This window comes from Chryseobacterium indologenes (assembly GCF_018362995.1).
Classification (GTDB): domain Bacteria; phylum Bacteroidota; class Bacteroidia; order Flavobacteriales; family Weeksellaceae; genus Chryseobacterium; species Chryseobacterium indologenes_G.
In genome coordinates, this window is record NZ_CP074372.1 from 2,535,360 (window position 1) to 2,650,702 (window position 115,343).

The 115,343-nt window shown below is 35.0% G+C and carries 104 protein-coding genes and 1 tRNA gene (1 of these 105 only partly in view); 59 read left to right on the forward strand and 46 right to left on the reverse strand.

The features are described from left to right. On the reverse strand, positions 1 to 1,735 hold the 5' portion of the coding sequence (locus DYR29_RS11445) for a helix-turn-helix domain-containing protein (protein ID WP_213276966.1). 392 nt of this gene lie to the left of the window's left edge; only the first 1,735 of its 2,127 coding nucleotides appear in the window; the start codon lies at positions 1,733 to 1,735; its stop codon lies off the left edge, out of view. A gap of 82 nt (positions 1,736 to 1,817) precedes the next feature. Between DYR29_RS11445 and DYR29_RS11450 the strand changes: the two genes are divergently transcribed. Beyond that, positions 1,818 to 2,270, forward strand: a complete 453-nt coding sequence (locus DYR29_RS11450; protein WP_213276967.1) for a hypothetical protein — start codon at positions 1,818 to 1,820, stop codon at positions 2,268 to 2,270. Positions 2,271 to 2,351: 81 nt separating this feature from the next. Here DYR29_RS11450 and DYR29_RS11455 read toward each other — a convergent pair whose 3' ends face one another. Beyond that, positions 2,352 to 2,888 (reverse strand): gamma carbonic anhydrase family protein, encoded by a 537-nt coding sequence (locus DYR29_RS11455; RefSeq protein WP_047425877.1) that lies wholly within the window; start codon positions 2,886 to 2,888, stop codon positions 2,352 to 2,354. A gap of 167 nt (positions 2,889 to 3,055) precedes the next feature. On the opposite strand from DYR29_RS11455, the gene DYR29_RS11460 reads away from it, so the two are divergent. The 3 genes from DYR29_RS11460 to hemH are packed head-to-tail and all read left to right on the forward strand — an operon-like array spanning position 3,056 to position 5,518. Beyond that, a complete protein-coding gene (locus DYR29_RS11460) occupies positions 3,056 to 3,934 on the forward strand; it encodes an iron-sulfur cluster biogenesis protein NfuA (RefSeq protein WP_047425876.1) in 879 nt (292 codons plus the stop codon). A gap of 12 nt (positions 3,935 to 3,946) precedes the next feature. Further along, on the forward strand, positions 3,947 to 4,474 hold the full coding sequence (locus tag DYR29_RS11465; RefSeq protein ID WP_213276968.1) for an NADPH-dependent FMN reductase: 528 nt from the start codon (positions 3,947 to 3,949) through the stop codon (positions 4,472 to 4,474). A gap of 15 nt (positions 4,475 to 4,489) precedes the next feature. Continuing rightward, positions 4,490 to 5,518, forward strand: coding sequence for a ferrochelatase (hemH, locus tag DYR29_RS11470; RefSeq protein WP_047425872.1), 1,029 nt, complete (start codon positions 4,490 to 4,492; stop codon positions 5,516 to 5,518). Positions 5,519 to 5,600: 82 nt separating this feature from the next. On the opposite strand, the gene DYR29_RS11475 is transcribed toward hemH, so the two are convergent. After that, the gene (locus tag DYR29_RS11475) at positions 5,601 to 7,559 is read right to left on the reverse strand and encodes a M4 family metallopeptidase (RefSeq protein ID WP_213276969.1); all 1,959 of its coding nucleotides are present in this window, start codon (positions 7,557 to 7,559) and stop codon (positions 5,601 to 5,603) included. 362 nt (positions 7,560 to 7,921) lie between these two features. Further along, positions 7,922 to 9,142: a DUF5103 domain-containing protein gene (locus DYR29_RS11480; protein ID WP_213276970.1), complete on the reverse strand. Its 1,221-nt coding sequence runs from the start codon at positions 9,140 to 9,142 to the stop codon at positions 7,922 to 7,924. Positions 9,143 to 9,212: 70 nt separating this feature from the next. Here DYR29_RS11480 and DYR29_RS11485 point away from each other — a divergent pair, with 70 nt between their 5' ends. Continuing rightward, complete coding sequence (locus DYR29_RS11485; protein WP_213280616.1) at positions 9,213 to 9,851, forward strand: MBL fold metallo-hydrolase; 639 nt, start codon at positions 9,213 to 9,215, stop codon at positions 9,849 to 9,851. A gap of 157 nt (positions 9,852 to 10,008) precedes the next feature. Here the strand turns inward: DYR29_RS11485 and DYR29_RS11490 are convergent, their stop codons facing one another. The 3 genes from DYR29_RS11490 to DYR29_RS11500 are packed head-to-tail and all read right to left on the reverse strand — an operon-like array spanning position 10,009 to position 15,174. Then, positions 10,009 to 12,438 carry a TonB-dependent receptor gene (locus DYR29_RS11490; protein ID WP_213276971.1) on the reverse strand — a complete coding sequence of 810 codons (2,430 nt, stop codon included), beginning with the start codon at positions 12,436 to 12,438 and terminating at the stop codon, positions 10,009 to 10,011. Between the two features lie 22 nt (positions 12,439 to 12,460). Beyond that, complete coding sequence (locus DYR29_RS11495) at positions 12,461 to 13,942, reverse strand: trehalase family glycosidase (RefSeq protein ID WP_213276972.1); 1,482 nt, start codon at positions 13,940 to 13,942, stop codon at positions 12,461 to 12,463. 2 nt (positions 13,943 to 13,944) lie between these two features. After that, positions 13,945 to 15,174 (reverse strand): MFS transporter, encoded by a 1,230-nt coding sequence (locus DYR29_RS11500; RefSeq protein WP_213276974.1) that lies wholly within the window; start codon positions 15,172 to 15,174, stop codon positions 13,945 to 13,947. A gap of 123 nt (positions 15,175 to 15,297) precedes the next feature. Here DYR29_RS11500 and DYR29_RS11505 point away from each other — a divergent pair, with 123 nt between their 5' ends. After that, a complete protein-coding gene (locus DYR29_RS11505) occupies positions 15,298 to 16,203 on the forward strand; it encodes an AraC family transcriptional regulator (protein ID WP_213276975.1) in 906 nt (301 codons plus the stop codon). Between the two features lie 274 nt (positions 16,204 to 16,477). On the opposite strand, the gene DYR29_RS11510 is transcribed toward DYR29_RS11505, so the two are convergent. After that, a complete protein-coding gene (locus DYR29_RS11510; RefSeq protein WP_047425862.1) occupies positions 16,478 to 17,032 on the reverse strand; it encodes a thioredoxin family protein in 555 nt (184 codons plus the stop codon). 311 nt (positions 17,033 to 17,343) lie between these two features. Between DYR29_RS11510 and DYR29_RS11515 the strand changes: the two genes are divergently transcribed. The 4 genes from DYR29_RS11515 (at position 17,344) to DYR29_RS11530 (ending at position 24,271) form a co-directional block, all read left to right on the forward strand. After that, entirely contained in the window at positions 17,344 to 17,940 is a 597-nt protein-coding gene (locus DYR29_RS11515; RefSeq protein WP_034694942.1) for a TetR/AcrR family transcriptional regulator, read from the forward strand. A gap of 367 nt (positions 17,941 to 18,307) precedes the next feature. After that, entirely contained in the window at positions 18,308 to 19,468 is a 1,161-nt protein-coding gene (locus DYR29_RS11520; RefSeq protein ID WP_213276976.1) for an efflux RND transporter periplasmic adaptor subunit, read from the forward strand. A gap of 40 nt (positions 19,469 to 19,508) precedes the next feature. After that, the gene (locus DYR29_RS11525; protein WP_047425858.1) at positions 19,509 to 22,691 is read left to right on the forward strand and encodes an efflux RND transporter permease subunit; all 3,183 of its coding nucleotides are present in this window, start codon (positions 19,509 to 19,511) and stop codon (positions 22,689 to 22,691) included. 167 nt (positions 22,692 to 22,858) lie between these two features. Then, positions 22,859 to 24,271, forward strand: coding sequence for an efflux transporter outer membrane subunit (locus DYR29_RS11530; protein ID WP_213276977.1), 1,413 nt, complete (start codon positions 22,859 to 22,861; stop codon positions 24,269 to 24,271). 202 nt (positions 24,272 to 24,473) lie between these two features. Here DYR29_RS11530 and miaA read toward each other — a convergent pair whose 3' ends face one another. Beyond that, positions 24,474 to 25,394: a tRNA (adenosine(37)-N6)-dimethylallyltransferase MiaA gene (gene miaA, locus DYR29_RS11535; RefSeq protein WP_213276978.1), complete on the reverse strand. Its 921-nt coding sequence runs from the start codon at positions 25,392 to 25,394 to the stop codon at positions 24,474 to 24,476. A 301-nt stretch (positions 25,395 to 25,695) separates the two neighbouring features. Between miaA and DYR29_RS11540 the strand changes: the two genes are divergently transcribed. The 4 genes from DYR29_RS11540 (at position 25,696) to DYR29_RS11555 (ending at position 28,540) form a co-directional block, all read left to right on the forward strand. Continuing rightward, positions 25,696 to 26,553, forward strand: coding sequence for a YicC family protein (locus DYR29_RS11540; RefSeq protein ID WP_081983652.1), 858 nt, complete (start codon positions 25,696 to 25,698; stop codon positions 26,551 to 26,553). 86 nt (positions 26,554 to 26,639) lie between these two features. Beyond that, positions 26,640 to 27,203 (forward strand): guanylate kinase, encoded by a 564-nt coding sequence (gmk, locus tag DYR29_RS11545; RefSeq protein WP_213276979.1) that lies wholly within the window; start codon positions 26,640 to 26,642, stop codon positions 27,201 to 27,203. 104 nt (positions 27,204 to 27,307) lie between these two features. Continuing rightward, positions 27,308 to 28,327, forward strand: a complete 1,020-nt coding sequence (gene nadA / locus DYR29_RS11550) for a quinolinate synthase NadA (protein WP_142717808.1) — start codon at positions 27,308 to 27,310, stop codon at positions 28,325 to 28,327. 51 nt (positions 28,328 to 28,378) lie between these two features. Beyond that, positions 28,379 to 28,540, forward strand: coding sequence for a bacteriocin-like protein (locus DYR29_RS11555; RefSeq protein ID WP_213276980.1), 162 nt, complete (start codon positions 28,379 to 28,381; stop codon positions 28,538 to 28,540). Positions 28,541 to 28,577: 37 nt separating this feature from the next. On the opposite strand, the gene DYR29_RS11560 is transcribed toward DYR29_RS11555, so the two are convergent. The 5 genes from DYR29_RS11560 to DYR29_RS11580 all read right to left on the reverse strand — a co-directional run bounded on the left by DYR29_RS11560 (position 28,578) and on the right by DYR29_RS11580 (position 29,701). After that, a complete protein-coding gene (locus DYR29_RS11560; protein WP_213276981.1) occupies positions 28,578 to 28,787 on the reverse strand; it encodes a hypothetical protein in 210 nt (69 codons plus the stop codon). A gap of 12 nt (positions 28,788 to 28,799) precedes the next feature. Then, complete coding sequence (locus DYR29_RS11565) at positions 28,800 to 29,003, reverse strand: bacteriocin-like protein (protein WP_213276983.1); 204 nt, start codon at positions 29,001 to 29,003, stop codon at positions 28,800 to 28,802. A gap of 38 nt (positions 29,004 to 29,041) precedes the next feature. Further along, the gene (locus DYR29_RS11570) at positions 29,042 to 29,239 is read right to left on the reverse strand and encodes a hypothetical protein (protein WP_213276984.1); all 198 of its coding nucleotides are present in this window, start codon (positions 29,237 to 29,239) and stop codon (positions 29,042 to 29,044) included. 61 nt (positions 29,240 to 29,300) lie between these two features. Beyond that, positions 29,301 to 29,471 (reverse strand): hypothetical protein, encoded by a 171-nt coding sequence (locus tag DYR29_RS11575; RefSeq protein ID WP_167498842.1) that lies wholly within the window; start codon positions 29,469 to 29,471, stop codon positions 29,301 to 29,303. Positions 29,472 to 29,527: 56 nt separating this feature from the next. Further along, positions 29,528 to 29,701 (reverse strand): hypothetical protein, encoded by a 174-nt coding sequence (locus tag DYR29_RS11580; RefSeq protein WP_213276985.1) that lies wholly within the window; start codon positions 29,699 to 29,701, stop codon positions 29,528 to 29,530. Between the two features lie 352 nt (positions 29,702 to 30,053). Here DYR29_RS11580 and thrA point away from each other — a divergent pair, with 352 nt between their 5' ends. From thrA to DYR29_RS11615, 7 genes are all read left to right on the forward strand, one after another. After that, complete coding sequence (gene thrA / locus DYR29_RS11585) at positions 30,054 to 32,501, forward strand: bifunctional aspartate kinase/homoserine dehydrogenase I (protein WP_213276986.1); 2,448 nt, start codon at positions 30,054 to 30,056, stop codon at positions 32,499 to 32,501. Between the two features lie 9 nt (positions 32,502 to 32,510). Beyond that, the gene (locus DYR29_RS11590) at positions 32,511 to 33,437 is read left to right on the forward strand and encodes a homoserine kinase (protein WP_213276987.1); all 927 of its coding nucleotides are present in this window, start codon (positions 32,511 to 32,513) and stop codon (positions 33,435 to 33,437) included. Between the two features lie 15 nt (positions 33,438 to 33,452). Beyond that, positions 33,453 to 34,757, forward strand: coding sequence for a threonine synthase (thrC, locus tag DYR29_RS11595; RefSeq protein WP_213276988.1), 1,305 nt, complete (start codon positions 33,453 to 33,455; stop codon positions 34,755 to 34,757). A 4-nt stretch (positions 34,758 to 34,761) separates the two neighbouring features. Further along, a complete protein-coding gene (gene folB / locus DYR29_RS11600) occupies positions 34,762 to 35,130 on the forward strand; it encodes a dihydroneopterin aldolase (RefSeq protein ID WP_047379018.1) in 369 nt (122 codons plus the stop codon). A gap of 34 nt (positions 35,131 to 35,164) precedes the next feature. After that, on the forward strand, positions 35,165 to 36,529 hold the full coding sequence (locus tag DYR29_RS11605; RefSeq protein WP_213276989.1) for a DUF4403 family protein: 1,365 nt from the start codon (positions 35,165 to 35,167) through the stop codon (positions 36,527 to 36,529). A 41-nt stretch (positions 36,530 to 36,570) separates the two neighbouring features. Beyond that, positions 36,571 to 37,080 (forward strand): RDD family protein, encoded by a 510-nt coding sequence (locus DYR29_RS11610; RefSeq protein ID WP_213276990.1) that lies wholly within the window; start codon positions 36,571 to 36,573, stop codon positions 37,078 to 37,080. 58 nt (positions 37,081 to 37,138) lie between these two features. After that, positions 37,139 to 37,209: transfer RNA gene (locus tag DYR29_RS11615), tRNA-Cys, on the forward strand. Between the two features lie 127 nt (positions 37,210 to 37,336). On the opposite strand, the gene DYR29_RS11620 is transcribed toward DYR29_RS11615, so the two are convergent. The 4 genes from DYR29_RS11620 to DYR29_RS11635 are packed head-to-tail and all read right to left on the reverse strand — an operon-like array spanning position 37,337 to position 42,734. Then, entirely contained in the window at positions 37,337 to 38,182 is an 846-nt protein-coding gene (locus DYR29_RS11620) for a thiopeptide-type bacteriocin biosynthesis protein (RefSeq protein WP_213276991.1), read from the reverse strand. Next, positions 38,175 to 40,391, reverse strand: coding sequence for a lantibiotic dehydratase family protein (locus DYR29_RS11625; RefSeq protein WP_213276992.1), 2,217 nt, complete (start codon positions 40,389 to 40,391; stop codon positions 38,175 to 38,177). Before DYR29_RS11625 ends, DYR29_RS11620 begins: the two co-directional genes overlap by 8 nt. After that, positions 40,392 to 42,563, reverse strand: coding sequence for a prolyl oligopeptidase family serine peptidase (locus DYR29_RS11630; RefSeq protein WP_213276994.1), 2,172 nt, complete (start codon positions 42,561 to 42,563; stop codon positions 40,392 to 40,394). Positions 42,564 to 42,566: 3 nt separating this feature from the next. Then, complete coding sequence (locus tag DYR29_RS11635; protein WP_213276995.1) at positions 42,567 to 42,734, reverse strand: hypothetical protein; 168 nt, start codon at positions 42,732 to 42,734, stop codon at positions 42,567 to 42,569. 198 nt (positions 42,735 to 42,932) lie between these two features. Here DYR29_RS11635 and DYR29_RS11640 point away from each other — a divergent pair, with 198 nt between their 5' ends. The 10 genes from DYR29_RS11640 to DYR29_RS11685 all read left to right on the forward strand — a co-directional run bounded on the left by DYR29_RS11640 (position 42,933) and on the right by DYR29_RS11685 (position 51,279). After that, the gene (locus DYR29_RS11640; protein ID WP_213276996.1) at positions 42,933 to 44,690 is read left to right on the forward strand and encodes a helix-turn-helix domain-containing protein; all 1,758 of its coding nucleotides are present in this window, start codon (positions 42,933 to 42,935) and stop codon (positions 44,688 to 44,690) included. A gap of 192 nt (positions 44,691 to 44,882) precedes the next feature. After that, positions 44,883 to 45,737 (forward strand): GLPGLI family protein, encoded by an 855-nt coding sequence (locus DYR29_RS11645; protein WP_213276997.1) that lies wholly within the window; start codon positions 44,883 to 44,885, stop codon positions 45,735 to 45,737. Positions 45,738 to 45,816: 79 nt separating this feature from the next. Next, a complete protein-coding gene (locus DYR29_RS11650; RefSeq protein ID WP_213276998.1) occupies positions 45,817 to 46,035 on the forward strand; it encodes a hypothetical protein in 219 nt (72 codons plus the stop codon). Between the two features lie 74 nt (positions 46,036 to 46,109). Beyond that, positions 46,110 to 46,670, forward strand: a complete 561-nt coding sequence (locus tag DYR29_RS11655; protein WP_213277000.1) for a hypothetical protein — start codon at positions 46,110 to 46,112, stop codon at positions 46,668 to 46,670. Beyond that, entirely contained in the window at positions 46,663 to 47,595 is a 933-nt protein-coding gene (locus DYR29_RS11660; protein ID WP_213277001.1) for an HTTM domain-containing protein, read from the forward strand. Before DYR29_RS11655 ends, DYR29_RS11660 begins: the two co-directional genes overlap by 8 nt. After that, positions 47,579 to 48,241, forward strand: coding sequence for an ATP-binding cassette domain-containing protein (locus DYR29_RS11665; protein WP_213277002.1), 663 nt, complete (start codon positions 47,579 to 47,581; stop codon positions 48,239 to 48,241). The genes DYR29_RS11660 and DYR29_RS11665 overlap by 17 nt, the downstream gene beginning before the upstream one ends. A 4-nt stretch (positions 48,242 to 48,245) precedes the next feature. Continuing rightward, the gene (locus tag DYR29_RS11670; protein WP_213277003.1) at positions 48,246 to 49,604 is read left to right on the forward strand and encodes a hypothetical protein; all 1,359 of its coding nucleotides are present in this window, start codon (positions 48,246 to 48,248) and stop codon (positions 49,602 to 49,604) included. Continuing rightward, positions 49,601 to 49,963 (forward strand): DCC1-like thiol-disulfide oxidoreductase family protein, encoded by a 363-nt coding sequence (locus DYR29_RS11675; RefSeq protein WP_213277004.1) that lies wholly within the window; start codon positions 49,601 to 49,603, stop codon positions 49,961 to 49,963. Before DYR29_RS11670 ends, DYR29_RS11675 begins: the two co-directional genes overlap by 4 nt. Before the next feature lie 119 nt (positions 49,964 to 50,082). After that, a complete protein-coding gene (locus DYR29_RS23030; RefSeq protein ID WP_425394637.1) occupies positions 50,083 to 50,517 on the forward strand; it encodes a CPBP family glutamic-type intramembrane protease in 435 nt (144 codons plus the stop codon). Positions 50,518 to 51,051: 534 nt separating this feature from the next. Continuing rightward, positions 51,052 to 51,279, forward strand: coding sequence for a glutathione synthase (locus DYR29_RS11685; protein ID WP_213277006.1), 228 nt, complete (start codon positions 51,052 to 51,054; stop codon positions 51,277 to 51,279). An 885-nt stretch (positions 51,280 to 52,164) separates the two neighbouring features. On the opposite strand, the gene DYR29_RS11690 is transcribed toward DYR29_RS11685, so the two are convergent. Continuing rightward, positions 52,165 to 52,605 carry a hypothetical protein gene (locus tag DYR29_RS11690; RefSeq protein WP_213277007.1) on the reverse strand — a complete coding sequence of 147 codons (441 nt, stop codon included), beginning with the start codon at positions 52,603 to 52,605 and terminating at the stop codon, positions 52,165 to 52,167. Positions 52,606 to 52,847: 242 nt separating this feature from the next. Here DYR29_RS11690 and DYR29_RS11695 point away from each other — a divergent pair, with 242 nt between their 5' ends. From DYR29_RS11695 to DYR29_RS11730, 8 genes are all read left to right on the forward strand, one after another. Then, a complete protein-coding gene (locus DYR29_RS11695; protein ID WP_213277008.1) occupies positions 52,848 to 53,399 on the forward strand; it encodes a YMGG-like glycine zipper-containing protein in 552 nt (183 codons plus the stop codon). 117 nt (positions 53,400 to 53,516) lie between these two features. After that, the gene (locus tag DYR29_RS11700) at positions 53,517 to 55,088 is read left to right on the forward strand and encodes an LIC_10190 family membrane protein (RefSeq protein WP_249413483.1); all 1,572 of its coding nucleotides are present in this window, start codon (positions 53,517 to 53,519) and stop codon (positions 55,086 to 55,088) included. A gap of 50 nt (positions 55,089 to 55,138) precedes the next feature. After that, complete coding sequence (gene aroC, locus DYR29_RS11705) at positions 55,139 to 56,209, forward strand: chorismate synthase (protein WP_142717824.1); 1,071 nt, start codon at positions 55,139 to 55,141, stop codon at positions 56,207 to 56,209. Between the two features lie 17 nt (positions 56,210 to 56,226). Next, positions 56,227 to 56,790, forward strand: coding sequence for a thioredoxin family protein (locus tag DYR29_RS11710; RefSeq protein WP_213277011.1), 564 nt, complete (start codon positions 56,227 to 56,229; stop codon positions 56,788 to 56,790). Positions 56,791 to 56,799: 9 nt separating this feature from the next. Further along, complete coding sequence (locus DYR29_RS11715) at positions 56,800 to 57,339, forward strand: TlpA family protein disulfide reductase (RefSeq protein WP_213277012.1); 540 nt, start codon at positions 56,800 to 56,802, stop codon at positions 57,337 to 57,339. Between the two features lie 84 nt (positions 57,340 to 57,423). After that, complete coding sequence (locus DYR29_RS11720; protein WP_142717827.1) at positions 57,424 to 57,765, forward strand: YkvA family protein; 342 nt, start codon at positions 57,424 to 57,426, stop codon at positions 57,763 to 57,765. 122 nt (positions 57,766 to 57,887) lie between these two features. Beyond that, on the forward strand, positions 57,888 to 59,267 hold the full coding sequence (gene pyrF, locus DYR29_RS11725; RefSeq protein WP_213277013.1) for an orotidine-5'-phosphate decarboxylase: 1,380 nt from the start codon (positions 57,888 to 57,890) through the stop codon (positions 59,265 to 59,267). A 53-nt stretch (positions 59,268 to 59,320) separates the two neighbouring features. Then, positions 59,321 to 62,143, forward strand: coding sequence for an aminopeptidase (locus tag DYR29_RS11730; RefSeq protein WP_249413484.1), 2,823 nt, complete (start codon positions 59,321 to 59,323; stop codon positions 62,141 to 62,143). A 164-nt stretch (positions 62,144 to 62,307) separates the two neighbouring features. On the opposite strand, the gene DYR29_RS11735 is transcribed toward DYR29_RS11730, so the two are convergent. Beyond that, complete coding sequence (locus DYR29_RS11735; protein ID WP_213277014.1) at positions 62,308 to 63,117, reverse strand: T9SS type A sorting domain-containing protein; 810 nt, start codon at positions 63,115 to 63,117, stop codon at positions 62,308 to 62,310. A 161-nt stretch (positions 63,118 to 63,278) separates the two neighbouring features. Continuing rightward, a complete protein-coding gene (locus DYR29_RS11740) occupies positions 63,279 to 64,148 on the reverse strand; it encodes a T9SS type A sorting domain-containing protein (RefSeq protein WP_249413485.1) in 870 nt (289 codons plus the stop codon). A gap of 155 nt (positions 64,149 to 64,303) precedes the next feature. Here DYR29_RS11740 and DYR29_RS11745 point away from each other — a divergent pair, with 155 nt between their 5' ends. Continuing rightward, on the forward strand, positions 64,304 to 67,531 hold the full coding sequence (locus DYR29_RS11745) for a hypothetical protein (RefSeq protein WP_213277015.1): 3,228 nt from the start codon (positions 64,304 to 64,306) through the stop codon (positions 67,529 to 67,531). 78 nt (positions 67,532 to 67,609) lie between these two features. Here the strand turns inward: DYR29_RS11745 and DYR29_RS11750 are convergent, their stop codons facing one another. Then, positions 67,610 to 69,580, reverse strand: a complete 1,971-nt coding sequence (locus DYR29_RS11750; protein WP_213277016.1) for a T9SS type A sorting domain-containing protein — start codon at positions 69,578 to 69,580, stop codon at positions 67,610 to 67,612. 198 nt (positions 69,581 to 69,778) lie between these two features. Between DYR29_RS11750 and dusB the strand changes: the two genes are divergently transcribed. Next, positions 69,779 to 70,774, forward strand: a complete 996-nt coding sequence (gene dusB / locus DYR29_RS11755) for a tRNA dihydrouridine synthase DusB (RefSeq protein ID WP_213277018.1) — start codon at positions 69,779 to 69,781, stop codon at positions 70,772 to 70,774. A gap of 52 nt (positions 70,775 to 70,826) precedes the next feature. Here the strand turns inward: dusB and deoC are convergent, their stop codons facing one another. The 5 genes from deoC to DYR29_RS11780 form a co-directional block, all read right to left on the reverse strand. After that, complete coding sequence (gene deoC / locus DYR29_RS11760; RefSeq protein ID WP_213277020.1) at positions 70,827 to 71,570, reverse strand: deoxyribose-phosphate aldolase; 744 nt, start codon at positions 71,568 to 71,570, stop codon at positions 70,827 to 70,829. Between the two features lie 4 nt (positions 71,571 to 71,574). Next, positions 71,575 to 72,045 (reverse strand): Lrp/AsnC ligand binding domain-containing protein, encoded by a 471-nt coding sequence (locus tag DYR29_RS11765; RefSeq protein ID WP_047379047.1) that lies wholly within the window; start codon positions 72,043 to 72,045, stop codon positions 71,575 to 71,577. A gap of 27 nt (positions 72,046 to 72,072) precedes the next feature. Continuing rightward, positions 72,073 to 73,008: an endonuclease/exonuclease/phosphatase family protein gene (locus DYR29_RS11770; protein WP_213277021.1), complete on the reverse strand. Its 936-nt coding sequence runs from the start codon at positions 73,006 to 73,008 to the stop codon at positions 72,073 to 72,075. 380 nt (positions 73,009 to 73,388) lie between these two features. Next, positions 73,389 to 74,060: a tRNA (guanosine(37)-N1)-methyltransferase TrmD gene (trmD, locus tag DYR29_RS11775; protein ID WP_047419942.1), complete on the reverse strand. Its 672-nt coding sequence runs from the start codon at positions 74,058 to 74,060 to the stop codon at positions 73,389 to 73,391. Beyond that, positions 74,057 to 75,319 carry an NAD(P)/FAD-dependent oxidoreductase gene (locus tag DYR29_RS11780; protein WP_213277022.1) on the reverse strand — a complete coding sequence of 421 codons (1,263 nt, stop codon included), beginning with the start codon at positions 75,317 to 75,319 and terminating at the stop codon, positions 74,057 to 74,059. Before DYR29_RS11780 ends, trmD begins: the two co-directional genes overlap by 4 nt. A 66-nt stretch (positions 75,320 to 75,385) precedes the next feature. Here DYR29_RS11780 and DYR29_RS11785 point away from each other — a divergent pair, with 66 nt between their 5' ends. Continuing rightward, positions 75,386 to 76,249, forward strand: coding sequence for a glycoside hydrolase family 25 protein (locus DYR29_RS11785; protein WP_213277023.1), 864 nt, complete (start codon positions 75,386 to 75,388; stop codon positions 76,247 to 76,249). 44 nt (positions 76,250 to 76,293) lie between these two features. Here DYR29_RS11785 and DYR29_RS11790 read toward each other — a convergent pair whose 3' ends face one another. The 3 genes from DYR29_RS11790 to DYR29_RS22935 all read right to left on the reverse strand — a co-directional run bounded on the left by DYR29_RS11790 (position 76,294) and on the right by DYR29_RS22935 (position 77,815). Next, positions 76,294 to 77,151 (reverse strand): carboxypeptidase-like regulatory domain-containing protein, encoded by an 858-nt coding sequence (locus DYR29_RS11790; RefSeq protein WP_213277025.1) that lies wholly within the window; start codon positions 77,149 to 77,151, stop codon positions 76,294 to 76,296. 144 nt (positions 77,152 to 77,295) lie between these two features. Further along, positions 77,296 to 77,703 (reverse strand): 5' nucleotidase, NT5C type, encoded by a 408-nt coding sequence (locus DYR29_RS11795; RefSeq protein WP_249413486.1) that lies wholly within the window; start codon positions 77,701 to 77,703, stop codon positions 77,296 to 77,298. After that, positions 77,693 to 77,815 (reverse strand): hypothetical protein, encoded by a 123-nt coding sequence (locus DYR29_RS22935; protein ID WP_274608366.1) that lies wholly within the window; start codon positions 77,813 to 77,815, stop codon positions 77,693 to 77,695. Before DYR29_RS22935 ends, DYR29_RS11795 begins: the two co-directional genes overlap by 11 nt. 211 nt (positions 77,816 to 78,026) lie before the next feature. Here DYR29_RS22935 and DYR29_RS11800 point away from each other — a divergent pair, with 211 nt between their 5' ends. Beyond that, entirely contained in the window at positions 78,027 to 79,922 is a 1,896-nt protein-coding gene (locus DYR29_RS11800) for an ABC-F family ATP-binding cassette domain-containing protein (RefSeq protein WP_213277026.1), read from the forward strand. Positions 79,923 to 80,100: 178 nt separating this feature from the next. Here DYR29_RS11800 and DYR29_RS11805 read toward each other — a convergent pair whose 3' ends face one another. Further along, positions 80,101 to 81,156 carry a Gfo/Idh/MocA family oxidoreductase gene (locus tag DYR29_RS11805; RefSeq protein WP_213277027.1) on the reverse strand — a complete coding sequence of 352 codons (1,056 nt, stop codon included), beginning with the start codon at positions 81,154 to 81,156 and terminating at the stop codon, positions 80,101 to 80,103. Between the two features lie 182 nt (positions 81,157 to 81,338). Here DYR29_RS11805 and DYR29_RS11810 point away from each other — a divergent pair, with 182 nt between their 5' ends. The 3 genes from DYR29_RS11810 to DYR29_RS11820 all read left to right on the forward strand — a co-directional run bounded on the left by DYR29_RS11810 (position 81,339) and on the right by DYR29_RS11820 (position 85,081). Beyond that, positions 81,339 to 83,624, forward strand: a complete 2,286-nt coding sequence (locus DYR29_RS11810; RefSeq protein WP_213277028.1) for a TonB-dependent siderophore receptor — start codon at positions 81,339 to 81,341, stop codon at positions 83,622 to 83,624. 95 nt (positions 83,625 to 83,719) lie between these two features. After that, a complete protein-coding gene (locus DYR29_RS11815) occupies positions 83,720 to 84,235 on the forward strand; it encodes a hypothetical protein (protein WP_213277029.1) in 516 nt (171 codons plus the stop codon). 255 nt (positions 84,236 to 84,490) lie between these two features. Further along, positions 84,491 to 85,081 (forward strand): hypothetical protein, encoded by a 591-nt coding sequence (locus DYR29_RS11820; RefSeq protein ID WP_213277030.1) that lies wholly within the window; start codon positions 84,491 to 84,493, stop codon positions 85,079 to 85,081. A 97-nt stretch (positions 85,082 to 85,178) separates the two neighbouring features. Here DYR29_RS11820 and DYR29_RS11825 read toward each other — a convergent pair whose 3' ends face one another. Further along, positions 85,179 to 85,814, reverse strand: coding sequence for a peroxiredoxin (locus tag DYR29_RS11825; protein WP_213277031.1), 636 nt, complete (start codon positions 85,812 to 85,814; stop codon positions 85,179 to 85,181). Between the two features lie 93 nt (positions 85,815 to 85,907). Between DYR29_RS11825 and DYR29_RS11830 the strand changes: the two genes are divergently transcribed. After that, complete coding sequence (locus tag DYR29_RS11830) at positions 85,908 to 86,795, forward strand: mechanosensitive ion channel family protein (protein WP_213277032.1); 888 nt, start codon at positions 85,908 to 85,910, stop codon at positions 86,793 to 86,795. A 72-nt stretch (positions 86,796 to 86,867) separates the two neighbouring features. On the opposite strand, the gene DYR29_RS11835 is transcribed toward DYR29_RS11830, so the two are convergent. From DYR29_RS11835 to DYR29_RS11860, 6 genes are all read right to left on the reverse strand, one after another. After that, a complete protein-coding gene (locus DYR29_RS11835; protein ID WP_213277033.1) occupies positions 86,868 to 87,365 on the reverse strand; it encodes a hypothetical protein in 498 nt (165 codons plus the stop codon). Positions 87,366 to 87,444: 79 nt separating this feature from the next. Then, complete coding sequence (gene sucC / locus DYR29_RS11840) at positions 87,445 to 88,635, reverse strand: ADP-forming succinate--CoA ligase subunit beta (protein ID WP_045500844.1); 1,191 nt, start codon at positions 88,633 to 88,635, stop codon at positions 87,445 to 87,447. Between the two features lie 207 nt (positions 88,636 to 88,842). Further along, positions 88,843 to 89,229 carry a DUF423 domain-containing protein gene (locus DYR29_RS11845; protein ID WP_047419964.1) on the reverse strand — a complete coding sequence of 129 codons (387 nt, stop codon included), beginning with the start codon at positions 89,227 to 89,229 and terminating at the stop codon, positions 88,843 to 88,845. 1 nt (position 89,230) lies between these two features. Further along, the gene (locus DYR29_RS11850) at positions 89,231 to 90,301 is read right to left on the reverse strand and encodes a hypothetical protein (protein ID WP_213277035.1); all 1,071 of its coding nucleotides are present in this window, start codon (positions 90,299 to 90,301) and stop codon (positions 89,231 to 89,233) included. Beyond that, positions 90,301 to 90,468 carry a hypothetical protein gene (locus DYR29_RS11855; protein WP_165828264.1) on the reverse strand — a complete coding sequence of 56 codons (168 nt, stop codon included), beginning with the start codon at positions 90,466 to 90,468 and terminating at the stop codon, positions 90,301 to 90,303. The genes DYR29_RS11850 and DYR29_RS11855 overlap by 1 nt, the downstream gene beginning before the upstream one ends. Next, a complete protein-coding gene (locus tag DYR29_RS11860) occupies positions 90,468 to 91,796 on the reverse strand; it encodes a hydroxymethylglutaryl-CoA reductase, degradative (protein WP_142717845.1) in 1,329 nt (442 codons plus the stop codon). Before DYR29_RS11860 ends, DYR29_RS11855 begins: the two co-directional genes overlap by 1 nt. Before the next feature lie 155 nt (positions 91,797 to 91,951). On the opposite strand from DYR29_RS11860, the gene DYR29_RS11865 reads away from it, so the two are divergent. Both DYR29_RS11865 and DYR29_RS11870 read left to right on the forward strand, forming a co-directional pair. Beyond that, entirely contained in the window at positions 91,952 to 93,211 is a 1,260-nt protein-coding gene (locus DYR29_RS11865; protein ID WP_213277036.1) for a putative DNA modification/repair radical SAM protein, read from the forward strand. A gap of 126 nt (positions 93,212 to 93,337) precedes the next feature. Continuing rightward, complete coding sequence (locus DYR29_RS11870) at positions 93,338 to 94,099, forward strand: TIGR03915 family putative DNA repair protein (RefSeq protein WP_342213389.1); 762 nt, start codon at positions 93,338 to 93,340, stop codon at positions 94,097 to 94,099. Positions 94,100 to 94,424: 325 nt separating this feature from the next. On the opposite strand, the gene DYR29_RS11875 is transcribed toward DYR29_RS11870, so the two are convergent. Beyond that, complete coding sequence (locus DYR29_RS11875) at positions 94,425 to 95,225, reverse strand: DNA alkylation repair protein (RefSeq protein WP_213277037.1); 801 nt, start codon at positions 95,223 to 95,225, stop codon at positions 94,425 to 94,427. Further along, the gene (locus tag DYR29_RS11880) at positions 95,222 to 95,860 is read right to left on the reverse strand and encodes a peroxiredoxin-like family protein (protein ID WP_213277038.1); all 639 of its coding nucleotides are present in this window, start codon (positions 95,858 to 95,860) and stop codon (positions 95,222 to 95,224) included. Before DYR29_RS11880 ends, DYR29_RS11875 begins: the two co-directional genes overlap by 4 nt. Positions 95,861 to 95,951: 91 nt before the next feature. Between DYR29_RS11880 and DYR29_RS11885 the strand changes: the two genes are divergently transcribed. From DYR29_RS11885 to gap, 4 genes are all read left to right on the forward strand, one after another. Next, entirely contained in the window at positions 95,952 to 96,293 is a 342-nt protein-coding gene (locus DYR29_RS11885) for a winged helix-turn-helix transcriptional regulator (RefSeq protein ID WP_213277039.1), read from the forward strand. Between the two features lie 84 nt (positions 96,294 to 96,377). Beyond that, positions 96,378 to 97,256 carry a DUF4846 domain-containing protein gene (locus DYR29_RS11890; RefSeq protein WP_213277040.1) on the forward strand — a complete coding sequence of 293 codons (879 nt, stop codon included), beginning with the start codon at positions 96,378 to 96,380 and terminating at the stop codon, positions 97,254 to 97,256. 83 nt (positions 97,257 to 97,339) lie between these two features. After that, on the forward strand, positions 97,340 to 98,326 hold the full coding sequence (gene pfkA, locus DYR29_RS11895; RefSeq protein ID WP_047419982.1) for a 6-phosphofructokinase: 987 nt from the start codon (positions 97,340 to 97,342) through the stop codon (positions 98,324 to 98,326). Between the two features lie 32 nt (positions 98,327 to 98,358). After that, on the forward strand, positions 98,359 to 99,363 hold the full coding sequence (gene gap / locus DYR29_RS11900; RefSeq protein WP_047379077.1) for a type I glyceraldehyde-3-phosphate dehydrogenase: 1,005 nt from the start codon (positions 98,359 to 98,361) through the stop codon (positions 99,361 to 99,363). 63 nt (positions 99,364 to 99,426) lie between these two features. Here the strand turns inward: gap and DYR29_RS11905 are convergent, their stop codons facing one another. Then, entirely contained in the window at positions 99,427 to 101,196 is a 1,770-nt protein-coding gene (locus DYR29_RS11905; RefSeq protein WP_213277041.1) for a hypothetical protein, read from the reverse strand. A 141-nt stretch (positions 101,197 to 101,337) separates the two neighbouring features. On the opposite strand from DYR29_RS11905, the gene DYR29_RS11910 reads away from it, so the two are divergent. The 3 genes from DYR29_RS11910 to recA all read left to right on the forward strand — a co-directional run bounded on the left by DYR29_RS11910 (position 101,338) and on the right by recA (position 104,894). Next, entirely contained in the window at positions 101,338 to 102,135 is a 798-nt protein-coding gene (locus tag DYR29_RS11910; protein ID WP_213277043.1) for a response regulator transcription factor, read from the forward strand. Between the two features lie 79 nt (positions 102,136 to 102,214). Next, entirely contained in the window at positions 102,215 to 103,399 is a 1,185-nt protein-coding gene (locus DYR29_RS11915; RefSeq protein ID WP_249413487.1) for an oxygenase MpaB family protein, read from the forward strand. 493 nt (positions 103,400 to 103,892) lie between these two features. Then, on the forward strand, positions 103,893 to 104,894 hold the full coding sequence (recA, locus tag DYR29_RS11920; RefSeq protein ID WP_047419990.1) for a recombinase RecA: 1,002 nt from the start codon (positions 103,893 to 103,895) through the stop codon (positions 104,892 to 104,894). A gap of 166 nt (positions 104,895 to 105,060) precedes the next feature. On the opposite strand, the gene DYR29_RS11925 is transcribed toward recA, so the two are convergent. Then, a complete protein-coding gene (locus DYR29_RS11925; protein WP_213277045.1) occupies positions 105,061 to 106,497 on the reverse strand; it encodes a hypothetical protein in 1,437 nt (478 codons plus the stop codon). Positions 106,498 to 106,648: 151 nt separating this feature from the next. Further along, positions 106,649 to 109,543, reverse strand: a complete 2,895-nt coding sequence (locus tag DYR29_RS11930) for a S9 family peptidase (RefSeq protein ID WP_213277046.1) — start codon at positions 109,541 to 109,543, stop codon at positions 106,649 to 106,651. Between the two features lie 149 nt (positions 109,544 to 109,692). Here DYR29_RS11930 and htpG point away from each other — a divergent pair, with 149 nt between their 5' ends. Continuing rightward, on the forward strand, positions 109,693 to 111,585 hold the full coding sequence (htpG, locus tag DYR29_RS11935; protein ID WP_213280620.1) for a molecular chaperone HtpG: 1,893 nt from the start codon (positions 109,693 to 109,695) through the stop codon (positions 111,583 to 111,585). A gap of 416 nt (positions 111,586 to 112,001) precedes the next feature. Next, positions 112,002 to 112,394, forward strand: a complete 393-nt coding sequence (locus tag DYR29_RS11940) for a helix-turn-helix transcriptional regulator (RefSeq protein WP_213277047.1) — start codon at positions 112,002 to 112,004, stop codon at positions 112,392 to 112,394. A gap of 272 nt (positions 112,395 to 112,666) precedes the next feature. Here the strand turns inward: DYR29_RS11940 and DYR29_RS11945 are convergent, their stop codons facing one another. After that, a complete protein-coding gene (locus DYR29_RS11945) occupies positions 112,667 to 112,963 on the reverse strand; it encodes an MGMT family protein (protein ID WP_213277048.1) in 297 nt (98 codons plus the stop codon). 89 nt (positions 112,964 to 113,052) lie between these two features. Here DYR29_RS11945 and DYR29_RS11950 point away from each other — a divergent pair, with 89 nt between their 5' ends. Further along, positions 113,053 to 113,199: a hypothetical protein gene (locus DYR29_RS11950; protein ID WP_213277049.1), complete on the forward strand. Its 147-nt coding sequence runs from the start codon at positions 113,053 to 113,055 to the stop codon at positions 113,197 to 113,199. Positions 113,200 to 113,579: 380 nt separating this feature from the next. On the opposite strand, the gene DYR29_RS11955 is transcribed toward DYR29_RS11950, so the two are convergent. Together DYR29_RS11955 and DYR29_RS11960 are read right to left on the reverse strand one after the other, a co-directional pair. After that, positions 113,580 to 114,554: a deoxyhypusine synthase family protein gene (locus DYR29_RS11955; protein WP_047097747.1), complete on the reverse strand. Its 975-nt coding sequence runs from the start codon at positions 114,552 to 114,554 to the stop codon at positions 113,580 to 113,582. Between the two features lie 348 nt (positions 114,555 to 114,902). Next, entirely contained in the window at positions 114,903 to 115,283 is a 381-nt protein-coding gene (locus DYR29_RS11960; RefSeq protein WP_213277050.1) for a GreA/GreB family elongation factor, read from the reverse strand. Between the last annotated feature and the right edge of the window lie 60 nt (positions 115,284 to 115,343).

Here is a 115,343-nt window from a genome sequence, read left to right on the forward strand (position 1 = left end):
GGTATTCTTCAATATCTTCCAGCCAGTTTTTGAATTCCTCGTTGTATTGTTTTAAACCTTTTGCTCCTTTTATTTCAGCATAAAATTCTTTCAAAGGATCGAAAATTTTATTTCTGGTTTCTGTAAAGAAGAAATTGACGGCTCCTTTTGATTTACTTTCAATTTCGGACCAGTCTTCTTTTTGTTCAATAAAATTATTGACTTTCTGGAAAATGATTCGTTCCAGCTTTTCAAAGATTTTCCCAAGGTTTACCGCTTCGTGTTTCAACTGAAGATAAAGCTGTTTAGTCTTGGCATGATCTATATTCTTGGTCACAATTGAAAGGTTATTCCACTCTTCTACTTCTTTTAAAAACCATGTACAGTCAAGGGTACGAAGCACTTTTCTGATGCTGTAGTCATACTTCTCCTGATTCAGAATAGCTTCCACATGGTCGTTAGCAATAGTATCGGTATGAAAATGTAAAATCCTGTTATCCTTGAAAATAACTTCAGGGGTAATTTTTGATTTTAAAACAATTCCTTCGAGCGTTCTGCAACGGGATAAAGCTACATATACCTGACCGGCTGTAAAACTTTTCCCAGCATCAATGATTACTTTATCAAACGTAAGTCCCTGACTTTTATGAATGGTAACGGCCCAGGCCAGTTTTATCGGAAACTGTTCAAAACTGCCCAATACCTCTTCCTGGATATTTTTATCGGTATCAAGGAAATATTTTTTCTGTTCCCAGGTTTCTCTTTTAACTATAATTTCACTTTCACTTCCATCCAGAGCAACACGAATTTCATTTTCATCCAATCCAATGATCTCTCCTAGTTTCCCGTTGAAATATTTCTTTTCTCCGGAAATATCATTTCGGATAAACATGATCTGCGCTCCGATTTTCAATTCTAAAAACTGTTCGTTTGGAAACTGGTTTTCTTTAAAATCACCTACAAGTTTAGCTTCATAAATCTGAGGGTCTACCTTGATCTCCGCCAGTTTTTCCAGATTGATTTCATCAGCCATTTTATTGTGAGAGCACAGGTATACATAAGATTCTTTCCCCATGTCAAAATCAGGATCGTATCTTTCATTAAGGTGGTTAAAATCTATATTATCCACATCACCATCTCGGATAGCATTCAGAATCGACAGAAATCCCTGGTCAGACTGTCTGTAAACTTTTGTCAGTTCAATGGTAACAATCGGGATTTCCTTAATGGCATGGCTGTCAAAGAAGAAAGGTGAATTGTAATACATTTTCAGAATATGCTCATCCCTTACCACAGGCGGAAGCTGGAACAAATCTCCAATGAAGAGCATCTGCACCCCTCCGAATCTTTGATTATTTCTTCTGATAAATCTCAAAGAAAAATCCATCATATCCAGAACATCAGCTCTCAACATTGAGACCTCATCAATGATAATGATCTCAACTTCTCTCAGAAGTTTAAGTTTATCTTTACGGTATTTGAAATGGGGCATCAGATCGGCAATATTATTCGCCAAACTGGTGTCTATTCTTTCTGTCGTAGGAAGAAAAGTTCTCAACGGCAGCCCAAACATGGAATGAATTGTAACGCCTCCCGCATTGATTGCAGCAATTCCCGTGGGTGCTACTACAATATGCTTTTTCTTTGTACGTCTTACAAAATCATTGAGAAATGTCGTTTTACCTGTTCCGGCTTTCCCGGTCAGAAAAACACTTCTGTTCGTATATTCTATTAAGTCAAAAAAATGATTGTTCATCGTTGTCAAAAATACGGAAATGAATTTGAATTTCTTACCTTGGCATAAGTTTTGAAAATTCTTAAAAAGAAAAAAGTTTATTGTGAAAAAAATATTCTTCTATTTCCCTGTGATAGTATTAAGTACTACATTAACTATGGTTTCCTGTAATACTTCAAAAAACACCAATATCAATCTTCCTGTAGATATCGCAGACAGACCTGCTGATGAAGACAGCCAGAAGTATGAGCAGGCACAGCTGGATAAATTAAAAGCCTCTATTGAGTCTGAAGTGTCCGGAGAAAAATGTACGGATGCCAGTGAATGGGCGTTTGCGCCCATGGGAGCAAAATCCTGTGGCGGACCTCAGCAATATATTGCTTATCCAAAGAAAATAGAAGCTACTTTCTTACAGAGAGTGAATGATTACACGGAAAAAGTAAAAACTTTTAATGAAAAATATAATATCATGTCGGACTGTGTAGCCATCACACCTCCTACCTCTTTGAAATGTATTCATGGAAAAATCAGACTGATCACGCCTGACAATAACTAACAATAAAACAAAGGTTCTATATCAAATCGAAAAAGCTCTGTCGCAGGACAGAGCTTTTATATTTACAAGATCAATTGAAAATTAAAATTGATGATCTTTAACGTTTTCCTTATACCATGAAGAGTATTTGACATAATTATTTGCAATTCTGTCTACTTCACCTTCCAGTAACTGAGCATTGATATCTTTGATTTTTTTCGCTGGAACTCCACCCCATACTTCTCCGGATTTGATATGAGTACCCTGGGTTACTACAGAACCTGCTCCTACAATAGAATTTTCTTCCACCAAACAGTCATCCATTACAATAGCTCCCATCCCGATCAGAACATTATCTTTAATAGTGCATCCATGAACAATTGCGTTATGCCCGATAGAAACATTATTTCCGATATTCAGAGGACTTTTCTGATAGGTACAATGCAGCATTGCATTATCCTGAACATTTACCTTGTCGCCCATTTTAATATAATGAACATCGCCTCTGATCACAGCATTATACCAAACGCTGCAGTCTCTTCCCATCGTAACATCACCAATAATAGTAGCGGTTTCTGCTAAAAAAGTGTTCTCTCCGATCTGTGGTGCTTTTCCTAAAAGTTCTTTTATAAGTGCCATAATATTAATTTGAAAATTTGAAAATATGCCCAATTGAAAATAGTTATCTTCTGCCTTATAATTTGTGGTATCTAACTTCTAAATTACAGCGATAGCAAAAATCTAACTCTCAATTCTCAGCTTCTAACTTCTAATGCGTATTTTTGTATCTCAAATTTAACGAAAAAATGCGTACCGTACTTATAGAACCTACCGAAAACCCGAAAGTAATGAAATTTGTTGCAGATTACAATCTCATTCCTGGGTCTTTAGAGTTGGACAGAAATTCAGATATATCAGAAATTCCTTTGGCACAGGAGCTTTTCAATTATCCGTTTGTGGAAAGAATTTTCATTACGGCTAATTTTGTAGCTGTGGCAAAACAGGATACCATAGAATGGGAACATGTAGCTGAAAGTCTGAAAAACGTGATTGAGGATGAATTATTGGCTAACCCAAGAATTTATCTTCAGAAGAAAAAAGAAATGTATCAGATCTATGCTGAAATGACTCCGAATCCTAATGTAATGAAATTTGTTTCAAACAAATTGCTGATGGATGGTTTTGTGGAAGTAAAATCAGTTGAAGCTGCTGAGGAAGTTCCTTTGGCACAGGCAATCTTTAAAGAATTTGAATTTACAAAAGAAGTTTTCATTTCTGATAATTTTGTAGCAGTTACCAGAGACAATTCTGTAGAATGGCACCAGGTGATGATGACTGTTCGTGCGCTTATTGCCGAGTATCTTCAAAACGGAGGTGAAATTTCTAAAATAGAACCGCAGAAACATGAAAACCCTGTTGAAAAGATCATCAACAGAGATTATACGGAAGATGAGCAGAAAATTTCTGACATTTTAAATGAATATGTAGCGCCTGCAGTAGAAAATGATGGTGGAAAAATTTCACTAATGGAATATGACCAGGAGAGTAAAACTGCAAAAATGCTTCTACAGGGAGCTTGCTCAGGCTGCCCAAGTTCTACGGCTACTTTGAAAAACGGAATTGAAAATATTTTAAAACAATTCGTTCCGGATCTGGTAGAAAAAGTAGAAGCTGTAAACGGATAATTCAGTTTTAAAATGCCTCCCCAAAAGAAAATTGTCGTTATTATTGGAAGTGCTTCGGAGAACTCCAGCAATCAGAAACTGATGGAGCAGGTACTGGAAAAGATAGAAAATACAGATTTTCTGATGTATAATAATCTTGCTGTTCTTCCTCATTTTGATACTGCAATAACGGATGAGAATATTCCGGATGAAGTTCTGAAGATCAGAGAAGTTATTAAAAATTCAGCAGGTGTAATATTTTCCACTCCGGAATATATTTTCAGTATTCCCGGCAGATTAAAAAATATGTTGGAATGGTGTGTTTCTACAACGATCTTTTCTGATAAGCCGGTTGCAGTGATTACCGCTTCAGCCAGTGGAGAAAAAGGCCATGAAGAGTTATTGATGATTTTAAAGACTCTTGGAGCAACAACAGATGATAAACATCAGGCATTAATAAAGGGGATAAAAGGCAAATTTGACAGCAATGGCTTACTGGAAAGTAATACCTTTGCTAAAGTATCAAAATTAGTAGCAGATTTTACAACGTCTGTTTCATAATTAAAAATTAGAATATTGAATAATAAAGGAATTTTACTGGTCAACCTCGGATCACCGAGATCAACCTCTGTAAACGACGTAAAGGAATATCTTGATGAATTTTTGATGGATGAAAGAGTAATCGATTACCGTTGGATCTTTCGTGCTCTTCTTGTACAGGGAATCATCCTGAAAACAAGACCTGCCAAATCTGCTGAAGCTTATAAAACGGTTTGGACAGATGAAGGTTCACCACTGATTGTCATTACTGAAAAAATTCAGAAAAAACTTCAGAAACTGGTAGATGTTCCCGTGGAAATAGGAATGAGATATGCAGAACCCAGCATTGAAACCGGTATTCAGAAACTGGTAGATCAGGGAATTACTGAGATCGTTCTTTTCCCTTTATATCCTCAATATGCCATGAGTACTACGGAAACGGTAATTGAAAAGGCAGAAGAAGTAAGAAAAAAGAAATTTCCGAAAGTAAAGATCAATTATATTCAGCCTTTTTACAACAGGGATATTTATATCAACTGTCTGGCGGAAAGTATTAAAGAGAAACTTCCTGAAAATTTTGATGCCCTGCAGTTTTCTTATCATGGAGTTCCGGAAAGACATATTTATAAGACAGATCCTACCAAGACCTGTAATCTTAATGACTGCTGTTCCAGAGACGATAATCCGAGCCATCAGTTCTGTTATCGCCATCAATGCTATAACACAACACAGCGTGTTATTGAGAAACTGAATTTACCTAAAGAAAAAACAATCGTTTCTTTCCAGTCAAGATTAGGAAAAGATAAATGGATTGAACCATATACCGACGAAACGTTGGAAACAATTGGTAAAAAAGGGATAAAAAACCTGGCCATAGTATGCCCGGCATTCGTTTCTGACTGTCTTGAAACCCTGGAAGAAATTTCTGTAGAAGGAAAAGAACAGTTTATGCACGGAGGCGGAGAAAATTTCCATTATATCCCATGTCTGAATGATGAGGACCGATGGATTGAAGTCGTAAAAATCCTTTGTGAGGAAAAACTGAATGATTTTTATTTGGTATAATTTACTTCATTCAAAATATACAAATGGCCACAAGTAATTCTTGTGGCCATTTTGCTAAATATATTAAAATTAAATTTGGTGTTTACTTTTTAATCAGGTTTCCTGCTTTCTGTCCGTTTACCATTACGATATATACTCCAGGAAGTATATTGGAAGGAAGCTGGATGTTCAGTTTATTGGCACCTTCTGTAATATCAACTTTTTCAGAAATCTCTTTCTTACCTGTAAGGCTTACCAATTCTACAATTCCTTTTCCGGCTTTACCTTCAAAATTCACAGTGAATCTGTCAGTTGCAGGATTCGGGCTGATGGTATAAGCTGAAACATTTGAAGTTGCTGCTACAAGTCCTGCCGCAGAAGTTCCGCCTCCTACACCTACTGCGTTCCATGCATTGGTAACCTGTGTCACTTCATTGCTTCCAGCTCCGTATAGATCTGCTGCTGCCTGAAGAGAATAAGTTCTTGCGTTGGCATAGTTGGATGATGAAGTCAGGTAAGTTGTTAATGTTCTGTAAGCAATAGCTCCTGCCTTATCCAGTCCGATTCCGGAGACATTATAAGCAAAACCGTTATCATTTGTACCTGAACCTCCTGTTACCAATAAATAGTACCAGAAGTTAAGGACTCCCGAATTGGTATGAACACCGCAATAATCATTGGTTGTCTGTCCCGGCACTGCACATCCTGTAGTTGTAGCATCTTTCCAGTAGGTACCTTTATAAGTATCCGGCTGGCGGTAAGCATTAGGGTTAGACATATCTCTGATGACATAATTGAAATCTTCTCCCAATGTCCAGCTTGCCTGTGTTGGTCTTGCCCAACGTTCTATTGAATTTCCGAAAATATCAGAAAAACCTTCATTTAATGCTCCCGGCTCTCTTTGATACACAAGGTTTGCCGTTTTGGAAGTCATCCCGTGGGTAATTTCATGTCCACATACATCAATAGCTGTTAATGGTTTCCCTCCGTTAGTTGTGGAGCTTCCGTCACCATAGGTCATTCTGGAGCCATCCCAAAATGCATTGAAATAATTGGTAGAATAATGAACATAAGATTTTATTGCAAAATTATTATTGTCAATACTCTTTCTTCCAAATTTTGTATATAAATAATCAACAGTCATTTCTGCTCCCCAATGGGCGTCTGTAGCATATTGATCTTTGTTGGTATTTACATTATTCCATACATTATCTGTATCTGTAAAATCTACTGCTGCAGAATAATTAGTACCTTTTTTAAGATTGTAGGTTTCTACCGCTGTACCCGCATTTCTGCCGGTCTCTCTTAATCTGTAGCTTCCGTTATAAGAGTCAGCTACAATGCTACGGCTTCCGCTATATCCTGTAGTCGCGGTTCCCGGAGTATTCACTTCGTGGATAATAGCGTCTGTTCCCAAAACTTTTCCATTTTTAGCATCTACAAAAACATATTGTCTGCTTAATGGTTTTTCTGAGTAAATATCAAATTTATAAGCTAAAGTTAAATCATTCAGTTTTTCATCCGTAGGATCTGAATAATATACCAGTTCACCTTTAGGAGCAAAGCTTGCATTGGGATTATTGGATTCTTTTTTAAGAAAATCTTCCTCTTCTTTATTTTGCCATTTGTAGGATTCTGCCCCAACGAATGATAAAGCACTCTGCAGAGCGATACTTTCAGAAATATTGGTTTTCTTCTCAAGCCCTTTCGGAAGCTGAAGAACCCATTTTCCTGATTGTCCTACTATTTTGCCTCCTTTTGTTTGTACCGCCATCATTCCGTATTCTACAGGAATATCATTAACGGTCTGCTGGAATCTATGAGTTTCAAAACCCAGCGCATCTTTTTCCAAGCCCAGTTTAAGTGCTTGCCCAGGAGAAAGTCTCTGTGAGGTTTCATCGAATAAAACAGGGCTTCCCTGAAATGCAGGTGCATTTTTATCAAATCTCATAAAGTCCGCATGTAATCCACTTTTACCCGGATTTAATTTTGATGGTGTGTTTTGCCCAAAAACAAAAGAGCAGGCGGCAACGCTTGCCACTAAGATAAATTTCGTTTTCATAATAATATTGGTTGATTGTGATGACGAATGTATAAACTTTTCACAATAAAACAATACAAACAATGAATAAAATTCAATAGATATTATAAATTGATAAATAAAAAACAATAATGATTTTAAAACAAAGAAAAATATTTAAATATAATTTTTCTACAATATAATTTTTAAATTAAAATATTTAATTAAAATCAAAATTTTGTGAATTATTTTTTTTCACTATGTAGTGCATTATATCATATGAAATTATTAATGATTAAAGTCTGAGAAGGTTTATTTTTTTAAATAATGGATTAAAAAACAAGGACTATCTCAAAAGACAGTCCCATTTTATAAGAATAATTTAAAATAATAATCTCAAATTATTAACGTTTATTTGCTATTGGAGTTCTGAATTCACCATAACCCATCAGTCCATCATAATTTCTTCCGAATGGTGCATAATAAAGAAATGCCTGATAAAGATTTTCTGTCTGCCAGAAATTACCGTTTACCTCACCGAAATTCAACGGTCCATTTCCTTCTTTAGTTACTAAAACGTAGTTATAAAAACCCTGTTTCAGAAATATTTTAGCTACATACTGTTTGGTAGCAGCATCATACTGCATTTGATTTTCCTTAGTTGGCTTATAATTATTAAATCCTCCCAAAACATAAATCTCTTTATCCACAGGATCCGATTCCAGATAGAAATGCACCCACGAGTAGTCAGCTTCTCTTTCAGCATCTCTTTCTCTTCCCAGGTCATTTCTTCTGTAATACCATGCTCCATTTACATCAGGCTGGTATTGATAATTCAAAGGAAATGCCCATACCGGATGAAGATAGGTCTGGTTAACATCATCTTTTATTTCAGTTGCACGCACCATATCCGCCGCCATATTCATATTTTTATTATCGAAATAATAAAATTCATTGTCTCCGGGAAACGTAAGATTCATCTGCTGGAAAAGTATCTGATTGCCTAAAACACTGCTTGGTTTTAGGTTAGAAATCACCATATTCGGGTTGTTATTCTGCATCACATTCATTGTGATTGAATTGACATTGGAAGAAATATCTCCTCCTTTCGGAGAAACATTCACTTCTACCCTCTGGTTAAGATTGGGATTTTTTGCATCTGCAAACCTTGAAATATTTAATCCTACAGCTGTTGCATCTTCTACCAGGTAAAACCTTTTTTTGAAAAGAGGCTGATCTGCAGAATCTTTGTAAACAATCAGTTCATAATTCCCTGAAATTTTCAACTGGATTTTATCATTCGGAAAAACAAGTTTATAGTGCGTATAAGCCTGTAATGTATTGAAAGAATACTGAAACTGATCCAGAAGTGCATTCATACTTCCGGTAGCAAATTCTGTAAAAAACAGATTATCATCATTCCAGTTTCTGTCATAATGTTTGAATGTATATCTATAGATCTGACTGCCGTTGGTAAGATCATCAAAGCCCAGAACCAACTGTTCACCAATCCTGATTACCGGAGTTTCATCATTGGTCTGAGGATTGAACAGCTGAACACTTTGGATATTTTGTCCAAAAACCAGTCCGCTCAAAGTAAGTAAGAGTAATCGCAAAGTTTTCATTATGACGAAGATAACGAAAAATAGCCATTTTCTTAATAATATCGTATTTTTGAATAAAAAATATTCAGATATGCTTCAGATTCAAGGTTTCGTATTCAACTTTGCGAGCGAAAACACTTACATCATTTATAACGGGAATAAAAACGCATGGTTAATTGATCCGGGAAATATGAAAGGGCAGGAAACCCAGGCCATTGAGAGTTTCATTTCAGAAAACGGACTGAAAATTCAGAAAATTCTTTTAACTCACGCACATATTGATCATGTATTGGGGCTTCAATGGGCTTTTGATACGTTCAAAGTACCTGTAGTAATGCATCAGGAAGATCAGGAAGTTCTGGATATGCTTCAGGCAAGCGGAATGAGATTCGGAATGCAGGTAGATCCTGTAAAAGTAGATGTGGAATATATTAAGGAAGGAGATGAACTGGATCTGGATGGTGAAAAATTTAAAATTTATCATGTTCCAGGACATTCTCCGGGAAGTGTGGTTTATCATCACGAAAATCAGAAATTCATGATCTCAGGAGATGTTCTTTTTGAGGGCAGCATCGGAAGAACAGATTTATATAAAGGAAACTATGAGCAACTGATTGATGGTATTAAATCTAAACTTTTCATTTTAGATAATGATACTCAGGTTTTCTCAGGACATGGGAATCCTACCTCAATTGGATTTGAAAAGCAGTACAATCCGTTTTTGAAGTAAGAGAGTTTGAGAGTTTGAGGGTTTGAGGGTTTGAGAACTCTACAAGTGTCTGGATTCAAACTTAATTCTGTCAAATACCTCTTAATCTGTGAAAGAATATAAAAATTACAAAACCGTCAGAAATTCTGACGGTTTTGCTGTTATAAAGAAATAGAGTTTAGAAATCCAAAGTAATGGAAGCTCTGGCTGCAGCTCCCATAATAGGTCTGGCCATAATGATTCCGTCTCCGTTTGGAGAACCTGCTCTTGGATCACCTTCTGTGATTCCGATTGTATTAAAGATATTGGTTCCATCCACGGCAAAACGTATTCTTCCTAACTGATAAGACATTCCTGCTCCAAATTCGGTGAATGAAGGTAATGTCTGTACATTCTTCTCATCCTGGAAACGTTTTCCATAATAATTCATACTTGCATAAGCTCTCCATGCTTTTGTAATATTGACTGCTGGTGAGATATTAAAGAAAAATTTAGGCATTCTTCTTACTACATTTCCTTCAAGAACGCTTCCGGCCTCAAGGTTTTTATATTTTGGACTTTGAATGGTCCCGTTGAATGTTACTTCTAAAGTATTATTGAATAAACGGGCGAAACCTTCCAATTCAACTCCATAGTTTTCTGTATTGGCGAATGTATTTTCGGATGTACCATCAGAGAAAACATCTGTAAATGACAGATTTTTCAAGGTAGAATAGAACGGAATCACTGCCACATCAAAAGTACGCGAGTAATATTTATATCCTACTTCCAGCTGATTGGTTGTTACAGATTTTAAAGGTTTATCAGGGTTCGGATTGGAGAAATAGTTGTAATATGCTTCTTCATTCGGTGATCTGAAACCATTGGAAAAACGGGCATACACTGCATTTTCTCTATTAATCTTATAATTGGTGGCTAATGTGAAGGATACTTTATCTACATTATAATTCCAGTAGGTATATTTATTTCCCAATACACTCATATTATCATCAGCAGTAGTCGTGCTGAAACCATGAGTTCCATCCGTTGTTAACCCTGAATTATTTAAATTGGAAGAAGTTGTATTGGCAAAATTTCCTTTATAATAATCATGGCTGTAACGAAGACCTCCATTTACACTTAAAGCATCGGTGATATTATAATCAAGGTTTACATAAAGATCATTCAGGCTTCCCTGGGTCTGAGTATCTCTCTGTAAAAATGTCATATTGGTTACTCCATTATAGGTTTTAGAATATCCGGTATCTGATGGACTTAAAGAAGTATCTACCAGATTCAGTAACTCTGGTCTGTCTGTAGCTGTAGTAAGAATATTACTCCAGTTCCAGTATTGATGGGATTTCCAATTGGATTTATAGAAACCTGCTGTAACATTTCCCTGATCAAACTTATAATTGAACTGCAGATCATTCACGAAGTTATTCATCTGCTTGTCAATGGCCCAGAATCCCAGTTTTTGTACATATTCAGGATTAACCACAGCTCCGTTGCTCACCAATGAATACTGATAATTGTTGCCGGAAATTCCGTTACTTTTAGCAAATTCTGCCATCGTTTGTGGACCTCCTGCAGGGAAAATCCCTGTATAATTCATATTGATATTGGTGTATCTGGTCTTGTTTAAAACGCTGAAATTATTTCCAAGATCATATTTAAACTCAGCTCCCACTGCATCTACTTTCGGATGAATTCCGTCTTCAAGATTTCTGTTGAAAAATCCACCTCCTGCCTGTGGTATATTCAGCTGGCTGATTGCTCTGTAGCTATATGTTCCGTAATTAGGATCAAAATTCTGGAATCCTTTCAGCTTGTTACCGTTTTGTACCAAAGGAATAGGAAGGAAGAACGTATTTCTGTCGTCCAGTTTTTTGTAATACACTTTTACGTAGCCTTTATCAAAGACGTATTTCAGATTCATTCTGATTTGTCCGCCATTATTAGCTTTGAAACCTGTTTTTCTGATCCCGTCATCTGTCCTGTAAAAACCTCCTACATTGAAAAACAATTTGTCCTGAACCAAAGCTCCCCCTACATTCACATCCGTACGCATTAATCCATATGTACTTGTCTCCAATTTTGCCGTACCTCTGAAATCATTGGTTCCTTCTCTGGTAATAAAGTTGATCAAACCGCCGGGAGAATTGGTTGCAAAAATAGATCCCGATCCCCCTCTCAAAGCCTCCATACGGTTGACCGAATTGTCCACACGGAAAAAGTTATCCGCATTGGCAAACTGAAGGGCTCCGTCTTCAAAAACCGGAAGACCATCTTCCTGTACCTGCACAAATTCATAAGCTCCTGCGGAAGGAATCCCTCTTGCAAAAAGGTTATTTCCTACTTCACCTCCTGAAGTTTCCACCGCAAATCCGGGAACTCTTTGCAATAAAGCAGCGGCACTAATGGGGTTCTGCTTCTGGATTTCTTTGGAACTGAATGTGGAAATCGCTGTACTGGATTCTATTTTTTTCTTCGGATTTGAATTTCCTGTGATGACAATCTGATCGATAGAGGAAATTTTTGCAGAATCCTGCGGAGTTTCCTGGGCATAAGCATTATTAAAATATAACGTAGCTGTTGCGGCGATTAAAAAGATTGATTTTTTTTTCATAGCCTTATTTTTATAGTTAGTTTCAGTTTTGTTGTAATTGTAAATACACTCCATTCGTCCAACCAAATCCATCCTGATTAGGGTATTCCCCGCCGCCTGCTATTGTTTCTGTGTCTAATGCATTGTATTTTTCCATTAGTTTTCCGGTATTCTTGTAGACTCTTTCTACATTGGAACACCAGTTATTTTTTATTTTCTCGGCCAGTTCATCAAAGCCGTAATTTTTCATTGCTTTAAAGCCCAGCCACTGATAAGGAGCCCATGCATTAGGAAGATCCCATTGCTGGCCTGAATTTTTAGTGGTGGTAACCAACCCGCCTTTGTAAAGAAATTTTTCAGCAATCGCTTTGGCAACAACGTCCGCCTGTTCCTGATCTGCAATTTCTAGGAATAAAGGGTAAAGAGCAGCAATATGTTCAGACGGTGTTTTTGTGTTTTTTTTAGTGTGATAATCTTTATAATTGTTAGTATTTCTATCCCAGAAATAAGTATTGATCATCTGTCTTCTGCTTGCTGCTCTTTCTGAAAAATAATTTTCTTTTTCACTCAGATTCTGAAGCGCTGAAGATTTTGCCAAAGTCATTTCCAAATGCCATAAAAGGCAGTTCAGATCAACCTGTGCGAGATTCAGCGTTTCTATAGTCTGTATATTTTCTCCGTCTGCAAACCATCTGCTGGAAAAATCCCAGCCTGATTCACAGGCACTTCTTATATTTCTGTAAAATTCCTCTCCCGAAGTTTTTTCATGATCTTCAATATCGATCAGATAACTTTCGGGACGTGGTGTATTTTCTGAGTCGTAATAACGGTTCAGAATATCTCCATCTGCTGTTTTAACAACTCTTTTTACACTTGAATTGTTTTCCAGCCATTCTTCACCATTCATCCAGAAAGCATATTCTTTTTCAAGAGTATCATGGTATTTTGTATAAATTTCTTCATCATGCGTTGTTTCAAAAAGAAGATCCAGCATTAATGAAAAATAAGGTGGCTGTGATCTGCTCAGAAAATGAGTTCTGCTAGCATTCGGGACAAATCCTACGTTTTGAATCAGGTAAGAACAGTTTTCAATAATATTTTCCATCATTTCTATTCTGCCGGAAGCTTTTAATCCCAGCATAATAAAATAGCTGTCCCAATAGAAAAACTCGTTAAAACGGCCTCCCGGAACAATATAAGGTTTCGGTAATTTTAAAAGAGTTCCTTTTTCTTCATAAGCTGTACGGGTTAATTCGTCCCATAATTTTTCAATATGTTCTTTGATAGGAAGGTGATCTTCTCTCTGCACCGAAACTCTGGCCCCTAAAAAGTCAAAATGGGTCATCACAAAATCTTTCAGATCAAAACCCTCTGTATTTTTTGATTGTTTATAATCTTCATTAATCTTTGCAATAGGGAAAAGAGGAACTGCATCCGTCATCATTTTCTGATCTTCAAAAATTTCAGATCTCTGTACTTCATCAAACAGACTTTGAATTTCGTTTATGTAAAGCTGATTACTCATTGTTATTTTTTAGGATTAATTTTTAATTTATTCATGAAAACTGCCGAAGTGATCAGTAATGAGAGCGGAATCAGAGAAAGATAAAATGCCTGCTGACCACTGAACTCCTGAAACACAAAACCGGTAATAATAGAACCGATAGTTCCCCCGATTGCTGAGAAAACGACAATTAAACCTGACATCGCACTGTGTAAATATTTCGGGATTGATGCCAGAATCACAGAATTAATACTTGGATAAATTGGTGCCAGCAAGCCTCCCATCAAGGGAAATAAATACACAACCAAAGGCGCATTCAGCCAGCTTGTATTCGTATCAATATGAATGTTATGGGTCAATGGTAAAACCAACAGTAAGCTGATAGCAAAACCTATCACACAAAAAGAAACTACATAGATCCAGTTGAATTTTTTAGAGAAAAATCCCGACAAAAATCTTCCTAAAGCAAAAGCTCCTGCTAAAACAGCTCCCGCCTGGATACTCATTGAAGTAGGCACTTTTAAAATTTCCTTATAAAAAGTAGGCGTCCATGTTTGAAAGCTCTGCTCTACCAGTACAAAAAGGAAAGCACATAATAAAAAGAACAACACTTTTTTATAGCTGAATAAGCTTACACTATTTCTTAAATCTCCCAATAAATCTGTTTTCTCACTTTTTGCTTCCTGCTCATTTAATTTTGAAAAGAACAGGAATAAAAAAGATAAAGTGGAAAGCCCGCCCAAAACCCAATATACATTCAGCCATCGCGTAGATTCCGGATTATGATCATCAATATATAAACTGAACAATACATTTCCTGCCAGAACTCCAATCATGAAAAAACCTTCAAGAAATCCCATAAAGCTGGAATGTTCCTTGTCTGTTTCCGTTACCAGCCCGATAGAAGTAAAAACTGAAATTTTAATTAAAGCAAAGGAAACTCCTACTGTGGCAAATAATAATTTAAAAACCCAAAAGGTATTGGTAAACGGCATTACAAAACACATACAGCTTACCAGCAATAAAGCAATCAACATTGATTTTTTGATTCCGATTTTGGGAAGAAATGAAGCCAGAATGAATGAACATATTGCAATGGGAAGATCTTTGAATCCTTCCAAAACACTGGCCGAAGATTTTGAAATTCCAAAATTCTGCTGTACCTGCAGGATCACTGTACCTACAGAATTCAGAAGAATGGCAAAGACAAAATAATTTAAAAATAAAACGGCCTTGATGTTAATATTTTTCATTCAGGTTATTTCTTGTCGGCTAAGATAGAAGCATTTGTGTTAACGATAATTTAACACAGTAAATCAATATTTGAACTATATTAATATAATTAGTATTTTTAGTAATTAAATATGATTAATTAAATGAAAGTTACTTTTGAAAGGGTAATCCCTAATGAAAAGAGCTCATTCCGCACGATTCATAACAACTCCCCTATTTCAGAATTCAAATGGGAATATCATTATCATCCCGAAATTGAGCTGGTATGTGTCATTTCCGGGAACGGAACGCGCCACGTTGGCTATCATAAAAGTAATTATACAAATGGTGATCTGGTATTAATCGGGTCTAATATTCCTCATTCCGGATTTGGATTAAACTCCATTGATCCGCATGAAGAAATTGTGCTTCAGTTCAAGGAAGAGATTCTTCAGTTTCCCCAGCAGGAAGTGGAAGCCAGATCTATCAAAAATCTGCTGGAACTTTCAAAATATGGAATTCATTTTCATCATAAAGTAAAAAAAGTGATGCTTCCTAAACTGAAGCTTATGTTAGAATCTGAGGGCTACAAAAGGTATTTATTATTGCTTGAAATTCTTTTCGAGCTTTCAAAATGTGAAGATTATGATCTTCTGAATAAAGAGATCATGCCTTACACCATTATTTCAAAAAATAAAACCCGTCTGGAAAATATCTTCACCTATGTAGAACATCATTATGACAAGGAAATCGAAATTGAAGAAGTAGCAAAACTGGCCAATCTCACTTTACCGGCTTTCTGTAATTTCTTTAAAAAAGCGACTCAGATTACGTTTACAGAGTTTGTCAATAGATACAGAATCAATAAAGCATGTCTACTGATGGCACAGGACAGATCTATTTCGGAATGCAGCTACCAATGCGGTTTTAATAATGTAACATATTTTAACAGGATGTTTAAAAAATATACCGGGAAGACGCCTTCTGAGTTTATCAGGAATTATTCTCACAGTAACGTTAATGTAGATTTGAAAGTTGAGAATGAGACTAAAACCAAGGCCAGCTTTTAATAAAAAAACTACGCTGAGACTCCTACGGAGTGACAAGTGAATGAATAGACAATGCTTTCGTAGTTGTCATTCCGTAAGAATCCAGACTTACTTATAAAAATGTTGCAGTACTTACAATAAAAAGATCAGTTGTGCCGAGACTCCTACGGAGTGACAAACTGTGTGGATAATAAGTGAGCTATGTTACGATCAACAAAAAAGCCACTCTAAAAAGAGCAGCTCTATATTATTATAATGAGTAAAAACTAGTAGCTAAATAACCAGCAACCAGCAATTATTTCCATTTAATATTGCACCCCATGCTTGGTCTCTGAATTTCTTCCTGAGCTTCACCAGCCAAAAGATTTTCAAAAGCAATAATAAGATCTTCACCTGTAACATCTTTATTGTTTCCCGGTCTTGAATCATCCATCTGACCTCTGTACACAAGATCCAGCTTATCATCAAAGAAATAAAAATCCGGAGTACAAGCTGCATCGTAAGCTTTAGCTACTGCCTGGCTTTCATCAAATAAATAAGGGAAATCAAAATTTCTTTCAATCTGAAATTCTATCATTTTCTCAGGAGAATCTGCCGGATATTTCTCAATATCATTAGAGTTGATAGCGATGAATTCTATTCCCCGCTCGTTATAATCTTCATATAATTCGTTGATCTTATCAATCACATGAAGAACAAACGGACAGTGGTTGCACATAAAGATCACCAAAGTACCATTTTCTCCTTTCAGTTCCTCTAAAGACTGAAGTTCATTCGTTTTTGACGGGTTAGGAAGTTCAAAAAACGGAGCCTTTGTTCCTAATGCCAGCATATTTGATGGAGTATTCATATCCTTTTTTCTTTACCGGCAAAGATAGATATTTCTTTTATTAATTGAGCAGGGTCTGAAACAGACATTTTTATTTTTGTAGGGTAAGGAAGCTGGAGAAGGGAAGATTTTTAAGCCTCAAAAATAGTTATAGCCAAATTCTATTATTAGATTATTGACCTCTGAAATAACTTCCAGCTCCCATTCTTCCTACTTCCAGCCATTGATTAATTTACTGTAAATAATCAGCAAACCCATAAAACTCATAATATCCTTTGGAAGTTATATTAAAAAGTTTGTAGTTTTGCTAACGCTGTTAGTAAATAAATATCATGGGTCTACATGAACGCCGTCAACGAGAAAAAGAATCCATCCGTGCAAATATTTTGCAGGCTGCTTTTACTTTGGCTAAAACTGAAGGCTGGGGTTCATTGTCTATGCGTAAGATAGCTGATGCTATTGAGTATAGTGCACCCGTAGTATATGATTATTTTGAAAATAAAGAAGCTATTCTATTTGAAATTTCTTTAGATGGCTTTCATAAGTTACACATAGAATTATTAAAAGCTCAGCAGAAACATGACACTCCGGAAGAGCAGCTTGTTGCTATTGTGGATGCCTACTGGAACTTTGCTTTTAAAAACAAGGAATATTACCAGCTTATGTTTGGTCTTGGAATGCAATGCTGTGGAAAAGGGCAGATGAAAAAAGAATTCTCATCATTCCAGGAACTGATCTATGAATGTACCTATGAGATTATCAAGAAAAACGGATCCAATCCGGACAATGCCTGTCATATGTCTCACGCTCTGTTTTCTGCCGTTCACGGAATGATCTCTATTATGATGATGCGTACTGCTGATATCCCTTCCACAATGAACAAGACGACATTGGACGAAACTGTTTCGGCTTTTATTAAGTCTTTGTAAATTTTTTTTGAATTTAAAATTAACACCGTTAGGAAATTTAACACCGAATTAATTTAAATTATTCCGTTTTTCCTGATTAAAAATGAAATCATTTATGGAGCAATTCATATCATTCAGTTGTTAAAAGTAATCATTTTTTGCTTATCAATTAACACTGTTAGTAAAATTAACACACCTTACACCATCATTATACACTTAAATACATTAAAAACAATTTTCAATTATGGAAACAATCGACTTTATCGGACATTAAAAATTCTGTAATTTTTTTTGAACTAACTATTAACACTGTTAGGAAAAAAAACAGCATTTATTAAAAAGACTCTTTTACTTAAATCTAACACTTCATTAAAAAAATTAAACCACAATGAAAATACCTGGAAAAACAAGGTTTATTGTACTTATTGCAAGTATAATTCTTTTACAGAGCTGTACCAAGGCTGCAGAAGGATCCAATTCCGCGCCGCCAGCTCCAGAACTTCCGGTTTATACCGTTCTTACATCACCCGCTACTACATATCAGGAATTCCCTACTGCCTTAGAAGGGAAAAACAATGTTGAAATAAGATCTCAGGTAGATGGCTATCTTGATAGAATCTATGTAGAGGAAGGATCTTACGTAAGAGCCGGACAGCCATTATTTAAAATAGACTCCAGAAGCTATGGAGAACAAATGAATATGGCACAAGCTAATCTACAGGTTGCTAATGCCAATATCCAAAAAGCAAGAGTAGAAGTAGACAGACTTCAGCCATTGGTTGCTGCAAAAGTAGTTTCTGATGTGCAGTTAAAAACAGCAAAAGCCAATTATGAAGCTGCTGTTGCCGCTGCCTCACAAGCCAAAGCTTCTGTAGGAAGCGCAAGAATCAACGTAGGATTTACAACCATTACCGCTCCAGTAAGTGGTTATATCGGAAGAATTCCTTACAAAAAAGGAAGTCTGATCTCAAGAACAGATGTAAATCCATTGACCTTATTATCTGATATCAGTGAAATTTATGCTTATTTCTCTTTGAGTGAACTGGACTTTATCGCTTTCCAAAATAAATATCCCGGCGCTACTTTGGAAGAAAAGCTGAAAAATATGCCAATGGTAGAATTGGTGATCGCTGACAACAGTACTTATCCTGAAAAAGGTAAACTGAGCATCGTAGACGGACAGTTTGATAAAACTACCGGAGCCATCAGTGTACGTGCCGTTTTCCCTAATGCCAACGGGGCTTTAAGAACCGGAAACACAGGAAGAGTGCGTATGCCTCAACTGATCTCAAATGCTGTAGTTATCCCACAGGAATCTACTTTCGAAATTCAGGATAAAACCTATGTATATGTAATGGGTAAAGACAAAAAGGTAACCGGAAGACCGATCAAAATATCAGGGAAAACGGATAGCTATTATTTTATTTCTGAAGGACTTGCACCAGGAGAAAAAATAGTTTACACAGGAATTGGAAACCTAAAAGACGGAGCTTCCATCAATCCGAAAAATATTTCTTCTGACAGCTTGCTAAAAGCAAAACCATTATAGTCCATCCTCAATACAGAAGACTTAAAAAAATAAACTTCTTATGTTAAAACAATTTATAGAAAGACCGGTCCTTTCAACGGTCATCTCCATAATACTCTTATTATTGGGAGCCCTGTCTCTCTTTAATTTACCGATTGCCCTCTTTCCGGACATCGCTCCACCGAGTGTACAGGTAACTGCATTCTATCCTGGAGCCAACGCGGAGGTTGTAGCACGTTCGGTTGCCACCCCGATTGAGGAAGCCGTGAACGGAGTTGAGAACATGACCTATATGACCTCAAACTCCAGTAACGACGGTACAATGACACTGAGTGTGTTCTTCAAACAAGGTGCTGACGCTGATAATGCAGCTGTAAACGTACAAAACCGTGTATCGAAAGCGATGAGCCAATTACCTCAGGAGGTAGTACAGGCCGGTATTTCAACACAGAAAGTACAGAACAGTATGATCATGTTCATGGGTTTAACCAGTGAAAATGAAAAACAATATGACGAATTATTCCTTCAAAATTACCTGAAGATTAATGTTATTCCGCAGATTCAGCGTATTCCGGGAGTAGCACAGGCTCAGGTATTCGGAACGAGGGATTACTCCATGAGAATCTGGCTGAAACCAGACAGACTTGCGGCTAACAACCTTTCTCCTCAAGAAGTGCTGGGAGCCATTAAAGACCACAACCTTGAAGCAGCTCCAGGCCGTTTGGGACAAGGAAGTAAGGAAACTTATGAGTATATCCTTAAATATAAAGGAAAACTGAATAAGAATGAAGACTACGAAAACATTGCTATTAAAGCCAATAGTGACGGTTCTTTCTTACGATTGAAAGATGTAGCAAGAGTAGAATTCGGTTCTTATACTTATACTGCAACCAACAGAGTTGACGGGAAACCGGTTGCCGGATTCGCTATCTTACAGACTGCGGGTTCCAATGCAAATGAAATCCTGACTGAAATTGAAAGTCAAGTAAAAGTAATGGAAACTACTCTTCCAAAAGGAGTAAAGCCGATTATCATGTATAACTCTAAAGACTTCCTGGATGCATCAATCCATCAGGTTGTGGAAACTTTAGTTATTGCCTTCATTCTGGTATTTATTGTAGTGTATATTTTCCTTCAGGATTTCAGATCTACATTAATTCCTGCTATTGCAGTACCGGTTGCGATCATCGGAACATTCTTCTTCCTTCAGCTATTTGGCTTTAGTATCAACATGCTTACGTTGTTTGCATTGGTTCTGGCCATCGGTATTGTAGTGGATGATGCCATTGTAGTGGTAGAAGCTGTCCATTCCAAAATGGAACAGACAGGAATGCCTGTGGAACATGCTACAATGAACTCGATGAGTGAAATCTCAGGAGCCATCATTTCCATTACATTGGTAATGTGTGCCGTGTTTATTCCGGTTGGTTTCATGCAGGGACCTGCAGGGGTTTTCTACAGACAGTTTGCCTTTACATTAGCTATTGCGATTTTAATCTCAGCAGTGAATGCTTTGACATTAAGTCCGGCATTATGTGCAATGTTCTTAAATGATCCTCAGGGAGAACATGGGGAACACGGTCATAAAACAGGTTTTGGAGCAAGATTTTTCAATGCATTTAATGCAAGCTTCAACAGCATGACCAGAAAATATATCTACAGCCTTAAGTTTTTAATTAAAAATAAATGGGTGGCTATAGGAGGTCTTGTTCTTATTACAGCAGCAAGTGTCTTTCTGATCAAAAAAGCACCGTCAGGATTTATTCCTACTGAAGACCAGGGATTCGTATTGTATGCAGTGAATACTCCTCCTGGAAGTTCATTGGAAAGAACACACAGAGCGACTGCACAAATTGATAAAATCATCAACAGTGAGAAAGCCACCAATCACCTTTGGGTAGCAGACGGAATGAACTTTATCAGTAATGCCAATGCTTCTCCATATTCTGCAGGTTTCATTAAGCTTAAAGATTATGACAAACGTGGTGAAATGAAAGATCCTGATCTAATTGCAGGAACTTTAACAGGAAAGGTAAGCCAGGTGAAAGACGCGAATGCTTTCTTCTTCAACTTCCCTACTGTACAAGGTTTCGGTAACGTTTCCGGATTTGAATTCATGCTTCAGGATAAAACGAACGGTTCTTTTGAACAATTGGGAACAACCACTCAGCAGTTCATTGGTGAATTGATGAAACGTCCGGAAATTGCTTTCGCATTCACTACTTATGCAGCAGGAAATCCACAGTACACTATTGATGTAGATACTGACAAAGCCAACCAGCTGGGAGTTTCCGTTACGGAATTGATGCAGACGATGCAGATTTATTTCGGAAGTAGCTTTGTATCGGATTTCAACAGATTCGGAAAGTATTACAGAGTAATGGCACAGGCAGATATTCCTTACCGTACTGACGTTAACTCTCTGGAAGGAATTTATGTTAAAAATAAATCAGGAGAAATGGTTCCTGCGAAAACATTAGTAACGTTAAAAAGATCTTTCGGACCTGAAACGGTAACAAGAAATAACCTTTTCAACGCAGTAACAATCAATGGAACACCAAAACCAGGATACAGTACCGGAGATGCCATCAAAGCGGTAGAAGAAGTGGCTCAGCAATCACTTCCAAGAGGATATGGATATGAATGGACAGGGATTACCCGTGAGGAAATCAAAACAAGCGGACAGACTGCATTCATTTTCTTCTTAAGTATTCTGTTTGTGTATTTCCTACTGGCAGCTCAGTATGAAAGTTATATCCTTCCTTTTGCTATTATTCTTACGATTCCAACAGGGATTTTCGGAGTATTTGCCTTCACAGGGTTAGCCGGAATCGATAATAACATTTACGTTCAGGTAGGATTGATTATGCTTGTCGGGCTATTGGCGAAAAATGCCATCCTTATTGTAGAGTTTGCCGTACAGAGAAGAAAAGCAGGGAAAACTTTGATTGAGTCTGCACTTCAGGCATCAAGATTACGTTTAAGACCGATCTTAATGACCTCTTTTGCCTTCATCGTGGGGATGCTTCCACTGGTATGGACGCAGGGTGCCTCTTCAAAAGGTAACCACTCTATTGGATACAGTACCGTAGGAGGAATGCTTACAGGAGTAATATTCGGGATATTTATTATTCCGGTAATGTATGTAATCTTCCAGTACCTGCATGAAAAAATGCCAAGCAGAAAACAGAAAAGACTGAAGAAAAAACAAATGGAGGAAGAACTTTTAGCTTCAGCTCATTAATAAAAAATGAATAACAAAAACTTAGAGAAAATTTTAAGACAAAGGATTAACTATTCTCCTGCTGTTCTTAATGGTTAAAAAAATCAGCTATTTTCTCCTACTAAAGACAATTTTTGCATCAATAAAAACCTCTCTAAGTTTTGTATTCAATTAAAAGTTTAAAAACTATGAAACGAGTAAAAAATATTATTCTAACTTTTGCGCTGGCTATAGGCTCTGTATCATGTGTGTCCAAACTGGCATACACGGAGCCTGAACTGCCACTTCCGGAAAAGTTTCAGTATACTGCAACTGCCGATACTGCCAGCATAGCGAATCTGGAGTGGAAGCAGTTCTTCAGCGATCCTATTTTACAGGGATTGATTGAAAAAGGAATCAAAAATAATTATGACCTTCAGATTGCCCTAAAGCAGGTTGCTGCTTCACAGGAAAAACTGAAACAGGCAAAATATATGCAATATCCGGATGTTGGTTTCGGAGTAAGCGGGCAAATCTCAAGGCCTTCCAAAAACAGCATGAACGGGCAAAGCTTAAATTTATTTTTAGGATCAAGCCATGTTGAAGATTATAATGCAGCCTTCAACCTTTCATGGGAAGCTGACATCTGGGGAAAAATTAAAAACCAGCAGGAAGTTTCAAGAATGCAGTATCTGCAGACTTATGAAGGGTCAAAAGCCGTTCAGACCCAGGTAGTAGCAGCTATTGCACAGGGATATTATAACCTGTTGATGCTTGACAGACAATTAGCTATTGCAAAATCTAATCTGGAGCTCAGCAGCAATACCCTGATGATCACACAAAAAATGTGGGAAAGTGGCGATAACACCTCTTTAGGAGTACAGCAGGCCTCAGCACAGAAACAGGCAACAGAACTTCTGATTACTCAGCTGGAACAGAATATTGCCATTCAGGAAAATGCATTGAGTATTTTGGTGGGAGAACTGCCTAATAAGGTAAACAGAACAATTGAAATGTCTGATACTTCATTACCTCAGAACATTACTGCAGGACTTCCTGCAGCTATGGTAAGCAGAAGACCGGACGTTCGTCAGCAGGAACTTGTTTTACTGGAATCAAACGCTATCGTAGGAATTGCTCAGGCCAATATGTATCCGTCATTGAAAATTACTGCGAATGGAGGAGTAAACTCATTCAAGTTTGATAACTGGTTTCAGATTCCCGCTTCATTATTCGGGTCTGTTCTGGGAGGACTTACCCAGCCTATTTTCCAGAAAAGACAGTTGAAAACAGATCTTGAAGTAGCTAAAATTCAAAGAGAGAAAAATGTTCTGGCATTCCGTCAGTCGGTATTAAATGCTGTAGGTGAAGTTTCAGATGCTTTGGTATCTAATGAAAACTTAAAAGCTCAGGAACAAAAAGCTACCGAGCAGGCAACTACCCTGAAAGATGGAATTAAAAGCGCACAGCTTCTTTACAAAGGAGGTTCAGCCAATTACCTGGAAGTGATTACAGCACAAGGGAATTCCCTACAGGCAGAGTTGAATCTGGCTTCCATTAAAAGACAGAGATTAAGCAGCATTGTAGATCTATACAGAGCGCTAGGCGGCGGTTGGAAGTAGTAAATTAAATTATATTTGTTTTAAGATGCGGTTCTTTTCAGAGCCGCATTTTTTTGTATTGTTTCTGTTCATTACAATATGAATTTAAACTTAGATTCCTACGGAATGACATAGTGTATAGATAAACTAAGCGCCCAGTTTGTCATTCCGTAGGAATCTATATTTTCAAAGCTTATAAAGTCGTTTAATAATGTAAAAGTTTCTACTTTTCAAACTCCTCCGCAATCCATTGAAGCAGATTTTCAAAATCCTTTTCAGAATATCCCAACTGCAAATAGTGAATATCATCCGCTTTCCTATACCACGTCAGCTGGCGTTTCGCATATCTGCGGCTATTCTTTTTAATTTCCGAAACCGCGAAATCAAGATCCCACTCTCCGTCAAAATATTTGAAAAGTTCCGCATATCCTACCGTATTCAAAGCCGTCAGATCTTTGAATTGTTCAAGACCCTTCACCTCATCCAGCAAGCCATTTTCCATCATCATATCCACTCTTCGGTTGATTCTGTCATACAGTTCTTCTCTTGGCGCTTCTATTCCGATTCTGATCACATTAAAATCTCTGGAATCCTGAGAAACAGCAATCAGTTCAGAATATTTTGTATCCGTTTGCCAGATCACATCTATAGCACGCAAAAGTCTTCTGTGATTGTGAATATCCACCACACTGAAATATTCGGGATCGAGTTCCTGTAAAATTTCCTGAAGTTTTTCTATCCCCTCCTGCTCCATGATGGCCTGAAGTTTTTCCTGATTTTCAGTATTGGCTTCGGGTAGATCATGCAGACCTTCTATCACTGCTTTTTCATACATCATACTTCCGCCAACAAGAATAACAGTGTCATGAGTTGCAAAAAGTTCATTGAGTTTTTGAAGCGCATCTTCTTCGTACTGGCCGATAGAATAATATTCTTCAACTGAAAGATTTCCGATAAAATGATGAGGTGCCCCGGCAAGTTCCTCTTCAGAAGGTGCAGCAGTTCCGATTTTCATTTCTTTAAAAAACTGTCGGGAATCACAGGAAATAATCTCCGTATTGAAATGTTGAGCCAAATCAATTGCCAGTCTCGTTTTACCAATTCCGGTGGGTCCTACTACAGAAATCAAATTTTTCTTTTTCACAGCGCTAATTTACGAAAATGCGCTCATTTGATTTTTTATTTTTAAATACAAATAAAGCTGCTGTTCATTTTGAACCATTAAGTTTTTAATGAAGAAGTTGAGATTATTAAGATGAGCTTCGCTATTTAGCATAACGCTTATCAAAATCTATGAGATTTTTTTCTTAATTAAACTTAACAGCTTAAATGGTCTTAATGGTTCAAAATAAATTTAAAAACAGAATAATATAAACTTTACGTTGAAGTTTCATGGTATTATATTATACACTTAAATGTTTATCTTTGTAGAACAATAAAAAACTATGATTTTATCAATGACCGGATTCGGTAGAGCCGAAGATGTTTTTGAAGGAAAAAAAATTACAATAGATATTAAATCATTGAACAGCAAGAGCTTTGATTTGAATATTAAAATTCCTTTACGTTATAAAGAAAAAGAATTTGAAATCAGAAAAATTCTTAACGATAGAATTATCCGTGGAAAAGTAGACTGCTACGTTAATATTGAGAACCTTGAAGAGTCCAATGATGTAAAAATTAATAAAAATTTAATTGAATCTTACATCAATGAGCTTAAAAACATAGCTTCTGACGGTCCCGATTTCGAATACCTTAAAATGGCGGTAAGACTTCCTGATGCCATCTCATCAAGACCTGATGAGCTTACAGAAGGTGAATGGGAATCACTGGCAAAAATTGTCAATAATGCCGTAGACAGATTTGAAGAATTCAGAAGAACCGAAGGCAGCATTCTACATGAAGAATTAAACAGGAATATCCAGAATATTGACAAATATCTTGGAGAAGTAATTCCTTTTGAGGAAGAAAGAATTGTAAGCGTGAAAGAGCGTTATCAGAAATCTTTGAAAGAATTTGAAAATGTTGATGAAACGCGTTTCTACCAGGAAATGGCCTATTTCACGGAGAAGCTTGATATCTCTGAAGAAAAGGTAAGGCTTACCCAGCACCTGAAATATTACAAAGAAGTAATGGACAATGAATCTTTCAACGGAAAAAAACTGGGCTTTATTTCCCAGGAAATCGGAAGAGAGATCAATACATTAGGATCTAAAGCCAATCATGCAGAAATCCAGAAACTGGTAGTAATGATGAAGGATGACCTGGAAAAAATTAAAGAACAGACGTTAAACGTATTGTAATGATAGGTACGGGTTACGAGATGCGTGATTATCATTCTTAACAATGGACTCCGTAACTCGAAACCTGAAACCCGAAATTGTAAAAAATGGATAAAGTAATTATATTTTCAGCGCCATCAGGGAGCGGAAAAACTACATTAGTAAAGCATTCACTGGAAACATTTCCGGAACTGAGTTTCTCAGTCTCATGTACAACGAGACAGCCGAGAGGAAGTGAAGTTCATCAGGTAGATTATCATTTTCTGACGCCGGATGAATTCAGAAAGAAAATCTCTGAAGATGCTTTTGTAGAATATGAAGAAGTATATACTGATAAATATTACGGTACTTTAAAATCTGAAGTAGAAAAAATCTGGAATCAGGGAAAAGTTGTTATTTTTGATGTAGATGTAAAAGGAGGTATTTCGTTAAAAAAATATTTTGGTGAAAAAGCCCTGTCTATTTTTATAGAACCGCCTTCCATTGAAGAATTGGAACGAAGATTGATTTCCAGAAATACAGATGATGCAGAAACCATAAAAACCCGTGTAGCGAAGGCAGAAGAAGAAATGTCCTACGCCGGCGAGTTTGATAAGATCGTGATTAATACCGATCTTGATGTAGCTAAAAAAGAAATAGAAAGTTTAATAAAAAGTTTTATCAGTAATTAATGGCTGGAAGATAGAAGCCAGAAGATGGAAGTAATCACATACTCTCAAAATCTAACTTCTAATTTCCAACCTCTAGCTTCTGATCATAAAAAATTGAGGTTGATATGAGTACCGAAACATTAGAAAAAGCTAAATCTGCAATTCCTGTCAGAGGATTTCTGGATATTAAAGATATTGCTATTCCTCAGGGAGAAGAATTGGTAAAAGCCATTCTTAAACTTAAAGAGGAGAAAAATGCTGTTATTCTTGCCCATTACTACCAGCCGGGAGAGATTCAGGATATCGCTGATTTCCTTGGAGATTCTTTACAGTTGGCAAGACAGGCAAAAGAAACGAATGCAGACATGATTGTATTCTGCGGTGTACATTTCATGGCAGAAGCTGCTAAAATTCTGAACCCAACTAAAAAAGTAGTTCTTCCTGATACGATGGCCGGATGCTCTCTGGCTGACGGTTGTTCTGGAGAAGGATTAAGAAAAATGCGTGAACAGCACCCGAATGCTTTAATTGCAACTTACATCAACTGTAACGCAGAAACTAAGGCAGAAAGTGATATCATCGTAACCAGTTCAAATGCTGAAACTGTAATTGAAGCACTTCCGAAAGACAGACCGATCATATTCGCACCGGACAAAAACCTGGGAAGATATTTATCTAAGAAAACAGGGCGTGACATGATCCTTTGGGATGGAAGCTGCATCGTACACGAAGCATTTTCAATGGAAAGAATTGCCCAGCAGCTGGCAGACAATCCGGATGCCAAGCTGATTGCTCACCCTGAAAGTGAAGAAGCTGTTTTAAAACTGGCTCACTTTATTGGTTCTACTTCTGCTCTATTGAATTATGTAGAAAAAGATGACTGTCAGAAATTCATTATTGCAACAGAAGAAGGAATTCTTCACGAAATGAGAAAACGTGCTCCTCACAAAGAACTTATTCCTGCATTGGTTTTTGATGAAAGCTGTAACTGCTCAGAATGTTTCTATATGAAACGTAATACAATGGAAAAATTGTATTTATGTATGAAGTATGAGCTTCCTGAAATTCTTATCGATGAAGAATTAAGATTAAGAGCATTAAAGCCTATTGAGGCAATGCTTGACCTTTCAAAAAGCATAAAATAATTTTTTTGTCATGAATATTTATTATATTTAAAACTTAAACTAATAATAAATATGAAAAATCTAAAAAAATTAGACAGAAAAAGTCTTAAAAATGTAAACGGAGGAGGTACCATATGTAACTTAAACTGCGAAATACATGAAACCTGCGGAGCGGGATGTAATGGCGAATTGATCTGCGTACCCAGAGGAATGTATATTCCGGATAACTGTTAAAAAAAATAAAGCACTGTTTTCACAGTGCTTTTTATTTTTAGTCTGCAGTGATTGCAACAAAACAATCTGTGCTTACAATAACGCACATTCTGCAATTCTCGGACAATGTCCAATATGCCTCACACGAAGGATCGCTGGAAGAGCCTGGTCCAAAAACCAGATGGGTAGGACAGCCGTCACATCTGGAAATAGCTGCTCCATTCACAAGTTCCAGATCTCTTCTGCTTAATTTTTTAATTGTTTTCATAGTTTTAAAATTTTATGACACTCCTCCACTCATACATGACATATCAACAATCACGCACATTTTACAACGGTCAGGAAGCATTTGAAAAGCCTCGCAGGGAGCATCGCCAGGATTATTTCCGTAAGTCGTATTCTTAGGACATCCTGTACATGTGGCAGGACCTGCTCCTTGCAGTATTTGGAGTTCTTTTCTGTTTAATTTCTTTAGATTTTTCATAGTAGTTTTAATTAATTTTTTGATTTTACTATTTTTGATTACGCTTCAAGAATTGGGCAGCTACCTGGGATGGATGGATCATAAGGGAAAAGGTAAAGACAAACTTTACGTCCTTTAAAATCGGTACACACTGCACAACCTTTTGGTCCGCAGTCAAGATCAATAGCACAGGTATCTCCTCCACCTCCAATAATAGCCCTTAAGCTTTCTCTGTTTAATTTTTTTGAATTTTTCATGGTAGTTTTTATTTTAAATTAAATTTTTGATCGTTTTTCATTAGGTAAAATCAGTCAATACCTATAGCATCGGTGCATAGCAAGTACCTCCTGGCTTTAACCAACATCCCCATTTTCCACCTCCGCGGAAACATACAAATTGTTCTCCACCACATGCTTCAATCTGAATATCAGTGAATCCTCCGCTGATATTTCTCTTTTCTTCGCGTGATAATTTTTTAATTGTTTTCATATTGTAATAATTTAGTATTCAGTAATAAAAAACAACAAACGTTTTGTTATTGAAGATTAAAAAGGACCAAAGCATTCAAAGCTTACCAGTACTCTTCCTTTACAGCATTCCGGTAAAGCGTAATAATCAGCACATGACCTAGGCTCACCTGGTCCGTAAGGTCCGGGAGGGCAGTTTGCAGTACAAGGACCTATTCCCCCGTTGATTGATTTTAAATCATTTCGATTCATTTTCTTTAAATTTTTCATGTGTATTTTGTTATTAGTTAATGTTATAAATGTAACATTTTTAATCAATTACACCAAATATATCTCCAAAAAAGGAAATATATTTTATTATGTTAAAAACTTGGCTGTTTCAAAATAATTTGTACATTTGTCCTGTTACAATGAATTTATTAAGAAACATATCTGATATTTCTGCCCTGAAATCACCTATTTCAGGCATATCTTCTGTTTCTACATTCACAACTACAACAACTACCCCATAACGGGGTAAATTTTCACATATTATTTCCGGTACCCGTACTCTTTTTTCTAAAGAGTAGTCACTTCGTTATATCCAACCTCAAATAAATAATTGATGAAAGTTTTAAAATTCGGCGGAACTTCAGTCGCCCATTCTCAGAATATCCTTCTGGTAGAAAAAATAATAAAAGATGAATCTTTAAAAAACAAAATAGTTGTTATTGTTTCAGCACTTCATGGCGTTACTGACCAACTGATCAGAGCAGCAGAACTGGCTTCTGTAAAAGATGAAAATTATATTCAAATAGTTCAGAATCTTGAAGAAAAACATATCAGTCTGGTCAAAGATCTTTTCCCTATCACAGAACAAAGTTCATGGCTAAGTTTTGTTAAGAAACATTTTAATGATCTTGAAGACCTTTACAACGGAATTGCAGTTCTTGGTGAACTTACCAACAGAATCAAAGATAAAATTGCCTCTTACGGAGAATTTTTATCTTCAAAAATTATAGCAGCCAGACTTCAGCATGAAGGATTAGACTGCATATGGATGAATTCTGCAGACCTCATCAGAACAGACAGTAATTTCACCAATGCAAAAGTAGATTTTCAATGCACTGAAAATAATATTATCAGTTTTCTGAATGAAAATAAGAATCGTATTATCGTAGGTCCTGGTTTTATAGCCCATGACGAAAAAAATAATGCTACAACATTAGGAAGAGGTGGCTCTGATTATACAGCTTCCATTATGGCTGCTTCTATCCATGCAGAAGAACTCCAGATCTGGACCGATGTAAGCGGAATGATGACTGCCGATCCCCGTTTGGCTTCCAATGCAAAACCTATATCAGAAATTTCTTATCATGAAGCCATGGAACTGTCCCATTTCGGGGCAAAAGTGCTTTATCCGCCTTCCATTCAGCCTGTCATGGAAAAAAACATAAATCTGATCATCAGGAATACTTTTGATCCGGATGCACAGGGAACTTTAATTTCTCACCAATTGAAGTCTTCGGATGACGAAAAGCAGATCGCAGTAGGTATCTCCAATATGAACAGGATTGCTCTTCTTACACTGGAAGGCAGCGGAATGGTAGGAATCCCTGGAATTTCGGCAAGATTATTTCAATGTTTAAGTCATGAAAAAATCAATGTAATCCTTATTACACAAGGATCTTCGGAACATTCTATTACGATTGCAATTGAAGAAAAAGAAGCTTTACGTGCCGAGTATGCAATCAATTCTTCTTTTGCGGATGATATCAATCTGAAGAGAGTGTATGCCGTAAAAATTGAAACCGGACTTTCCATTGTAGCCCTGGTTGGAGAAAGTATGAAAAGCAGAAGCGGTGTGAGCGCCAAAATGTTCGGATGTCTGGGAAATAATGGGATCAATATAAGAGCTATTGCTCAGGGATCTTCAGAAAGAAATATCAGTATCGTAATTTCAGAAAAAGACAGCAAAAAAGCAGTGAATGTACTTCATGAGGAATTTTTTGAAACTGAAATTAAGCAAATCCATCTCTATATCTGCGGAACAGGAAATGTAGGTTCAAAACTGATCCAGCAGATCTATAACCAGAATGCTTATTTAAGAGAAAACTTTTTGATCAACCTGAGAATTGCAGGAATTTCCAACAGCCGATATATGTTATTTTCAGACAAAGGAATAGCACAGGAAGATTATCTTATCTGGAATCAGCTGGGTGAAAAAGCCTCTGCCCAAGAATTTGCTGATGAAATTATCCACAGAAACCTTAGAAACTCTGTTTTTGTAGATGTAACGGCTAGCCCTGATGTACCCGAAATTTATGAAAGTCTTTTAAAAAGAAGTGTGAACATCGTGGCTTGTAATAAAATTGCAGCCTCTTCCGATTTTAAAAAGTATAAAACTTTAAAAAATACAGCAAGAAACCACAACTGTAATTTTTATTTTGAAACTAATGTAGGAGCAGGACTTCCGGTAATAGGAACCATCAACGATCTGATCAAAAGCGGAGACCAGATCCAGTCTATTAAGGCAGTATTGAGCGGAACCTTAAATTTTGTCTTTAATCATTATGATGGAAGCAGAACATTTTCTGAAGTCGTAGCCCAAGCCCAGCAGGAAGGCTATACGGAACCTGACCCAAGACTCGATTTGTCGGGAACTGATGTAGCAAGAAAAATTTTAATTCTGGCAAGAGAAGCCGGATATCCGCTTCAGTTTGAAGAAATTGAGAATACAGGTTTTCTTCCTGAAGAATGTATGCAGGGAAGTGTTGGTGACTTTTATGCAAAGCTTACAGCATATGAAGATCATTTTAAAAACTTATTAAATAAGGCAAAGAATGAAGGCAAAATATTAAAATATGTTGCAGAATTTGAAAACGGAAAAGCCAAAGTAGGCCTACAGCATATCGCTCCGGACAGTGATCTCTTTCATCTTTATGGCAAAGACAATATTGTCATCTTCAAAACCCTCAGATATTCCGAACAGCCTTTGGTTGTAAAAGGAGCCGGGGCCGGAGCTGATGTAACGGCAAGCGGAGTTTTTGCAGATATTATTCGTTCTATTTAAAATACAATTATGAAAAAAGTAAAATTAAAAGTCCCTGCTACTGTTGCCAATCTGGTTTGCGGATTTGATATTCTGGGAATGGCAGTGCATGATCCTTATGATGAAATGGAATTCAGATTATTGGACACTCCTGAAATCATTATAAAACATACTGATTCTTTTGGACTTCCGGAAGAGCCCTCAGAAAATGTTGCCGGGATTGTCTTATTGAAAATTCAGGAATATTTTAATCTGAAAAATGGTTTTGAAGTGATTATTCACAAGCATATAAAACCTGGAAGCGGTCTCGGTTCCAGTGCGGCAAGTGCCGCCGGAGCCGCCTTTGGAGCCAATATATTATTAGGAAACAAATTGTCAAAAGAGGAAATGGTCTATTTTGCCATGTTCGGGGAAGAACTGGCTTCCGGAGTACGACATGCAGATAATATTGCTCCATGCATCTATGGAGGAATTACCCTGGTAAAATCCACCAATCCCATTGATATCATTCCGCTGAACAGTCCTGATTTATTTGTAACTGCTGTACATCCGCAGGTGGAAGTGAAAACTTCAGATGCAAGACAGATTTTAAAGAAAAATATCACGTTGAAAAGTGCAGTAGAGCAATGGGGAAATATAGCAGGCCTGGTAGCAGGAATTCAGAAAAATGATTTCCCGTTGATTGGCAGAAGTCTTAACGATGTCATTATAGAACCAATCCGCAGTATTCTGATTCCAAAATTTGACGAAATTAAAACCAGAAGCTTGCAGTTGAGAGCTCTGGGAGGAGGAATTTCCGGATCAGGACCATCTATTTTCATGCTGTCCGAACAGGAAAAAACAGCAGAAAAAATTGCTCAAATGATGAAATCAGTGTATGATGAGATTGAAATAGAAAGTCCTGTATATGTTTCAAAAATAAATCCGACGGGTATTCAAGTTGTAGAAGAAAATTAACCTTAAAAAACAGAAATGAAATATTATAACTTAAAAGATCATCTTGAAAAAATTGATTTCAGAGAAGCAACAATAAAAGGTCAGGGAAAAGAAAAAGGATTGTTTTTCCCTGAAAATATTCCACAGTTTGACAAAGAATTTATTCAAAATATTCATCAATATTCTAATGAAGAAATTGCGTACAGATGCATGAAAGATTTTGTGGGGGATGAAATTCCATCAGAAATTCTAAAAGAAATTGTGGCAGAAACGGTAAGTTTTGAAATTCCTCTGGTGAAGATCAGTGAGCAGATTTCCATTTTGGAATTGTTTCATGGTCCTACACTTGCTTTTAAAGATATTGGTGCGAGATTTATGAGCCGTTGCCTGTCTTATTTTTTGAAAGATCAGCAGAAAAAAGTTACTGTTCTTGTAGCTACTTCCGGAGATACCGGAGGTGCTGTGGCCCATGGATTCTACAAAATACCACAAATTAATGTGGTCATTCTTTATCCCAAAAACAGGGTAAGTCCGGTTCAGGAGAAGCAATTAACTGCATTAGGTGAAAATATATCAGCATTGGAAGTAAATGGCAGTTTTGATGACTGCCAGAATCTCGTAAAACAGGCTTTTTCTGATGAAGAAATCAACAGGCAGTTATTTCTGACTTCAGCCAATTCTATTAACGTTGCAAGATGGCTTCCCCAGCAGATTTACTATTTAATAGCCTTAAAACAATGGATTGAAAATCATAAAGAGCAGCCCGTAATCTGTGTTCCGAGTGGAAATTTCGGAAATATTTGCGCCGGGCTTCTGACTCATTTCAGAGGTTTGCCCGCCAGTCATTTTATTGCAGCCTGTAATGCTAATCAGGTAGTTCCTGATTATTTTAAGACTCAAAACTATCAGCCTCAAAAAGCTGTTGCCACTCTATCTAATGCCATGGATGTTGGAGATCCGAGCAATTTTGTGAGAATTCTGGAGCTTTTCGGGCATCAGTTTGAAATAATAAAAAATAAAGTATCGGCATATTCCATTGATGATGATAAAACAATGAATAACATCACAGAAGTTTATGAGAAATACGGCTATATTCTGGAACCTCACAGTGCCGTAGCGTTTGCTGCAATGGAACAGTATCTGAAAGAAAATCCCGGTCAAAAAGGATATATTCTTGGTACTGCCCATCCGGTAAAATTCCCTGATGCTGTAGAAAAAGCGATTCATACTCAGATTGAAATTCCTGATTCATTGAACGAGCTGATGAAAAAGGAGAAAAAAACTGTAGAAATAAATTCAGACTTTGAAGAATTAAGACGATTTTTGCTTCATAAAATATGAGGCAATGAGCAAAATATATCTTGAAGACGTAAGAATATATGCGTACCACGGCGTACTTCCTGAGGAAAATATTATCGGGACATATTATATTCTGAATGTAGAACTTCATACTGATCTGTGGAAAGCAGCAGAATCTGACGACCTGCATGACACCATAAGCTATGCGGATATCAACGATATTCTTCACAAGGAAATGAAAATAAAATCCAAATTACTGGAACATGTAGCCGGAAGAATAATCTCAACTATTCACAACAGCTTTCCACAGATTGATTATATTAAATTAAAAATCACGAAAACAGCCCCTCCTATGCAGGGAGAAATGACAGGTGCCAGCATTGAGCTTGAAAAAAGCTTTAAACCGGAAAATTAAAATTCTTATTTTCGTTCATTAAAAAACATACACATTGAAATTCGTTAAAATATTATTTTTATTAGCAGGTATCAGCATTTTTGGTCAGACCGGTGTTAATAATCAGCTGGCGGCTTATAATTTTCCAAAGATAAAGTCCAGTATTACCATGCCTGTGACGATTCCTCTTTCCGAACTGAGCAATATGATCAATGCTTCTGTGAAAGACCTTGTTTACCAGGATGATTCTTATACTGACAATAATAATGATCAGTTTAAAGTGAAAGTATGGAAAACAAGACCTATTCGTCTTGTAGGCGGAACCAGCCAGAATTTACTGATTGAAGTTCCATTAAAAATATGGGCAGAAAAAGGAATCGGAACTCTGGGAGTATATACTTATCAGAATACTACCTTTGAAACCGTAATGTCATTCAATACAACCGTTACTTTTAGAAATAACTGGACCATTACCACCAATACACAACCCAATGGCTTCAGATGGGTAACAAAACCCGTCCTTGATTACGGAAGAATACAGATTCCTATTACTTCCATTGTTGAAAAAAGTTTAAAAGAACAACAGGAGAAATTCTGTAAAACGATAGACCAGCAAATGGCCACACAGCTGAATTTCCAGCAATATGCCTTAATGGCCTGGAATACATTTCTACAGCCTTTCAATATCTCTGAAGAATATAATACATGGCTGAAGGTAAGTCCGGTGGGAGTCAATATTACTCCTTTGAAATTTTATGGAAACCAGATCAATGCTACGCTTGGTGTTGATATTTATTCAGAAACTTTTACAGGGAGCAAACCCGCAGCTTCTTCACCTGCAACCAGTGTTGCCAATTTCAATTCCACTCCTACTGTTGCGGATAAGTTTATTTTACAGACTACAGCCAATATTCCTTTTACAGAGGCAAGCAATATGGCAAGAAAAACATTTCTAAATAAGGAATTCGATATCCGTGACTCTAAAGTGAAAGTAACTGACATCAGGGTATATGGAGTTGATAACAGAGTGGTTATTGAAGCTCAGACCGATGGCTATATAAAAGGTACGGCCATTATTTCCGGAATTCCGGTGTATGATGATGCAAAAAGAAAAATTGTTTTATCAGAAACCAAATTTAAACTAAAAACTATCAATATTCTTCAGAAAACAGCTTCTCTCCTGTTCCAAGGGAAAATTGTAAAAATGATTGAAGAGGAATATGGTATACCAACCCAGGAGCTGGAAGAAACATCAAGAAAAAGTATTGAAGAAGCTTTTAATAAAGAATACTATAAAGGTTTAAAGATGAACGGGAAAGTATTCAATCTGAAGCCCAGTAAAATTCTACTCAGCAGTACAGGAATTACAGCCGTTATCGATACAAATGCTTCATTAAAGTTACTTGTCAACGGATTTTAAAACTTCAAATAAAACTAACCATAAAAAACTAATAACCAACCATGAGAAAATATTTAGTCGTTGTAGACAGAAACAGAGCCCAAAAGGGGATAAGACTTGCTAATTTTATTATTGACAGACTTGTAATTACTCTTACCTTTCTTACTTTTGGGTTTGTTGCTGCCTTGATATTCAACCTTACCAATAATGATTTTTTCATTAATCTTGCTTATAAGATGTCAGAAGTAAATAGATTTCTGGATATACTGATCACCTCTTTAATCTATTTTATGTACACTTTTCTTATAGAATATTTTACAAAAGGCAGATCTGTTGGCAAGTATATTACCGGAAGTAAAGTCATCTGTATTGATGGTACTGAGCCTACTTTCAATGATTATCTGATCAGAAATATTTCCAGGATTGTTCCTTTTGATGCCCTTTCTTTTTTAGGTGAAAATGGCTGGCATGATAAATGGAGTGATACAAGAGTAATTAACATTAAAAATTATCAGGCTGAAATTCAAGCAAAAAGCGAAATCGAGGCTCTTGGAAAGAAAGAAATTGCTTAAAAACTTTTGTTCATAAAGAAATTTTGCTATATTTGCACACCTCAAAAATGGTAAAAATGGTACTTTGGCCGAGCGGCTAGGCAGTGGTCTGCAACACCATCTACAGCGGTTCGAATCCGCTAGGTACCTCAGAAAAAACCTCTAATTATTTAGAGGTTTTTTTGTTTTTAGATTTTAGAACTTTCAGCTTAAAAAAGCTAAACTTATTATTTCTTATCTCCCAAATTAATCGCTTAACAAAGATTATAAATGTTTTCTACAAGTTTTTAAAAGTTTCCATTTTATAATACCTCAACAAATAATCATAAATTATCATTTCAAACAGTCTTTGATTAGATACAAACATCCTGTTGATATTCATATGAAATATACTTTGAAAGAAAATTCGCAAAGGCATCTCTAAAGTTTGGTCTTCATTATGATTGAGAATATTTTTCAATATTGAATTACATTTTTCAATATTGAAAACAATAGCATTTCTCTCCTCTAAAAAATCTTCAGAATTAAGAAAATCAAGAAACTTTGGTTTAAATCCTCTGTATTTTTTATCCAATTGACTATTGAGCTTTTTGTCAGCATTGAATTCTTTTTTAAAAGCATCATTGGAATCCCTGATCCAATCTAACTTTTCCTGAAACGAAAGGTTTAATTTGTTTAAAAGTTGATCAATATAAAAGAAACTAACTATGATTTTTTCTTCATCATCATAATGCAAACACTGCAAAATAAATTCACTATTTCGATGGAAAAATGCCTCAGCATCTTCTATCGTATTTTGGCCATATCTTTCAATTTCCCTGATATAAGTTTCAATGGCCACACTCGAAATCTCTCCACTATCTACATAAGGTTGAAAACTATAATCAATTTTTTCTAGAGCTTTGTTATAATTTTCTGTGGTATTCAATTTGATTCTTAGTCTCAAATGTGGTTTAGGATCATTATAGCGGATAAAAAACCATTTCATGATATAATTATTTTCTATAAAATAATCGATCAAGAGTTGTATAGCTTCCTCCAGAATAATATCTGATGTTTTAATTCCCGTGTAAATCTTCAGATACAGCCATTCATTTCCCGGAATAAATTTTCTTTCAGTCATTCTTCAGTGGTTTATCTTTATACATAGGAAATACAAATTCATGCTTAAAATCATCATTTTCATTACATAAAAATTCTTCAATAACAATTGTCTTCTCTCTTTTTATAGTTTGTATAAAAAGCTTTGCCATATCATAATTTTCAAGGTTTATTGTTAAAGTGTTATCAAATTTTACCCATTGAATCCATACTGGAATTTTTCTTTTTTGTCTCCACTCTTTTATCTTTAGTAAAAAGTCTTTTTTATCTAAAATCGATGATTCCAAAAATGAAATAGCTCTTTCTGTTATCTTCCACCGAGCTTTTGAAAGAATAATATCATTATATTCTATCCTTGGTAAAAACGTATAAATATGTTCCAATCCTCCCCAACTGAAATAAAGACCTGATTTCATATCTTGAGAATACAGATCAGATAAAAAATGATAGACAGGCAGAGTATTCGCACGATAATTATGAGCGTTTGTCAGATAAGGTTTTATTTCTTTATCCAATTTTTTTGAACGTAATACAATCCTATCATTTTTCAAAGAAATATACAAATCTTCTACTTGTATTTGATTTTCTGCTGGCAACAGCGATTGAGCTAAATAAGGGATTTCATACTGCCTTAAGGTTGGCCTTCTTATTATATTTCCTATTCTTGATTCCGGCAAATGAATAATTTCTGCCAAAATAAATTCTGAATTTATTTCTTCCTCTTTGTCCGCAATGGTTTTTGTCAAATGTTGTATTTCTGCTTTTTCTGAACAAAATCTGCCCAACAGATTCCCGGCACTGCTCCCTGTACTATTATTTAAACATAGTTTTTCTTGATTACTATCCGTAATAATTTCTGCAAAAAAAGAAATTGTATCAGGCAAATCATTCCAATTTTCATTGAAGTCTTTAAAGTCCTCATCCGTTAACTCAATCTTATACAAATCTTCCAATAATGCATCTTGCAACTTTTCGTTAAGAACTTTATGAACCGGGTTAAATTTAATATGTAAATCCTCCTGTTTTTTAGAATTTGAAATTTTCAGATCATCTAAATAAGGATGCATTCCTTTGATTGAAACATTTTGTTTGTAACCAATTCCAACCTCAGGATCAAGAACATACAATAAAGATATTTCCTGTGATTCAAATCTCTCGGAAAAAGCTTTTTTAAACATTGAAAATTCATTTTCATTTTTCTTAAAAGTAATTTTGTTTAAGAAGCTAATCCCTTGTTTAAGTTTCCTTTTCCAACTGGGTGCCAACTCAAAGATGTCCTTAAAATATAAATCTGTTTGAAATAAATATTTTTGCTCGTATTCTATTTCAAAAGATTCAATTAATTCTTCAACTTCAACATATTTACAAACTGAATTCGCAATTTCCTGATCTAATTCTTCTAGTTTTCTTTTTATCAAAATTAAAATTTCAACTTCTTTTTTAGCTTTTATTCTGTTTAAAATAGAGATAATAGTATCTAAGAAATCTTTTCCTGAAACATTAGGTTCTAATTCGCTTACAAGTATTTGATTATTGATAAGTTCTTCTACAAATTCTTTAGCATCTTCAATTGTAATTTCAGCATTAATAAGGATTTTTGAAATTTGATGAATGGTTTTACCTGGTTTCGAAAAATCCAATATACTCTGTAATTCGTCAGAAATTAAAGCAGATGAAATAATGTGTTCTCTTTTCCCATCTAATTGTTGATATTCAATATACCTTATTTTATTACCTATTTTGTAAATACTGTTATTAGGATAAAATAAAAGCTGATCTGCTATTTTCGGAGTTTTCACAAAATGATTAGCCAAACCAACCAAAAAATGCATATCAAGTTTAGTATCTCTAATTTGGTCAATAATCGCTAATTTTTGATTTTTAGTTGCAGCAGTTTTATCCTTGAATTTTCCCAGTTTGACTCCAGAAAATAAGCCGAATGGTGTACTGCGTGTACTCATCCGGCTATAGTATTTCAAAAAGGTATAATTTAGTCTTTGGTATTCTTTGGGTGAAAATTCTTTTTCTGAGTCAATCCATTTTCTTAATGCCACATATAAATCAGGTGACGCAAGATAGATGGATTCCTGAAAAACAGGATCATTATATACTTCTTTTAATTCTTCATCCAGAACTTCTTCCTTATAGTACTTTTCTTGGAAGCTTTTGTATGATAACATAGGAGTACGTACAACATACTCCTCAAAAAAATGATATGGAAAACGAGACATTTATTTTTTTTGATTTTGAGGCTGGTAGTCAGGATGTCCTAATTGCCAGAAGGCAAAAGCAAAAATATCTGATAGATTAGCATGCCCATGAGCGGCAGTTGTATTATTTCCGTGACCTCCTTCATAATCTACTTGAAGTAGTACTGGATTTTTAGAACCATTATCAGCCATCAACTTAGCAGCGAATTTCACAGGCTCCCATGCAGCTACTCTTGGATCATTTATTCCTGCTGTTATAAACGTAGCAGGGTATTTAACTCCTTTCTTTATATGGTAATATGCATCCATCTCCTGCAGAGCTTTAAATTCTTTTGGATCTTTTATGTTTCCGTATTCCTCTGAGTTAATATCCATACTAAGCACATTCCTCAATGTATTAATAGATGGAACTTCCAGAATTGCAGCTTTAAAAAGTTCAGGTCTTTCTGTTATTGCTCTTCCTACAGTTATTCCTCCTGCACTAGCTCCCCAAATTGCAACTTTATCTTTTGAGGTATATTTTTCATTAATTAAATATTCTGTACAGTCTATCAAATCCCTCCACGTATTAGGTTTCGTTTCTTTATATCCCCCTAAACGCCACTTTTTTCCTTTTTCACCACCTCCTCTCACATGGGCTATTGCAAAAATTCCTCCCTGATTAGCCCATAATAAATAAATTCTAGAAAAAAATGGGGTTCTAGAATATCCATATGCTCCATAAGAATCTATTAATACAGGATTTTTACCATTCATCTTAATATTTTTATTATATATAAGAGATAATGGTATTTCTTCTCCGTCTCTTGCTTTTACAGTGATTTCTTTAACTATAATATCTCTAAATTCGGGATAATCTGTAATTGGAGTTAAACTTTCAGGAGAAAACAAACCAGTTCTCAGATCATATCTAAAACGTTGTTCTTCATTTGCCCATCCTGAGCAGCTAACCCAGATTTCTGAAAAATCTTTCCCTTTTGCTTTTAAACTAATACTGCCAGATGGATAGGGAGGTTCAATCGAACTATCTTTACCTTCCTTATACTGATATAGCTTTGCTTCAACTCCATTTTTAGTTGTAGTATAATAGATACCATCTTTAGTTACCCTGTATTGCCCAATAACTTCGTCTTCTTTTTCAGGAATAAGCACTTCAGGATTTCTAAAATCTGGTTTTACCAGGTTGGTCTTACAAAGTGTATAGTTTTGAGAATTATATTGGGACAAGAAAAATAAATCATTATCAGAGAGTTGTAGAGATCTCACTTTATCTTCTTTATTATAAAGGGGCTTCCACGTTCTTTTCCCTTCTAGCAAATCTTGCTTTGCAATTATAAATGTTTGCCTGTAATACTCATTATCAAGCAGCATTCCAATATAAAATCTGTCGTTAGAGTCTAAAATAATAGGAGCTTTCTTTTCATCCATTTTTAGTTCTGGATTATTACTGGCGGAAAAAACATCTACCACTTTCTTTGGGTCTGTTCCTATTTTGTATAAAATAACTTGTGCATTTTTATAGAAGTCAGAAGACTTAGGATCTTTTATTGGAAAATATGTATAGAAAAAGCCAGAATTATCATCCAACCAATTTATTCCTCCTATATTTGCAGGTGCTGTATTAATAATGACTTCGGGGTAGATGTATTTGCTTTTTACATCCATAATAATAACCTCCGAAAGTTCTTTTCCTTTTTCAGCCATCGCAATAACTACCCTATTTCCAACTAAATCGGGGCTAATATAATTAATAACAAATTGATGATTTTGTTCGTTACTTTTATAATTAGCGGGATCATAAAGAAGTATTTCTTCTCCAGAAAACCTCTCCCGGTAATATAGTTTGGCAACTTTCTCATTGCCATTTTTCTTTAAATAAAAATATTTATCATTATTAGTTATATTTAAATTCGAAATTGAGTAACCTTGTCTTTGATCAAATTCCAGTCTTTGATTTAAATAAAACTTCCTTTTTGGAATCTTACCAAGAATAGAGTTGGTATAATCTGTTTGCTCCTTCATCCATTTTTTCGTTGAAGGATTATCTAAGTTCTCCAAATTTCTATATTTATCTACAATCTTGGTCCCAAAATATTCATCTGTTGCCACAATAGAAGGAGCTAGATTACTTTTTTGAGCATTTAGAAAAAAAGAATAGAAAATGCTAATAATGATAAATATTAATTGTTTCATTTTTTAACCTCTCACTGATATAGTATTGTTAGGTAATAATGTTCCTGGTTCATCACTATCATCTTTTTCTAGCTGATTATTCCCTCCAGTAATTGTTTTCATTTCGCTAATTTTCAGTATTTGTAATTTCTTTAGCGATAATTTTTTTTCAGATTTGATAGTCTTTTTCATTAATGATAATATTTAAAAACGAGCAGCAAATAAAAGAATATTTTTCAAAACTGCAATAAGAACCCATTATGGATTTATAAATCAATAATATTAAAAACAACTTAATAAACACAATTTTAGAAGGTTAAATGTTTTTTTTATTTTTTTTAAGAATTTCTATTTGATGAATAAAAATGTAAATTTGTATCGTATTACAAAATGATGAAGTATATATTTCTAATTCTAATATTTTTATTTAATAATTTGATAAGCGCTCAAGAAAATAAAATTGATAGCTTATATGAATTTAATTACACTCAGCTAAAGAATAAGTTTTATGATTATTACGATCATAATCAGACTCTGCAGTCTAAACGAATTGCTAAATATTATCTACAAAAAGCTAAAAAAGAAAAAAATACTTTCGAAATAGCTGAAGGCTATAATCTTATACATTTTAATGAAGATTTTCCCACTGCCTTAAAGTACATTGATAGTTTAGCTGTAATTACAAAAAATATAAAGGGAAACTTGTATCCTGCCAGAACTTATTTGATAAAAGGAAATCTATATTATAAGTATGATAATTTAAAAGCAGCGTTAGACAATTATGTTCTTGGGTTAAAATATGCTAAAGAGCAGAATGATGAAAAGCAGACAGCTTATGCTAATATGAACATTGCTTATATTAATAGTTATATAGGTAAAAATGTTGAGGCTGCGAAGATATTCAGATATTATTTATATAACAGAAATAATATAACAGACAAATATCAGCATAATCAAATACGTATAGCACTTATAAGTTGTTATCTTGAAATCAATAAACTGGATTCTGCAAATATTCTAATTCAGGAAGGGAAAGCATTCGCTAATACTAATAAAAATAGTTACGATCTTACTTTATATTCTTTTTTATCTGGAAAATATGACTTAAAGCAGAAAAAATATAATATAGCAATTACAAAGCTAGCTACTGTTTATAATGATTTAATAAAAATCAATGAAAACAATGCTAATTATGCACTTTATGATCTGGGTAAAGCTTATGATGGTTTAAAAAACAAAGAAAAAGCTGCACAGTATTTTATATTACTAGATAGTAATGTTCAAAAAACAGAAATTACTTTTCCAAAGCTACGGGAAATATATACTTATCTCATTGATTATTACAAAGAAAAAAATGATAAAGAAAAGCAACTGTATTATATTGATCGTTTTTTAAAAGTAGACAAAAAGCTTGATGAGCAGTTCCAATATTTATCCACAGAACTGCCTAAAAAATATGATACCCCTAACCTTTTACAAGAAAAAGAAGAGATAATTAAGGAATTAAAAACCAGAAAAACAATTTTATATGCTTCTATTGGAATTTTATTGATACTACTATTATTAATTTTATATCTTTATTATAAGGCTAAGAAAACTGAAAAAAAACACCGGAAAATTGCACAGGAATTAATTCACAAATTTGAAAAAAAGAATATTACCCCTATTGACATTAACAACGAAACTTCGATACCTCATATATTGAAGCAGGCTGCAATACAAGAATTAGAAGCTGAAGAATCTGAAATAGAAGAAACAGAAGAAAAAACTGCTAAAATTATCCCTGAAGATGTCAAAATATCTATTCTTAAGGAACTTGAAGCTTTTGAAACTAAAGAATTATATCTCAAAAAAGGTATAACTTTAGTAAATCTAGCTAAAAAAATAAAAACCAACACCGCATATTTATCTGAAACCATCAACAGCAATAAAGGGAAAAACTTCAATTCTTACCTTAATGATTTGCGTATTGATTATGTATTAAAACGATTAATAGAAGACAAAAAATTCAGGTCTTATAAGCTTCCAGCTATTGCAGAAGAAATTGGTTATAATAATGTGCAGGCATTTTCAGTCGCATTCAAGAAAAAAACCGGAACTACAACTTCTATTTATATCAAAGAAATTGAGAAATCAATTATATCATAATTCATATCTAAAAAAACAAACAACAACCTATACTACAGATATTTAAATAACACTCGGGATTTATAAATTCATCATATAAATTTATAAATCCCGAGTGTTGTTATTTTTTTTGCTTTCTATTCATTCATAAGTTTGCCTCAGTTAAAACAGATTAGACGATTTTCAATCAACTCAAATTAATAAACATTTAACATGCAGAAAGCATTCTTTATTATCATTGTATTATTTTTTAGCAAGGCATACAGTCAAACTGAAGCTAATAGATTTTTCTATGAACTTACCTATAAAAAAAATAAGGATTCTTCGACTTATGAGAAAATTCTAACAATCCTTGATATTACAGGTGATAAATCAATTTATAGAGATTACTTATCTGTTTCCCAAGACTCACTCATTAATGATATTTTACAAAAATCTAAACAATCGGGTAATAATCCTGATCTAAGTAAAATGCTTAAAATCCCTGTTTTTTCTTATAAGGTTATAAAGAAAAATCCAAGTAAGGAAATTTATTTCTATGATAAAATTTTAAATGATAAGTTTTATTACTCCGAAGAGGCTAAGCTAAATTGGAAAATAAAAACAGAAACCTCTACAATTAACGAATATCCTGTTCAAAAAGCTACTGCAGAATTTAATGGCAGAAAATGGACAGCTTGGTTCAGCAAAACAATTCCATTTCAAGATGGTCCATATAAATTTTACGGATTACCAGGCTTAATTGTAAAAATTGAAGATGAGAAAAAAGAATTTTCCTGGATTTTGGCCGGTAACAAAAAGATAACAAATTACGAAGAGAATTCATTCTCGGATAAATTGGGTAGCAAAAATATCATTGAAGTAGATAAAAGAAAATTTTTAACCATGTTTAAGGATTTTCAAGAAAATCCAATGGGAAAGCTCATAAATAAAATGACTTCAGACGATATGAATAAGAAAATGCCTGACGGTAGAACTGTATCAGAAGTTATTAAAGCCGAAAATAAAAAAGTAATGAATATTCTTAAAAACAATATTTACAATATAGAAACTAATAACAAATTTTAGACATTTTCCATAAAACAGAAGGAAGAGGGCTCAGCCGAAATAAAATGGAGCCAAATCGTTAATAATTATTCTTAAAAATATGTATAAGAAAACTAAGTCAATCGTAGCTTTAGTAGCAGTAGCTTTAGTTTCTACATCACTATTTACTTTTGCAAAAGCAAACGATAGTACAGTTGAAGCTAACAAAAATAACACTGCTGTTACAGAAAAAAATGCAGAGCAGCTTGAAACTGAAGCAGCAGCAGGTTTCGTACTTCTTTGGAGCAAGGACATTGCTGGATTAGGAGGCTGGGAATAATTTCACCAAAGCTTTAGTGAGCTGTCCTTCATTCGGACAGCTCATTTATTATCACTTTTATATTAAAGTTTTCAATGAAAAAAAATACTTGGATATTCTTTATTTTTTTTATTTTAATATTTCATGCAATAGTATCAATCACAAATAATATCTATTCGCTGGGGTATTTTAAAGACATAAAAAAAATAGCATTAAATCCCGTTGGAAAAATGTATGCACAAATAGTTCCAACTGATACATCATACTATCCTGATATCATAATGTACTATTCAAATTATGCTGGAATTGACAGGGGATATGCATTTTATTCACCTAATCTTAATAGAAATAAAATTGAATACAGTTTCACTACAAACAGTACAAATACTCCCATGCCAATATCCTTTAACACTAAAGAATCTAATGTCAAATACATGTCTATGTCAATAAACCTGACCAATATGTTTGATAATAGAAAAAAAAGAAATAAGCTGGTAAAGGATATATCCATTTTCATGCTTAATCAAAATAAGGAAATAAAAGATATGAATTTTATTGTTTCTGTCAGGAGGATTAGGTTATTAGATGAAAAATATCAGGGAAATAAAAAAAGTATTAATGCATATAACATTAAAAAGTTAAACACCCATGAGTAAGATAGTTTCATTTATGACTTCTTATAAAGATGATTCCAAAAACACAAAAATTTTTATTTATTTAATAAGTATTTTAGCACTAATTAATATACTATCAATATTTCCTGATTTATACAGTATATATTCTAAAAACGGAATAATAAGCGAATCTCTGAATAATAATTTTGTTTCTGAAGATAAAATAAAAGTATCTACACTTACTGAAAACATAATTTCCTTAACTAGCATTGAGTATAAGTATGCTTTCATTATTCCCTTTTACTTATATATTGTTTCTCTGATAATGATATTGCTAAATTATTGGAAAATTCTGTTTGCTATTATAGTCATTTTCCTGCATACGGTATTCCTTAATTCTGCTTACTTATTATCCTATGGTGCTGATTTTATGATTGCTTTTATGCTTTATATCAATCTTTTTTTTTGTATTGAAGATAAGATAAAAGTTGAATCATATAAAGGTATTATATTCTCGTTTGCTGTAAGGTTAATGCAGATCCAGCTTTGTATTATTTATTTCTTTGGAGGATTTGGTAAAGCTTTAGGGTTTGACTGGCTTGATGGTAATGCAATTTGGCTTTGTATTAATCATTATTTAGATGAAAAGGTAATTAACTCATTTTTTACTCACATTCCAAAGTTTATTTATCAACTAGCCTCATTACATGTAACGATATTGGAACTTTTATTTCCTATTTTTGTTTTTCTAAGTAAAAACATAAGAAAATGGACGATTATCAATATAATCATTATGCATATTGTAATCGCTTTGGTCATAAAAATATATACCTTTTCTATCGCAATGTTGCTTTTTAATATAATTGCTTTCTATCCTGGCAAGTTTTCTATACTAATGAAATATTTGGACGAAAAACGATCAGTTATATTTAAACAAAAAAACAAGAATAATGAAGTTACAACTTAAAGACATTTCCTATAAAATTGGGGATAAAATAATTTTAAATAAAATTAATCTGGAATTTGAAAATGGGCTCTATGCCTTATTAGGATTAAATGGTACAGGAAAAACTTCACTAATTAATATTATCTCAACATTAAAACAACCGTCAACGGGAGATTTTTTTTATAATGACGTTTCAGTATTAAATAAGCCACAATCTCTAAGAAAAGATTTGGGATTTATGTCTCAGAATCTTGGACTTATTCAAGATTTCGATATTATCCAAAATTTAACTTATTTCGGCCTTTTGAAAGGATGTGAGAAAAAAAGCCTACATAATAACATTTTAAAGATTATAAAAGATTTTGATTTAGAAAGTTATAAAAAGCAAAAAGTAAAAAACCTATCGGGAGGAATTAAGCAAAAAATCTCATTCGCTTTATCCATAATTAACAGCCCTAATGTATTGATACTTGATGAACCTGTCAATAATCTAGATTATATGGAACGTGAAAAAATGTATTTACTTCTAAAAGATATTTCCAAAACGAGTATTGTCATTCTATCAACACATTTAATAGATGAAATTTCCAGATTTTGTGATAAGAAAATAACTATTAGTAGCGGATCAGCCTCTCTGGAAAACAATATTAATTTTAAAAATAAATAGTTAAATGTCAAGATTGCTTCCTCTATCGTCTTTATACTATACGTATTTAATCAAAAAAAAATCCTTTATTTTCTGCACCCTGATTTTAATCGTATTGGGGCTTTTCCTTATACCCGGTAAAGATGCCGATTATGTAACATTCTATATGGGTAACATAAGCCCTGCTCCAAATAAATTTTGGATTGGAAACGTTTCTGCAATCTTTTCTAATGTGATCATTTCGTGGCTATTGATTCATATTTTAGCAGGAGAAAGAGAAAAGGAAATTTTAAATTATACTTATGTACAGGAAGATCTTTCTTTTTTAAGTTCATTCTTTAAAGCATTATATAAAATTATGGGGCTTTTCTTTATAGGAATGACATTTCTATTTATTTTGAACATTACAATTTTCATACAGAACATCGAGCTTACAGGACCATATTTCATCTTTCCTCTCTTATATTTTTCGGTGCCATACATCCTGATTATTGCTGGAGTGAGTTATTTTATAGAATATTATATAAAAAATAACTTTCTCAAATATGCTGTCTATTACATATTGGTATTTTTTATCATGTTTAATGATAGATTTTTTTTGGGAATTTTAGGAATTCATGAATTAAATTTTATAATCAATAAGAATATTTCTGAAACAAATCTATTTGCCATTGGATATCTTCCAAAATCCAGACTACATATTATTTCTCTACAAGAACCTATCTTCCCTATATTTTGGCTAAATAAGTTAGCTGCATTGACACTGTTTATTTCAACTGTGTATTTATTGTCTAAAATCCCTATAAACAGGAAACTCACTATAATTAAAACACTTGCCGATTTTTCACAAAAAGACACAGAAATGAAATCTATTAAGTTTTCTTTCAGTCAAATAAAAAAAGATCTGTCATTTTTTAATATACTTCAAAAAGATTTCTATCTTTTCTCACTCTCCGTAGACAAAACTGCAATTTCTGCTATTCTTATCATTTGGGTTTTATTATTCCCCGTAAAAGAAGATTTTTTAAAATTCTTGCTACCCTTACTCTTTTTCTTTACTCTTTTTATTAATAAATTTCTTACAAGATTATCCTTATATAACATCGATTATGCAGAGAATATTTCACCTTATAAAAACTTTGAAATTGTTTTGTCAAAAAATGTGATCATCTTTGTTTTCTATGTAATATTGTTAATACCATTATTAATAAGACATTCATTTACGCAAAATATGTATGTATTATTAAGCTTTTTTATACTTACAGGTTTTCAAGTTATCATGTCACGTGTTTTTAAAAATAACACATTTATTGATATCCTATTAATTATTTTGTTTGCTACCTATTTGACAGGTAAACCTATTCTAAATATTTTCCAGTTATGAAAATTTATTATGATAATTATTGCCCAAACTGTACATTGTTTGTCAGAAACATAAAAAGATTGGATTGGATGAATATGCTGGAAATTAAGGAATTGAGAAATCCCAGTCATATTAGCGAAGCCTTTGGTATAAATAAAACATTGGCAGAACAGCAGATGGCTTCATATGATAAAAAATGGAGATATGGTTTTATTACAATTTATATGATACTTTTAAGACTACCGTTATTTTGGATATTTTTTCCAATTCTTTTTCTATTTAAGATCACTGGTCTCGGACAATTAATTTATAAGGAATTAGCAGTAAAAAGAAAAATAATTCCTATACATTGTGATGAGGAAAACTGCAAAATACAATAATATCGGCTGAATGCTGATAGCAATTGTCTAAGTAGATAAAGAATGTTAAATTCTAAAATACAATCTTGTTTATTGATCTATTTCGGTATTGTAAATATTCTTCTTAGTATATGAAAAAAATGTTCACATTCTTTATCATTTCATTTGCCTTAGCTCTTTTAAATGGATATTTCTTCAATTACATCAATGATACCTATTTGCATTTTAATGTAAATTATTATAAACATCAAAATATCTCAAAAAACGAACTACACTTTATTGCAATCTTTGTTGCTCCTTTTATTGAGACTTTAGTATTTCAATATTTCCCTTATCTGGTTTTGACGAAATGGATAGGCATAAGGAATAAATGCTTCTGCATCATCATTATGAGTATCATTTTCGCATCAATGCATTATTATAATTGGCTATATATTGTGATGACATTTTTTGGAGGTCTTATTTTAAATAACCTTTATATCTATTATAACAAGCACGTTCCTGACAGTACTCTTCCACGCACTATTCAATCTTTTTGGATTTTTGTTTATAATGTGACTTTTTGTATTAAATAATATAAAAACAAGCTCCTCCTGATCAAAGAAGAGCTTGATAAATAATGCAAAAAGATGATGGATAGAAAATTATCTTACTCAAAAATAGAGGATTAATTAGTTTACGTTTATGAGCAGCGTCATATTAGAGCAAAAAAAATCCCCGGAAATTCCGAGGATAAAAACTAATAACCATGAAAACTCAAATTAAACATGAGTTACATTTCTATATCGAAAAATCGTGCCAAGAATGCCAACTTTGAGAAAAAAAAGCGATTTACTCCAAGTGTTATTCATTTTGTAATTTCAGCATTTTAGACCGATTTTACTGATGCTTTAAAAACCACTTCATAATTATTTATAATTAATTAAAATAAATACAACATGCCTGCGAAAATATTAAAAATAAAATAATTTACAATTTGGTAAAATAAAATTCATATTAGAAAATAAAAAATTCCAAAATACTTAATCAAGCTATCAAAAAAACTAAATCAACACCAAATTGGCATAATTTATTCTTCATATAAATCAATCCAATAAATTTAAATTATCATGGCACAAATAATTTTTAATAAAGAAGATTTCACGAAAAGCAATGAAAAAGAATATCAGTTGGAGTACGATATAAATGAAATAGGTAAAGGTTCCGATCTCATTGTAGAAAGGCTGACCGAAAAAGGAGACTATGAAATCATTCAAGCTCCTCTGAGAAGATCAAATGACAAAATATTTATTATTTGGGATACCCCGTTTAACGGTAGAATACTCTTCGATCTTTAAAAGATGTAAAAGTGTTATATGAAAAAAGCCCCCAAAAAATGGAGGCCTCAAAAAACACAAATGATGAAAAAAAATTTTATATCAGAGATAAAAATTATTTTATCTATTAATTCTTAACCAAAGATATACCACACTTTTTTTTTATTTTATGAGTACAGTCATAAAATAATTATTTCTTTTAAATAATAAGCTAACCAGCCAGCAGAAAGTATTTCTCAAAAAAAGACAATAAACAATAGCGTTGTAATTCCTAATCTTCCGGATTCTAGAATATTCCAAAACTGGTTTACTAAAAAATATCAGATAACTTTTGATTATAGTAATATTTTACACATATATTCTTTATAATTAATCAATTCAAACAACGTGATAATTTTACTTAAAGCTAACTAAAGTCACCTTAAATAATATACAAAACAAAAGACTCCTCAGTTAGAGAAGTCTTTTTGATAAAATATGGAATGAAAATGCTCTTATACTCAAAGGTAGTATCTCCTCTTCAATTATTATATGAGCAGAATCATAAAACTGAATAAATAGAAACGGCCTCCTGATGGAGGCCTAAAAAACACAAATGATGAAAAAAATCTATTTAGAAAAATCCAAACAGAATATCGTAGAATCATTCAATACAATCATTGTTACTGCATTCTTCAGAAGAAGATAGTACAATGGAGAAATAGAGAATGAATATTTCTATAGAATCAAAAACATCCTGAAAAATGAATCAGTAATAATTTATACAATTATAGTAATTTGTTAGTATTTATTCAATATAAAATTCATAAAAACAAAATAAAAAATGTAATTAATTATTTAATGATTGAAAAAATTCTCATTTCAGGAAAGGGTAAATGTAACTAAATATTTTTTTACTCACAAGGCCTACTCATCCCAAATGATCGGAATATACACCGTAATATACCCATCAGAATCTACCTGAGCGTCCGAAACTGTAGCAATTACCGTTCCATAGCCTACCCATCCGCCTTGTCCCTGCATAGCAGAAAAGGTATAAGTTCCTGCCGGAAGTCCGTCATAATATTGTGGTACGGTCTGAAACCCTCCACTATAATAAGTATCATACACTTCTCCGGTAGCCATGTTTTCAGCAAGAAAACTTCCTACATCATAATTTCCCGAAAGAATTTTTGCTCCGCTTTTTGAAAGAAGTCCATAACGGATCTTATAAGTCTGGGACTTTGGTGTGATATCAGCTGTTTCTGAACAGGTTTTATTATTCTCTATTGTTTCCGTGGAGGAAAATGATGTGACAACAGTCAGCAGTCCAATACACGCTGATACTGTAAAAATTGATTTTTTCATATTAAAAGTAATTTGGTATTCAAAAATAGTCAACTTATATGAATTCAATAAAAACTATGAGTGAACTAAAATTTACAAATACCCTGCAACTCCGCATTAACAGTATAAAATCTATCATTATTAAAAATTATCTCCACTTTTTAGTATCAATTTTAACATTCATTAACTAAAATTTGGCTTCATAATTGAAAATAAAACTAAAATCAAAGTCGTTGTGGCTTTATCTTATTAAAATTTGAATTATGAGAAAGATAATATTAGCAGGTTTTTTATTCGTCTTTTTAATGACGGCCTGCAAGAAAGATGACAGCGTTGCTGAAAAATCACTGGAAGCACAGAAACTTGAATTTCAAGCCAGACAACTTGAAATAGAAAAACAAAAACTGGCTATTGAAAAAGAAAAGATGGTCTATGAAGCTCAGAAAAAAGCAGACAGCATATCTGAAACCAAAAAAGCAAGAGCTGCAGCTGAAAATAATTCAAGACCACAGGTAATCAGAGAGACAAGAACAATATATAGAGACAGAAATTCAAATTCCGGCTCATCAGGTAGCAACGGAAGTTATGCCAATAACGGAAGTGGTACTTCACAGGGAACTACCCAGAAAAAAGGATGGAGTAAAGCAGCCAAAGGAACCGTAATTGGTACTGTAGGTGGAGCTGCGGCAGGAGCACTTATCGCCAAGAAAAACAGAGGACTCGGAGCTGTAATTGGCGGTGTTGTAGGAGGTGCAACAGGATATACCATCGGTAGATCACAAGATAGAAAAGACGGAAGGGTACAACCCCGTTAATAAATATTTTCACAATAAATATAAAGATTGCTTATTTTTAAGCAATCTTTTTTTATGCTATTGATTCTGTTTTCTTCAATTTTCATCATACCCGTCTTAATAGGCTGGGGGAAAATCATGGAAAATGTATCCGGGATCCTGTTTCAGGGAATCTCAGGAAAAATTTTATCTGGAATCCTGGGATTAAGCCTGATATGGACGTTTATTTCTTTTTTTATTCCTTTAAATATCTATGTAGAAACAGTTTCAATATTTGTGGGATTATTCTTTTTCTTTAGAAATCGGCTCTATGGAGAATTTTATCAGTTTTCAAAGAAAGATTTTATACTTTTTAGTGCCACAACTTTTATTATTTTATTCGCAGGTTCTTACTATCCTTATATATTGGATCATTTTGGTTACTATATCCCTACTCTTCAATGGCTTACAGAATATGGACTGGTAAAAGGAATTTCAAACGTAGACCTCACACTGGGGCAAATGTCTGTCTGGCATATTTTTCAGGCAGGATTTTCCAATTTTTCTGATCCATTTTTAAGAATCAATGCTGTATTACTCATTATCTACACCATTTATATCATCGAAAGAAAAAACTGGGTACATCTCTGTTTCCTACCGGTCTTATTACTGTTTTCTCAGTCTCCAAGCCCGGATCTTCCTGTGATTATTTTTTCACTGATTATTTTAAATGAGCTCATAGCCGGAAACAGAAATACCACTCTCCTTTTTGCCTTTTCAGTTTTTGTTTTCTCTATAAAACCTACTATGATATGGCTGCCTATATTGGTATTCTTACATTCAGTTTTTATTTTCAAAAACAATTTCAAGCCATTACTTTTAGGGATTCTGATTCTCTTGCTTTTCTTTATTAAAAATATATGGACATTCGGTTTTCCCGTTTTCCCTGTAGCAATAGGCGATCTGGGAGTATCATGGAAACCCAATCACGAGGTTTTAAAAATTTCCTCACAATTTGCAATCATGAAAACCTATGATATGCAGTATACCTATGAAGAAATTCAAAAATTTTCAATATCAGATTATATTAAAAACTGGCTTTTTCTGGAAGGAATCAAATCAAAAATTAATATTCTTTTTGTCCTGAGTTTAGTTGTTTTTTCTGTATTTGCCTGGATCAAAAAAAGCAAACTCATCACTTTGATCTGCATTTCATTATTGATAAAAAGTATACTGGTCCTTGCATTTTCCGCCCAATACAGATTTTTCATCGATGTTTTTTTCGTGATATTTTTTGTTCTGTTTCATGAATATTTTAATCAGAAAAAAGCCATTACTGTTTTTTCAGTTTTAAGCTTATTTTTCATTTCAATATTATCTTTTCCGGCATTGATTCAAAAATATATTCCGAGCTTCAGAGTGGGAAGCTTTATGACAGGTTTTGAAAAAGAACAGCTTTATAAGCCCTCAACCTACAAATACCGTCAGTTTAACACATTTAAAATCGGGAATTTTAAATTTAATGTTTCTCGCAATTACCCATACAGTTTTGATACTCCTCTTCCAGCCGTTACGCCATTCTATATTGTTGATGATGTAAAAGCAGGTATTTTCCCTCAGCTTTCGGATAAAAATGATCTCAAAAAAGGTTTTATCTGGAAAAAAATGACTCCGGAAGAAAAAAAAGAAGCTCAACAGGTTATCAATAATATCAAAAACACTGATAAATAGAACAAATCCAGAAACTTTATTATCTGAAGAAAAAAAGGTAATTTTGTACTATGTTCAATACATTAGGTAATCTTCTTAGTCTTACAACATTTGGAGAAAGTCACGGAGTGGCTTACGGCGGTATCATCAATAATTTTCCGGCAGGTTTAACGGTAGATCTCGATAAGGTTCAATATGAACTGAACCGAAGAAAACCTGGCCAGTCAGCAATTGTTACTCAAAGAAAAGAAAGTGACACAGTAAAGTTTCTTTCAGGAATCTTTGATGGAAAAACAACAGGTACTCCCATTGGTTTTATCATTGAAAACGAAAATCAGAAATCGAAAGATTATGATCATATAGCAGGGGCATATCGTCCAAGCCATGCAGATTTTACTTATGACCAGAAATTTGGTTTTAGAGATCATCGTGGCGGTGGAAAATCTTCAGCAAGGGAAACCATGAACTGGGTAGTTGCCGGCGCTCTTGCCAAGCAGCTTTTATCAGACATTGAAATCAACGCTTATGTTTCTTCCGTAGGTGATATTTTCTGTGAAAAGCCTTATCAGGCTTTAGATTTTTCCCAAACGGAAAGCAATGACGTTCGTTGCCCTGATGCTGAAACAGCTGAAAAGATGATTTCAAGAATCAAAGAGATCAAAAAAGAAGGGAATACCATTGGTGGAACCATTACATGTGTGATTAAAAATGTTCCCGTAGGAATTGGTGAACCTATATTTTCAAAGCTTCAGGCTGAACTGGCAAAAGCAATGCTTAATATCAATGCCTGCAAAGGTTTTGAATATGGAAGCGGTTTCTGCGGAGCCAAAATGACAGGAAAAGAGCATAATGATGCTTTCAATACAGATTTTACTACAAAATCTAACCTTTCCGGAGGTATTCAGGGTGGAATTTCCAACGGAATGGATATTTATTTCCGTGTAGCTTTCAAACCTGTGGCCACTATTTTAAGACCTCAGGACAGTATTGATAAAGACGGAAATCCTGTGATCGTAGAAGGAAAAGGGCGCCATGACCCTTGTGTGGTTCCAAGAGCGGTTCCTGTAGTGGAAAGCCTTGCAGCATTTGTATTGGCAGATCTTTTTCTGATCAACAAAACAAGAAATATCAATAATTTTTAACATAAATATTTTTGGTAATGAAAAATTACTGGGATAAAGGAATTTCTTTTGAGGAATACCTTCAGATTGCAAAAGAAAGATTAGAGAATCCTGCCAACCAACAGGAAGCTGACTATAAACAATATTATGAGCTGGGTCTTCAGAGAATGGACCGAACGGTAAAAAAATACGTTCCGGATGAAGATCAGCTGAAAGAACTTGCCACTAAAAATTTTGATGGAAAGATTTTAATCATCTCTGAAGCCTGGTGTGGTGATGCAAGTGCAACAGTGCCTGCATTATTCAGATTTTTTGAAGGCCATAATGAGGTAAGAGTTTTTCTAAGAGACAGTGATAAAAGTTTAATCAACCAGTTTCTGACCAATGGTACGGAATCTATTCCGAAAGTAATTATCCTAGACAAGGACCTGAATGTAAAAAATTCATGGGGCCCACGTCCGAAATACGGATATGAGCTGCTAATGAAATACAAAGCTGATCCTGAAACGTATACAAAAGATATGTTCTACAATGATCTGCAGATATATTATGCCAAGAACAGAGGAAAAGATGCTGTTCAGGAAATTTTGGATCTTCTATAAAAACCAGATATGAAAAAAGGGATCATCTATCTTGTAATTATTGCCGTCATTGGTGTTGTTGCGTTTGTACCGGGGATAAGAAATTTCCTAAAGGATACATTCTTTCCGGTAGCCACTATTGAAAATGCTGTACATATCAGTGAAGAGGATTACGATATAGAACTTAAAGGAATCAACGCTCCGAGTACGAATCTTAAAAACTTTAAGGATAAAGGGATTTTCCTAAACTTCTGGGGAACCTGGTGCCCGCCATGCCGAAAAGAATGGCCATCTATTCAGAAATTGTATGACACCAGAAAAGATCATGTAGATTTTGTATTGATTGCAATGAATGACAAAGAAGAGGATATAAGAAAATTTTTAAAGGAAAATAATTACACTGTTCCTGTATATATTGCTCAAAGCCCTATTTCTGAGAAAATTCTTCCTAAAGTTTTTCCTACGACTTTCCTTCTGGACAAGCATGGAAGAATCCTTATCAAGGAAGATGCGACAAAAGATTGGGACACAGAGACTGTGCATCAGTTCATTGACAATATTATCAAATAAATTTTTAACTAAATTTTATAATTTGTTGGTACAGGATTTGCGAAATTTATAATGTTGAAAAATTTATTAAATCCAAACACAAAAATGAAATATTCAAAATTAAATCTTGCAAAAGAAGCCATCAATCATAAGGGCTTTATAAAAAAGATCCCTGATATTTTCAGAATGGTCAAAATGTGGAGAAGAGGAACCTATCCAATGAAATCCATAGACATTATTCTTCCTTTACTGGGAATTTTATATGTCATATCCCCTATTGACCTGCTTCCTGAATTTGCCATACCGGTACTTGGAGTTATGGATGACCTGGCAGTATTGTCACTTACCATTCCTAAGCTCATCAAAGAGGTCGACAAGTTTTTATTATGGGAAGCCCAGCAAAAATACAGTGGAGCCCAAGTCATTGATGCTGAAATCGTAAAATAATAGTTTATTTATATTTTTCACACCATCCTGGTAAATCCGGGGTGGTTTTTTATTTACAAATGAACGATAAATTTTTAAGCCTTATTTCAATTCCTTAAATTTGCAATATCTAATAAAAAATAATGGAAAGTAAAAAAGAATTCTTCTTAGAGTGCTACAAACTAGGCATCATCAAATTTGGTAGGTTTACCCTAAAAAGTGGTATTGAAAGTCCTTTTTATGTAGACTTAAGACCTTTGGCTTCAGATCCTAAAATTTTAAAAAATCTTGCTAATTATTTATTGGAAATGCTTCCATTGGATAATTTTGATTTAATCTGTGGAGTTCCTTATGCTGCTCTTCCTATGGCGACTGCAATGTCTCTGGAAAGCTATATTCCATTAATTATTAAAAGAAAAGAAGCTAAAAGCTACGGTACAAAAAAACTGATTGAAGGAATTTACCAGAAAGGACAAAACTGTCTTTTGGTAGAAGATGTGATCACTTCAGGAAAATCTTTGCTGGAAACTATTCCTGAAATAGAACAGGAAGACCTTAAAGTTTCTGATATCGTTGTGGTATTAGACAGAGAGCAAGGCGGAAAACAGCTATTGGAAAGCAAAGGATACAGAGTACACACTCTTTTCAATATTTCCGAAGTATGCGATATTCTTCAGGAAACCGGTGAACTTTCTGATGAAGAAGTAAAAAGAATTCAGGACTTCCTTCAGGGGAATCATATTCAGTTTGAAGAAGAAATAAGATCTTCTTACGAGCAGAAACTTCAGATTACGCAACATTCAGTTTCAAAAAAGTTACTGGAAACAGCTTTAGCAAAAAAATCAAATCTTATTGCTTCTGCAGATGTTACTACAACTCAGGAATTACTGGAGTTTGCTGAAAAAGTAGGACCTCACATCATTGCTTTAAAAACACACATCGATATTATTTCTGATTTTGATTACGAAAAAACGATCACACCTTTAAAAGCGATCGCTGCAAAACACCAGTTCTTACTGATGGAAGACAGAAAATTTGCTGACATTGGAAATACTCAGGAGCTTCAGTTCACAAGCGGGGTTTTCAAAATTACAGATTGGGCAGATTTCGTAACGTCTCAGGTTATCGGAGGTTTTGAATCATTAGATTGCTTCCACAATGTAGGAGTAGTAGCTATTGTAGGAATGTCTTCCAAAGGAGCCCTGACTACTGCAAGCTATCGTGAAGAGGCTTTAAAAGTAGCTTTATCTCATCCTAATGTAATTGGTGGAGTATCTCAGAACAAAATTCCTGAAGATCTTTTATTATTCACTCCGGGAGTTAATCTTGCAGATTCCGGGGATGGTAAGGGACAACAGTACAATACTCCGGAACATGTGTTCAAAACGCTGCATACAGATTTTATCATCGTAGGAAGAGGAATCTACAAATCTGATAATCCTGAAGCTGCTGCGATCACTTATAAGACAGAGGGTTGGAACGCGTATATTAATTCTTTGGAAAAAAAAACAATTCAGGGTTAAAATCCTATAAAGTATTTACAAAATAAGTTATATTTGGGCTTTATCACGAATATTTGAAAAAGATCAGCATTTGCCTTATTTTGTTCTGGGGAGCCGCACAGGTTTCTGCACAGAAAGACAGCATCTATATTGAAGCTAAACTGTCTCCTGACAAAAAGAATCTTGAGATCAGTCAGGAAATTGTTTATTACAATCATTCTGAAAAAGACCTGCAGACCGTAAAACTCCTGAATTGGGTTTCCGCCTACAACAGACGCGGAACTTCTTTAGTCTACAGAAAACTGGAAGACAGAAATACTGATTTGCATTTTGCGAAAAGCGATCAATTGGGAAAACTTCTTGAACTGAATGTTAAGAATTCTGACAATGAAGTTATTCCCGTCAATACAATCTCAGATGAAAATCTTTTTATTCCTCTGAAAAATGTATTAAAACCTGGCGAAAGCATCAAGTTACAACTGCAATACCGGATGCAGCTTCCCGATAAAACTTTTACGGGATACGGAACATCCGCTCAGAATACAGTATTAAAATATTTCTTTATTGTTCCGGATCATTTTGATCCGGACAATATTTCCGAAAGAAACTACCACGATATTGAAGAACCCGTAAGTTTCAATACTTTCTGGACTGTAAACTTCGATATTCCCGTAAATAATTTTGTGGAAGGTAATCTTCCTCAGGTTCAGATGAACTCATTCAAAGGATATCTGGATTCAGATCCTGAGTTTTTGATTTCGACAACAGGCTATCCTTCAATAAAAACCAATGTTGACGGAGCTGAAACTGAAATTAAGTTTGGGTATAACCTGAAACCGGATGAAAAACAGAATCTTGAGTTTTATCTTCCTTTACAATTAAAATTCCTGAAAGAAAGAATCGGTATTCTTCCGAAAAGTATTTTTATTTCTGACAAATTCAGAGCGAAGGAAGACTTTTTCGGAAATAATGATATTACTTTCTGGAAATTCAGATTTCAGCTTTTTACGAATGCTGAAAAAACAGATCTGGATTATTTTGGAATTATCGCCAAGAAAATTCTTGATGAAAATGTGATTGCTGATAAAGAAAAAGACCATTGGTTCAAAAATGGTTTAAAATCTTACCTGGAAATCCAGTATCTGAAAAAATTCTATGCTGATACAAAACTTTTAGGAACCCTTCCTGAAACCAGAGTATTTGGAATAAAGCCTTTAAAATTTTTCCACGCGTCCAAAGTAAAACTTCTGGATCGTTACGGACTTTCTTATCAGTATATCATGCTGCAAAATCTTGATCAGAAGATTGATGAGCATTTCCCTGTTTTAAGCAATTTCAATGATATGGCCGTCAGCAGCTTCGAAACCGGAAGTTTGTTCAATTATTCAGCGGATAAAATGGGATATGATCATTTCAATGATATTCTAAAAGATTATATTTCCCAGAATTCCGGAAAAAGAATACATCCTGAAGGTTTTCTGACTTCACTTTCTGAAAAGGATAAATCAACAAACTATCTTTCAAACTTTTTCAGGCAGAAAAACAGGGTCGATTTCAAATTGAAAAACATTCGGAAAGAAAACGATTCTCTTCAAATAAACATTGCAAAAAATACAGATATTTCTATTCCTGTAAAACTGGAAACCGAAACCCGAGAAGGAGAAAAGAAAGCGTACTGGATAGATACTGATGAAAATGAACGGATGTCAAGTCTGACACTTCCTGCTTCAGAAAATATTTATAAAATCACCTTAAACAGCGGTTATATTTTCCCTGAATCGAATTACAGGGATAATTTTCTGTATGCAAAAGGAATTTTTTCCAATGCAAAAAAAATTAAGCTTAAATTCATAAAAGACATTCCGAATCCTGAATACAACGAAATTTATCTCAGTCCAAGAGTACGTTTCAACAATACATATGATAAATTCCTTCTGGGAATTAACTTAAAAAACCAATCTTTATTTGATCAGAAATTCCTGTATTCATTTACGCCAACCTACAGTACTGGAACAGGAAAACTGACAGGTTCTGGAGCTGTTTCCTACTCTATTCTGCCTGCCGAAAGCATTATCCGAAGTTTAACTTTTGGAGTTTCCGGTTCTTATTTCCATTATGATTATGGATTGGCCTACAGAAAGAGTTCAATAGCTACCTCTATCAACTTCAGAAAAAATCCCAGAAGTACCGTTAGCAGAAGTATAGGAGTTTCCTATAATTATTTTGAAAGAGATCTGAGCCCTAAAATGATTGCCAATAACGACTACAGTAAATACAACGTCTGGACTGTCGGATATGGGTATAGTGACAGCCAGATGATCCATGAAAAAAGTTTCAGTCTGAGTACGCAGGGAATGGAGGATTTTAATAAAATAACAGCTGAAGGTTTCTATAGATGGGAATTTGCTCCTAAACAAAAGTTAAGTTTACGTTTATTTGCCGGATACTTCTTAAGAAATAACACAAGAAACAACCTTTTCGATTATGGAATTTCGAGAGTTTCCAACTACTCTTTCTCTTATAATCTTTTGGGAGAAAGTGCCAGCAGCGGTCTGCTTTCACAACAGTTTATATTAGCTGATGGTGGTTTCAAATCATTCCTGCCGGGAACGGTAAACCAATGGATCACTTCTGCCAATGTAGACTCAAGTGTATGGAAAATTTTCCATGTGTATGCAGATGCTGGGGTTTACAAAAACAAAGATCTTCCTGCCAAATTCATATGGGATACCGGAGTTAAAGTAAGAATCATCCCGGATTTCCTGGAAGTTTATTTCCCGATACAGTCTTCTTTAGGATTTGAGCCTTCATTTAAAGATTATGGAAAGCGTATCCGATATACATTGATTCTTAATCTTGGCTCCATCATCAATGCAGCAAGAAGAGGCTGGTATTAAGCCTTTGGATAACAAAAAAGAAAAAAAGACCTCAAAAGTGTCATTCTGACGAAGGAAGAATCTTATGAATAGCCAAGCATATGAGATTCTTCACTACATTGCATTCCGTTCAGAATGACAAAGTCCAATTACCTGACTTTGAAAATAAACTCTTTTTATTAAAACTAATCTTTTATAATTTTCTGTGAGATCGGAATATTGTTAATGGTTCCGGTAACAATATAAGTTCCTTTTGGAAGCTCTGCAATATCAAGAGTTGAGGCTAATTTTGTAGGTGATTTTTTTACAATCTGCCTGTAGGTGTCATAGATTTTTACATCTTTCACTTCAGTTCCGAAGACAATTCTACTATCCTTTATAAAAGGATTCTGCACAAAACCGGACTTCACACTGCCTTCCAGGGAAAAATCAGCCCTATTATCATTACTGTCTACTAATGTCCTTTTTATAGCTGTGGTCGTAGTTGGAGAAGGAGCTGGCCCATCTCCTTTAAACTGATCCGCATTTGATCCATACCCCACAAAATCCAGCACATTAGATGCAGATGGTCCGGTAACCTGTACGATGTTTCCTGCTAAAGCAACCTTTCCTGACACACTGGAAATTCTCAATCCGGAGGATTTATTGGGTGTTCCATCAAAATTGACAATAGTAGTTGCTATAAAATCGGGAGTTGGTAAATTCTCAACACCGCCATCGATTGCCGATTCCTGAATCAAATAAGTTTCTTCAGGACCCAAAGTAAAATCCGGCAGCGTATGATACTCAGTAAAAGCTCCTATCGCGGGAGCATATTGTATACTTGCGCCAGTCAAAGAAACCAAATTCGTTCCGATGTTTTTGAGCACAATATAATTATTCTTCAATACAGCACCTGAATCTGCATTGCCACCATAAATCTCATTAATTACAATCTGAGCATTTGAAAAGGCAGCTAATGATACAAGCCCGACAAGAGTAAAGATTTTTTTCATCGTAATAATTTTTAGCAATGGATTTGTAATAAAAACATCAAAAACAATACCACCAAATTAAGAAATAAACAGCATACAAAAATCTAAAAATCAGTAAATAGTTGCTAATAAAAAAACAGCCGCTTCAATGAAACGGCTGTTTGTATTTTTATCCCAGGAGATTAGTCTTTAAGAACTTTTTGAGAAACCGGTTGGTTGTTTATTGTACCTGTTACGATATAATTTCCTTTTGACAGTTCAGCAATATTGACAGTTCCGTTTTGTTTCACAGAACCTTCTTTTACAAGCTGTCCGGACATGTTGAAAACTTTTACGTCTTTTACATCAGATCCGAAAACAATTTCATTGTTTTTAACAAAAGAATTCTTTACGAAGTTCCCTGATTTTGTGTTTTTAGCATCAATAACAGCCAGAGAAGCAGTAGATGAAGTAACAGTTAAAGAAATATCATCTATTCTCCAGTTCGCAGTACCAAGAGAAGGAGTTCCTGCACTAGGACTGTCACTTCCATAGATTCTTAAAGTAACCGGAGCTGATTCTGCTCCTACCAGATTAGCACCTGTAAAAGCGATATTATTCAATGTCCATGTACTATTGTTATTCACGTTTACAGTTCCTATTGCAGTAGCATAATTATCAATGCTGGAATATACTGTAATCTTTCCAGGTCCTGTAGATGTTCCTCTTGATCCTAAATTTAAAGAATTCAAAGTTACTTTATTACCAGCAACAGGAGTAACAGTTACACTAAAATAAGTACTGGTAGCAGTAGAAAGAGCTTCTTTGTAAGCAGCAGCACCAAAATTACTTGAGCCACTTGCTCCTGTATACCCAGAAGATACTGATGAAGTAGTAATTAAAGTTGTAGTACCATTATTATTACCCTGAGTTGCTGCAAATGCTACACTTGAAATATTCGCATTGGTACCGGAAATAGGATTTACAGAACTACCATCCCAAAGGTAAGTTGTTTGTGCAAAAGCAACTGCACTCATCATCACTGTTGCAAAAAGAGAATAAAATTTTTTCATGATTTAAATTTTTTGTTGTTAATAATTTCTTTTCCCTAGCAAAACTACATTCTATTTCTTTTGGGGGGACAATAAAGAGGTTAAGTTTTTGTTAATTATAGTTGACCCCTTAATGTTAACATTTTTTAATTATTTTTACGAATTATTTTTAAAAGTTGCGGAATTTCATAATCCTATTCGTTTTATTCTTTTTAGGCATATTTTCAGGAAATGCTCAGGTGTTTTCGTGGAAAAACCCCAACGTGCCTGAAGACAGCATTAAAAGGGATAGTATTCTTGCCGCACGGTTGGAGCAAGATATCTTTGCCAAAGATACCCTGGATTTCATAAGAACGCACAATAAGATCATTATTGATGAAGCTGTACTGGCAAAAAATGATAAAAAAAGATTCTTAGGAGAGCTTAATTCAAAAGGTTCTATTATCCGTGGGATCACTTTCGGTAACAACCAGGGACAATCTGTACAGAGTTCTATGGATCTCCAGATTTCAGGTCGACTGTCAAAAGATGTGACTATTTTAGCCAGTATTTCAGATCACAACCTTCCCATTCAGGCTGATGGTTACACACAGACTTTAGAGGAATTTGACAAAATTTATATGCAGCTTAACATCAAGGAAAAGTCTATTCTCAGAGCCGGACACCTTGATCTTATAGAGGCTAAAAATTATTTCGCGAAATACCAGAGAAGAAGTATGGGACTTCAGTTCCAGACAGAAATTGGAAAGGAAAATAAAACATTGATCGATATTTCTGCCGGTGTTGCACGAAGTGAATTCCATAGAATCCGTTTTCAGGGGGTTGAAGGTAACCAGGGACCTTACCGTCTGACCGGTAAGAACGGTGAACAGTTTATCACACTGATTTCAGGATCTGAGCAGGTTTTCATTGATGGTATCTTAATGAAACGAGGAGAAAACCAGGATTATATCATCAATTACAATACTGGTGAAGTTACTTTTACCAGTTTCCGTCCTATTTTCCAGCAGAACTTTATTACAATTTCTTATAACTACGCTAACAGGAATTATTCAAGATATTTATTTACCGGAAAGCTTGAGCATCAGAGAGAAAAATTCAAAGTGGGCCTAAACTGGTTCATGGAAAATGATAATAAAAATGCACCTTTATCATTAAATCTCTCTAAGGAAGATGAACAAATCCTCGCTGAAGCAGGCAATGACCCTAATCTGATGTATGCACCATCAGGAGTTGTTACCGAATATGATGTGAATAAAATTTTATACAAATTAAACTCTGCCGGGAATTTCTATGAGTTTTCCACTGATCCTAACTTAACACTTTACCAGGTTTCTTTTACGTATTTCGGAGCTAATCTGGGAGATTATAAAATAGCACAGACCACCAACAACGGGCGCGTTTTTGAATATGTTGGTCCTAATGCCGGAGATTACAGAGCGGTAAGAAAACTTCCTTCTCCTCAGAAATCACAGGTATATTCCCTGAACTCTGAGTATTTATTGAATGAAGGAAAAATAGGAGCTGATATTTCCCTGAGTAATTATGATGTCAATTTGTTTTCATCAAAGGATTCTGATCAGAATATGGGCTATGCATGGCGTATTTTCGGAAATAAAAGCTTTACTAAGAATACATGGAAAGGAACTCCAAGTTTTGAATATCAGTATATAGACAGACAGTTTCATATTCTTGACCGTATCAATGATGTGGAATTCTCCAGAGATTTCAACCTTACGCAGGAATTTAACAAGAAGACTCAAAACAGGTTTATTTTCAGCTTCCTGAATAAATGGAATAATAAATCTACTTTAAACTACCGTGTCAATTATTTGAATGAGCAGGATTCTTACAAAGGTCTTAAAAACGACCTTGATTTCGGCTGGATCACCGGAAAACTTTTTACCAAAGGAAATTTATCTTATTTGAGCACCAATGCCACTCTCCAGGATACTAAATTTATCCGTGGAGGAATTTCAACTGAATTTACCGGTAAAAAAGGAAGCTGGGCCGTTGGTGGAAGCATGGAACACAATGAGAAAAAGTACAATGACACCCAGCTTATGGATGTCACAAGTTTCAGCTGGAAAGAAATCTTTTTACAAAAAAAGATCGGTGACAGTACTAGGACCAAGCTATTGGCAAAAGTATACATGAGAGATAATGACTCTGTGCGTGACAACAGACTTCAGAATATGAACAATATTTTAGGCTTCATGGCAGAAAGTCAGATCATCAAAACGGAAAGAACTACGTTAAATGCTTTAATCCACTACAGAAAATTTTTCTACTCAGGTGCGGAAGGTGATGTTACCCGAAATAATGACTTCGTCGTTGGAAATATTCTATACAATCAACAGCTTTTCAGAAACGGGATGCGCCTTCAGGCTTTCTACGAACTTGGAAACGGACAGGAAGCACAGAGAGAATTCCAATACATTAAAGTAACGGATGGACAGGGTGTATATAAATGGACGGATTATAACGGAGACGGCATCCAGCAGCTTGACGAATTTGAAATTGCCGAATATTCCGATCTTGCCCAATATATTCGTGTGTATACCAATTCCGTAAGATATATTCCTTCCAATAAAAATAAGTTACAGCTAGCATTATTTGTTAATCCGGCCATTGTTTTCAACTCAGAAAACGGATTTTTAAAGCGTTGGAATTTCAACATTTCATTGAATTCCCAAAACTCATTCTATAAAAAGGATAAAGTTCTTGTGCTGAATCCTTTTGAAAAAAACAGCGATCAGATCCTTAAAAATCAAAATATACTGGCTTCTGTACAATTTAATCCTACCGATAAGTCAGGTTGGAATGGTAACTACAGATTCATCACAAACGATAACCTCATCAATGCCAATTTCAGTAATGAAGAGCGTGAGCAGACCTCTCATTTCCTGAATATCGGATACTGGTTCAATAAAGAATTCAGAGTGGATTGGGAAAACTCAGTTCATGATATCCAAAACTCTTCGCAATTATTTAAAACGAGGGATTATCGTCTCAATAATTTTGAAACAAAGCCCAAGGCAACTTATAAATTCACAGATGCCATACAGGCTGAATTATCCTCTGCTTTCCGTCAAAAACAAAGACTGGATGGTGAAGAGCTTCTTAAAGCTTTTGATGTTACAGGAACTATCCAATGGGAGCGCAGAAAAACATCGATCCGTGGAAATTTCTCATTCATCAGCAACAATTTTACCGGAAACAATTTCAGTATTGTAGGAAACCAGATGCTGGATGGTTTGAAGCCGGGGAAAAACCAGGTATGGAGTGTATTTATTCAGCAGGCGATCAACTCATTTATCCAGCTGAATCTTAATTATGAAGGAAGAAACTCGGGTGACCGGACCATTCATATCGGAAGTATGCAGGTAAAGGCAAGTTTCTAAGTTGAACAGTTCCTTTTTGACAATAAAAAAATCCCCAATCATCACTATTGGGGATTTGTATTGGTTATTAGTTAATTTTTATTTTTTAATAACTTTAAGTGATTGTGAGCCTCTTTCGGTATTTACTTTTAAGATGTAAATTCCTGCTGGGGCACGTCTCATATCTACAGAACCTTTTTCTGCGTTGATTGTTTCACTAAGGATCCTTTGTCCTGAAACATTATATACTTCAACATCTTTGATTCTGCCGTCATTATTGATATAAAGGTAATCTACAACCGGGTTTGGATAGAAATTGACTGTATTCTTTTTCGCTGCTTCATTTACGGCCAATACCGTTGCTGTAAATTCAAAACTTCCGAGATCCGGTGTTACAGCATTTCTTGTATTACCATCAGCATCTAATGTTACTTCAACAACCGGAGTTCCTTTATTATCAAGAGCTGCATTTCCGGTACCAGACACGTGGAAATCTGTTGCTGATACAAATACCGGCAGAACATTCAAAGAATTTACATTACCTCCAAATCCTGCCTGGATATCAGCAAGGGTCGCTTTTGCAGCTCCTCCGATATACCCGAGATTGGTTCCTGAAGAATAAAAATTATTATAATTAATGGTAGAAAAAACCGTACTGGCTGCGCCGGCATAAATAGCATATCTATCGCCCGCCTGGGTTTGGGTATTGACAAAAAGATTGTTTCTCACATCAATACCTCCTGCACCAGTTACTCCGCTCGTAATGTTTAAAGCAGACGGTCTTCCTGCAACAGTCTGGCTTACATCCATCACAACAGTATTATAATATACTTTATACCCTCCTCCTGCGGCAATGACTATTCCGTTTCCGTTGTCATTTACTCCGCCTGTTGTTGCATAGCCATAACCTGCTACACCACTTACAATATTGTTGGCCACTAAAGTATTAGAGGTAAGACTTGTTGTTGACAGATATATCCCCTGCGCTCCATATCCGGATACATTGGTATTTTTGATTCCGGTGATTTTATTATTAGTAATGGTCATTCCATTCGTTAATGTGCCTCCAGCATAAATTCCGGCAAACAGAGTTCCCGTTCCACTGGAATTAAAATTAGAAATTGTATTTCCTTTTACAATAATATTGGCTGCTGCGGAAGCTCCAGTATTACCAGAAGTTACTGTTATTCCGGAAGCACCTCCGGTACCTGTTCCGGTATACCCCAGATTGGTAATGGTATTTGAAGTAATGGAAGAATTTACAGTTGCAGTTGCAAACCAGACTCCTCTCTTGATCTCAGCATTGGTAGTTTCAAAATTGCCAATTGTATTATTACTTACTGTTACTCCGTCTGCTCCCTGCGCATAAATTCCACAAAGACGAACAGCATCTGCTCCGGAGGCACTCACATCATTTCCTGTCACCAGAGTGTTACCTCCGTTACCTGCAGCTGTTGCTGCAAATAAATAAATTCCTATGTAAGCTTTCTTCACAGAATTATTCTGGATCGTCACATTATTAAAGAAGCCCCCTGTAGGGGTTGCAGCTCCATCATACATTATAAAAGCAGAAGAGGTATTGATACCGTTTACTATATTCAGGTTTTTAACCGTAATATTCGTATTGGCTGCTGCTGCTGAAGCCGCAATAAATGTAAGTACCTGCGGTGCTGTAACAGAAGTATTGGTAAGAGTAAGATCTCTTGTAGTTCCTGAAGCAGCATTACTTCCATCTAAAGTAATATTACTTCCCTGTATTCTCACTAAAGGTGCACTGGCAACATCTCCTGAAATAGTAGCTGTAACTCCCACTGCGGGTTTTATCACAACAGAAGTGTAGCTTGCTGCACCACCACTGGCGTTCAGACTGGCAGTTGCCGTTTCGGTGGTATTAGCTGTGATACTGATTGCAATTGCTCCCTGATGTGTTCCCGCATTAATAGCGTCAAATGCTCCCTTTAACGTAGTATAGGTTCCTGTAGCTGTACCTGCCGTAGCAGACACATTCACTTGTGAATAAAAATTTGATGCAGAAAAAACTGCCATCAAGCAAAATAGAATTTTTCTCATATTATTAATTTTTATTAGTATTAAATATAAGAAATATTTTTCAACATAATATTAAAAACACTGAAAATCAAACATATAAATTAAATAAAAATTAAACAAAATATCATAAAATCTCTTAAATAAACAAAAATACGTGAAACACAAAACACATTATAAATAATAAAATATTGTTTTTTTAGAATTTCGTAAATTTGCACCATGATAAAAATAGGCAACATAGAACTGCCGGAATTTCCACTTTTGCTGGCTCCGATGGAAGACGTAAGTGATCCTCCGTTCAGACGTTTGTGTAAAATGCATGGTGCAGACTTAATGTATTCGGAATTTATTTCTTCTGAAGGGTTGATTCGTGACGCTATCAAAAGCCGTAAAAAGCTTGACATCTTTGATTATGAAAGGCCAGTAGGTATTCAGATCTTTGGTGGAGACGAAGAAGCTATGGCCATGTCCGCAAGAATTGTTGAAACAGTGAATCCGGATCTGGTAGATATCAATTTTGGATGCCCTGTAAAAAAAGTTGTCTGCAAGGGAGCGGGAGCAGGTGTTTTGAAAGACATTGACCTGATGGTTCGTCTTACAAAAGCTGTTGTAAGTTCCACTCATCTGCCTGTAACTGTAAAAACCCGTTTAGGATGGGACAGTACTTGCATTAATATTGATGAAGTGGCAGAACGTCTGCAGGAAACAGGAATCAAAGCTCTTACCATACATGCCAGAACCCGTGCTCAGATGTACAAGGGTGAAGCAGATTGGGAACATATTTCCAGAATCAAACAAAATCCTAATATTGAGATTCCAATCTTTGGAAACGGAGATATTGATTCTGCTGAAAAAGCATTAGAATATAAACAAAAGTATGCATGTGACGGTATTATGATCGGACGTGCTGCCATTGGCTATCCATGGATATTTAATGAAATAAAGCATTTCTTTAAAACAGGAGAGCATTTACCTGCCCCTACCATATCAGACCGTTTATTGGCCGTTCGCCAGCATGCGGAATGGAGTGTTGAATGGAAAGGAGAAAGATTAGGTCTGGTGGAAATGAGACAGCACTACAGTAATTATTTCAGAGGAATCCCTCACTTCAAGGACTTCAGAAGAAAATTCCTGGAAGTTTTCACATTGGAAGAAATGAACAGCTTAATCAAAGAAACCCAACAGTTCTACGAAGAATATCAGGCACAGATATAAATGCAAAAACCATCAGCAAAACTGATGGTTTTTTATTATTTTGAACCTTAGATTAATATCCTTCTGACGGAGATTCATTTTTAATCAGCGCTAAAGCTGAAGAGGTTCCTATTCTTTTCACTCCCATCTTAATCATTTTCTCAGCATCCCCAGGGGTTCTTACACCACCTGCTGCTTTTACAGGAAGTTTTCCTGCATTGTTGAGCATAATTGTTATTCCTTCAAAGGTTGCTCCGTTAGGTTTTCCTTCAGGAGTTTTGTAGAACCCTGTAGAAGACTTAACAAAAATTTTTGACCAATCGTTTTCAGAGAAGTTCTCTTCCGCCCAGGTAGAAATATTTTTGGTAAGATCTGCAATTTGTTCATCCGTCAAAGCGGCAATTTCAATAATCCATTTTGCTATTTTGTGATGCTCAAGAGATAATCTCGTACATTTTACAAATTCATCTTTTACCAGTTCTGTATTTCCTTGCAGATAAGCTGTATAATTAATAACGAAATCCAGTTCATCAGCACCGTCTTCTATTGCTTTTGAGGCTTCAGCAAGTTTCTCATCAACAGAATACGTTCCTTCGTGAAAGCCTATTACAGTTCCTACTGCAACATTTGAATTTCTTTCCTGAATATATTTCCTAATCTCAGCTACATAATCCGGGCGAATCATTACTGCAAAAATGCCATTCTCAATAGCTTCCTGCGCAAGTTCTTTATCTTTTTGAAGTGTTTCTTCATGGGAAATACCTGATTGTTCCGGTGTTTTCAGGTAGGTTGAATCCAAATATTGGGCTATGTTCATATCGTTATACTTTCAATTGTCTGTAAATACCTTGTTCCAAAGATATAAAAGTCTCTGTTCTTGTTACCCCTTTCAGCTTCTGAAGCTTGTTAAGGATCTGCATTAAGTGATCATTATCTTTACAAAGAACTTTCAGGAATATGGTATAATTTCCTGTTGTGTAATGGGCTTCCACTACTTCATTAATATCATGCAAAGATTTTACCACTTCTGGATAATGGCTTGGCTGATCCAGAAACACACCAATGTAGGAAATCACTTTATATCCTATTTTTTTAGGATTAAGAAATGATATTGAATTTTCAATAACTCCTGCATGTTCAAGTTTTTTGATTCTTTGATGCACTGCAGTTGTGGAAATTCCAACATTTTTTGAAATGTGGGCTAAAGAAGTTTTAGCATTATCCATCAACATGTAGATAATTTCCTTGTCAATAGAATCTAAATGATAGCTTGTGTTGCTCGAATTTTTCATTTTCTACTTTTTTATTATTTATGTTTTTTACTGTAAATTTTTAAATTTTACAAAAACCGGAAAGTGATCACTATATCCTCCCAAATACCTTGTACCGGCATAAGTTCGGAAAGGCCGTCCTTCAAAATTTCTGGTTCTGCTGCGGATTTTCTCAGAATTGAATATATGGGCATCCTGAAAAGTCAGCGTCTTATTATCAAGCAAAGATCTTGACATAATGATCTGATCATACAGCAATCCAGATTTATAATGAAAAGTAGAATAATTTCTTGCAGAAAACAATTGTTGAAAAGGGTTCATTAAAACCTTCTCATGGTCATTGTTATAGAGAATCTGTACTAAATTTTCATCATCCGGGTTTTCGTTAAAATCACCACACAGTATGACATGCTCTTTATCAGCATCCACAATTTTCATAATCCGTTCCCGGACTTCATTCAATATAAAGGCTCTTTTAGGTTTATTAATATCTTTTTCTCGCTTAGAGGGAAGATGGGCGATAAAGACATTAATAATTTCCCCTTTATATTTAATTTTTGAAAAAAGTACGTCTCGGGTTGTGTCGTAATTTCCTGTGTTTTTATTTACTATTTCAAAAAAGAAAGTAATGGTTTCAGAATCTATTACCTCTACTTTATTTTTATCATACAACATGGCTACATCCACTTTTCTTTCGTCCATAGAATTGTAATGTACAATCCCATATTGCGAATGAAAGGGCTCCATCTCCACAAGATCTTCCAATACTTTCCTTCCGGAAACCTCAGACAATCCTATTACAAATGGCAGTACACCATTATCCTCCTTCATCAACTGAAATACGTGGGAGATCTTGAAAAGCTTATTATTATATCTTTTTTCATCCCAATTCCTTAATCCTGACCGTGTAGGATCTAATTTGTGGACAGGTTTCGGATCGGGTAAAAATAAATTTTCAACATTATAAAAAGAGAACAGTTCCATCTACACTAATTTCTATACTTTTAATTTTATTATGTTCTTTTTTCTTAAGATGTAAATTTATTATTTTTTTTCAAATTCCTCTGATTCAACTCAAGAAAAGCGAATCAATTTCCAATAAAAAACGATTCAAATATAATAAAAAATATCAATGAAATCAGCTATAATAAATTAATTTTTCAATTATTCAAGGGTTTTAACACATTAATCAAAATTGAGACAATACGTAAAAATCAAAATAATAGAAATAAATTTTTAATTTAAAATTAGAAATATTAATATTTTTCGCACTTATTAAATTTATAACAAATATTATTCCATTTATCTTCAAAACAAATGGAATTCAACATGAATAAGAAATGACAAGTTTCGACAGTATTTGACTACAGTAAATCGGGACGTTTTTCTTTAGTAATCCTTACCGCTTCATCATGACGCCATTCTTCAATTTTTCCGGAATTTCCACTCAGTAAAATTTTAGGTACATCCAGTCCTTTATAACTTTCAGGTCTGGTATAAATTGGCGGTGAAAGAAGATCATCCTGAAAACTATCCGTTAAGGCACTCTGTTCATCATTTAAAACCCCCGGAAGCAGTCTTATTACAGAATCTGCCAGAACGCAGGCTGCCAGCTCACCTCCGGTAAGAACATAATCTCCGATGGAAATTTCTTTTGTGATATGGAGATCTCTTACTCTTTGGTCTATTCCTTTATAGTGGCCACAAAGAAAGATCAGATTTTCTTTTATGGAAAGCGAATTGGCAATTTTCTGATTTAAAGTTTCACCATCTGGTGTCAGATAGATCACCTCATCATAATTTCTTTGAGATTTAAGCTCTGAAATACATTTATCCAGCGGCTCAATCATCATCACCATGCCTGCTCCGCCTCCATAAGGTTCATCATCAATCTGTCTGTGCTTATTAACAGCCCAGTCTCTCAGTTGATGAAAATGTACTTCTGCCAGCCCTTTATCCATTGCTCGTTTCAAAATAGAAGTTTTGAACGGACTTTCCATCAATTCCGGAAGTACGCTTATTATGTCAATTCTCATTGTAATGTTCCGTTTTTCTTAGTAGGTATAATAATTAATCTTAAAGAAGAATCTTTGTTGATATAGCTCCACATCCAGTTGAAGAATATGGCCAGCTTATTTCGAACGCTCAAAATTAGCATTAAATGGAGAAACATCCAGAAATACCACGCCAGAAATCCCTGAAATTTTATAAATGGCAGATCAACAACGGCTCTGTGCTTCCCTATGGTTGCCAATGAACCTTTATCATCGTATTCATATTCTGCCCACTCGTTCTGACTTTTCTTTAATAGATTTTTACCTAAATTTTTTGCCTGATTAATGGCTACGTTTGCTACCTGCGGGTGCCCCTGTGGATATTTTGGAGTTTCCATATAGGCAATATCCCCGATGGCATAAATATTATCGTATCCTTTTATTTTATTGTATCGATCTACAATATATCTGTTTCTTACCAATTTCTCTTCAGGGAAACCTCCTACCACATTTCCGGTAACTCCTGCCGCCCAGATTACATTATTGGAAGGAATTTCTTTCCCGCTTCTAAGATGCACTTTATCTCCATCATAATCTGTCACCACTTCTCCGCTCATAAAAGTCACCCCAAGATCTTTAAGATATTTTTCAGATTTTTCCTGGGCTTCACTGCTCATTACAGCCAGTGGCTTTTCTGTGGAACTTACCAGAATAATCTTCAGATGGTCAAAGTTCATGTAGGGATAATCTCTTGGAAGGATGTCTTTTTTCATTTCGGCAAAAGCACCTGCCAGTTCTACTCCGGTAGGTCCGCTTCCTACGATAACGATATTCCAGTTTCCGTCATCGCTTCGGCTTTTTTCAATAATCAGTTTTTCAAAGGTCGTCAACACATGATTTCTGATGCTGATGGCTTCCTGAGTATTTTTCATTCCGAAAGCTTTTCCTTCCAGATCTTTGTTTCCGAAAAAATTGGTTTTACAGCCCGTTGCGATGATGAGTTTATCATAAGTAAATTCTGCCTCATCGGTAATTACTTTATTGTTGGCAGGGTCTATTTCTTTCACCTCTGTCATACGGAACTGTGTGTTTCTGGACTGCTGAAAAATCTTTCTGAAGGGGAAAGAGATATTGGAAGGTTCTATCCTTCCTGAGGCTACCTGATAAAAAAGCGGCTGAAACATATGGTGATTCATCCGATCCAGAACAATGACCTTTTTGTTCTTGTTATTCAATGTTTTTGCAAGCTGCAGCCCCGCAAATCCTCCTCCTATAATGATGATTTTTTCGCGTGTTTCCATAATACACAAATTTACTGATTTTATTTTAGCATTTAGCAGTGAAAAAAGTTAGTTTTGCAAAACTTTATGACACCAAAAAAGTACACCAAAAAAACTGCCAAACAGCTCCACAAAACAAGACGGAAGAACTATTTTTTCCGCAGAAAGGTAATATTGGCTATTTTAATTATTGCTCTTATCGGAACCGGCTTTTATTTAAAGCAATCCATCAGCTATTATTACGCACTGTACTTTAACAAATTCACTCACAAGAAACTCCACAACAGCGAAAGGGAAGCCGCAAGAATTCAGAGAATTTTAACGAACAACCTTGATAAGACCTATGGTTTTGATGTTTCCCATTATCAGAACAAAGAAGATATCAAATGGGACAGTCTCAGTATTGGTAATAAAACGATTCCACTGGAGTTCGTCGTAATGCGTGCTACGATGGGAAATAAAAGTGCTGACAAGCATTTTGATGAGTTCTGGGAAATGGCTAAAAAACATGATCTGATCCGTGGTGCCTACCATTTTTACAGAGCTGATGAAGACCCTGTCATTCAGGCCAATAATTTTTTAGCAAATGTAAAACTTGAAAGTGGAGATCTTCCTCCGATTCTTGATATTGAAAAAATTCCAAAACGTAAAACGAACAAAAAACTGATTGAAGACCTGAAAGTCTGGTGCAAAATTGTAGAGGATACTTATGGTGAAAAACCTATCATCTATACCTACTACCATTATTATAAAGATTTCCTGAAAGGTGAATTCGAAGGTTATCCTTTATGGCTGGCCAATTACAATGATGTTCCTTCTCCGTCTCCCGATGACCAGTGGGATTTCTGGCAGTTTACGGAAAATGGAATTGTTCATGGCATCAACGCTAAAGTAGATCTTGATATTTATAATGGTAATTCCTGGTCTTTAAAAAGATTGACGCTGGATTAGTGAAGATGGAAGAAGCTGATTGATTCTTCAGTTACTCATCAGTATTAATCATTTTCACTCTGATTACCGCTTCCGTTTTTATCCATTTTCACATCGATATTAATCGCTGGTGCAGCAATGGTCATTTTCTGCCAGTCACCATAAAATTCCCTTATAAATCCAGTCCTGAACAAAGCAGCACTTATTTTAATCCTACCTTCAAAAGCTTTTAAAAACTGAATTCCGATAAAAAATTTTCCCTGAACCCAGATATTACGATCATTAACATCCAGCGTATAGGTTCCGTCTTTGATCATATTTTCAGTAAGTTCCACGGTAATCTCTTCTTCAAGAATATTTTTATCCGGAAAACCATTTTTTTCACTGTAAATACTATATCTCATTAAAACAGGCTGGTTAGAAACATAGCTGGCTATATTCAGATTGATATTTTTAATTTTGGATCTTTTCTTAGCATTGAATTCCAAAGCGGTTTCTCCAAGAAAACTTTTTTGGTCAAATTCCGGATTAACAGAATAAATAACACTTTTTGTTTTTGTATTGACTCCCCAGTTCTTATCAACAAGTTTTTTAGGTTTAATTGCAATCTCTTTAATATTTTTAGTTTTCTCCGTTAAAAATACTTTTTGCTGATCATGCTTTTTAAAATTATCTATTGTTTCCTGATAAAGATCATATCCCGGGACTTCTATTTTTATTTTCTGCTGTGGTTCAGCATTGGAAAGATCAATTGAAAATTGTCCTTTTTCATCCGAAATCGCCCCGGTTGATTTCTTCTCAATCCCTATTTTCACATAAGGAATCGGCTGATTTTCATTTTTAGAAATAATAGTTCCGGAAATAACCTGTGCATGGAAGGCTGAAGCGGCCAAAAGGAAGAATAAAGTATGAGATATTTTCATGTTAAAAGTTTGACGCAAACTTATTTATTTTAAATCGTCAGCTGTCACAATTCTTTATTAAAATTATTCTTCCTATAGTTAAAGTTCTTTTAAAAATTCTATTATTTCTAAAAGAACTCTAAAAAGCATTTACATTCTTTGCTGCTAAAGGATATTCATAACTTCTTCCCAAGAATGAACTCTTTCGTAAGTTTCATTTTCTATCAGTTCATTATGAGGCTGGGTAAAAATCAATCTCTGTCCTGAAAAATGATCCAGATTTTTTGGATAATCATCAATCATTACATCTCCCGAAACTACTTTTTTGCTTCCACAAAGAACAATCTGCTCCCAGGTGATGAATGGAAAATGTTCTGCCAGCCAATCGTATTTTTCTCTTAAGCTGTTGGGAAATTCCATGCCTGCAGAGACAATATACAGATCGTATTTATTATTCAGATATTCTATTGCTTCACGACTTCCTTTCATTACAGGCAGCGTTCTGAAAAACCCTATTTCATTAACGTGCTTTTTCCCATTCGGAAATGATTCTATTTCAGGTTTACCTGTCACCTGTCAAATCACTGATTTCAATTTCTCTACCCGTATCTCTTTTTTCAAATTGTACCAGCTGATGATATACATCTGCCATTACCCCATCCATGTCGACAATTACTTTTTTCATTACTTCAATCAGATTTTGTATTATTTATATTATTAAAAATGCTTTCATTATATCTTATCAAATTTACTGAATAGTTTTTCCAGCAAGCCTGTAAACTCTATTAAAAAATTATAAATAATCATTTTTATAAAAGAGGTTCCGGAAAATTTTAGGTTACATTTTCGTATTTTTGCGGTTCAATTCAAAATTAAAATCAAACCATTAATTTCCAATGAATTACGTTTCTGCAGAAAATCTTACCAAATCATACGGCATCAAAGTTTTATTTGAAAACATTACTTTTCATATCAATGAAGGGGATAAAATTGCTATTGTTGCCAAAAACGGAAGTGGAAAATCTACCCTTCTGAAAATATTAATGGGTAAAGAAATTGCAGACAGTGGAGCTGCGATCATCAATAAAGATATCCAGGTGGTATTATTTGACCAGGAAATTGATTACGATCCTAAACTCAGCATTGAAGAATTTATGATGGCGCTGGATTCGGAACCTATTCTTGCTCTTAAGAATTATCATCTATCACTTCATTCTACAGACAATGATTTTATTGAGAAAGCATTGGCTGATATGGAAGCTCACAAGGCTTGGGATCTTGAAAATGAAATGAAACAGATTCTTTCTCAGCTTAAGATTACTGATCTGGATGCCAAAATGGGAACGCTTTCGGGAGGTCAGATCAAACGTGTAGCACTGGCTAAACTTTTGACGGAAACAAGAGCCGAACACAGACATACGCTTCTTATCATGGATGAACCTACCAACCACCTTGATGTGGATATGGTAGAATGGCTTGAAAATTATCTGAATAAAGCAAAAATCACATTATTACTCGTAACCCACGACCGATATTTCCTTGACAGTGTTTGTGACATTATCTGGGAAATGGAAGATAGAAATCTGTATGTTCATAATGGTTCATACGCTACTTATCTTGAAAACAAAATGATTCGTGAGGAGAATCTTAATGCTACGATTGATAAGGCCAATAACCTTTACCGAAAGGAGCTGGAGTGGATGCGCAGACAGCCGAAAGCCAGAACTACAAAATCAAAGAGCAGAATTGATGCTTTCTACGAAACTGAAAAGGTTGCCAAAACTGACACCAGAAAGGATGGTTTGGAACTGGATTTTGAGATGAAGCGTCTGGGAAATAAAATTCTCGAACTTAAACATATTGATAAAAGTTTTGGATCAAAAGTTCTTCTAAAAGATTTCAGCTACCAGTTTCAACGTGGTGAAAAGGTTGGAATTATCGGGAAAAACGGTGCTGGAAAATCTACCCTGCTTAATATTATCCAAGGTTTGGAAAAAGCTGACAAGGGAGAAATTGAAACCGGAGAAACTATATCTTTCGGTTATTTCGCTCAGAAAGGGCTTACTTATAAAGAGGATGAGCGTGTGATTGATTTCATCAAGGAAATTGCAGAATTTTATCCTTTGGCCAATGGAAGAAGCCTGTCTGCATCGCAATTCTTAAGACTGTTCTTATTTGACGATCAGACCCAGTACTCTCCTATCTCCAAACTTTCAGGTGGGGAAAAGAGAAGGCTTCACCTGATGTATATTTTGTATCAGAATCCTAATTTCCTGATTTTTGATGAGCCTACGAATGACCTTGATCTTCCTACGCTAACGGTTCTTGAAAATTTCCTTCAGCAATTCCAGGGATCATTGATTATTGTTTCCCACGACCGATACTTCATGGACAGAATTGTAGATCATATCCTGGCTTTTGAAGGTGACGGAAAAATCAGAAATTTTGTAGGAAATTTCTCTGAATACCGAGAGGCAAGAAGCCGTGAAGAAGCATTGGAAAAAAATGCCACTGTAAAACCTGAGCCCGCTAAAGAAGCTATTACTGTAACAGAAACCGCTCCAGCTGCTGCCTCTAAAAAAAGAAAATTAACTTTTAAGGAACAAAAAGAGCTGGAAACGATAGAAAAGGAAATGCCGGAACTTGAAGACCAGCGTTCCAAAATTCTGGATCAGCTCAATAATGAAGCGGATTACGAAAAGATCGCCAAACTCTCTTCCGAACTGGAAACGGTTTCAGAAAAACTGGAGAACCATGAGATGAGATGGCTGGAGCTTCAGGAAATCCTTTAATAATTATGAGTTAAAAATTATGAATTATGAATGGATTTAAGGTTCAAAGTTTAAAGTTCAAGGTTGATAGCAGTCGTGATTAGAAGTTTCAAACTCATTTACACTCAAACCCTAAAACTCTCAAACACTCTGACTCATTCATAATTCATAACTCATCATTTATAACTAAATACCCCTTTTATAATTTAATTACTCTTTCTTCTTTTGCACTTTCCAGAGAAGCATCAATAATTTTCATATTCTGAATAACTTCTCTTCCCGGAGATGGTAAAGCATATCCAAACACAATGTGCTCGTAGATCTGCTGGTAATAATCCATATAATTTCCAGCTTCACTGGACGTCAGAATTCTTTCAGTCTCAGAATCATCATTCAGGAAGTTTAAAATTCCATCAGCCTCTTTCAATGGCTGGGTCCATTCTTTACCATATTCAGGAATGGCACCTGCTACCAATTCATTTTCCTGATTATCTGTTCTTTCCTGTAAGAAAGTTCCTCTGTCGCCGTGAATAGTATAGGCGTAGTGTCCTTCTTTACTGAAAACAGACGATTTCAGCCTTACTCTCAGGTTATCTTTATAGAATAAGAGGATTTCAAAGTAATCGTTAGCAAACTCACTTCCTTTCATAGAAAATACATCTGCAAAAAGTTTTTCAGGATATCCAAAATACTGTACAGCCTGGTCTACAAGATGTGCTCCCAGATCATGAAGTGTTCCTGCACCTACCTGATCCGGACTTTCTTTATGCTGTTTTCCGCTGGGTGTTGTACGGAATCTGTCAAAGCGGATTTCAGCCTCTTTAATATTCCCTATTTTTTTATCATTTAAAATCTTCTGAACCTGTAAGAAATCACGGTCGAATCTTCTGTTTTGATATACACTTAGGAACAGTCCTTTTTCTTCTGCCAATTGTACCAGCTCTTCTGCTTCAGCAACATTGACTGTAAAAGGTTTTTCTACAATAATATTTTTTCCTGCTTCCAATGCTTTTTTTGCATACTCATAATGGGTCTGAACCGGAGTATTGATGATGACCAATTCTACATCTGCCTGCTGAAGCATTTCTTCCACAGAACGGTAAATGGTTGCTTCGGGGTACTTCTCCTTCGATTCTTCCTTACTTCTTTCCACTACGGCAGATATAAAAAATCCCGGATGTTCCTTTAAAAAAGGAGCATGGAACACTTTTCCGCTCATTCCAAAGGCACAAAGCCCTGCTTTTACCAATTGCATATTATAATTTTTAACAAATATATTCATAAAAAACGCTCTATTCCTCAATCTAAAGGAGGTATAGAAATAATCCATCTCACTAACGCTGAAAAATATGATTTAAATCATAAAATTATTTTTATCTATTCTAAACAAATACTTACATTTGCGCCTTATTTAAAACTGTTCTACATAAAAATAAAATGAAAAGACAATTACTTTCTTTAGGTCTTCTATTTATTGCTGTTTCAGCAAGTTCACAGCTGAAAAACGTTGAAGCAGACACCATCAGAACTCAGACCATTGAGGATATCAATCTTCATAAAACAGGAAATCCAAACCAGGCAAGACCATTATCGACAAAATCAAATCTGACGGTAATGGAAAATCCACAGCCTATTGCTATTGTTACTCATGAAATCATTGAGCAGCAGCAGGCAAAACAGCTTAGTGATGTTCTTCAAAATGTAAATGGATTGTATATCACTTCATCCAGAGGAAATTCTCAGGACAGCTTTGGTGGACGTGGTTTCATTTTAGGAAATGATAACATCTTTAAGAATGGTTCAAGAATAAACAGTGGTGTTTTCCCTGAAGTAAGTGGTCTGGAAAGAGTAGAAGTTTTAAAGGGAGCGAATGCTATGCTTTTTGGTAATACAGCAGCTGGTGGTGTTATCAATATGATTACCAAAAAACCAAAATTTAATTTTGGGGGAAGCGTAGGATTAAACGGGGGAAGCTGGAATTCTTATAAACCAACAGTTGATATTTATGGACCTTTATCAAAAAATGTTGCATTCAGAATAAATGGTGCCTACGAGCATGCTGAAAGTTTCAGAGATGTTGTAGAATCAGAGAAATACTATTTCAATCCTTCATTCTTATTTAATTTAAGCGATAAATCTCAATTAATTGTTGAGGCAGATTATCTTAAAAATAATTTCACCCCGGATTTCGGAATTGGATCTATTACTGAAAAAGATCAAAGCTACAGATTAAATGATGCTGTTTCCAGAAACACATTCTTCGGAACTGACTGGCAATATCAAAATGTACAGCAAGCTTCTACGAACGTAACTTTTAATCATCAATTTAACGAAAGATGGTCTTTGAACGCTACGGCTTCTTATCAAAACTATACTAAAGATTATTTTTCTTCTGAAAGAGTACAATGGATATATGACACCAAAGATGCCACTGTAGATCCTAACAGATTATCATGGAAAAGACCTTTTGGCAGAACTTACAACGAACAAAATTATACTTCTGCACAAGTAAACATCAATGGTGAATTCAATACAGGAAAAATCAACCATAAAGTTTTAATTGGTGCTGATGCCGATTACAGCCAGGCAGATGCGTATGCTTATACTGTTACGGCTCCAAGAAATCTTCTGTATTTAGATGATCCATCAACGTGGGGAAGTATTGATATGCCGAATTCTACTCTTAGTACAAGAAACAGAATCAATACAAGAAGAATCGGGATCTATGCACAGGATTTTATCAGCATAACAAAACAACTAAAAGTAATTGCAGGGTTAAGATGGTCTTACATAGAAAATATGCCTACGCTGACCACTCGTTTTACATTAAATGACAAAATTGAAGTAGCCAATTCTTCAACATCTGACAATGCATTCTCTCCAAAAGTAGGTTTGGTGTATGCGCCAAATGAAAACCTTTCGGTGTTCGCAACGTATACGAATTCTTTTGCAGCAAATGCGGGGTATACTTCAGATCAATTTGGAACAGTAAATACCAATCAATCTGCTTCAGATGTTCAAGCTCAGTTAAACACTTTATCAAAACAAAGCATAAAGCCATCAACTGTTGATCAATATGAAATTGGTATTAAAAAGAATTTCTGGAACAATGCTTTAGCAGTTAACTTAACAGCTTACCAGATCATGTACAATAATTACTATCAAACGTATTGGTTTGCTTCTGCTCCGAACGGAGTACCGGTAAATTCCACAGATACCAATCTTAAAGAATTTGCAGGAAATATGAGAAGCCGTGGTGTGGAACTGGACATTACAGGAAATCCAACAGAAAACTTATCTATAATCGGAGGTTTTTCTTATAACAATTCCGTTTACACGGACACTCCTGAAAAAGGATATGTTGAAAACCAAAGATTGGTAAGGACTCCTGCTACAACAGCAAATGCTTCTGTTTTCTATAAATTTACAAACTATGTAAAAGGATTAAAAATTGGAGCTGGAGTTTATTACATCGGAGACAGAATCGCCGGATGGAATGATTCAAAATCTACAAACACAAGCAGAAATAATGTGAGCAGAATGTTTGATCTGAAAGACTACACAACCGTTTCTGTATCTGTAGGCTACGAATGGAATAAATTTTCTATCCAGGGGAAAGTGGGGAACCTGTTTGATGTCGTAAACTACAATGTTCATGAAAATTATTCAGTGAATCCTATCACACCTAGAAACTACTATTTCACACTAACATACAGACTCTAGAATTCTTTTTATAATAATTCTTTCATTAAAAGTGGAGATTGCATTTTTGCAGTTTCCACTTTTGAAATTTTAAAACAAAAACAAAACAATAAGATATGGATAAGATTAAAGACACAAGAACTTTCATGAGAATTACCCACCGTTATCTGGGGTATTTCCTTGCCGGGATTATGGCTGTATATTCGTTAAGTGGAATTCTTCTGGTGTACAGAGATACTGATTTTCTGAAGAACGAAAAAAAATATGAAAAAAATATCGCAGCCAATCTTTCAGAGAAAGAACTGAAAAAAGAGCTGAAGATGAAAGGTCTTGAAGTGGAAAAAACAGAAGGAAGCGTTCTTTATTTTAAACAGGGAACTTATGACAGCGCAACCGGAAAAGCCAAATACACTAAGAAAGAATTACCTTTCGTATTAGACAAAATGGTTTCTCTTCACAAATCACAGTCTAAAGATGCGATATCGCCTTTAAGTGTATTTTTTGGAGTTTCTCTTTTCTTTTTTGTGATTTCAAGCTTCTGGATGTTTAATCCTAAAACAAAGGCTTTCAAACGCGGAATCAAGTTTACGATTGCAGGGCTGATCATCTCTATCATTCTTTTATTTATTTAATACTCAGCAAACTGAACAAAGGAGAAAAACCACTTGGGATTATCACCCATATTTATCATTTCCTTTTTAAAACCCGCTTTTTATTTTCTTTATCATTATGAAATTCTCAGTTAATATGTTAAAAAAATGAATTATATCTCCCTGAGAATGTTAACGTTTATTTAGAAAAATTACCTAAAATTAAGAGTATGGCACATTTATTGTTTTTTCTATAACTCGTGAATAATAAACATTTAATTATTAAAATAATAAATTATGAAAAAACTTATTTTAACAGGGATATTAGCCGTAGCAGGTTTAACAGCAACCGCAAACGCTCAGATTCAAAAAGGTAATTGGATGGTAGGGGGTAACCTTGTAGGGGCAAATTTTGGTTTAAATGAAGGAGCAGGATATGACTTTGCAATTCAGCCAAAAGGAGCATATTTCATCGAAGATAATATTGCAGTTGGGGGATATGTGGATTTAGGATTCAAAGGAGCTAAAGATGCACCTACTACTTTTACATATAATGTTGGAGCATTAGGACGTTATTATCTTAACCCGGGAGAGCAGGGAGTAAACAACTTGCTTCACCACGGAAGATGGTTCTTCGAAGGTAACGTAGGTGTTGGAGGTATGTCAATCTCTAAAGGAGGTTCTTCTTCTAACGGTCTTAACTTCGGATTTGGACCTGGTTATTCTTACTTCATCACTCCAAACATCGGATTGGAAGGTTTAGTGAAATATGATGCAAATGCAGGATTCGGAAGTGGTGGATATACTAACAAAATTACTTTTGGTTTAGGATTCCAGATTTATCTTCCAACGTCTAAAGCAAAACAAATCATCAACGACGTTAAGTAATCACTGAAATACTTATAAAAAAATGAAAGCGCCCCGAAAATTTATTTCGGGGCGCTTTTCGTACAAATTAAAACTAAACTATAAAAAATCAAATAAATCATGTATTGGGTTGTGGCGTGTATCGTAAATAAGGTTTTATTTCCGTCACCCCTTTTGGGAATATCTTCCTTGCTTCTTCTGTAGAAATCGTTGGCAGAACAATTACATCTTCTCCATTTTCCCAATTAACAGGAGTAGCCACACGATAGTTATCCACAAGCTGCAAAGAATCCAGCACTCTAAGGATTTCGTCAAAATTTCTTCCTGTAGAGGCCGGATAGGTAATAATCAGTCTTACTTTTTTGGAAGGGTCAATAATCAAAAGAGAACGTACAGTCGCAGTAGCAGAAGCATTGGGATGAATAAAATCATACAGCTCCGAAACTTTTCTGTCTTTATCAGCAATAATAGGAAACTGCACATTGGTATTCTGAGTTTGATTAATATCTTTTACCCAGTTTTGATGATCTTCTACTCCATCTACACTTAAAGCAATCACTTTTGTTCCTCTGGCATCAAATTCAGACTGCAATTTTGCGGTGTATCCCAACTCTGTAGTGCATACCGGGGTATAATCTGCAGGATGCGAAAACAGAATCCCCCAAGAATCTCCCAGATAATTATAGAAATTGATATCTCCTACTGATGACTCTGCCTGAAAGTTGGGTGCTGTATCTCCTAGTTTGATTGACATAATGTTTTCTCTTTATAGTCTACAAATTTAGTAGACTTTTTGGAACTGGCAAATTTTTTGATGAAAATTTATATCTTTATTAAAATTTTATTCATGGAGAAGACCGGACTCAGGTATGTAGATCTTGTTTATAAGGTATTGGAAAACTGGTATGTGACCTTTGCAGAGCTTACCCCAAAACTCATTGTCGGAATTTTAGTATTTACATTTTTCCTGATTACCAGTAAATATTTAAGCCAGGCAGCCGTAAAAATCTTCCATAAATTCTTCCCGAAGAGCAAAAAAGAAAGCTCATTAGTAACTTTAATCAGTGTATTCAGATTTCTGATCATGCTGATGGGAACCTTTATTGCGTTGGAAATAATGGGTTTCAGCGGTTTTCTTTGGAAATTTATCGGAAGCTTGGGAGTTGCCGGGGTTATTGCCGGGGTTGCGCTGAAAGATTTGGTTTCAAGTATTTTTTCAGGAATGCTGATCGGAATTGATAAAGCATACAAAGTAGGAGATTATATTACGATTGGAGCTCATTCAGGAACAGTACAGGAAATAGGATTTTTAACTACGAAACTTCTTACCGACGATGGAAAAAAGGCTTATATTCCTAATCAGGTAGTCTTCAATGCACCGTTTTATAATATTACGGCTTCACCACAGCGCAGGATTATTTTAAATTTTGAAATTCCTGCTGATGAAGATATCAGTAAAGCACAGAAAGGAATTCTGGATGTGATTAAAAACCTTGACAATGTGGATAAGCTAGACACCATAGAGGTGATCTTTACCGATCTGAAACAAGGCGCATTTAACCTGCAGGTGAAGTTCTGGATAAAAGTAGGTGCTAACCTGGCTCAGGTAAGAAGTAAGGCTTATTTAGGTATTAAAGAACGTTTTGATGTGGATAAAGTGCAGTTGGTAACGCCTACAAGCATCAGTATTACGAGTGGAGAGAATATTTTACCTGAAAGCCATCAGGATAAGTAAGGAATTCAAATAAAAAATAGAGACCATTTCAACTTTTGAAGTGGTCTTTTTATATCTGTTCTAAAAAATAAACTACTTCTTACTCTCTTTTCTTTTCAATTTTATAGTATCATTTTTAGGCATTTTGGCAATACTGTCATTATCCATAATGCGTGCTTCTCCCATTGCATACTTATCATTAGCAGCGCAGGAATCCTCTTCTATCACATCAACAAAACCTGTTGTAGCATACGTTTCTACTTTTGGTTTTGAGCACCCTATTAAAAATAAAATCACAGAAAATAAGCTTAAAACAATGCTGTTATTGTGAAAAGAAGAAGGAATATATTTCAGAAAATTAACCTTAAACTTTTGTGATTGGTCAATATGATCGCCTAACTGATGATTGTAAAATCTTCCACAGATCCGGGTATTTTTATTTTCTTCTAAAATCTGTTCAACCTCCTGAGGATTCTTTTCTGTAAAATCAACAACACATTTATTACATAAATCGCAGAATCGTCCTTTGTCCTGTGGAGACATGAATTCCCAGTTTTCAGAGCATGGTTTTGGAATATATACGTTTTTCATGGATAATAAGTTTCTTCATATGCATTAAAAAACCGTTCCAAAAATGGAACGGTTTTCTATTTATTTGAAAATTTTAGAATTACGCTAAAACTTCTTTTACTTTGTTTGCAGCTTCTTCTAAAGTAATTGCAGAGTGTACCGGAAGACCAGACTCGTCAATTAATTTTTTAGCTTCTACAGCGTTAGTTCCCTGTAATCTTACGATCAATGGAACCGGAAGGCTACCCATAGCTTTGTAAGCATCTACAACCCCCTGAGCAACTCTGTCACATCTTACGATACCTCCGAAGATGTTGATCAAAATAGCTTTTACGTTTGGATCTCTTAAGATAATTCCGAAAGCAGTCTGTACTCTCTGAGCATCAGCAGTACCACCCACGTCAAGGAAGTTAGCAGGGTTACCACCTGATAATTTGATGATATCCATAGTTGCCATTGCAAGACCAGCTCCGTTTACCATACAAGCAACGTTACCATCCAGTTTTACGAAGTTAAGCCCCGCTTCACCAGCTTCTACATCCATTGGATCTTCTTCTCTTGTATCTCTAAGTTCAGCTAAGTCTTTGTGACGGAACAATGAGTTGTCATCTAAAGTTACTTTAGCATCTACAGCGATAATTTTGTTATCAGAAGTTTTTAATACCGGGTTGATTTCAAAAAGAGAAGCATCAATTCCTGTATACGCATTGTAAAGAGATGAAATAAATTTCACAAATTCTTTGAACGCATTTCCTTCAAGGCCTAGGTTGAAAGCAATTTTTCTAGCCTGGAACCCTTGAAGACCGATAGCTGGATCAATCAATTCGTTGTGGATCAAATGAGGAGTTACTTCAGCAACGTGCTCAATATCCATACCCCCTTCAGTAGAATATACGATTGTATTTTTTCCTTCAGCTCTATCTAAAAGAATAGAAACATAAAATTCTTTAGTTTCAGATTCTCCCGGATAATAAACATCTTCTGCAATCAAAACAGAGTGTACTTTTTTACCTTCAGCAGAAGTTTGAGGAGTTACCAACTGCATTCCGATGATATTCTGAGCGTTCTCTTTAAGTTTATCCATGTTTGGAGAAAACTTAACACCCCCACCTTTACCACGACCACCTGCGTGAATCTGCGCTTTTACAACCCAAGCCTGTGCTCCGGTTTCAGCAGTCAATTTTTCAGCAGCTGCTACAGCTTCATCTACGTTGTTTGCAACGAAACCACGTTGGATAGCTACTCCATACTTTGATAAAATCTCTTTTGATTGATACTCGTGAAGATTCATATTATTTTTATTATTTTATTTTAATATTTAAAGGTTGACAAATTTACTAAAAAGACATGGAAGTTCAAGTTTATTGACTCAAAAATTAAAGTCTGATTGACTTGATTTTTAACATATCACTCGATTTTCCCTTATTCCTCCGTTAATTTCTCAGATTGAAGAGATTGAATGTTCATATGAACTGCCTTCCTCTATTAATTTTCATTCTTAAATTCTATTTTTGGCAAAATAAAAGATAAGCATTCCCCAGCTTAAAATCATCATTAAACCTCCAAGCGGAGTGATAGGTCCTAAAAATTTAAGATTCATTCCCAAATAATCCTGCATACTCAGGAAATAGATACTCACTGAGAATAATAAGGTTCCTGCAATCATTAAAATGGAAGTCCATCTCTCAGCAGAAGTTTCAAATTTTAAGATATATCCGATGATCAGCAGGAAAAATGCCGCATACATCTGATACCTTACTCCTGTTTCAAAGCTTTCCAGCCTTTCCACAGCTAATATTTTCTTTAAAGCATGCGCTCCGAATGCACCCAGGATCACAGACACCATTCCGTAAACCGCTCCAAAAACTAAAGTAATTGTTTTCATTTTATAGCTCTTCTAATTCTAAGGTTAAATATTTTTTTGTTTTATAGTCCTGCCAGGTTCCAATGATTTTATTTCCTTTTAAGTCAGCTTCTATTAAGGCTTTTGGAACCCATTCTTTAAGTTCTTCGCTATGATAATCATCTTCGGTGATAGAAAAATGATCGTGAATAAATTCTCCTCTCCAGTTAATTGGTTTTTTATTCTTATCATACCAATAAGTGGCCGAAAAAGAATCGTCCTCATTAATTTCGTTAAACAAAACCGTAACAGGATATTTCCCGTCAATTTTTCCTTTGAACAGTTTATTCCCGGGCCCAGTCTGCCCTATCTTTTCCGAACCTGAAATCAGATTTTCACCATAAATACTCAGGTATTTTTCAAGTTCTTTATAGGTAAATTCAAGCTCATGGCTTCCCAGATCGTCCAATGCCCTCATCGCATGGTTAGAACATCTGCCTGCCACAAAAGTAATTTTATCCTTACCAAAAAAATACCGGATACCGTTCAAAGTATGTTCTATGAAACAATCTTCATACATTGCAATTTGATCCTGAACTTCCTCTGATGGATTTTTTTCAGATTTTAATTTCAAAAGAAAGTCATTCACCCTCTTTTTTACTCTACTTTGAATCAAACCATTGACTGCTTTCCTACTCTCTGCCCGAAATAAATTTTCAGCATTGATGAAATTCCCCGTCCTTAGATCAAAATTCTTCCAATCTTCAAATTCTTCCGGATAGGCTCCAGAAGCTTCACCATGAATACCCATTGTTAAGATATTTTTAGGCGTTTCCAGTTTCTCCCAATCATAGAAGTAAACATAATTGGAATAAGAATTGGTTGCGGTAGAGGCTAGTTTAAAAGGATTTCCGCCAGAATTCGGAATATATTCCAGTTCTTTCACCTGCAGAAATGTATTGATCTTATCGGCAACTGCTGGATTTCCTGCATAAGTAACCACAGGAAATACAAAGTTTTCAGATTTTGGCGGCAGGTTATTTATTTTCACTTCTTTCTGCTGCGAAAAACCTAAACCTGAAATCAATAAGAAAAATACAATACTCCTTTTCACTATTTTGATTTTAAGTACATTAAAATAAACTTAGCAACCAACGTAGAAATTCCCAGTATGATAAACATATTGGCAAATCTCTTAGAGCTTCTGAACCCTTCATTATTGGTTTTCTTTAAAAAGAATCCAAAAAGAAGAAATACGATGGGCAAAATGATCTGTAACATTAGTTTCCTCTCATTCTGTTAAATTCATTGATCACCTCGTGGTGGCTCACCGTCTTATCTTTGAAATACGTTACAAAGTGCTGCTTTTCTTCTTCGGTAGCTCCCAACTGATTCAGAATATTCAATAAGTGCATTTTCATATGCCCTTTCTGGATTCCTGTAGTTACCAGCGAACGCAATGCACCAAAGTTTTGTGCAAGACCAGAAACAGCAAGAATACTCATCAGCTCCTGTGCAGAAGGTTTTCCAAGTAGCGCTAACGAGAATTTTACCAAAGGGTGAAGATTGGTAAGTCCTCCTACAACTCCTACAGAAATAGGAAGATCAATCCAGAATCTGAATACTCCGTTATCTGTGGTACAATGCGTCAAAGATCTGTATTGCCCATCTCTTGCAGCATAAGCATGTGCACAGGCTTCTGTAGCTCTGAAATCATTTCCGGTTGCAATGACAACCGCATCTACGCCATTCATTACTCCTTTATTATGAGTGGTTGCACGGTAAGGTTCAATTTCAGCGATGGTAACTGCCTGTTTGAATTTCGAAGCAAATTCTTCAGGAGAAATTCCGCTGTCATCTTTTAAATCTTCCATTTTACAGGAAACCTCAGCTCTCACAATACAGTCAGGGGTAAAGTTGGAAAGGATATTCATCACGATCTGCAATGAATTCTTTTCTTCCTGAGTAAAATCTTCGCTTGTTGCTACTTCCTGTCTCAAAGTTTTTCCAAACTGCTCAAGACATGAGTTGATAAAGTTTGCTCCCATGGAATCTACCGTATCAAAGCTTGCTTTCAGCTGGTAATAATTCGGCATTTCTGCAGTTTTATCCACCAGATTGATATTTAAAATACCACCACCGCGTTTTCTCATGTTCGCAGTGATATCTTCTGTAGCTTCAAGTAACTTTTTCTTTAAACTGAAATTAAAGAAATGTAATAATTTATGAGGTTCAACATTAAAAATAAAATGGGTGTGCCCAAGTTTTTCAGTGTTGATAATCGTTGTTTTGAAACCTCCTTTATCGATCCAGAATTTCGCAGCTTTGGAAGCGGCGGCAACTACAGAACTTTCTTCAACGGCCATTGGAAGTGCCAACAGTTTTCCATCGATCAGAAAGTTCGGAGCAATTCCGTAAGGCATATAAAAATTGGAGATGGTATTTTCAGAAAACTCATCGTGAAGTTTCTGAAGATCTGCATCATCGTTCCAGTATTGTTTTAATATATTTTGATATTCCTGGTTTCCTTCAAGATATTCGTTTACGAGCCAGTCGATTTTCCCCTGCTTTGGAAGCTTGGAAAAACCTTCGATTGGTTTATGATTCATGATATAAACTTTATGAGCCGTAAATATAATGATTTTGAGACTCTTTTTTGTTGATAACTTCTATGAAAAAAGATTGACTTTTATCAATTTTGGAACTAAATTTGAACAAAATTAAAATACAGTTCAGATACAAAACATATCAAACATTTAAAAATATGGATTTTGACCGCCTTAAAGAAAAACTGGAAATCCTTGCCGATGCAGCGAAATATGATGTTTCGTGTTCGTCCAGCGGCGGCTCAAGAAAGAATAAAAAAGGAGCTTTAGGAGATAGTTCCGCAAGTGGCATCTGCCATACTTATACAGAAGATGGGCGATGTGTTTCTTTGCTTAAAATTCTATTGACCAATCATTGTATCTACGATTGTGCTTACTGTGTCTCAAGAAGTTCAAATGATATTAAAAGAGCTGCTTTTACGGTAGAAGAAGTCGTAGATCTTACCATTAATTTTTACAGAAGAAATTATATTGAAGGGTTATTTCTGAGTTCCGGAATTTTCAAAAATGCAGACACAACCATGGAACGTCTGGTGAGAGTGGCCAAAAAGCTGCGTCTGGAAGAAAATTTTAATGGGTATATCCATCTGAAATCTATTCCCGGGGCAAGTGATGATCTGATGCAGGAAGCTGCTTTGTATGCAGACCGTTTATCGGTAAACATTGAAATCCCTACAGAAAGCGGATTAAAATTATTGGCTCCTGAAAAGAACAGGCAGGATATGATCAGTCCTATGCGATATATTCAAAAAGGAATTATTCAGTATAAGGATGAAAAGAAAGTTTTAAAAAAAGTACCCAAGTTTGCTCCGGCAGGACAATCTACACAGATGATTGTAGGCGCAACCAATGAAAACGACTTACAGATCATTAAAGTGGCTGATCATTTTTACAAAAACTTCAATCTCAAAAGAGTCTATTATTCAGGATATGTTCCCGTTTTGGAAGATCAAAGATTACCTTCTTTAACAACCGAGGTTCCTATGCTTCGTGAAAACCGGTTGTATCAGTCGGATTGGCTGATGAGATTTTATGGTTTTAAAGCTGAAGAAATTTTAGATCCTAATGTTCCTTTTCTTGATCTTGAAATGGATCCGAAATTAAGCTGGGCATTACGAAATCTGGATCAGTTTCCGGTGAATCTTCAGACTGCAGAATATCGAACAATTTTAAGAATTCCGGGAATTGGGGTAAAAACGGCTCAAAAAATTATCAGTGCAAGACGTTTTCAGGTTTTAACGATGGAGCATTTAAAAAAATTAGGAGCAGCTGTCAACAGGGCAAAATATTTCATTGATTTCACTGCTGGGAATGCCTACCTGAAGTATTTAACTGATAAAAATTTCAGAAAGCTGTTGATAGGTGGAAGCTCTTCAAAGTTTCACAATCAGTTTTCCCAACAACTGACATTGTTTTAAACACAAACTACACGAATTTTCTCATAAATGATCACTAATTTATTACTTCGATAAAACAGCACATTTGTCATTCTGACGAAGGAAGAATATCAGAATGACAGGCAGCACAACTAAATTTTAAAATTAATGATGACAACCCTACTCTACGATGGAAGTTTTGATGGTCTTTTCACTGCGGTATTTGAAGTTTTTGAATACCGTTATAAAGATGTGGAAATTGCAAGCAGGGAAAGGTTTCATCAGGAAAATATTTTTGCTGAAATCCACGAAGTCATCACGCAAACAGAAAAGTCTGAGCGGGTTCTCAACAAATTGGAGCAAAATATTGGGAAAGCGGGTATTCATAAACTTTTAAAAGTTTTTTTATCAGAAGATCCGGATCTTGAGAACCTCATCCTGTCTGCCGTCAGACAATCCATCAGATATCCCGAAGAAAATATTCTTGAAAACTTTGCAGATAACAATATTCTACAAATTTCAAAAATCTGTAAATCGGTTGATAGGGAAAGGCACAGAATGACTGCTTTTGTCCGCTTTGAAAAAATGAAAGATGGTGTTTTCTTTTCCAAAATAGATCCCGACTTCAATGTTCTTCCGTTAATCCGAAAACATTTTAATGACCGGTATCAAGATCAGAAATGGATGATCTATGATCTGAGGAGAAATTACGGCATTTTTTACGATCTGGAAAACTGCGAATTCTTCTACCCTGATGAAAAGCCGGATTTCAATAAGTATCAGCAAAAATTTCATGATGAAGAGATGAATTATCAGGTGCTTTGGCAGCGATATTTTACTAAAACCAATATTGTAGAGCGAAAGAATATGAAACTCCATATTCAGCATGTTCCGAAAAGATACTGGAAGTATTTGACGGAAAAATGGTAAGACAAAATCTCATATTGTGGATAACTTTTTTTTCAGTGAAGAAAATACTGTATTTTGAAACCCCTTTTTTAAATTATCATTTAAACTATTAATTTAGTGACAGATAGAATCCACATTAACTGAAAACTCATATTGTGGATAACTTTTTCCCGTTAACATATAGTTAACATTGAAAATGTTTCATTGTAATTTTTCATGTAAAAACTAAGTAAATAAAGGCACTCCCGAAGAACAAACGGGATATAGGGGCACCCTATAAACCTATGAAAATCTGCGACCTATGTGATTAAAAATTAAATCAACATTTCGAGTTTGTGGATAACTTCTACTTTTTGATGGTCCGCAAGGCTTTCTTTACGATGTATTGGGTTTCTTTTGTCGGACTTTCCCGGAGCCATTCATCACAAACTTCTACCACAAATTCAGGTTGAGATTTGCTGGCATCATTCAGCCAATTGCCGACACTGTCCTGCACATATCGGGATGAATCGGATCGTAAAGGTTCTAAAATTTCAAGACCTAATCCAGGATTTTGTTTCAAAGCATCAATATGTTCACACCACACTCCTCTCGGCCGGGTAGATTCGCTGGCAAAACGTCTTACATTTTCATTGCTATGCTGCGTCCATTCTGATAAAACAGACAAGCTCTCGCCAAGATTTTCTGAAATATCCGGACGCACTGTCATCCAGCAGATTTCCCTCACTCCGAAATGAGAATCGGAAGCGAAAGACTGGATACTTTTTAATTTTTCTTTAAGTTTCAACTCATTATTCCTTCCAATGGTATATGCTGACCAGCAACGCACGAGATCTGCCGGATGCGTTGAGAGCCTGAACAGAAATTCTTCATCTTTATTTTTTCTTGCTAAATTTAAAAGTCCCACTCCAATAGCTTCGTTGAGAGTATTGACAGTTTGCTTTTTCAGCTGGTCTATATTTTCTAAGACAGGTTTTAAATAATCAATCCGGTTATTCTGCTGAAGTAAATGCTCCAACAATAACCTTTGATCTACTGCCAGCCATTCTGTAAGATTGGCGGTTTCAATTTCTCCGCGGTTCAGCTGTTCTAAAATATCCGGTGGAATATCTTTGATGGAACGGGCTCCTTTTCGTTTTTCTGTCATAATGCCTGTATTAATTCTTCTATATCTACTCTGCTCATGTAATTTACATCTAAAAATTTATATAGAATCTTACCATTTTCATCCACTACAAAAACAGCAGGAACCGGTAATGTATTTTCATTATTATTGTTGAAAAGAGAAAGATCAATTCCTAAATCCTGATAATAAGGCAATACGAAATCCTGCAGCTGAAATACAATACCCAGCTTTTTTGCAAAATCATTATTGTGATCAGTAAGTACTTCAAATTTAAGATTGTTTTTTTCTGCCATCGTCAGAGAATGATCCGGACTTTGAGGAGAAATGGCGACTAAAACAGCATTTTTTTCTTTTATTCTTGAAAGATTATCCTGCAAAAACTTCAATTCCAGATTACAGTAAGGACACCAGCTTCCTCTATAAAAAGCCAGAATTATTTTTCCATTTTTAAGGATTTCCTGTGAGTCTACCTTTTTGCCGACTGCATTGGGTATAGAAAACCCCGGTATTTTATCGCCGATCTGAATACTGTTCTGTCCTATATTTTTTGTTTTTAAATCTTCAATAGAATGTACGAATGCATCCAACATTTCTTTTGGAAGCTGTGACGAAAGTTCACAGTTCAATTGCTCAATCTCCATTGCCAGTGTATTCATTGTTTTTTATTATTTTTACAAAGATGTAAAAGCCTTTAATAATAGGCAATACCGCATATTTTTCACCCATAGGGATAAAAAAGTCAATTTTATGGAAACAAAGGAGAGAGCTGAAGAAAATAAAATTTGCCCGTTGGAAGTCGCAGTGAATACCATCAGTGGAAAATGGAAAATTCCTATCGTTTGGCAGATCAATGAAGGAAAAAAACGTCCGAGTGAATTCCTACGTGGTATCGCTAAAGTTGACCGGAGAGTTTTGAATCAACAATTGTCTGAAATGATAGATGACGGTATTTTAACGAAACAGTCATTTAATGAGCTTCCTCCAAGGGTTGAATATACATTGACACCACTGGGTGAACAACTGGTGAAGATTCTTTGGCAGCTGAATGATTGGGGTAAATTACTGATTCCTGAAAATGAAAAAGTGTAAAGAATAAGTTAAATATTACAGATTTTCAGAACTTTATTTGCTGGTACGTGGAAAAAAAAGATATTTGTGTTAACTAAAAAACGCATGAAAAAAATCATCACGGGAATCACAGCGCTTCTTATTCTTACCAACTGTACGAAAGAAAAATTATCAGACCGTTTACTGGCTGAACCGGATAAGAATGAGCACTTAATTGCAGAAAATGCTTTAAAAATCCATAAAGATAAAAATACCATCCGTGAAAGATTTTCTCCTCCTGAAGGCTATGAGTGGAGTGAAGAAAAATCTGGTTCTTTCGGATATTTTATTGAAAACTTTAAGCTGAAACCTTATGAAAGTCAGATTCTGAAATATGATGGTAATCCTATTTCTACCCAGCATCTTCATGAAGCTGTTTTTGACATTGATACAGGAACTAAAGACCTTCAGCAATGTGCTGATGCTGCCATCCGTATGAGAGCTGAGTATCTTTATAAAGTGAAAAAGTTTGACGAAATCAAATTTCATTTTACCAGCGGTGATCTTCTCAGCTGGAATGACTATAAAAACGGGACGAGAGCTTTTGTCAAAAGAAATTCGGTGAGCTTTAGAAAAACTGCTGCTTTTGATGATTCTTATCAGAGTTTCAGAAATTATCTGGATCTGATCTTTAATTATGCAGGAACGATTTCATTAAATAAAGAAACAAAACCTGTTGCAAAAAATTCTGATCTGAAAACCGGAGATATTCTGATTACACCGGGAAGTCCAGGACATATTGTTTTTATTTCTGGTGTCTGTAAGAATAAAGAAGGGAAAAGATTGTTTTTGTTGAGCGAAGGATTTACGCCTGCACAATCTATTCATTTACTCTCCAATCCTTTTGATCCTTATTTTACACCATGGTATGATCTAGATATCGATGCTAAGGAAACTAAAACTGCACGATATTTTTTTAAACCTACAAACTTCAGAAGCTTTTAATAATTTATATTCAAAACTATTGGAAAGTTACTACGATAATCTGAACTTGTTTTTGTAAATTTGTGTTCGAAATTTTTTTCTTGATGAAAGAGAGTGCTGTAAAAAAGATTGCAGTTCTTACTTCAGGAGGTGACTCTCCGGGTATGAATGCGGCGTTAAGAGCGGTAGTAAGAACCGCCAATTACTATAATATCGAATGCTACGGGGTGAGAGAAGGCTACAACGGTCTTATCAACAATGATTTCCTGAAAATGGGAGCCCGTTCCGTAAAAAATATAATCAACCAGGGTGGAACAATTCTAAAGTCTGCCAGATCTGCTGAATTCAGAACAAAAGAAGGCCGCCAGAAAGCTTATGACAATTGCGTAAAGCTTGGAATAGACGGATTGGTTTGTATTGGTGGAGACGGAACTTTCACCGGTGCAAAAATCTTTAATGAAGAATTCGGAATCAGAGTAATCGGTGTTCCTGGAACAATCGACAATGATATTTTCGGAACTGATAATACCATCGGATACGACACTGCTTTGAATACTGCAATGGATGCCATTGATAAAATCCGTGACACAGCAACTTCCCACAACAGAGTTTTCTTTGTAGAGGTAATGGGTCGTGATGCCGGTTTTATTGCATTAAACAGTGGATTGGCAACTGGAGCTTTGGATATTTTAATTCCTGAGAAAAAAGACAGTATTGATGAGCTTTTCACGAAATTCAGAGATGCTGAAAAAACCGGAAAGGCATCAAGCATTGTGGTGGTTGCAGAGGGTGAAAAACTTGCCAACGTATATGAACTTGCCGAAAAAACAAAGCAGACATTCCCTGATTATGACATTCGTGTAGCCATTTTGGGGCACATGCAGAGAGGAGGTTCTCCAAGCTGTGCAGACAGGGTTTTGGCAAGCAGACTAGGCTATGGCGCCGTAACAGGATTAATGGAAGGACAAACCAATGTAATGGCAGGAATGCGTTCTAACGATCTGACGTATACACCGATTGAAGAAGCCATTAAAAAACATAACGAAATCAATAAAGATCTTTTACTGATTTCAGAAATTTTAGCAATCTAATTATTTTTATAATCTAATAAAAACAAACTATTATGTCAACAATTAAAGTAGGTATCAACGGTTTTGGTAGAATTGGACGTCTTGTTTTCAGAGCAATGACTGAAAGAGACAACATTGAAGTTGTAGGAATCAATGACCTAATCAATGCAGAATACATGGCTTACATGTTAAAATATGACTCTGTACACGGTATTTTCCCAGGTGAAGTTTCTGTAGAAGGAAATGATCTTGTAGTAAACGGGAAAAGAATCAGAGTAACTGCTGAAAGAGATCCTAACAACCTAAAGTGGAATGAAATTGGTGCTGACTATATCGTAGAATCTACAGGTCTTTTCTTATCTAAAGATACTGCTCAGGCTCACATCAACGCTGGTGCTAAGAAAGTAATCCTTTCTGCTCCTTCTAAAGATGATACTCCAATGTTCGTAATGGGTGTAAACCACAAGGAACTTACTGATGATATCAAAATCTTGTCAAACGCTTCTTGTACTACAAACTGTTTAGCTCCTTTAGCTAAAGTGATCCACGATAACTTCGGAATCGTAGAAGGTTTAATGACAACTGTACACGCTACAACAGCTACTCAAAAGACTGTTGACGGTCCTTCAGTAAAAGACTGGAGAGGTGGTAGAGCTGCTCTGAACAATATCATCCCTTCTTCTACAGGTGCTGCTAAAGCAGTAGGAAAAGTAATCCCTTCTTTGAACGGAAAACTAACAGGTATGTCTTTCAGAGTACCAACTGTTGACGTTTCTGTAGTAGATTTAACAGTAAGAATTGACAAAGCTGCTTCTTATGAAGAGATCTGTTCAGTAATCAAAGCTGCTTCTGAAGGTGAATTGAAAGGTATCCTTGGATATACTGAAGATGCAGTAGTATCTCAGGACTTCGTAGGAGATAAGAGAACTTCTATCTTCGATAAAGATGCTGGTATCATGCTTTCTCCAAACTTTGTGAAACTTGTTTCTTGGTATGACAACGAAATGGGTTACTCTAACAAGTTAGTAGATATGCTTGTACACGCTGCTTCTTTATAATAAGTAATGAGCGATAAGCAATAAGTAATATAAAACCTTCCCGATGGGAAGGTTTTTTTGTTTTTATTTTTCTTTTTTGCTTTTGATAAATAACCCGAAAGGAATACCTATACTCACTTTAACCATGAAACTATTTTTCAAAGCTCTTGTATGATATGGTTCATTATCTACACCAGCCATCACTCTAAAAGTTGCTTTGTTCACATCTTCTTCATCATTTATTCTGAAGATTAAACCTCCTTGAAGAGCATATCTGTTTCTGTAATCCATATAATCCATATTTTGTAAGGCAAAAGTATGAGTACCCAATACAGTAAACCCAAAATTATTTGTCATAAATATTGAAAACTGAAGACCTGATTGTAAAGTCCAAAAAGCCCTACTCAAATAAGAATATTTTCCCAATTTTCGTCCTCCATTATCCACTATAAAAGCATCATTATTTTTTTGCTCCAAAATAGGTTCTAAATTAGGCTTATCAATACCCACATTGGCATCTAATAGATTTCCCATTATGACATTACTAAATACCTGAAAATTAAATAAATTCAAAAAATATTTGCCAAATTGTTTATTCCAGTTATACGATAAATTAAGATTTAGTCGTGGGTAGTTACTAACTTGATTTTCTATTATAATCATTTTATTAACTTTTGATGTATCTAAATCTATGTTTTGGTTATAGACATCCACTGTAGCCTTAAACCATTGTAAACTACTCCCATTAAGCACCTTAATATTTCTTTTATCAAATGCTATAATACTATCATTAATATACTTGTATGGATTAACAACTATCTTCTCATAACGTCTCATTTTTTCTTTTAATTCAACTATTCTTTTTTGAGATCTCTCAATCTTTGCATACATTTCAATTCTTTCATTTTCTTCTAATTTGGTGTTATTAAGTCTGTTTTTTATTTTCTTTATATCACTTAACAATAGTATCAATTCATCTTCATTAAGCGCTTCATCATCCTTAAATTCATTATAATCATTAATAATGATATCTCTATAATAGTTATTCCTTTTCTTGTACAGATCATCACATTTTTTTTCATTAAAATACCTTGTTGGTGAAGAAGTTACAATATTGAGGGTAAAGGAGCCTCCAACATCTTTTTTCCATGATTTACTAGAATAAAATAACCCGCTATTTACACTTGAAGTATATGCACTAATATTAAAAAATAAATGGTTATGATAACTAAAATTAGCTCCAATACTTAATTTAGTATCATTTCCACTTGTAAATGCTATTGCACTATTATTTGTTACATTATCGCTTGAATTTAATATAACTGCTTTTTTCAATGTTTTAAGGTCATCTACGAAAACACTATCATGAATGGCTTTTCCATCATGTGCCCCCTTACTACTTTCAGTACATTTATATTTAATACTACAAAAGGTACTATCTAATTTAAATTTAATAACATCATCTATATTTTGAATAGAATCATCTAAAAAAATTGGAATTCTAGGAAGGAAATATTTTGTTTTATCATTTATACCTTTAATAACAAAAACCGAATCATTTTTAAGATTCACAAAAATTTTCTGACTATCAGCCAAATAAATATGTCGATATTTTAACGCCTTTTTCTCAATAATCTTTTGGTTAATATCATCTACACCCAGCCCTGTTTGATTATTAATTAATTGTAAAATATTACTTTTATCCTTATCTTCTAATGTCATAATAAAGCCAATAAGTGTTTTTGCACTTGATTCATCAGAATACTTAGATTCATATTCAGACAACAATTTCACCTGCCCACAGACCATCCCCACCCATCCAAGCAGAAACAGTAATAAAATTTTTGTTTTCATGGTTATTTATTTTCAGATTAAAGTTTTTTTGAAATGGTCATTAGTTTTATTTAAAGCTACAATACTTACCTACCACACGAAATACCACAAAAGGGTGATTTTTTTAACATAATTTTATTATTTTTAAGAAAACATTAACCAATGAAGAAAAAACACCTGACTCATGCAAAAAAACCGCATCCCCTCACCAAAGTCTGGAATGACTATCCTGAAATTTTACAGAATGATAACAGAATACTACCCGTTCCCGTCATTGAACATCTTATAGGAGAAATCTTCGCGCCGGGAAAGTTCTATTATTATGTTATTAATTTTGCAGACAGTACCATCTGCAATCACCATGAAGACATTCTGAAAATACATGGGCTCAATAAATATCCTATACATCTGAAAGAGATTATAGACCTCATCCATCCCGACGACATAGAATTTGTCATGGAAGCTGAAAGAATGTCAATAGAAAAAATAAAAGAAATTAACGGCTTTGATTACCAGCAGGAACTGAAAACCAGCTACTGTTTCAGAATGAGAACTTCAAAAGGTAATTATGAACTGTTCCATCATCAGGCCTTACACACTTATAAAGATGAAAAAGGCAGGCTTTTGCAAGCGGTTAATATCCATACGAATATTGAACATATTACTCATCAAAATTCTTATATTGTGTTAGTCTGCGGAATTAACGGACGGGAAGATTTTCATCAGATGCAATGGATGGAGCATAGTAAACTTCATGAATCCACGCCTGTCATTTTCACTAAAAGAGAAGTTGAGATTATCAACTGTATTGCAAAAGGCTATTCCACAGGAGAAATATCCGATCGGTTGAATATCTCTGAAGAAACGGTACGTACTCACAGAAAAAATATTTTAAGAAAATCCGATTGTAGAAACAGCTCTGAACTCATCAAGAAAACGTTTGAATGGGGCTACCTATAAAATCTACATCCTAAGCCTGACAAATCTCACCAAAGAATTTCAGCATAAAACTTGTACTTTTATAGATAAAGGAATGAACATGATACAACCACGATTTAAAGATGCTCCTCATTTCAGAGATTTCTGGGAAAGTGGAAATGGAAAACTGCTTATTGAATTTTCCGGAGCAGAAGTAAGTTTTGAAAAATTTGAAAAATTCGCTCCTTTTTTTCATCATGTGGACGAGATTGGTGATGAGGTGGTAAGAGATGTTTATTTTACTAAAAAATTTCATGAGGCATCCAGGGAAATTGAACAGTACATCAGAAATGGAGTTTCGGAAACAGATTCAGTTCATGAAAGTGTAAAAAAGCTGTTCACCCAAACTCAGAAAGTTCCTGAATGGCTTGATTACAATTTACTCAAAAGCGGTGCTGAGCTCTGCATGAGAAGCAACCTGGATTCTCTGATCTCGTTGAGAGATTATTGTCTGATCGGTGGTTATGACTACGCTTACCTCAACAAACCCCTTATTGTTACAGAGGCATTAAAAAAGGGTGCGGTAAAACGTCTTTCGGAAACATTAGATTTCTGGGTAAATGCTACCCGTTACAATGCACTGGAAGTTCACGCAAAAGGATATGAATTTGCTATAAAAACCCGCCTGATCCATTCTTACGCAAGACTTTCCATAAAAAAACATTATAAAGGCTGGGATACAGAAAACTGGGGTGAGCCCATCAATTCATGGGATATGATGGCAACGTATATCGGTTTCAGTCTTGTCTTTCTTCACAGCCTTCAAAAATTGGGTAATAGTTTTTCCCTTGAGGAAGAACAGGGAATTTTTCACCTTTGGAAATACGTAGGTTATCTTCTGGGAATTCCGGAACAGCTTCTCCCTGACAATAAAAAACAGGCTACTGAATATTTTTATTTATGGACTTCTGTTCAACCTCCATCTGATAAAGATTCTGTTCTTCTTGCCCATTCTTTGCTGAATGAATCTCTGGAAAATCCAATTTTAAAATTTGAATTCCAAAGGAAAAATTTAAAATATCTACACGTATGCTGTACCTGGTTTCTGTTGGATGATGAAGTCTGCAAAAGGCTGCAGATCCCGGAAGTTCCCAACAAAAACTTATTTCCAAAATCAAAGATACTTTTCAACAAAATTTATGACAGAATCGTAAGCCGTGATTCCAGAATAAAAAGAGGAAATAAGGATCAGATGAAGGTACTGGAAGATTATCTGAATATCACCAAGAATTCAAATTTCCATTAAAATACCTCTGTTAAAAATCGCAAAGGCGCAACAAATTCCCATGCGTTACAAAAACTTTTAAGGCGCAAGAAAATCAAAGATTTTCAGCTAGAGAAATTATAAATCTTAAAATAAATTTTTCTCGAAGATCAAGCTATTTACGCAGATTTTTATTAACATCTGCCTAATCAGCAAAATTAGCGATAGAGAAAATAATTTAACAGTATTCAATTTTATCTTCGATAAAATCTTTGCGCCTTAAAGCGTAGAATCATTAAAAAAGCTTGCGTCTTTGCGGGTCTCCAACAAACCTTACATTAATAAATAAGCAATTTTTTAGTTACAAAAAAAATCTTTAAATATTCCTATACAGTTCATCCTCCATTCTTTCGTTATGAATAAAATCAGCAGCAAAATTTTATCATTTTTTAACTCTAAAAACAGTTTTCAGGAACAAAAAACATTAGTTTTTGATATATAAATTATGTATTTTTGAGAAATTATTTTAATAGCGATGAGTAACATTGATGATAAGAAAAAAGCACTTGCTCTAGTGCTTGACAAATTAGATAAAACATACGGAAAGGGAACAGTAATGACTTTAGGTGATGAATCTATAGACAATACAATAGAAGTAATTCCTTCCGGTTCTTTAGGATTAGATATCGCATTAGGTATCGGCGGATATCCAAAAGGAAGAATCATTGAAATATACGGCCCTGAATCTTCAGGTAAAACAACATTAACCCTTCATGCTATTGCTGAAGCTCAAAAAGCAGGTGGTATAGCAGCATTTATTGATGCAGAGCACGCTTTCGACAGAACATATGCTGCGAAACTAGGAATTGATCTGGAAAACCTTATCATTTCTCAGCCGGATAACGGAGAACAGGCTTTAGAAATTGCAGATAACCTTATCCGTTCAGGAGCTATTGATATTGTTGTCATTGACTCTGTTGCTGCTCTTACTCCAAAAGCAGAGATTGAAGGTGAAATGGGAGATTCTAAAATGGGTCTTCACGCAAGATTGATGTCTCAGGCATTAAGAAAGCTTACAGCTACTATTTCAAGAACAAAATGTACAGTGATCTTCATTAACCAGTTGAGAGAAAAGATCGGGGTAATGTTCGGAAATCCTGAAACAACTACCGGAGGTAATGCTCTTAAGTTCTACGCTTCTGTAAGAATTGATATCAGAAAAGCCAGCGCGCCTATCAAACAAGGTGATGAGGCTATCGGTAGCCGTGTGAAAGTAAAGATTGTGAAAAACAAAGTAGCACCTCCTTTCAAGCAGGCAGAATTCGATATCATGTATGGTGAAGGAGTTTCTAAAGTAGGTGAAATTCTTGATACTGCAGTAGATATGGGAATCGTAAAGAAAAGCGGATCTTGGTTCAGCTACGAAGAGACCAAACTTGGTCAGGGACGTGATGCTGTAAAAGATGTTTTAAAAGACAATCCGGATCTTTCTGAGGAATTGGAGAACAAGATCAAGGAAGAAATGAAAAACAAATAATTTTTCAGAAAATATAGAAAGGCAGTCTTAGGATTGCCTTTTTCGTTTTTTACATGCAGATATTTTTTAACGTTCTATGTTAACTTGCAAATAAATGAAGAATCAGAAAATAAAAAAAGGTTATTCCGTGGAACAACCTCTTTTTAAGTTTTTATATTTTTTTATATTATTCAGCAATTTTACCTTGAAGCTGAAGTGCTCCGGTAACCTTCATTCCTTTTGTCGGAGTTTCAAATCTCATGTTTTCTTTATTAACAAAAGCATCAATAGTGAAGAAATCTTCATTCTCTTCATTCGTAATCAGTTTTAACTTCAGGATATATCCTTTAACGCTGCCATCTTCAAGCAATTCTGTTTCCTTAAAGTCTACAACCTGAGCAATAAAATCAAAACATGCATAATTAGGAAGATCCTGGCTTGGTGCATACGTTGTGAAGTCTTCACTCATTTTAGTTCCATCAGGTAAATCAGTGTTTGTGTGAACGTCAAGAATGAAAACAATTCCACTGATATTTACTTTCAGATGAGGCTGGGTCATGTAAGTGTTTCTATTTTCAGCATAATCTGTAGCAAAGAACCAAACTCCAAAAGTTTCTCTGGCCGGCCCCGCTACAATAGCCTGCAAATTCAGCGCATTTTCCCACTCTCTGATTGATCTTGTTTCAAAATCTAAAACATAATCAGTTTTCACTTCCGGAATTATGGTACTCAATTCATCTGTAACAATCGTTTTAAATCTTACATCTTCAAATTCTGTTTTACTCTTATCTTCATCAGATGAATCTGTAACCGTAGACTGCATTAAAACAGTGGTAAGATATTGACCGTAATCTTTAGTCTGGAAATTTTCATGACCAAAAACACCACTCCAGGTATTCACAAGATTATGAACATTTGATTTTCTTATAATAATTCCTGCTTCGTTAGTGATTTCAGGAGCAGCAATTCCTTCTGTATTCGGGAAATAATCCTTACCATCCACCAACTGATGATTCATGATCTCATTATTTTCTTCGTGAGAAAACTCTGCAAAACCTTTATAAGTGACATTTTGGTTTTCAAAAATATACGGAAGCCCTGTTTTTGCCTTATCAGATCCTTCAAAATGATAAGAAAGTGAAATAGCTTTAAATTCTTCCTCTTTTGTTGCCGGATTATGATTACCATTATTATCAAACTGAGAATGATACAAAATCATATAAGATTTGATCTTCCCTTCATGAAGTTCGTTTTCAAACTTTTCTTCCATTTGTGCGATTGCCTGTTGTGGAGCCAGCGCATAAGCATCTTCTGTCACCATATAAGCAAAGCCTTCTATCTCACCATTTTCCTTTTCAAAAGCCGAAATAGGTGTATATTCTCCTCTTAGCTGCAGCGCTATAGAATAGACTATATAATCATTATAAATTTTGATTTTTTCAAATTCCTTATTTACTGTCTTTGGCTCTTCCACTTGTGATGAGGGGATTTCCGGTATTGTTTCCACCACTTCTTCCGCCACTTCCTGTACTACTTTTTCCTCCGGCATTTCCATTTCCTGAACCAAAGTACTTACATTTTCCTGATTGTTGTTTTTCTTCTTAAAAAAATCAAAGATTCCCATACTGTTATTTATAATTGGCGGTAAATATAATAAAAGTGCCCAACAGACCCATCATAAAAAAAATGCCATTGTGTCAGTTTATGTTTTGTGATATATTTTTTTGAGAAGTATAAAAAAACCCGGCGGAGCCTTTGGCTCCGCCGGGTTCATATTAATTAGGCTTATCGTCTGTCAGCTCAAATCCCCAATCTTTTCCTTTTTGGGTGGCCGGAATACCTTTCGTCATCCAGACCGGAGCTTTAGCATCTTTAAGATAGTAATCAAAAAACTGCTGTTCACGGATTTGAATATCCTTTCTGTTCTGGCGTTTTACCAGATTATGATCATCACCGTTATAGTTCAGAAGCCATACCGGTTTTCCAAGGCGGCGTAATGCGGTAAACATTTCAATTCCCTGATACCATGGCACTGCACCATCTTTATCATTACTCATAATAACTACCGGAGTCTGTACTTTATCAATGGTAAAAAGCGGTGAATTTTTAATATAAAGATCCGGTGCTTCCCATAGATTTTTTCCTAATCTGCTTTGTGATTTTTCATACTGAAACTGTCTGTTCATCCCCGATGTCCATCGGATTCCTCCATATGCAGAAGTCATGTTGACAACAGGAGCACCACTCCACGCGGCAGCATACATATTGGTATGAGCAATAAGATAGGCTACCTGATAACCACCCCAGCTTTGTCCCTGAATTCCGATTTTAGCACCATCTACCCAGGAATTTTGTTTTAATTTTTCAACTCCGGAATTAATGTATTCCATTGCAGATTCCCCAGGGAAGCCGTCTGTGTAAGAAATATCAGGAGTAAAAACCAGATACCCGTTGCTCACAAAATAAGAAATATTCAATCTTGAAGGTGTAGGAGCTGGCGCAACATAACGGTTCAGATTATCCGAAAGTTTTTCATAGAAATAGACAATCATAGGATATTTTTTATTCGGATCGAAATTTTCCGGTTTGTATAAAATTCCTGTAGAAGTATGCTCTTTTGGTGTTGTCCAGTGTATCAGTTCATCTGTGCTCCAGTTATATTGCTTTTGCTGCGGATTGGTATCACTCAGCTTTTGCTGTTCTGAGAAATCAGATGCTGCAAAAATGTTGGGAGAATCAGTGTAGGATTCTTTTACTAATATATATTCTTCAGCATTTTTTGCTTTTTGAAGACTTCTGTATCCCCACACATCTTCCATCTGGATTTTTACCGGATCTGAACCCGACTGGATAGATGTTTTAAAAATTCCATTCGCTTTGGATGTATTATCAAATGCTGATAAATAAATAGCTGATTTTCGGTTCAAGCTTTTAATATCTTTATCTAAATCGTAAGTGTCAAATGTTATTTTATGCTTACGCCCAAATCCATTGGTGATATTTCTCGGCTTTTTTGAACCATTCAGGAAAAACTCCCAAAGATCGTAACGGTCTCTGATAATCACAGATTCATCATTATCTGTCCAGGATGCAATACCATAAGAATTTGGAAAATCCGGCATATCAAATTCTTCATCCACAAAAGAAACAGGCAATCCGCTGCTCAATGGAAGTGTTTGTTTTGTCTTCACATTATAGCTGAGCCACTTCCCTTTTTCTCTGTCAAAAATCACTACGAATTTCCCGAGTGGAGAAACAACCGCTGCTCCATTCAGATTCTGAATAATTTCCGTTCTTTCCCCTGTTTTATTATCAATCAGGAAATACGTTTTCTTTGTTGCTCCTTCCCACTGTGAAGAAATACGGTTGTTCAAACTTGTAATACCAAGCGCAAATTCAGCATTTCCTTCATTTACCAGTCTTAAAGTATCCAAATCTTCACCATCTATATTTCTGAAGAAATCCGGTTTTTCCGTCTGCATTACTGCAGCATAAGATTTTTTTAAATCATTTTTCAATTCTTTAAGTTGTACCGTTTGCAGATAATCATCTTTATAATTCCAGATATCTACAACGGCATGGTCATTCGCGATCATTGCTGTATCTTTTGCAACAGGCTTTGGAGCAACACCGAAATACAGCTGCTTTCCATTTTTGCTGAATAACGGTAAACGGTTTTCAGAAACCACCCAATTCTTCTTCATCTGTGCATTTTCATTGGTAATAGTTTCCTTTTTATTTCCTTTAAAATTAAAGTAATACAACTGATATAATTTCACCAAATCATTTTGTGCAGAAGAAGTTCCCACATATGCCAGCTGATTTCCCTCTTCATCAAAAGACAATTGTGAAAAATCGCCTTCCATTTCTGAAATCTTAGTAACAGTTCCTTTTTGCAGATCTACAACCTGTACGGTCTGAAGTGCATATTTCTTAGGTTTTGATTTATCTGTATCTTTTTTGTCCGCAGATTTTTCATCTGCTGAATCCTTTCCTTCTTTTTTATCTTTCTTTTCTTCCGGCTTTTTAGTTACAAAAACAAGCTGTTTCCCATTTTTACTGAATTCATAGCGGACTACATTATCATATTCTGTAGTTTTTCCATCTAAAAGATTTCGCACAATCAGCTGCAAAGGCTTTACATTTTTATCTTCATCTTTATTTTCGTCTCCATCTTCTTTATCTGAAGCATCATCCGAAGATTTATCTTTTGTATTTTCCAGAAGATAAGCAACATAAGAACCCGCTTTTTCAGGAATTTTAAATGATTTCACATTCGGGATTTTCTCTGTTTTATCATGTAAAAAATCAACAATTGCAAGGCTGTCTTTTGTTAATTTGTTTTTCTTAAGCTTTTTATCTTTTACTGCTTTTATGTCTTTATACTGAGGACGGATTTGAAAGACAGCAAACCTGGAATCATTCGTAAAATCTACTTTTGTTCCTCTTGCAAACTTCTTTGATGTTTTATTTTTAACGGAATATAAAGAAAGGTTAGCATTTCCTTCCTGAGCATCCACAGAATAGGCAATCCATTTTCCGTCATTTGAGATTTTTCTTGCCCCAATATTTTGCCAGCTGTCGTAAACAGAATGGTCTAAAGGCTTTTTCTGTGCATAGACCCAACAGGTCATCATGAGCAGAATAAAAACTGTACATTTCAACTTCATTTTTAAAATATTTTAAGAATTAAAAGTAAGGTATTTCTTCGACAAATTCACACGATGAGCCTGTTTCAAGTAAAAAATGCCATTCTGTCACTTTCTGCTATATGGTATTTTTTTTGAGAAAGAATTTAAAAATTAAAAATCTAAATATGATGACTAAAGGAAATATTAATGTATCTGTGGAAAACATTTTCCCGCTTATCAAAAAATTTCTTTACAGTGACCACGAAATATTCTTAAGAGAATTGATCTCCAATGCAACGGATGCCACTTTAAAATTAAAACATTTAACCAGCATCGGAGAAGCGAAAGTGGAATATGGAAATCCGAAACTTGAAGTAAAGATTGACAAAGACCAGAAAACTTTACGCATTATCGACCAGGGTATTGGGATGACAGGTGAAGAAGTTGAAAAATATATCAACCAGGTTGCTTTCTCAGGGGCTGAGGAGTTTTTGGAGAAATATAAAGATTCTGCAAAGGATTCAGGGATTATCGGACATTTCGGTCTTGGATTCTACTCTGCATTTATGGTTGCTGAAAAAGTAGAAATTCTTACAAAGTCTTATAAAGATGAACCGGCTGTACGTTGGATCTGCGATGGAAGCCCGGAGTTCACTCTTGAAGAAACTACTGATAAAACCGATAGAGGAACTGAGATCATTCTTCATATTGCTGAAGATTCTGTAGAATTTTTAGAAGAAGGAAAAATCCGTGAACTGTTATTAAAGTATAACAAATTTATGCCTGTTCCGATCAAATTCGGGACAAAAACACATACACTTCCATTACCGGAAGACGCTCCTGAAGATGCAGTAGCTGAAACGGAAGAGGTAGACAATATCATCAACAATCCAGTACCGGCATGGACGATTGCTCCAAGTGAACTGACCAACGAGGATTATATGAAGTTCTACCACGAGCTGTACCCAATGCAGTTTGAGGAGCCTTTATTCAATATTCACCTGAATGTTGACTATCCATTCAACCTTACGGGAGTTCTTTTCTTCCCGAAACTGAGCAACAACCTGAATATTGAGAAAGACAAAATTCAATTATATCAAAACCAGGTATTCGTAACGGACGAAGTAAAAGGAATTGTTCCGGATTTCCTGATGCTTCTGAGAGGAGTTATTGATTCTCCGGATATTCCATTGAACGTTTCCCGTTCTTATCTTCAGGCAGATGGTGCTGTAAAGAAAATTTCATCTTACATCACGAAAAAAGTAGCCGACAAAATGGCTTCTTTAATCAACGAAAACCGTGAAGACTACGAGAAAAAATGGAACGACATTAAGATCGTAATCGAGTATGGAATTGTTACGGAAGAAAAATTTGCTGACAAAGCTGATAAGTTTACCTTATATCCTACTACAGACGGAAAATATTTCCTTTGGGATGAATTGGTTGAGAAAATCAAGCCTATACAAACGGATAAAGACAATAAACTGGTTGTACTATATGCTACCAATGCTGATGAACAACACAGCTACATCCAGTCTGCAAAGGATAAAGGATATGAAGTTCTGTTATTAGACTCTCCTATCACTCCACACGTTATCCAAAAGCTGGAAACTTCAAAAGAAAATATCTCTTTTGCAAGAGTAGATGCAGATCACGTGAATAACCTGATCAAAAAAGATGAGCCGGCAATTTCAAAACTGAGCGAAACTGAAAAAGAATCCTTGAAAAAGAATGTAGAAGAAGCTATTCAGGATTCTAAATTTACAGTTCAGCTTGAAGATCTTGACAGCAATGATGCTCCATTCACTATTACCCAACCTGAGTTCATGAGAAGAATGAAAGAAATGCAGGCGACAGGCGGTGGCGGTATGTTTGGAATGGGAGGTTTCCCGGAGATGTACAATCTTGTAGTGAATTCCAACAGTGAACTTTCTAATCAGATTTTAAAGACTGAGAATACGGAAGAGAAGGAAAGTTTAATCAAATACGCTTTGGATCTTGCCAAGCTTTCACAAAACTTACTGAAAGGAAAAGACCTGACAGATTTTATACAGAAAAGCTATAAGCAACTTGAAAAATAACATACAAGAGACTGTTTCGTTTTGAAGCAGTCTTTTTTTATTTGAGCATGTTGGGGAAGCGCAAAGACGCAAGCTTTTCTCACAAGCTTCATGCTTTAAGGCGCAAGGATTTTATCTGCGATAAAATTGTGTACTGTATATTTTATTTTCTATTTCACGCTGATTTTGCAGATTACGCAGATACTAATAAAAATCTGCATAATCTGTGTGATCTGCGAGAAAATTTAATAAATGAAACTCTTTGCGCCTTTGCGTTTTCCAACAATCTAAAAATCATCAACAACTAATTTAAATAAACTGAATATTATAAACCTGTCCCTTCTTTTCTCTTAATCTTCATTACTTTACTCTATATTTTATTCGTTTTCTATTGTATAGCTTCTGCTTTTTTGCCATTTTTGTATAAAATGTCGGTCATGCAAAAAGAAAAATTACGCGTCATCAGAAAGCAAAAAGGCTATACTCAACAGCAGGTAGCGGACTTTATCGCAACAGATGTATCTAATTACAGCAGAAAAGAAAGCGGTGATGTGAGGATCGTAAAAGATGAATGGGACAAACTTGCCCGTTTTCTGGATGTACCCATTGAGGACATTTACGAAGAAGAGGAAGCTACAGTAGTAATTAATAATAACCATCCTGTATTTAATGACAGATCTTCTTCTGCAGGAGTTATTAATAGTCTGAATAACTATGATAATATTCCGGGAGATATTATTGAAAACCTACAAAACTATATTGCTTTATTAAAAGAAGAAAATGAAAGACTTAAAGAAGAACTGAAAGGTCTCCCAAGCAGAAAAAAATAATACGGTTTGAAACTTTAAAAATATTGGTGTCACTCATATTCAATTATGGAGTGACATTTTTTTATAATATTTTCCAACGCAAAGAATTAATGACTCGAGGGTTCTATTTTAGGAAGCGAAGAGGTGCGACTTTGTCGCTGATGAAGCTTTAGGGTAATACGTTCACTTAAAAAAATCAATGAAATTGATTCCCTTCTTTGCTCCCTTAAAAATAGTACAGCTTATAGATAGAAACTCTGCATTAAAAAATTATTGTTTCCGAAAATTAAAATTTACAATTCAGCCAACGGATCCCAGAACAGTTTTTTGAAATTTTTTATTCTAAGATTTTCCACAGTAATTCCTTCTGCTTCCAGCTTAGGCTGAAATTCCGGAACAGATAAAATTCCTGAGCTTGATATAACACGGTGAGCAGGCACATCTTTCGGACAACCACCCATGGCTTTTCCTACATGTCTGGAATGATTTGGATAGCCAACTGCTTTTGCGATGGCACCATACGTAGAAACTCTTCCTTTGGGAATAAGCCTTGCTACTTCATATACCTGTTGTTTGAAAATTTCGTCCATATCAAATTGTTATTTTTTAGCAAGCTTTCTTTTTTGCATCATTTTTGAACTCTCCTAAGCTCAATGATGTTTCATTAAAAGATAAAGATATGAAAAAATCATTTTTCAGGCTGTTGAATTCCGTTAATAAAAAAGTTCTTCCTAAGCTGAGTAATAAAGATCCTAACCATCTTACTAAGATTGAAAAAGGTATTCTGGCATATCGTTATTTTGTGCTGGTGAATTCTTTGGATTGATTTTTCTGAATATGAATGTCTTTGGCTACAGATGTCTGTGGGGAATTTTGGAAAATGCAAAGGCGCTAGTCTTTCTGACATGATTCATGCTTTAAGGCGCAAAGATTTTATCTCCGATAAAATTGTATATCATTATTTATTTGAACCATTAAGGCCATTTAAGTTTTTAAGAATATTAAGAGAATAGCTAAAGCTATTTTTTTTAGCTGTGTGTTTTATTTTTCATCAAAGATGAAACTTAATTTTTCTTATTCTCTTCATTTTCTTAATGGTTAAATAATTTGAATTATTAAAACAAATCTATTTCTAAATACTAAAATAAAAAAGCGCTCCAAATGAATTGGAGCGCTGTATGGTAATCTCTGATGAGAATTTTATGCTTAAGCGTTTTCTAAGATATAAGAGAACATCAATGGTGCACAGATGGTTGCATCACTTTCAACGATAAATTTCGGTGTAGTGATATCAAGTTTGCCCCAAGTGATTTTTTCATTTGGAACAGCTCCTGAATATGACCCGTAAGATGTTGTAGAGTCTGAAATCTGGCAGAAATAAGACCAGAAAGGAATGTCATGCATTTCCATATCCTGATATAACATTGGCACTACACAGATAGGGAAATCTCCTGCGATACCTCCACCAATCTGGAAGAATCCTACTCCTTTTCCTCCTGAATTTTTAGTATACCAGTCAGCAAGGTAAGTCATATATTCAATTCCTGATTTCATTGTAGTAGCCTTAAGCTCCCCTTTGATACAGTAAGAAGCGAAGATATTACCCATTGTAGAATCTTCCCATCCCGGTACTACGATTGGTAAATTAGCTTCTGCAGCAGCAATCATCCAGGAGTTTTCTCTAGGAATCTCATAATACTGCTCCAATACTCCTGAAAGGATCATTTTGTACATGAATTCGTGAGGGAAATATCTTTCTCCTTTAGCTTCAGCATCTTTCCAGATCTCAACGATATGTTTTTGTAATCTTCTGAAAGCTTCTTCTTCAGGGATACAAGTATCTGTAACTCTGTTCAGACCTCTTTCTAAAAGATCCCACTCATCCTGAGCAGTCAAATCTCTGTAATGAGGAACTCTTTCATAGTGAGAGTGTGCTACAAGGTTCATTAAATCTTCTTCAAGGTTAGCCCCTGTACAAGAGATAAAATCTACTTTTCCCTGACGGATCATTTCAGCAAGAATCTTCCCTAATTCAGCAGTAGACATTGCTCCAGCCAAAGTAATCATCATTTTTCCGCCATCTTTAAGATGTGCAACATATCCTTTAGAAGCATCCACCAATGCAGCTGCGTTGAAGTGCAGGTAATACTTTTCTATGAATTCAGTTATCGGTTTGCTCATTTTTTTAATTTTTGCAAAGATAAAACTTAAAAACGGAATGCAGTCAAAGCACTTAAAGAAAGTGTAACGGAGGAGTCTTTTTTTATCATTTGTTAAATGCTAAAGCTGTTTTGTGGAAAACACAAAGACGTAAGAGTTCCAAACACTGCGGGTATTTCTAAAAAAGGTGCAAGAACATTTCGACTTCGCTCAATATTAGATTTTCAGCAAAGTCTATATATTCAACAGTTTCAATTTTATTGGAGATAAAATCCTTGCGCCTTTGCGTTTCCAAAATAGTCAACAAAAAGCGCAGCTCAAATAAGCCACGCTTTCATTGTAATTCAACTTAATATCATTCAACAAAGGTTATCCCTCCCAGGCTTCTACTTTCAGAATTTCAATTTTTCTTTCTCCGTCTCTGAATGGCCAGTTGATAACATCTCCTACTTTATATCCTACTACTGCAAGAGCAATATCGGATAATATGGAATGTTTATTTTTTTTAAGTTTTGCTTTGGTAGACGGCACAAAAATATATTCGTGTTCAAAATCTAAGGTATGGTCTTTTAAAGTTACTTTCCTTTCAACTGTTACAATATCAGCAGGCAGATCTCTTCTCAATACCTGTTTTGCATTTCTAAGTTCTTCTGTAAGTCTTTTTTCTTCTCTGATGCTCACTTTTTTTCTTCTGAGTGTATCTTTTATAGCATCATAAATTCCGGTGGTTACAATAATATGATTGGACATTTTGTTATTTTTTTAAAATTAAAATGCAGTTATTCCCTGACGACCCAATGTAGAATCTAG

Excerpts from the sequence above, each read along its gene's own strand:
- DYR29_RS11455 (WP_047425877.1), bottom strand. The coding sequence starts at position 2,888 with ATGGCACTTATAAAAGAACTTTTAGGAAAAGCACCACAGATCGGAGAG.
- DYR29_RS11460 (WP_047425876.1), top strand. The coding sequence starts at position 3,056 with ATGCGTACCGTACTTATAGAACCTACCGAAAACCCGAAAGTAATGAAA.
- DYR29_RS11465 (WP_213276968.1), top strand. The coding sequence starts at position 3,947 with ATGCCTCCCCAAAAGAAAATTGTCGTTATTATTGGAAGTGCTTCGGAG.
- DYR29_RS11475 (WP_213276969.1), bottom strand. The coding sequence starts at position 7,559 with ATGAAAACGAAATTTATCTTAGTGGCAAGCGTTGCCGCCTGCTCTTTT.
- DYR29_RS11480 (WP_213276970.1), bottom strand. The coding sequence starts at position 9,142 with ATGAAAACTTTGCGATTACTCTTACTTACTTTGAGCGGACTGGTTTTT.
- DYR29_RS11485 (WP_213280616.1), top strand. The coding sequence starts at position 9,213 with ATGCTTCAGATTCAAGGTTTCGTATTCAACTTTGCGAGCGAAAACACT.
- DYR29_RS11490 (WP_213276971.1), bottom strand. The coding sequence starts at position 12,438 with ATGAAAAAAAAATCAATCTTTTTAATCGCCGCAACAGCTACGTTATAT.
- DYR29_RS11495 (WP_213276972.1), bottom strand. The coding sequence starts at position 13,942 with ATGAGTAATCAGCTTTACATAAACGAAATTCAAAGTCTGTTTGATGAA.
- DYR29_RS11500 (WP_213276974.1), bottom strand. The coding sequence starts at position 15,174 with ATGAAAAATATTAACATCAAGGCCGTTTTATTTTTAAATTATTTTGTC.
- DYR29_RS11505 (WP_213276975.1), top strand. The coding sequence starts at position 15,298 with ATGAAAGTTACTTTTGAAAGGGTAATCCCTAATGAAAAGAGCTCATTC.
- DYR29_RS11510 (WP_047425862.1), bottom strand. The coding sequence starts at position 17,032 with ATGAATACTCCATCAAATATGCTGGCATTAGGAACAAAGGCTCCGTTT.
- DYR29_RS11515 (WP_034694942.1), top strand. The coding sequence starts at position 17,344 with ATGGGTCTACATGAACGCCGTCAACGAGAAAAAGAATCCATCCGTGCA.
- DYR29_RS11520 (WP_213276976.1), top strand. The coding sequence starts at position 18,308 with ATGAAAATACCTGGAAAAACAAGGTTTATTGTACTTATTGCAAGTATA.
- DYR29_RS11525 (WP_047425858.1), top strand. The coding sequence starts at position 19,509 with ATGTTAAAACAATTTATAGAAAGACCGGTCCTTTCAACGGTCATCTCC.
- DYR29_RS11530 (WP_213276977.1), top strand. The coding sequence starts at position 22,859 with ATGAAACGAGTAAAAAATATTATTCTAACTTTTGCGCTGGCTATAGGC.
- DYR29_RS11540 (WP_081983652.1), top strand. The coding sequence starts at position 25,696 with ATGATTTTATCAATGACCGGATTCGGTAGAGCCGAAGATGTTTTTGAA.
- gmk (WP_213276979.1), top strand. The coding sequence starts at position 26,640 with ATGGATAAAGTAATTATATTTTCAGCGCCATCAGGGAGCGGAAAAACT.
- nadA (WP_142717808.1), top strand. The coding sequence starts at position 27,308 with ATGAGTACCGAAACATTAGAAAAAGCTAAATCTGCAATTCCTGTCAGA.
- DYR29_RS11555 (WP_213276980.1), top strand. The coding sequence starts at position 28,379 with ATGAAAAATCTAAAAAAATTAGACAGAAAAAGTCTTAAAAATGTAAAC.
- DYR29_RS11560 (WP_213276981.1), bottom strand. The coding sequence starts at position 28,787 with ATGAAAACAATTAAAAAATTAAGCAGAAGAGATCTGGAACTTGTGAAT.
- DYR29_RS11565 (WP_213276983.1), bottom strand. The coding sequence starts at position 29,003 with ATGAAAAATCTAAAGAAATTAAACAGAAAAGAACTCCAAATACTGCAA.
- DYR29_RS11570 (WP_213276984.1), bottom strand. The coding sequence starts at position 29,239 with ATGAAAAATTCAAAAAAATTAAACAGAGAAAGCTTAAGGGCTATTATT.
- DYR29_RS11575 (WP_167498842.1), bottom strand. The coding sequence starts at position 29,471 with ATGAAAACAATTAAAAAATTATCACGCGAAGAAAAGAGAAATATCAGC.
- DYR29_RS11580 (WP_213276985.1), bottom strand. The coding sequence starts at position 29,701 with ATGAATCGAAATGATTTAAAATCAATCAACGGGGGAATAGGTCCTTGT.
- thrA (WP_213276986.1), top strand. The coding sequence starts at position 30,054 with ATGAAAGTTTTAAAATTCGGCGGAACTTCAGTCGCCCATTCTCAGAAT.
- DYR29_RS11590 (WP_213276987.1), top strand. The coding sequence starts at position 32,511 with ATGAAAAAAGTAAAATTAAAAGTCCCTGCTACTGTTGCCAATCTGGTT.
- thrC (WP_213276988.1), top strand. The coding sequence starts at position 33,453 with ATGAAATATTATAACTTAAAAGATCATCTTGAAAAAATTGATTTCAGA.
- folB (WP_047379018.1), top strand. The coding sequence starts at position 34,762 with ATGAGCAAAATATATCTTGAAGACGTAAGAATATATGCGTACCACGGC.
- DYR29_RS11610 (WP_213276990.1), top strand. The coding sequence starts at position 36,571 with ATGAGAAAATATTTAGTCGTTGTAGACAGAAACAGAGCCCAAAAGGGG.
- DYR29_RS11620 (WP_213276991.1), bottom strand. The coding sequence starts at position 38,182 with ATGACTGAAAGAAAATTTATTCCGGGAAATGAATGGCTGTATCTGAAG.
- DYR29_RS11625 (WP_213276992.1), bottom strand. The coding sequence starts at position 40,391 with ATGTCTCGTTTTCCATATCATTTTTTTGAGGAGTATGTTGTACGTACT.
- DYR29_RS11630 (WP_213276994.1), bottom strand. The coding sequence starts at position 42,563 with ATGAAACAATTAATATTTATCATTATTAGCATTTTCTATTCTTTTTTT.
- DYR29_RS11635 (WP_213276995.1), bottom strand. The coding sequence starts at position 42,734 with ATGAAAAAGACTATCAAATCTGAAAAAAAATTATCGCTAAAGAAATTA.
- DYR29_RS11640 (WP_213276996.1), top strand. The coding sequence starts at position 42,933 with ATGATGAAGTATATATTTCTAATTCTAATATTTTTATTTAATAATTTG.
- DYR29_RS11645 (WP_213276997.1), top strand. The coding sequence starts at position 44,883 with ATGCAGAAAGCATTCTTTATTATCATTGTATTATTTTTTAGCAAGGCA.
- DYR29_RS11650 (WP_213276998.1), top strand. The coding sequence starts at position 45,817 with ATGTATAAGAAAACTAAGTCAATCGTAGCTTTAGTAGCAGTAGCTTTA.
- DYR29_RS11655 (WP_213277000.1), top strand. The coding sequence starts at position 46,110 with ATGAAAAAAAATACTTGGATATTCTTTATTTTTTTTATTTTAATATTT.
- DYR29_RS11660 (WP_213277001.1), top strand. The coding sequence starts at position 46,663 with ATGAGTAAGATAGTTTCATTTATGACTTCTTATAAAGATGATTCCAAA.
- DYR29_RS11665 (WP_213277002.1), top strand. The coding sequence starts at position 47,579 with ATGAAGTTACAACTTAAAGACATTTCCTATAAAATTGGGGATAAAATA.
- DYR29_RS11670 (WP_213277003.1), top strand. The coding sequence starts at position 48,246 with ATGTCAAGATTGCTTCCTCTATCGTCTTTATACTATACGTATTTAATC.
- DYR29_RS11675 (WP_213277004.1), top strand. The coding sequence starts at position 49,601 with ATGAAAATTTATTATGATAATTATTGCCCAAACTGTACATTGTTTGTC.
- DYR29_RS23030 (WP_425394637.1), top strand. The coding sequence starts at position 50,083 with ATGTTCACATTCTTTATCATTTCATTTGCCTTAGCTCTTTTAAATGGA.
- DYR29_RS11685 (WP_213277006.1), top strand. The coding sequence starts at position 51,052 with ATGGCACAAATAATTTTTAATAAAGAAGATTTCACGAAAAGCAATGAA.
- DYR29_RS11690 (WP_213277007.1), bottom strand. The coding sequence starts at position 52,605 with ATGAAAAAATCAATTTTTACAGTATCAGCGTGTATTGGACTGCTGACT.
- DYR29_RS11695 (WP_213277008.1), top strand. The coding sequence starts at position 52,848 with ATGAGAAAGATAATATTAGCAGGTTTTTTATTCGTCTTTTTAATGACG.
- DYR29_RS11700 (WP_249413483.1), top strand. The coding sequence starts at position 53,517 with ATGGAAAATGTATCCGGGATCCTGTTTCAGGGAATCTCAGGAAAAATT.
- aroC (WP_142717824.1), top strand. The coding sequence starts at position 55,139 with ATGTTCAATACATTAGGTAATCTTCTTAGTCTTACAACATTTGGAGAA.
- DYR29_RS11710 (WP_213277011.1), top strand. The coding sequence starts at position 56,227 with ATGAAAAATTACTGGGATAAAGGAATTTCTTTTGAGGAATACCTTCAG.
- DYR29_RS11715 (WP_213277012.1), top strand. The coding sequence starts at position 56,800 with ATGAAAAAAGGGATCATCTATCTTGTAATTATTGCCGTCATTGGTGTT.
- DYR29_RS11720 (WP_142717827.1), top strand. The coding sequence starts at position 57,424 with ATGAAATATTCAAAATTAAATCTTGCAAAAGAAGCCATCAATCATAAG.
- pyrF (WP_213277013.1), top strand. The coding sequence starts at position 57,888 with ATGGAAAGTAAAAAAGAATTCTTCTTAGAGTGCTACAAACTAGGCATC.
- DYR29_RS11735 (WP_213277014.1), bottom strand. The coding sequence starts at position 63,117 with ATGAAAAAAATCTTTACTCTTGTCGGGCTTGTATCATTAGCTGCCTTT.
- DYR29_RS11740 (WP_249413485.1), bottom strand. The coding sequence starts at position 64,148 with ATGAAAAAATTTTATTCTCTTTTTGCAACAGTGATGATGAGTGCAGTT.
- DYR29_RS11750 (WP_213277016.1), bottom strand. The coding sequence starts at position 69,580 with ATGAGAAAAATTCTATTTTGCTTGATGGCAGTTTTTTCTGCATCAAAT.
- dusB (WP_213277018.1), top strand. The coding sequence starts at position 69,779 with ATGATAAAAATAGGCAACATAGAACTGCCGGAATTTCCACTTTTGCTG.
- deoC (WP_213277020.1), bottom strand. The coding sequence starts at position 71,570 with ATGAACATAGCCCAATATTTGGATTCAACCTACCTGAAAACACCGGAA.
- DYR29_RS11765 (WP_047379047.1), bottom strand. The coding sequence starts at position 72,045 with ATGAAAAATTCGAGCAACACAAGCTATCATTTAGATTCTATTGACAAG.
- DYR29_RS11770 (WP_213277021.1), bottom strand. The coding sequence starts at position 73,008 with ATGGAACTGTTCTCTTTTTATAATGTTGAAAATTTATTTTTACCCGAT.
- trmD (WP_047419942.1), bottom strand. The coding sequence starts at position 74,060 with ATGAGAATTGACATAATAAGCGTACTTCCGGAATTGATGGAAAGTCCG.
- DYR29_RS11780 (WP_213277022.1), bottom strand. The coding sequence starts at position 75,319 with ATGGAAACACGCGAAAAAATCATCATTATAGGAGGAGGATTTGCGGGG.
- DYR29_RS11785 (WP_213277023.1), top strand. The coding sequence starts at position 75,386 with ATGACACCAAAAAAGTACACCAAAAAAACTGCCAAACAGCTCCACAAA.
- DYR29_RS11790 (WP_213277025.1), bottom strand. The coding sequence starts at position 77,151 with ATGAAAATATCTCATACTTTATTCTTCCTTTTGGCCGCTTCAGCCTTC.
- DYR29_RS22935 (WP_274608366.1), bottom strand. The coding sequence starts at position 77,815 with ATGAAAAAAGTAATTGTCGACATGGATGGGGTAATGGCAGATGTATAT.
- DYR29_RS11800 (WP_213277026.1), top strand. The coding sequence starts at position 78,027 with ATGAATTACGTTTCTGCAGAAAATCTTACCAAATCATACGGCATCAAA.
- DYR29_RS11805 (WP_213277027.1), bottom strand. The coding sequence starts at position 81,156 with ATGCAATTGGTAAAAGCAGGGCTTTGTGCCTTTGGAATGAGCGGAAAA.
- DYR29_RS11810 (WP_213277028.1), top strand. The coding sequence starts at position 81,339 with ATGAAAAGACAATTACTTTCTTTAGGTCTTCTATTTATTGCTGTTTCA.
- DYR29_RS11815 (WP_213277029.1), top strand. The coding sequence starts at position 83,720 with ATGGATAAGATTAAAGACACAAGAACTTTCATGAGAATTACCCACCGT.
- DYR29_RS11820 (WP_213277030.1), top strand. The coding sequence starts at position 84,491 with ATGAAAAAACTTATTTTAACAGGGATATTAGCCGTAGCAGGTTTAACA.
- DYR29_RS11825 (WP_213277031.1), bottom strand. The coding sequence starts at position 85,814 with ATGTCAATCAAACTAGGAGATACAGCACCCAACTTTCAGGCAGAGTCA.
- DYR29_RS11830 (WP_213277032.1), top strand. The coding sequence starts at position 85,908 with ATGGAGAAGACCGGACTCAGGTATGTAGATCTTGTTTATAAGGTATTG.
- DYR29_RS11835 (WP_213277033.1), bottom strand. The coding sequence starts at position 87,365 with ATGAAAAACGTATATATTCCAAAACCATGCTCTGAAAACTGGGAATTC.
- sucC (WP_045500844.1), bottom strand. The coding sequence starts at position 88,635 with ATGAATCTTCACGAGTATCAATCAAAAGAGATTTTATCAAAGTATGGA.
- DYR29_RS11845 (WP_047419964.1), bottom strand. The coding sequence starts at position 89,229 with ATGAAAACAATTACTTTAGTTTTTGGAGCGGTTTACGGAATGGTGTCT.
- DYR29_RS11855 (WP_165828264.1), bottom strand. The coding sequence starts at position 90,468 with ATGTTACAGATCATTTTGCCCATCGTATTTCTTCTTTTTGGATTCTTT.
- DYR29_RS11860 (WP_142717845.1), bottom strand. The coding sequence starts at position 91,796 with ATGAATCATAAACCAATCGAAGGTTTTTCCAAGCTTCCAAAGCAGGGG.
- DYR29_RS11865 (WP_213277036.1), top strand. The coding sequence starts at position 91,952 with ATGGATTTTGACCGCCTTAAAGAAAAACTGGAAATCCTTGCCGATGCA.
- DYR29_RS11870 (WP_342213389.1), top strand. The coding sequence starts at position 93,338 with ATGATGACAACCCTACTCTACGATGGAAGTTTTGATGGTCTTTTCACT.
- DYR29_RS11875 (WP_213277037.1), bottom strand. The coding sequence starts at position 95,225 with ATGACAGAAAAACGAAAAGGAGCCCGTTCCATCAAAGATATTCCACCG.
- DYR29_RS11880 (WP_213277038.1), bottom strand. The coding sequence starts at position 95,860 with ATGAATACACTGGCAATGGAGATTGAGCAATTGAACTGTGAACTTTCG.
- DYR29_RS11885 (WP_213277039.1), top strand. The coding sequence starts at position 95,952 with ATGGAAACAAAGGAGAGAGCTGAAGAAAATAAAATTTGCCCGTTGGAA.
- DYR29_RS11890 (WP_213277040.1), top strand. The coding sequence starts at position 96,378 with ATGAAAAAAATCATCACGGGAATCACAGCGCTTCTTATTCTTACCAAC.
- pfkA (WP_047419982.1), top strand. The coding sequence starts at position 97,340 with ATGAAAGAGAGTGCTGTAAAAAAGATTGCAGTTCTTACTTCAGGAGGT.
- gap (WP_047379077.1), top strand. The coding sequence starts at position 98,359 with ATGTCAACAATTAAAGTAGGTATCAACGGTTTTGGTAGAATTGGACGT.
- DYR29_RS11905 (WP_213277041.1), bottom strand. The coding sequence starts at position 101,196 with ATGAAAACAAAAATTTTATTACTGTTTCTGCTTGGATGGGTGGGGATG.
- DYR29_RS11910 (WP_213277043.1), top strand. The coding sequence starts at position 101,338 with ATGAAGAAAAAACACCTGACTCATGCAAAAAAACCGCATCCCCTCACC.
- DYR29_RS11915 (WP_249413487.1), top strand. The coding sequence starts at position 102,215 with ATGATACAACCACGATTTAAAGATGCTCCTCATTTCAGAGATTTCTGG.
- recA (WP_047419990.1), top strand. The coding sequence starts at position 103,893 with ATGAGTAACATTGATGATAAGAAAAAAGCACTTGCTCTAGTGCTTGAC.
- DYR29_RS11925 (WP_213277045.1), bottom strand. The coding sequence starts at position 106,497 with ATGGGAATCTTTGATTTTTTTAAGAAGAAAAACAACAATCAGGAAAAT.
- DYR29_RS11930 (WP_213277046.1), bottom strand. The coding sequence starts at position 109,543 with ATGAAGTTGAAATGTACAGTTTTTATTCTGCTCATGATGACCTGTTGG.
- htpG (WP_213280620.1), top strand. The coding sequence starts at position 109,693 with ATGACTAAAGGAAATATTAATGTATCTGTGGAAAACATTTTCCCGCTT.
- DYR29_RS11940 (WP_213277047.1), top strand. The coding sequence starts at position 112,002 with ATGCAAAAAGAAAAATTACGCGTCATCAGAAAGCAAAAAGGCTATACT.
- DYR29_RS11945 (WP_213277048.1), bottom strand. The coding sequence starts at position 112,963 with ATGGACGAAATTTTCAAACAACAGGTATATGAAGTAGCAAGGCTTATT.
- DYR29_RS11950 (WP_213277049.1), top strand. The coding sequence starts at position 113,053 with ATGAAAAAATCATTTTTCAGGCTGTTGAATTCCGTTAATAAAAAAGTT.
- DYR29_RS11955 (WP_047097747.1), bottom strand. The coding sequence starts at position 114,554 with ATGAGCAAACCGATAACTGAATTCATAGAAAAGTATTACCTGCACTTC.
- DYR29_RS11960 (WP_213277050.1), bottom strand. The coding sequence starts at position 115,283 with ATGTCCAATCATATTATTGTAACCACCGGAATTTATGATGCTATAAAA.